Annotated in this window: 99 protein-coding genes, 1 tRNA gene and 3 pseudogenes (1 of these 103 running past the window's edge); 58 read left to right on the forward strand and 45 right to left on the reverse strand. The window is 35.3% G+C overall.

Going from position 1 to position 115,343, the window contains the following annotated elements:
- Positions 1-497 precede the first annotated feature (497 nt).
- The 6 genes from ric (AABD74_RS15260) to AABD74_RS15285 all read right to left on the reverse strand — a co-directional run bounded on the left by ric (AABD74_RS15260) (position 498) and on the right by AABD74_RS15285 (position 9,204).
- Positions 498-1,214: an iron-sulfur cluster repair di-iron protein gene (ric, locus tag AABD74_RS15260; RefSeq protein WP_406843432.1), complete on the reverse strand. Its 717-nt coding sequence runs from the start codon at positions 1,212-1,214 to the stop codon at positions 498-500.
- 34 nt (positions 1,215-1,248) lie between these two features.
- Positions 1,249-2,760 (reverse strand): L-aspartate oxidase, encoded by a 1,512-nt coding sequence (gene nadB / locus AABD74_RS15265; RefSeq protein ID WP_406843433.1) that lies wholly within the window; start codon positions 2,758-2,760, stop codon positions 1,249-1,251.
- A 618-nt stretch (positions 2,761-3,378) separates the two neighbouring features.
- Entirely contained in the window at positions 3,379-5,616 is a 2,238-nt protein-coding gene (locus AABD74_RS15270) for a nitric-oxide reductase large subunit (RefSeq protein ID WP_406843434.1), read from the reverse strand.
- A gap of 43 nt (positions 5,617-5,659) precedes the next feature.
- The gene (gene azu, locus AABD74_RS15275; protein ID WP_406843435.1) at positions 5,660-6,187 is read right to left on the reverse strand and encodes an azurin; all 528 of its coding nucleotides are present in this window, start codon (positions 6,185-6,187) and stop codon (positions 5,660-5,662) included.
- A gap of 110 nt (positions 6,188-6,297) precedes the next feature.
- Positions 6,298-8,292 carry a TonB-dependent receptor domain-containing protein gene (locus tag AABD74_RS15280; RefSeq protein ID WP_406843436.1) on the reverse strand — a complete coding sequence of 665 codons (1,995 nt, stop codon included), beginning with the start codon at positions 8,290-8,292 and terminating at the stop codon, positions 6,298-6,300.
- Positions 8,293-8,352: 60 nt separating this feature from the next.
- Positions 8,353-9,204, reverse strand: a complete 852-nt coding sequence (locus AABD74_RS15285) for a FixH family protein (protein ID WP_406843437.1) — start codon at positions 9,202-9,204, stop codon at positions 8,353-8,355.
- Positions 9,205-9,782: 578 nt separating this feature from the next.
- Between AABD74_RS15285 and AABD74_RS15290 the strand changes: the two genes are divergently transcribed.
- Genes AABD74_RS15290 through AABD74_RS15320 form a run of 7 tightly spaced genes read left to right on the forward strand, consistent with a single transcriptional unit; the run spans position 9,783 to position 16,483 of the window.
- On the forward strand, positions 9,783-10,259 hold the full coding sequence (locus AABD74_RS15290; protein ID WP_406843438.1) for a c-type cytochrome: 477 nt from the start codon (positions 9,783-9,785) through the stop codon (positions 10,257-10,259).
- Positions 10,260-10,300: 41 nt separating this feature from the next.
- Entirely contained in the window at positions 10,301-12,274 is a 1,974-nt protein-coding gene (gene nosZ, locus AABD74_RS15295) for a Sec-dependent nitrous-oxide reductase (protein WP_406843439.1), read from the forward strand.
- 58 nt (positions 12,275-12,332) lie between these two features.
- A complete protein-coding gene (locus AABD74_RS15300) occupies positions 12,333-13,337 on the forward strand; it encodes a nitrous oxide reductase accessory protein NosL (RefSeq protein ID WP_406843440.1) in 1,005 nt (334 codons plus the stop codon).
- Between the two features lie 36 nt (positions 13,338-13,373).
- Entirely contained in the window at positions 13,374-14,606 is a 1,233-nt protein-coding gene (locus AABD74_RS15305) for a nitrous oxide reductase family maturation protein NosD (protein WP_406843441.1), read from the forward strand.
- Positions 14,603-15,325, forward strand: coding sequence for an ABC transporter ATP-binding protein (locus tag AABD74_RS15310; RefSeq protein WP_406843442.1), 723 nt, complete (start codon positions 14,603-14,605; stop codon positions 15,323-15,325). The genes AABD74_RS15305 and AABD74_RS15310 overlap by 4 nt, the downstream gene beginning before the upstream one ends.
- Positions 15,309-16,076 (forward strand): ABC transporter permease subunit, encoded by a 768-nt coding sequence (locus tag AABD74_RS15315; RefSeq protein ID WP_406843443.1) that lies wholly within the window; start codon positions 15,309-15,311, stop codon positions 16,074-16,076. The genes AABD74_RS15310 and AABD74_RS15315 overlap by 17 nt, the downstream gene beginning before the upstream one ends.
- Before the next feature lie 23 nt (positions 16,077-16,099).
- Positions 16,100-16,483 carry a group III truncated hemoglobin gene (locus tag AABD74_RS15320; RefSeq protein WP_406843444.1) on the forward strand — a complete coding sequence of 128 codons (384 nt, stop codon included), beginning with the start codon at positions 16,100-16,102 and terminating at the stop codon, positions 16,481-16,483.
- 172 nt (positions 16,484-16,655) lie between these two features.
- Here AABD74_RS15320 and AABD74_RS15325 read toward each other — a convergent pair whose 3' ends face one another.
- The gene (locus AABD74_RS15325; RefSeq protein ID WP_406843445.1) at positions 16,656-17,252 is read right to left on the reverse strand and encodes a Crp/Fnr family transcriptional regulator; all 597 of its coding nucleotides are present in this window, start codon (positions 17,250-17,252) and stop codon (positions 16,656-16,658) included.
- Positions 17,253-17,654: 402 nt separating this feature from the next.
- Here AABD74_RS15325 and hemN point away from each other — a divergent pair, with 402 nt between their 5' ends.
- Together hemN and AABD74_RS15335 are read left to right on the forward strand one after the other, a co-directional pair.
- Positions 17,655-19,019, forward strand: coding sequence for an oxygen-independent coproporphyrinogen III oxidase (gene hemN / locus AABD74_RS15330; RefSeq protein ID WP_406843446.1), 1,365 nt, complete (start codon positions 17,655-17,657; stop codon positions 19,017-19,019).
- Positions 19,020-19,346: 327 nt separating this feature from the next.
- Positions 19,347-19,952, forward strand: a pseudogene (locus AABD74_RS15335) (Crp/Fnr family transcriptional regulator).
- A 5-nt stretch (positions 19,953-19,957) separates the two neighbouring features.
- On the opposite strand, the gene nadA reads toward AABD74_RS15335, so the two are convergent.
- From nadA to ric (AABD74_RS15380), 9 genes and pseudogenes are all read right to left on the reverse strand, one after another.
- Positions 19,958-20,887: a quinolinate synthase NadA gene (gene nadA, locus AABD74_RS15340; protein WP_406843447.1), complete on the reverse strand. Its 930-nt coding sequence runs from the start codon at positions 20,885-20,887 to the stop codon at positions 19,958-19,960.
- A gap of 155 nt (positions 20,888-21,042) precedes the next feature.
- Entirely contained in the window at positions 21,043-21,477 is a 435-nt protein-coding gene (locus AABD74_RS15345) for an RrF2 family transcriptional regulator (RefSeq protein WP_406843448.1), read from the reverse strand.
- A 33-nt stretch (positions 21,478-21,510) separates the two neighbouring features.
- Positions 21,511-21,960, reverse strand: coding sequence for a CopD family protein (locus AABD74_RS15350; protein ID WP_131423930.1), 450 nt, complete (start codon positions 21,958-21,960; stop codon positions 21,511-21,513).
- Complete coding sequence (locus tag AABD74_RS15355) at positions 21,957-23,168, reverse strand: hypothetical protein (RefSeq protein WP_406843449.1); 1,212 nt, start codon at positions 23,166-23,168, stop codon at positions 21,957-21,959. Before AABD74_RS15355 ends, AABD74_RS15350 begins: the two co-directional genes overlap by 4 nt.
- Before the next feature lie 48 nt (positions 23,169-23,216).
- Positions 23,217-23,684, reverse strand: coding sequence for a hypothetical protein (locus AABD74_RS15360; protein WP_406843450.1), 468 nt, complete (start codon positions 23,682-23,684; stop codon positions 23,217-23,219).
- Positions 23,675-24,139 carry a hemerythrin domain-containing protein gene (locus tag AABD74_RS15365; RefSeq protein WP_230038309.1) on the reverse strand — a complete coding sequence of 155 codons (465 nt, stop codon included), beginning with the start codon at positions 24,137-24,139 and terminating at the stop codon, positions 23,675-23,677. The genes AABD74_RS15360 and AABD74_RS15365 overlap by 10 nt, the downstream gene beginning before the upstream one ends.
- A 35-nt stretch (positions 24,140-24,174) precedes the next feature.
- A complete protein-coding gene (locus AABD74_RS15370) occupies positions 24,175-24,864 on the reverse strand; it encodes an anaerobic ribonucleoside-triphosphate reductase activating protein (RefSeq protein ID WP_406843451.1) in 690 nt (229 codons plus the stop codon).
- Positions 24,848-27,169: pseudogene (locus AABD74_RS15375) on the reverse strand (ribonucleoside triphosphate reductase). The gene AABD74_RS15370 and the pseudogene AABD74_RS15375 overlap by 17 nt, the downstream one beginning before the upstream one ends.
- 33 nt (positions 27,170-27,202) lie before the next feature.
- Positions 27,203-27,931 carry an iron-sulfur cluster repair di-iron protein gene (ric, locus tag AABD74_RS15380; protein WP_406843452.1) on the reverse strand — a complete coding sequence of 243 codons (729 nt, stop codon included), beginning with the start codon at positions 27,929-27,931 and terminating at the stop codon, positions 27,203-27,205.
- Positions 27,932-28,242: 311 nt separating this feature from the next.
- Here ric (AABD74_RS15380) and AABD74_RS15385 point away from each other — a divergent pair, with 311 nt between their 5' ends.
- On the forward strand, positions 28,243-28,908 hold the full coding sequence (locus tag AABD74_RS15385) for an IS6 family transposase (RefSeq protein ID WP_278021729.1): 666 nt from the start codon (positions 28,243-28,245) through the stop codon (positions 28,906-28,908).
- Between the two features lie 195 nt (positions 28,909-29,103).
- Here the strand turns inward: AABD74_RS15385 and chrA are convergent, their stop codons facing one another.
- The 4 genes from chrA to AABD74_RS15405 all read right to left on the reverse strand — a co-directional run bounded on the left by chrA (position 29,104) and on the right by AABD74_RS15405 (position 32,029).
- Complete coding sequence (gene chrA / locus AABD74_RS15390; RefSeq protein WP_406843453.1) at positions 29,104-30,228, reverse strand: chromate efflux transporter; 1,125 nt, start codon at positions 30,226-30,228, stop codon at positions 29,104-29,106.
- On the reverse strand, positions 30,212-30,646 hold the full coding sequence (locus AABD74_RS15395; RefSeq protein WP_406843454.1) for a DoxX family protein: 435 nt from the start codon (positions 30,644-30,646) through the stop codon (positions 30,212-30,214). The genes chrA and AABD74_RS15395 overlap by 17 nt, the downstream gene beginning before the upstream one ends.
- Positions 30,636-31,133 (reverse strand): hypothetical protein, encoded by a 498-nt coding sequence (locus AABD74_RS15400; RefSeq protein WP_406843455.1) that lies wholly within the window; start codon positions 31,131-31,133, stop codon positions 30,636-30,638. The genes AABD74_RS15395 and AABD74_RS15400 overlap by 11 nt, the downstream gene beginning before the upstream one ends.
- Positions 31,134-31,228: 95 nt before the next feature.
- Entirely contained in the window at positions 31,229-32,029 is an 801-nt protein-coding gene (locus tag AABD74_RS15405; protein WP_406843456.1) for a helix-turn-helix domain-containing protein, read from the reverse strand.
- 170 nt (positions 32,030-32,199) lie between these two features.
- On the opposite strand from AABD74_RS15405, the gene AABD74_RS15410 reads away from it, so the two are divergent.
- The 17 genes and pseudogenes from AABD74_RS15410 (at position 32,200) to AABD74_RS15490 (ending at position 47,479) form a co-directional block, all read left to right on the forward strand.
- Positions 32,200-32,628 (forward strand): rhodanese-like domain-containing protein, encoded by a 429-nt coding sequence (locus AABD74_RS15410; protein WP_406843457.1) that lies wholly within the window; start codon positions 32,200-32,202, stop codon positions 32,626-32,628.
- Positions 32,629-32,645: 17 nt separating this feature from the next.
- Positions 32,646-33,311, forward strand: coding sequence for a metalloregulator ArsR/SmtB family transcription factor (locus tag AABD74_RS15415; RefSeq protein ID WP_406843458.1), 666 nt, complete (start codon positions 32,646-32,648; stop codon positions 33,309-33,311).
- Positions 33,312-33,427: 116 nt separating this feature from the next.
- On the forward strand, positions 33,428-34,039 hold the full coding sequence (locus AABD74_RS15420) for a class I SAM-dependent methyltransferase (RefSeq protein WP_406843459.1): 612 nt from the start codon (positions 33,428-33,430) through the stop codon (positions 34,037-34,039).
- 216 nt (positions 34,040-34,255) lie between these two features.
- On the forward strand, positions 34,256-34,624 hold the full coding sequence (locus tag AABD74_RS15425; protein WP_406843460.1) for a hypothetical protein: 369 nt from the start codon (positions 34,256-34,258) through the stop codon (positions 34,622-34,624).
- Positions 34,625-34,777: 153 nt separating this feature from the next.
- Positions 34,778-35,269: a DUF3347 domain-containing protein gene (locus tag AABD74_RS15430; protein WP_406843461.1), complete on the forward strand. Its 492-nt coding sequence runs from the start codon at positions 34,778-34,780 to the stop codon at positions 35,267-35,269.
- A 7-nt stretch (positions 35,270-35,276) separates the two neighbouring features.
- The gene (locus AABD74_RS15435) at positions 35,277-35,894 is read left to right on the forward strand and encodes a heavy metal-binding domain-containing protein (protein ID WP_406843462.1); all 618 of its coding nucleotides are present in this window, start codon (positions 35,277-35,279) and stop codon (positions 35,892-35,894) included.
- A 58-nt stretch (positions 35,895-35,952) separates the two neighbouring features.
- Positions 35,953-36,657 (forward strand): DUF3347 domain-containing protein, encoded by a 705-nt coding sequence (locus AABD74_RS15440; RefSeq protein ID WP_406843463.1) that lies wholly within the window; start codon positions 35,953-35,955, stop codon positions 36,655-36,657.
- A 1-nt stretch (position 36,658) separates the two neighbouring features.
- Positions 36,659-37,129: a heme-binding domain-containing protein gene (locus AABD74_RS15445; RefSeq protein WP_406843464.1), complete on the forward strand. Its 471-nt coding sequence runs from the start codon at positions 36,659-36,661 to the stop codon at positions 37,127-37,129.
- Positions 37,130-37,134: 5 nt separating this feature from the next.
- Entirely contained in the window at positions 37,135-38,445 is a 1,311-nt protein-coding gene (locus tag AABD74_RS15450; protein ID WP_406843465.1) for an efflux RND transporter permease subunit, read from the forward strand.
- Positions 38,432-40,366 carry an efflux RND transporter permease subunit gene (locus AABD74_RS15455; protein ID WP_406843466.1) on the forward strand — a complete coding sequence of 645 codons (1,935 nt, stop codon included), beginning with the start codon at positions 38,432-38,434 and terminating at the stop codon, positions 40,364-40,366. The genes AABD74_RS15450 and AABD74_RS15455 overlap by 14 nt, the downstream gene beginning before the upstream one ends.
- A complete protein-coding gene (locus AABD74_RS15460; protein ID WP_406843467.1) occupies positions 40,350-41,600 on the forward strand; it encodes a TolC family protein in 1,251 nt (416 codons plus the stop codon). The genes AABD74_RS15455 and AABD74_RS15460 overlap by 17 nt, the downstream gene beginning before the upstream one ends.
- A complete protein-coding gene (locus tag AABD74_RS15465) occupies positions 41,578-42,918 on the forward strand; it encodes an efflux RND transporter periplasmic adaptor subunit (RefSeq protein WP_406843468.1) in 1,341 nt (446 codons plus the stop codon). Before AABD74_RS15460 ends, AABD74_RS15465 begins: the two co-directional genes overlap by 23 nt.
- 3 nt (positions 42,919-42,921) lie before the next feature.
- A complete protein-coding gene (locus tag AABD74_RS15470) occupies positions 42,922-44,136 on the forward strand; it encodes an efflux RND transporter periplasmic adaptor subunit (protein WP_406843469.1) in 1,215 nt (404 codons plus the stop codon).
- A 138-nt stretch (positions 44,137-44,274) separates the two neighbouring features.
- Positions 44,275-44,604: pseudogene (locus tag AABD74_RS15475) on the forward strand (MerC domain-containing protein); the annotation flags it as partial.
- 87 nt (positions 44,605-44,691) lie between these two features.
- The gene (locus tag AABD74_RS15480) at positions 44,692-44,874 is read left to right on the forward strand and encodes a GDCCVxC domain-containing (seleno)protein (RefSeq protein ID WP_406845643.1); all 183 of its coding nucleotides are present in this window, start codon (positions 44,692-44,694) and stop codon (positions 44,872-44,874) included.
- 39 nt (positions 44,875-44,913) lie between these two features.
- Entirely contained in the window at positions 44,914-45,237 is a 324-nt protein-coding gene (locus AABD74_RS15485; protein ID WP_406843470.1) for a DUF6660 family protein, read from the forward strand.
- Positions 45,238-45,310: 73 nt separating this feature from the next.
- Complete coding sequence (locus AABD74_RS15490; protein ID WP_406843471.1) at positions 45,311-47,479, forward strand: TonB-dependent receptor plug domain-containing protein; 2,169 nt, start codon at positions 45,311-45,313, stop codon at positions 47,477-47,479.
- Positions 47,480-47,536: 57 nt separating this feature from the next.
- Here the strand turns inward: AABD74_RS15490 and AABD74_RS15495 are convergent, their stop codons facing one another.
- From AABD74_RS15495 to AABD74_RS15525, 7 genes are all read right to left on the reverse strand, one after another.
- Positions 47,537-48,769, reverse strand: a complete 1,233-nt coding sequence (locus AABD74_RS15495) for a hypothetical protein (RefSeq protein WP_406843472.1) — start codon at positions 48,767-48,769, stop codon at positions 47,537-47,539.
- Complete coding sequence (locus AABD74_RS15500; RefSeq protein ID WP_406843473.1) at positions 48,766-49,206, reverse strand: Rieske 2Fe-2S domain-containing protein; 441 nt, start codon at positions 49,204-49,206, stop codon at positions 48,766-48,768. Before AABD74_RS15500 ends, AABD74_RS15495 begins: the two co-directional genes overlap by 4 nt.
- Positions 49,207-49,208: 2 nt before the next feature.
- Positions 49,209-50,414 (reverse strand): di-heme oxidoredictase family protein, encoded by a 1,206-nt coding sequence (locus AABD74_RS15505; RefSeq protein WP_406843474.1) that lies wholly within the window; start codon positions 50,412-50,414, stop codon positions 49,209-49,211.
- Between the two features lie 218 nt (positions 50,415-50,632).
- Positions 50,633-51,940 (reverse strand): PcfJ domain-containing protein, encoded by a 1,308-nt coding sequence (locus AABD74_RS15510; RefSeq protein WP_406843475.1) that lies wholly within the window; start codon positions 51,938-51,940, stop codon positions 50,633-50,635.
- Entirely contained in the window at positions 51,937-52,320 is a 384-nt protein-coding gene (locus AABD74_RS15515) for a PcfK-like family protein (protein ID WP_406843476.1), read from the reverse strand. The genes AABD74_RS15510 and AABD74_RS15515 overlap by 4 nt, the downstream gene beginning before the upstream one ends.
- A gap of 23 nt (positions 52,321-52,343) precedes the next feature.
- Positions 52,344-52,706 (reverse strand): hypothetical protein, encoded by a 363-nt coding sequence (locus AABD74_RS15520; RefSeq protein ID WP_406843477.1) that lies wholly within the window; start codon positions 52,704-52,706, stop codon positions 52,344-52,346.
- 42 nt (positions 52,707-52,748) lie between these two features.
- Positions 52,749-53,141, reverse strand: a complete 393-nt coding sequence (locus tag AABD74_RS15525; protein ID WP_406843478.1) for a single-stranded DNA-binding protein — start codon at positions 53,139-53,141, stop codon at positions 52,749-52,751.
- A 725-nt stretch (positions 53,142-53,866) separates the two neighbouring features.
- Between AABD74_RS15525 and AABD74_RS15530 the strand changes: the two genes are divergently transcribed.
- Together AABD74_RS15530 and AABD74_RS15535 are read left to right on the forward strand one after the other, a co-directional pair.
- The gene (locus AABD74_RS15530; protein WP_406843479.1) at positions 53,867-57,007 is read left to right on the forward strand and encodes a sacsin N-terminal ATP-binding-like domain-containing protein; all 3,141 of its coding nucleotides are present in this window, start codon (positions 53,867-53,869) and stop codon (positions 57,005-57,007) included.
- 2 nt (positions 57,008-57,009) lie between these two features.
- The gene (locus tag AABD74_RS15535; protein ID WP_406843480.1) at positions 57,010-58,080 is read left to right on the forward strand and encodes a helix-turn-helix domain-containing protein; all 1,071 of its coding nucleotides are present in this window, start codon (positions 57,010-57,012) and stop codon (positions 58,078-58,080) included.
- A gap of 56 nt (positions 58,081-58,136) precedes the next feature.
- Here AABD74_RS15535 and AABD74_RS15540 read toward each other — a convergent pair whose 3' ends face one another.
- From AABD74_RS15540 to AABD74_RS15555, 4 genes are all read right to left on the reverse strand, one after another.
- Positions 58,137-58,793 (reverse strand): hypothetical protein, encoded by a 657-nt coding sequence (locus AABD74_RS15540; protein WP_406843481.1) that lies wholly within the window; start codon positions 58,791-58,793, stop codon positions 58,137-58,139.
- Between the two features lie 488 nt (positions 58,794-59,281).
- Positions 59,282-61,273: a conjugal transfer protein MobC gene (gene mobC, locus AABD74_RS15545; RefSeq protein ID WP_406843482.1), complete on the reverse strand. Its 1,992-nt coding sequence runs from the start codon at positions 61,271-61,273 to the stop codon at positions 59,282-59,284.
- Between the two features lie 21 nt (positions 61,274-61,294).
- Entirely contained in the window at positions 61,295-62,578 is a 1,284-nt protein-coding gene (locus AABD74_RS15550) for a relaxase/mobilization nuclease domain-containing protein (protein ID WP_406843483.1), read from the reverse strand.
- The gene (locus tag AABD74_RS15555; protein ID WP_406843484.1) at positions 62,566-62,958 is read right to left on the reverse strand and encodes a plasmid mobilization protein; all 393 of its coding nucleotides are present in this window, start codon (positions 62,956-62,958) and stop codon (positions 62,566-62,568) included. Before AABD74_RS15555 ends, AABD74_RS15550 begins: the two co-directional genes overlap by 13 nt.
- Positions 62,959-63,295: 337 nt before the next feature.
- On the opposite strand from AABD74_RS15555, the gene AABD74_RS15560 reads away from it, so the two are divergent.
- The 3 genes from AABD74_RS15560 (at position 63,296) to AABD74_RS15570 (ending at position 65,700) form a co-directional block, all read left to right on the forward strand.
- Complete coding sequence (locus AABD74_RS15560) at positions 63,296-63,580, forward strand: hypothetical protein (protein ID WP_406843485.1); 285 nt, start codon at positions 63,296-63,298, stop codon at positions 63,578-63,580.
- Positions 63,581-63,802: 222 nt separating this feature from the next.
- Complete coding sequence (locus AABD74_RS15565) at positions 63,803-65,320, forward strand: MauE/DoxX family redox-associated membrane protein (protein WP_406843486.1); 1,518 nt, start codon at positions 63,803-63,805, stop codon at positions 65,318-65,320.
- Positions 65,321-65,421: 101 nt separating this feature from the next.
- Positions 65,422-65,700 carry a DUF6520 family protein gene (locus AABD74_RS15570; RefSeq protein ID WP_406843487.1) on the forward strand — a complete coding sequence of 93 codons (279 nt, stop codon included), beginning with the start codon at positions 65,422-65,424 and terminating at the stop codon, positions 65,698-65,700.
- Between the two features lie 82 nt (positions 65,701-65,782).
- On the opposite strand, the gene AABD74_RS15575 is transcribed toward AABD74_RS15570, so the two are convergent.
- Genes AABD74_RS15575 through AABD74_RS15585 form a run of 3 tightly spaced genes read right to left on the reverse strand, consistent with a single transcriptional unit; the run spans position 65,783 to position 72,881 of the window.
- Positions 65,783-68,449: a prolyl oligopeptidase family serine peptidase gene (locus AABD74_RS15575; protein WP_406843488.1), complete on the reverse strand. Its 2,667-nt coding sequence runs from the start codon at positions 68,447-68,449 to the stop codon at positions 65,783-65,785.
- 12 nt (positions 68,450-68,461) lie between these two features.
- A complete protein-coding gene (locus tag AABD74_RS15580; RefSeq protein WP_406843489.1) occupies positions 68,462-69,850 on the reverse strand; it encodes a RagB/SusD family nutrient uptake outer membrane protein in 1,389 nt (462 codons plus the stop codon).
- Between the two features lie 10 nt (positions 69,851-69,860).
- Complete coding sequence (locus AABD74_RS15585) at positions 69,861-72,881, reverse strand: SusC/RagA family TonB-linked outer membrane protein (protein ID WP_406843490.1); 3,021 nt, start codon at positions 72,879-72,881, stop codon at positions 69,861-69,863.
- Between the two features lie 391 nt (positions 72,882-73,272).
- Between AABD74_RS15585 and AABD74_RS15590 the strand changes: the two genes are divergently transcribed.
- Positions 73,273-73,638 (forward strand): helix-turn-helix domain-containing protein, encoded by a 366-nt coding sequence (locus tag AABD74_RS15590; RefSeq protein WP_406843491.1) that lies wholly within the window; start codon positions 73,273-73,275, stop codon positions 73,636-73,638.
- Between the two features lie 53 nt (positions 73,639-73,691).
- Here AABD74_RS15590 and AABD74_RS15595 read toward each other — a convergent pair whose 3' ends face one another.
- Entirely contained in the window at positions 73,692-75,080 is a 1,389-nt protein-coding gene (locus AABD74_RS15595) for a hypothetical protein (RefSeq protein WP_406843492.1), read from the reverse strand.
- Positions 75,081-75,085: 5 nt separating this feature from the next.
- A complete protein-coding gene (locus AABD74_RS15600) occupies positions 75,086-76,711 on the reverse strand; it encodes a DUF262 domain-containing protein (RefSeq protein WP_406843493.1) in 1,626 nt (541 codons plus the stop codon).
- 227 nt (positions 76,712-76,938) lie between these two features.
- Between AABD74_RS15600 and AABD74_RS15605 the strand changes: the two genes are divergently transcribed.
- The 4 genes from AABD74_RS15605 to AABD74_RS15620 are packed head-to-tail and all read left to right on the forward strand — an operon-like array spanning position 76,939 to position 84,972.
- Positions 76,939-79,836: an N-6 DNA methylase gene (locus AABD74_RS15605; protein ID WP_406843494.1), complete on the forward strand. Its 2,898-nt coding sequence runs from the start codon at positions 76,939-76,941 to the stop codon at positions 79,834-79,836.
- 1 nt (position 79,837) lies between these two features.
- Positions 79,838-81,085 (forward strand): restriction endonuclease subunit S, encoded by a 1,248-nt coding sequence (locus tag AABD74_RS15610; protein ID WP_406843495.1) that lies wholly within the window; start codon positions 79,838-79,840, stop codon positions 81,083-81,085.
- Between the two features lie 10 nt (positions 81,086-81,095).
- Positions 81,096-84,296 carry a type I restriction endonuclease subunit R gene (locus AABD74_RS15615; RefSeq protein ID WP_406843496.1) on the forward strand — a complete coding sequence of 1,067 codons (3,201 nt, stop codon included), beginning with the start codon at positions 81,096-81,098 and terminating at the stop codon, positions 84,294-84,296.
- A 1-nt stretch (position 84,297) separates the two neighbouring features.
- Complete coding sequence (locus AABD74_RS15620) at positions 84,298-84,972, forward strand: M48 family metallopeptidase (protein WP_406843497.1); 675 nt, start codon at positions 84,298-84,300, stop codon at positions 84,970-84,972.
- A gap of 108 nt (positions 84,973-85,080) precedes the next feature.
- Here AABD74_RS15620 and AABD74_RS15625 read toward each other — a convergent pair whose 3' ends face one another.
- Positions 85,081-86,772, reverse strand: coding sequence for an AraC family transcriptional regulator (locus AABD74_RS15625; RefSeq protein WP_406843498.1), 1,692 nt, complete (start codon positions 86,770-86,772; stop codon positions 85,081-85,083).
- A 338-nt stretch (positions 86,773-87,110) separates the two neighbouring features.
- Here AABD74_RS15625 and AABD74_RS15630 point away from each other — a divergent pair, with 338 nt between their 5' ends.
- From AABD74_RS15630 to AABD74_RS15720, 19 genes are all read left to right on the forward strand, one after another.
- On the forward strand, positions 87,111-87,803 hold the full coding sequence (locus AABD74_RS15630; protein WP_406843499.1) for a hypothetical protein: 693 nt from the start codon (positions 87,111-87,113) through the stop codon (positions 87,801-87,803).
- Between the two features lie 316 nt (positions 87,804-88,119).
- Positions 88,120-89,016 (forward strand): helix-turn-helix domain-containing protein, encoded by an 897-nt coding sequence (locus tag AABD74_RS15635; protein ID WP_406843500.1) that lies wholly within the window; start codon positions 88,120-88,122, stop codon positions 89,014-89,016.
- 24 nt (positions 89,017-89,040) lie between these two features.
- Positions 89,041-90,234 (forward strand): hypothetical protein, encoded by a 1,194-nt coding sequence (locus AABD74_RS15640; protein WP_406843501.1) that lies wholly within the window; start codon positions 89,041-89,043, stop codon positions 90,232-90,234.
- A gap of 124 nt (positions 90,235-90,358) precedes the next feature.
- On the forward strand, positions 90,359-90,553 hold the full coding sequence (locus tag AABD74_RS15645) for a YqaE/Pmp3 family membrane protein (protein ID WP_406843502.1): 195 nt from the start codon (positions 90,359-90,361) through the stop codon (positions 90,551-90,553).
- Between the two features lie 217 nt (positions 90,554-90,770).
- Complete coding sequence (locus AABD74_RS15650; RefSeq protein WP_406843503.1) at positions 90,771-91,244, forward strand: hypothetical protein; 474 nt, start codon at positions 90,771-90,773, stop codon at positions 91,242-91,244.
- A gap of 131 nt (positions 91,245-91,375) precedes the next feature.
- Positions 91,376-91,714, forward strand: coding sequence for a DUF4134 domain-containing protein (locus tag AABD74_RS15655; RefSeq protein WP_406843504.1), 339 nt, complete (start codon positions 91,376-91,378; stop codon positions 91,712-91,714).
- Between the two features lie 12 nt (positions 91,715-91,726).
- Positions 91,727-92,041, forward strand: coding sequence for a DUF4133 domain-containing protein (locus AABD74_RS15660; protein ID WP_406843505.1), 315 nt, complete (start codon positions 91,727-91,729; stop codon positions 92,039-92,041).
- A 33-nt stretch (positions 92,042-92,074) separates the two neighbouring features.
- Positions 92,075-94,543, forward strand: coding sequence for a TraG family conjugative transposon ATPase (locus AABD74_RS15665; RefSeq protein ID WP_406843506.1), 2,469 nt, complete (start codon positions 92,075-92,077; stop codon positions 94,541-94,543).
- 13 nt (positions 94,544-94,556) lie between these two features.
- Positions 94,557-95,240, forward strand: a complete 684-nt coding sequence (locus AABD74_RS15670; protein WP_406843507.1) for a conjugal transfer protein TraI — start codon at positions 94,557-94,559, stop codon at positions 95,238-95,240.
- 14 nt (positions 95,241-95,254) lie between these two features.
- Positions 95,255-95,884, forward strand: coding sequence for a hypothetical protein (locus tag AABD74_RS15675; protein WP_406843508.1), 630 nt, complete (start codon positions 95,255-95,257; stop codon positions 95,882-95,884).
- Entirely contained in the window at positions 95,881-96,516 is a 636-nt protein-coding gene (locus tag AABD74_RS15680; RefSeq protein ID WP_406843509.1) for a TerB family tellurite resistance protein, read from the forward strand. The genes AABD74_RS15675 and AABD74_RS15680 overlap by 4 nt, the downstream gene beginning before the upstream one ends.
- 55 nt (positions 96,517-96,571) lie before the next feature.
- On the forward strand, positions 96,572-97,723 hold the full coding sequence (gene traJ / locus AABD74_RS15685) for a conjugative transposon protein TraJ (protein WP_406845644.1): 1,152 nt from the start codon (positions 96,572-96,574) through the stop codon (positions 97,721-97,723).
- A gap of 29 nt (positions 97,724-97,752) precedes the next feature.
- Entirely contained in the window at positions 97,753-98,361 is a 609-nt protein-coding gene (traK, locus tag AABD74_RS15690; protein WP_406843510.1) for a conjugative transposon protein TraK, read from the forward strand.
- Between the two features lie 277 nt (positions 98,362-98,638).
- Complete coding sequence (gene traM / locus AABD74_RS15695) at positions 98,639-99,913, forward strand: conjugative transposon protein TraM (protein WP_406843511.1); 1,275 nt, start codon at positions 98,639-98,641, stop codon at positions 99,911-99,913.
- A gap of 15 nt (positions 99,914-99,928) precedes the next feature.
- A complete protein-coding gene (gene traN / locus AABD74_RS15700) occupies positions 99,929-100,777 on the forward strand; it encodes a conjugative transposon protein TraN (RefSeq protein ID WP_406843512.1) in 849 nt (282 codons plus the stop codon).
- 28 nt (positions 100,778-100,805) lie between these two features.
- Positions 100,806-101,609 (forward strand): hypothetical protein, encoded by an 804-nt coding sequence (locus tag AABD74_RS15705; RefSeq protein WP_406843513.1) that lies wholly within the window; start codon positions 100,806-100,808, stop codon positions 101,607-101,609.
- 4 nt (positions 101,610-101,613) lie between these two features.
- Entirely contained in the window at positions 101,614-101,898 is a 285-nt protein-coding gene (locus tag AABD74_RS15710) for a hypothetical protein (RefSeq protein ID WP_395412194.1), read from the forward strand.
- A gap of 59 nt (positions 101,899-101,957) precedes the next feature.
- Positions 101,958-102,122: a hypothetical protein gene (locus tag AABD74_RS15715; protein ID WP_395412196.1), complete on the forward strand. Its 165-nt coding sequence runs from the start codon at positions 101,958-101,960 to the stop codon at positions 102,120-102,122.
- A complete protein-coding gene (locus AABD74_RS15720; protein WP_406843514.1) occupies positions 102,119-103,669 on the forward strand; it encodes a recombinase family protein in 1,551 nt (516 codons plus the stop codon). Before AABD74_RS15715 ends, AABD74_RS15720 begins: the two co-directional genes overlap by 4 nt.
- On the opposite strand, the gene AABD74_RS15725 is transcribed toward AABD74_RS15720, so the two are convergent.
- A tRNA-Arg gene (locus tag AABD74_RS15725) sits at positions 103,635-103,708 on the reverse strand. The genes AABD74_RS15720 and AABD74_RS15725 overlap by 35 nt on opposite strands.
- A 112-nt stretch (positions 103,709-103,820) precedes the next feature.
- Between AABD74_RS15725 and AABD74_RS15730 the strand changes: the two genes are divergently transcribed.
- Positions 103,821-104,333, forward strand: coding sequence for an adenine phosphoribosyltransferase (locus AABD74_RS15730; protein WP_232678379.1), 513 nt, complete (start codon positions 103,821-103,823; stop codon positions 104,331-104,333).
- A gap of 194 nt (positions 104,334-104,527) precedes the next feature.
- Here the strand turns inward: AABD74_RS15730 and AABD74_RS15735 are convergent, their stop codons facing one another.
- Positions 104,528-105,178, reverse strand: a complete 651-nt coding sequence (locus AABD74_RS15735; RefSeq protein ID WP_232678377.1) for a response regulator transcription factor — start codon at positions 105,176-105,178, stop codon at positions 104,528-104,530.
- A complete protein-coding gene (locus AABD74_RS15740; RefSeq protein WP_232678375.1) occupies positions 105,162-105,950 on the reverse strand; it encodes a sensor histidine kinase in 789 nt (262 codons plus the stop codon). The genes AABD74_RS15735 and AABD74_RS15740 overlap by 17 nt, the downstream gene beginning before the upstream one ends.
- A gap of 147 nt (positions 105,951-106,097) precedes the next feature.
- Here AABD74_RS15740 and AABD74_RS15745 point away from each other — a divergent pair, with 147 nt between their 5' ends.
- Positions 106,098-106,247, forward strand: a complete 150-nt coding sequence (locus AABD74_RS15745) for a hypothetical protein (RefSeq protein WP_406843515.1) — start codon at positions 106,098-106,100, stop codon at positions 106,245-106,247.
- A 330-nt stretch (positions 106,248-106,577) separates the two neighbouring features.
- Here the strand turns inward: AABD74_RS15745 and AABD74_RS15750 are convergent, their stop codons facing one another.
- From AABD74_RS15750 to AABD74_RS15770, 5 genes are all read right to left on the reverse strand, one after another.
- Positions 106,578-107,012, reverse strand: a complete 435-nt coding sequence (locus AABD74_RS15750; protein WP_406843516.1) for a hypothetical protein — start codon at positions 107,010-107,012, stop codon at positions 106,578-106,580.
- A gap of 632 nt (positions 107,013-107,644) precedes the next feature.
- Positions 107,645-110,065: a phenylalanine--tRNA ligase subunit beta gene (gene pheT, locus AABD74_RS15755; RefSeq protein ID WP_406843517.1), complete on the reverse strand. Its 2,421-nt coding sequence runs from the start codon at positions 110,063-110,065 to the stop codon at positions 107,645-107,647.
- A gap of 136 nt (positions 110,066-110,201) precedes the next feature.
- Positions 110,202-111,065 (reverse strand): bestrophin family protein, encoded by an 864-nt coding sequence (locus AABD74_RS15760; RefSeq protein WP_406843518.1) that lies wholly within the window; start codon positions 111,063-111,065, stop codon positions 110,202-110,204.
- Positions 111,066-111,092: 27 nt separating this feature from the next.
- Entirely contained in the window at positions 111,093-112,403 is a 1,311-nt protein-coding gene (locus AABD74_RS15765; RefSeq protein WP_406843519.1) for a TolC family protein, read from the reverse strand.
- A 69-nt stretch (positions 112,404-112,472) separates the two neighbouring features.
- A protein-coding gene (locus AABD74_RS15770; RefSeq protein WP_406843520.1) for an efflux RND transporter permease subunit crosses the window boundary here: on the reverse strand, positions 112,473-115,343 show its 3' portion. It continues 225 nt past the right edge of the window; only the last 2,871 of its 3,096 coding nucleotides appear in the window; its start codon lies off the right edge, out of view; it ends in the stop codon at positions 112,473-112,475.

Below are 115,343 nucleotides of genomic sequence, written 5' to 3' on the forward strand. Positions count from 1 at the left end.
AATTTTTGTTTGGATCTTTTTCCATTATTTAACTTTCTACTATTTTTTGTTAAAATAAAGATAATACATTCGGTTTATTCCTTTAAACAATAGATTTGCTAATGGTTTGAATCCTGAGTAGTCACCCCGACAAGACTCCCAAACCGCTTTAAAAAATAAGTTAAAACTGATTAAATATCGTAAAAAGGTATAAAAAAAAACGCTAAAACTAATGTTTTAACGTTTCTTTAAGAGTGACCTCGACGGGACAAATTTCTATAAATTTTATGGAGGATTTAAAGAGATTGGCTTACTGGAAGTAGAGGCTGTCTTTCATTGGCTTTATGAATTTGGTTTGGATGTCCCGTTGGGGATTGATGGAATTCGTATCTAATCTTTAATAGGAGAGCTGCGAATTCTAACCTTAAGATTTAGTAATTGATTTAGAAGGAATATTATTTTTCAGAATAGTATGTGCAACGATTGTGTGATAAAACTAATAATTTAAAGAACTTTATCTAAGCTTTTTCAAGTGCTACGGATTTTGGAAATAAAATATTATTCTCCAGATGAATATGCTTGTGCAGGTCACGTTCAAATTCTTTAAGCATTGCAAAAGTTACTTTATAAGTATTGCAGGTATCTGCTGGAGCGGTATAATTTTTGGTTAATGCAGCAATTTTTTTAAAGCGTTGTCCTACTGTATCATGTTCTTCTTTAATTAAAAGTATTTGATTTTCAAGAGTTCCAAAGTGTGCTATCTCTAAAAATAATCCTTTCGCATGCGCCTCATTTATTTTTTTTATAAAAGGAAAAAGGATCTGTTCTTTTTTTCTCATATTAGCAGAGAGATCTAAGGCAGATTCAGTAAATAAAGTATTAATTTCAAAGAGGTCAGGATATGTTTCACCATGAAGAGTACATAATTCATTTAATAATTTACGCAACACGGGTGTTTTTTCAGCCACATATCGATGATGTGTTTTTTCTATATAGTCTGCCAACAGATCCGATGACCATGATTTATAATTAAAAGATTGGTTGGCCGAATTATTTTTTGCACGATCAAGCTCATCAATTAGAAGAGACTCCTCAATGCCTCGTTTTTTGCAGACTTCTTTTAAGGTACGATGACCTTTGAAACAAAAATCAATGCTATATTTTGAAAAAATTGCTGCCGTTCTAAAATCATTAGCTACGATTTCGCCTATTGTGGTTTTATTTGTTGTTTTCATAAAGAAATTTATTATCAAGGTTTAAGGTTAATTATTAGCATGAATGCGTTTTTTCACGTTGGCATTGTTTAATAATAACTAATGCCGTTGTAAGCATATTTGAAAACTCAATAAATGGAATTGTAATTTCATTTCTATCTATAAGATTTTCTGCTTCATTTTTTAGCATTTTTATTTTTAGCATTGCCAAATGGGTATCCCGGACATCGCTGGTATAAAAAGAAGTTATAAGTTTCTGTAGTTCTTTTTTCAAAATTAGGAATGCTTCATAATCATTTTTAATTTTTGCATTTGGAAATTTTGGAAGAAGGATTTTTGAAGAAAAAATAAATGCTGCAATAGTTTTATCAATGTTGTTAGATGCCTGATGAGCAAAGACCAAGGCTTCAAGAAGTGAGTTGGAAGCCAGACGATTTTTTCCATGCAACCCAGTTCTGGCGCATTCACCAATGGCATATAAATTTTTGATTGTAGTAACACCGTTACGGTCTACTTTAATGCCTCCGCATTGGTAATGAGCAGCAGGAAGAATGGGAATCAGATCTTTTTCGGGATATAAACCTATTGCATTGCAATGGGCAGAGATAGAAGGAAAATGTTTAAAAAAATCAGCTTGATCTAAATGTCTGCAATCCAGATATACATGCTTTTTTTGAGTTTCCAGCATTTCGATACTTATAGCACGGGAAACAATATCGCGGGTAGCTAGTTCGCCTCTTAAATCGTATTTAAAAAGAAATCTTTTGTGTTCGTCGTTTACAATATAGGCTCCAAAACCTCTTACAGCTTCTGAAATTAAGAATAGCGGATTTTTATTCCCGGACGCTAATGCTGTAGGGTGAAATTGCATGTATTGCATATCTTCGATTTCGACTCCTGCACGAGCCGCCATTGCAATACCGTCTCCAGTAGCAATCGCAGGATTGGTTGTGTATTCAAAAAGTTGTCCGCAACCGCCTGTGCTAAGTACAATAGCTCTGGTACGTATGTATTTTATTGTGTTATTGTTTTTATCATAAAAAAAAGCACCTGTGCAATTCGCTTCATTGCGCTTTGTTTCAGTATTTAATTCTATAACCTGATGATTTTCTAAAAGTTCAATATTTGATGTTTGAGTGATGATGGAAAGAAGCTTTTTTTCGATTTCTAATCCTGAACTGTCTTTATGATGTAGAATTCGATGTTGTGAATGGCCACCTTCTAGACCTAAATCCCATTGCCCTTCCTGATTTTTATCAAACGAGGCACCAAGTTCTATTAGTTCTTTCAATCTTTCGGGAGCTTGTTCAATAACCATTTTAACAATTTCTTCATCACAAAAGCCGGCGCCAGATCGCACCGTATCTTTTATATGCTGTTCAAAACTATCTTTCAAATGATTGGTGACTACAGCAATTCCTCCTTGTGCAAGTTGCGTATTGGTGTTGGTTGCTATTTCTTTTGTCATAATACAAATAGATAAATCGGGGCGTTTTCTTGCCGTTTTAATGGCAAAAAATAGTCCTGAAATACCAGAACCTACTATTAGAATATCAGTCTTAGGCATGTTTTTAGGTTTAAGAAAGTTTAAGCATTTTTACGGGTTTGAGCGTTTCACGCTTCACTTATTCATTTATTTAATTCGAAACATTTATTTTTAATATTTAGATAAGTTTTTTACAGTGTATTTATTTTGATAGAGATTTGTTTATTACCTATCAGTCTTGTGTGGAAGGAGTCGAAATCAAATTTTCATAAAACACTGCTTTTAAAGGCTCGTGCAAGATTCCGACTTCTGTAACCACAATGAAAACGGTAGTAGGGGTCCGTTTTAATAAATTAGATAATGACGTATGTCAACCAATATCAAGCTGCCTGTAAAATATGAATTCATATTCTTGATGTGCAACAATTCTAGCGGTTCGGTATTTTTTGAAAATTTGAAACATCCGGTCTAATAGTAAAACATGAGCTTACATGAGAACATCTAAAGCACTAATTACCCTGAGTTTCTTTTTGAGATAGCTCCTTAAATTTTCACCAAAGATGATTTTTTATTGAGCGGAATTGATGATGACTTTTTTATTTGAAGTAAAAAATAAGTTGCTCAAGGCTTTGAATTCCACCGAACAATTACATTTGAAAGAAACTCTGGGAGAATATACTCCCAGATGTTCTATTTAGTTTACTTACTTTTTTTTCTAAGGGTAAGGTCAAAGACAAACCAGCATAATGCCAATACACCAAATCCGAAGATACTATCGCCGATAGCCCTAAGCCATTTCAAGGTTACCATCGCTGGCTGTTGCATTAGTTCGGCCGAACGTGCATACCACATTCCATGTTCGATACTTTCTATAGCTTGCCAAATTCCAACAGGAAGAAGACTCAGTAAAGCCATAGCCAGCAATCCGATATTAGTAGACCAGAATATGAATTTCATTACTTTTTCATTCCATATCTCATGTCTGTACAAACTGCGCAGCACAAATAGCATCAAACCAATCCCAAGCATACCATAAACTCCAAATAAAGCAGTATGTCCATGCAAAGGGGTTGTGTTTAAACCCTGAACATAATACAAAGCAATAGGCGGATTAATGATAAAACCAAATACCCCTGCTCCTAAAAAATTCCAGAAAGCAACCGCAATCATAAAATAGATAGGCCATTTATAATCCTTGATCCATTGTGTCGATTTTGAAAGTTTGTAGTTATGATAGGCTTCATAGCCAATTAAGACCAGAGGCACAATCTCTAATGCACTAAAAGTTGCCCCGAGAGCCATGACAGCAGTGGGAGTTCCTGCGAAATAAAGATGATGAAATGTTCCTAATATTCCTCCAGACATAAAAATGATGGTAGAGAAAATAACATTCAGGGTTGCTGTTTTTGTTTTTAACAAACCTAATCGAACAAATAAGAACGCAATTACAACGGTGGCAAACACTTCAAAAAAGCCTTCTACCCATAGGTGTACAACCCACCATCTCCAATATTCTGCAATGGCTAAATTGGTTTGTCGCCCCCACATAAGGCCAGCTGCATAGAATGTTGCAATAGCTGTACATGAGATTAAAAACATAATGATAAGATTCCTTTCTCCTGTTTTTTTCTTCAGTACCGGAAGTAAAGGACGAACCATTAATGCAAGCCAAAGAAACAATCCTACAAGAAGGAATATTTGCCAGAATCGACCTAAATCTACATATTCGTAACCTTGATGACCAAACCAGAAGTTTTCTACCAGATTAAGTTTCTGCATTACTCCAAACCATTGTCCTGCCATTGATCCTAGTACAATTAAAAGTAAAGCATAAAACAAAAAGTCTACTCCAAATGTTTGAAATTTTGGATCCTTACCAGAAACAGCTGGAGCTATATATAATCCAGTTGCAAGCCAAGCCGTCGCTATCCAGAATATGGCCAGTTGAGTGTGCCAGGTTCTTGTTACTGCGTAAGGCAGAATCTGATCTAATGGAACACCAAAGAATCCGTTTCCTTCTACGCCATAGTGTGCGGTAATGACCCCCATTACAACTTGCAATACAATCAAAAGGCTTACAATCCACAGATATTTTTTTATTCGATACATCGAAGGTGTCATCCCTTGTTTCAATAAGGGATCTTGGACTGGTATTTCAAAATGTTCGTCTTCTCCAGATCGTACATGATAAAAAATAAGAATTCCGATGCAAAATAAAAGTAGTATGATACTGACTCCTGACCATACCAGAAGATCTTTCGTTGCCACATTTCCAACTAATTCATCTGATGGCCAGTTGTGTGTGTATGAAATTGTCTGATTTGGTCTTTCTGTTACTGTGGCCCAAGTTGCCCAAAAGAAAAAGGCATTCATTTTATGCATTCTTTCGGGATCTTTTATCGACATTTTAGGAATAGCATAGTTATGACGCAGTGTTTCGAACTTGGGATCATCCATAAACAATCCTTCATAATATTTACTCAAATAGGTTATGGCTTCAATCCTGTTTTGAGAAATGGTTATGATACCAGTACTGCTGTCGTAGGTGTTTTTACGAACATCATTTTGAAGCCTTATTTTCATTCCGGCCTGTTGCTCTTCTGTCAGTTCTGCAAAATTTTTTGAATATTCTTTTTGGGATAATTTATCCAAAATAAACACCGCTTCTCGATGCAGCCAGTCTGCAGTCCAATCTGGCGCTACATAAGCACCATGTCCCCAAATAGTACCAACTTCCTGTCCGCCCATACTTTGCCATACATTCTGCCCATCCTTAATTTCCTCAGCGGTAAAGATTATGGTGTTGTTTGGCCCGACAATCTCGGTTGGAATAGGAGGCGCTTCCTGATAAATCTCGTATCCGTAATATCCTAATACTGAAAAAGAGATACTCATCACAAGTGCAAATCCTATCCAAAGTTTTTTTTCCTTGTTCATTTATAATAATTTTTAGTTGTATTTTATTTGAAAGCCAACTGATTTATTCCACAATTAGTTTTCCTTTCATCATCGAAACATGTCCGGGGAATGAGCAGATAAAATCGTAAGTTCCTGGTTCGTCTATTGTAAACTCGATGATATCGCTTTCGCCGCCGCCAATTACTTTTGTATGGGCAATTACTTTTGCTTTTTCAGATGCCGGTATGTAATCTGTATCTTTAGCCTCTACAGCTTTAAGTGTAAAATCAGAAATATCAGTTCCGGGTTTTAGAATTACCAAATTATGTCCCATTGCGGTTTTTTCCATCTTGCCGACATGCTTTAACGTGAGGGTAATTTTCCCTGCAGGAGCTCGTAATTCATTTACAGAATATTGCATCTGATCGTTGCTTTCGATATGAAGATCATTTGTAGCGACTGGAGTTTCGATCGGATGTTCTTCATAAGGTTCTTCAGTGGTAGGTGTTGCAACTGGTTCTATTTCTTTTGAATCTTTTTTTCCACATGAGAATAAACTGAAAATAGCAAAAATTGCTACGGCGATGGTAATCTTGAAAGACTTTTTCATTGTTTTGGTATTTGAATGTTATTGAAATTTAATACTGTAAAAGTATAACCATCGGTTTTTTTAGTTTATGATTCTAATCATAAGAGTGGATTTATTTTTTGTTTCCAATCTTAGTGAAAACTATAAGTAAGATTTATAAAAGCATTCCGTCCCATTCGCGGTATTTTGTTCCAGTCTGAAAAAGTAGTGTAATATTTATCAAAAATATTTTCAATACCTGTCTGCGCTTTTATTTTATTTTGATGCCAATCAAAGCTATAACCTGCATGGATATTAAATATCAGGTAATCGGGTGTTTTGGTTTGTCCGTATACTTTTGCAAACTCATTTTGTGCAAGATTTCCAGAGGCAAATATTCCCGCATTGAGTTTTTCTTTTTTAAATTCTATTCCGGCATTATATCGGAGCGGACTTATAAATGGAAGGTTGTTTTCCTGATCATCTTTGCCCAGACTGTAGGCGATCTGTGTTTTTAAATTCCAGTTTTGCAAAAAGGAGTATTCCAGATTAAAATCAGTATTAAAAATCGAAGCGTAATTAAGAGCGTCGTAGATCTTTACACCAGTAGCTCCAATAGTCATGGGCAGTATTTTTGGATCAATTTTCCCGATGATATAATTCGAGATATGGAAATATGAAGCCGTAACTTTCGAAGTCAGTCGGCTGTTTTTAAATCCAAAAGACAAGTTTCCTTCAACAGCCTTTTCATTTTTTAAATTTGGATTTCCTATATAATCATAAAAATCATTGCTGTTATAAAGATAGAAACCATAACCTTCGGAGACTGACGGCGCTCTTTCGGCGTAAGCCAAACCAAATCCGAATTCAAGTTTACCAGTATTTTTGGTATAATTTCCGGAGAAACTCTTTAAGAATCGGTTTTTTGTGTTATTCATTTCCGGATAAAAAATACGAAGGCTTTGTAATCCGAAATCATTGGCTACTGTATTCGAATGAAATCCAAGATTGGTGCTGATTCTAAGTACAGCTTCTGGAGAAATTTTAATATTATCTTCTAATGATAATCCGTTATACAGCGTTCGAACATCAGGCCAGGTGTACATGAACATAAGATTCTCTATAGGATCAGCGGGATACATTGTCATTTCGGCGACAGCCTTATTATAAAAAGAATTCAAATCGGCTAGAAACTCATGATTTTTGTGTTTTCCTTTTATTTTGGAATAAAACCCATAAGTGTCAGACCAGCCTGGCATATCCATATGGATAGCAACTAGTGGCCTTTTTGTGTCGTCCATTTTGTGGGTAATGGTATTAAAATACCCTTTTGTTTCCAAACTAGAAATAAAAGCAGAATCGGGGATGTATTTATAACTCAATGACATAATTTTAGCCTCTGCCAATGAGACATCCATAGGAAGGGCAGGATATCCAACATTTGTAGCTTTATCATAAATTAGCGATGTTTCGAGTACATTTTTTTTATTGATAAAATAACCCGCATTGAACGAAATATTGTATTTGGTAAATTGAGAAAAGTTAATTTCTTTTCTGTTTCCGGTTTTGTAGTTTTCGGCATCACGATGCATAAAATCGACATGAGCAAAGAAGGTACTATCATTGTAACCCAAAGCAGCACCAATAATTTTTTGTTGGTTATTACTTTCATAACCCGAGGCTAAATTGCCATTCCAGCCGTTTTCTCTCTGGTTAAATTGATTTCGTTTTAAATCTATCGAACCTCCAATAGTAGCGCCATGACAGCTTGCCTGCTGACCAGAGGCAACTGTGGCTTCGGATAAATTTGAAACTTCGACATAAGAAGTCGCCGGATCCATTTTGTCAGTACATGCACCAAAAATGCGCATACCGTCAATGGTAATTACGGTACGCTCGGGCGACATATTATTAATTGTTGGTTCCCATGCATACGCACCTCTTTTAATCATATTTATTTTGGAAGATCCCATTAGATAATCTTCTACAGAGGTTAACGATTTGGGTTGTTTGAGATTCAAAGGTGTTTTTTTTCCTATAACTATAATTTCATTGAGAGTTACTGATGCAAGACTATCATTCTTTTTTTCCTGTGCCCAGCAAACTGTCGAAAATATAGCTAAAAGGACTGCTGTTATATTTTTCATTGTGAGATAATTATAAGAAAGAGATGATTAAACCATCTCTTTCGTGTTGCTATTGAGTTTTTAAAATTCAATTTCGAAAAAAAGACTACTTGCCGGATTTTCTGTCGTTACAGGTTCTCCTTTAAGTACATCATCTGAAGCATTTAAAAGTTGTAGATTAATTTTCCAATAGCCAGTCATAGTTAAAGAAAGCTTTCCGTTATAAAAGCCATCGATTGTAGATTGGGTTAAATCAGTATTGTTAGGCGAACCATGATTTCCCATGCTGGGCATTCTAGGATCCATTTTTATTTTGAAATCGTTCACGACAGCAAACGTCATCATATCCTGCATTTTATAAACCACTACACTAATATTATTCGTGGCTACTTTTGGGTTTTGAGGAGCGATATAGGCAACCACATAGCGACCACCATCGGTTCCGTTAAAAGTACTTACGGTTCGTTTTGCTGAAGCCGGAACTTTGATATTATCAGAAGCTGTGTACGGAATAGTATTTACAGTATATTTAATTGTAAGATTCCAGTATTCAGTATCATTTTGAGCCATTTGAAAGATAATATCACCTTCGTATAGAGTTTGTTTGTCCGAAGTTTTGGCGACAGCTGATTTTGGACATGAATGCTCCATCATAGCCATATGCATAAGTGGCAACCAGCTTATTTTGGCATCTTTAATATAAGCATTCGTTTTTTTGTCTTTAATTCTAAGTGTTATATGATTATAACCCTGAAGTAAGGTACCGCTTTTAGAATAAAGCTCTATAGTATGGTTTTCATTGGATATTTCCTGAATTTTTTGAAGACCCGTGGTTTCATCAATTGGAATTTCAGTTGATGAATTATCATCTGAAGAACAAGAGAAAAAGGTCATAGCTAGAGCTAAAATGGTTATGTATTTTAAAATTTTCATTTGAATATTAATTTAAATTATGGATAATAGGGCTTGCTCCGAATGTAAATCCGGATGAGAAGAAATTAGATAATCGAAAAATTAATACTTGAAAACGGGTGGATGAAACACAAAATGAGTGTTCAGATAAACGTAAAGATTTTTATATAGTGAGTTTATTTCTAAAATGACATTTTGGCCATTTTGAAAACTAAAAACAGGAATGTTTTCAAAATATAACAGAATAGTTTCCGTGATTTCACTTTTTTTCTCGTTCGAGGAAGGTGTCTCATTTTTTAAGGCTTTTGCCAACTCTTTCTTGAAATGGCATTTTCCGTTGCAGCCCAGTTCAGGAGTGTCTTTATTTTCGCATAATTCTGTAGAAATGTAACGGTAATTCAGTACGTAATCCAAGATTGGAAATACAGGTCTAAATAATACTGCAAAAAGGAATATGTAAATACAAAATTTCATTAACTGTATTTTGGAGGTACGAAGGTATCATGAACTTTTTTTTCATGTTATGATTATGATCATACTTTATGAAATACAAGTTTTGGAATTTTGTTCCAAAGTTTAACAAATTAAAAACCTTAGTAATGAACAGATTATTTTTATTAACGATGTTTGGTTCTTTCTTATTTGTTTCGTGTGGGAAAGAAAAATCGAATACAGATCAGGATTTTTCAACTCCTACTGCAACAGAAAAAACAGCTGAAGCAGAATCATACGATCCTAAAAGAGGACTTGGAAAATATTCTACAATTGAATTAGGTGCTTCCTTAGATGGGCCAATGGCTGAAAAAGGATTAAAAGTAGCCGAAGTAAAATGTACGTCCTGTCACAAATCTACAGATGAAAAATTGGTAGGGCCCGGATGGAAAGGCGTTACAGAACGCAGAACTCCTCAATGGATTATGAATTTTATTACCAATCCTGATCCTATGATTGACAAAGACCCTGAATTACAGGCTCAATTAGAACTCTGTATGATTCGTATGCCTAATCAAGGTCTGACAGATGATGAAGCCAGAAGTATACTCGAATACATGCGCCAGAACGATGGTGTGAAATAATCAATCAGGATAAAAAAATTAAAATTCTAAATGAGAATATTATGAAAAATAAATTATTAAAATCAATTTTCGCCATTGCTTTAGGCTGTGCCTTCTTTGTTTCCTGTAAGCCCAGGGATTCTAGCGATACTGTGGATGGTGATGCTGCACAAAAAGTCTATGTTGCTCCGGGTAAGTATGATGAGTTCTATAATTTTGTATCGGGTGGTTTCAGCGGTCAGGTGAGTGTTTATGGCCTTCCCAGCGGAAGATTGTTAAGAGTAATGCCGGTATTCTCCGAAGATCCGCAAAGTGGTTATGGTTACAGTGAAGAAACTAAAGCTATGTTGAATACTTCACATGGTTATGTGCCATGGGATGATCAGCATCACTTAGACTTATCACAAACTAATGGAGAAGTGGACGGACGCTGGCTTTTCGCCAATGCTAATAATACACCAAGGATTGCACGTATTGACCTGAAAACTTTTAGAACGGCAGAGATAATTGAGCTTCCAAATTGTGGAGGAAACCATTCATCTCCTTTTATCACACAAAACACAGAGTATATTGTGGGGGCAAGCCGTTTTAGTGTTCCTGCAGATAATGATGATGGAGATGTACCCATTAATACATACAAGAAAAACTTTAAAGGACATCTGAGTTTTGTAAAAGTGGGTAAAGAAGGAGAGTTGGATCTTGCCTTTCAAATTGTAACTCCAGGTGTTAATTTTGATCTTAGCCATCCGGGGAAAAAAGAATCTCACGGTTGGTTCTTTTTCTCCTGTTACAACACTGAACAAGCAAATACTTTACTTGAAGTAAATGCTTCTAAAAATGATAAGGATTTTATCATGGCAGTAAACTGGAAAAAAGCAGAAGAATATATCAAAGCCGGAAAAGGAAAACGTGTGCCAGCTAATTATGTTCATAATACCTGGGATGAGAAAACCCAGACTGCTAAATCTGAGACAAAAAAAGAGGTATTAATTCTTGACGCTTCGGAGTTAAAAGATATTTGTTATATGATTCCTTGTCCTAAATCTCCACACGGTTGTGATATTGATCCAACAGGTGAATATATTGTTGGAAGCGGAAAACTAGCAGCCCTTATTCCTGTATTTAGTTTTACAAAACTGAAAGATGCTATTGCCAAAAAACAATTTGATGGTGCTTATGCCGGAATTCCTGTGGTTAAATACGAAGCAGTTCTTCATGGCGAGGTTCAAAAACCAGGATTAGGGCCTCTTCATACCGAATTTGACGGAAAAGGAAATGCCTATACTACAATGTTTGTATCGTCTGAAGTCGTAAAATGGAACATTAAAGATTTAAAAGTTCTGGACAGAAAAGCCACCTATTATTCTCCAGGGCATTTAATGATTCCGGGAGGCAATACAGAGAAACCTTTTGGAAAATATATGGTGGTTTATAATAAAATTACCAAAGACCGCTTTTTGCCAACAGGCCCGGAATTGGCACAAAGTGCGCAGTTGTTTGATATTAGCGGAGATAAAATGAAACTGTTATTGGATTATCCAACCATTGGAGAACCACATTACGCGCAAGGTATTCCTGCTGATAAAATACGTAATAACGGTCAGTTAAAGTATTACAAAATGGCAGATAATCTGCATCCTTACGTTGCCAGAGGTGAAAAAGAAACCAAAGTGGTAAGAGAAGGAAATAAAGTACATGTTTATATGACTTGTATCCGTTCACATTTTGCTCCGGATAATATTGAAGGGATACGAGTAGGGGATGAAGTTTATTTTCATGTTACCAATTTGGAACAGGATTGGGATGTTCCTCACGGATTTGCTATAAAAGGAGCCAATACCGCAGAGTTGCTGATCATGCCAGGAGAAACGCTTACCCTAAAATGGGTTCCTCTGAAAAAAGGAATATTCCCATTCTATTGTACGGATTTCTGTAGTGCACTTCATCAAGAAATGCAGGGTTATGTTAGAGTTTCACCTACAGGAAGTAATGTTCCAATTACGTATAGTTTGGGTACTAATCTACCAAAGGAATAGCTAGTAACCAGTAAAGGGAGCAAAGTTTTCTTTGTTCCCTTTTTAATTTTGAATTATCATGAAAAATAAAATACTTTCAACTTTTTCAAGAGCAGTACTTTTTGTGTGTGGTTTTCTGCTAATCGGATCTATTTTTGTCCCCATGTGGAAAATTGAACTTACAGCTCCGCAATATCCTGAAGGTTTAGTTTTAAAACTCCATGCCACAAAAATTGCCGGAGATGTAGATATAATCAACGGATTAAATCACTATATAGGCATGAAAACACTGCATACCGAAGATTTTGTCGAGTTTAAAATCCTCCCATATATTTTAGGCATGTTTGGCGTCATTGCTTTAAGTTGTAGCTTTTTTGCTAAGCGAAACTCTTTATATATATTCTTTTCTTCTTTTGTGCTTTTTGGAGTTCTAGCCGCTATTGATTTTTACAGATGGAATTATGACTACGGTCATAATTTAGACCCAAATGCAGCCATACGAGTTCCTGGTATGGCGTACCAGCCTCCATTACTGGGCTATAAACAGTTATTGAATTTTGGCGCTTATTCTATACCTGATATTGGAGGATGGATGCTTATTACAGTTGGAATCTTACTGTTTTTGGCTATAATAAAGGAAAAAAAATCAGCTTCAGGATTTGATAAATTTTTTAGCATTTTGATTATTTCTTCTTTTCTTTTTTCATGTTCAGGAGACAAACCAATTCCAATTAAATTAAATACTGACAATTGTGATTTTTGCAAAATGGGAATCAGCGACGGGAAATATGGCGCAGAAATTATTACCCAAAAAGGTAGGGCTTATAAGTTTGATGATATTGCTTGTATGGTCAACTATTGTAAAGAACATCCAGAAATGCAAATTAAGGCTTATTATGTCCACGATTATACAAAAGATAATGAATTGATTCCGGTAGAGAAAGCCTTCTTTATTTCAGGAGGTACTATAAAAAGTCCTATGAATGGTAAGATGGCAGCATTTTCGAATAAAAGCCAAGCAAAAGCTTTTGAAGCAGAATTAAAAGCGATAGAAATAGAATGGATGGCGATTATAGAAAAATAGAGCCAAAATGAAATTGCTAATTAAAATCAACCAAACATGAAAATACTTCTCTGTCTTTGTTTCTCATTGTTTTTGACCTGTCTCTATTCTCAAAGGATAGAAGTAGGAAAGGATAAAACGATAAAAACAATAAAAAAAGCTATAAATCTGGCAAATCCCGGCGATACGGTGTTGGTTTACAAAGGTGTTTATAGGGAAGGAAACATAGTGATAGATAAAAAAATAATACTGCAGGGAATTGGCTTTCCTATTCTCGATGGCCAAAAAAAACATGAAGTGGTTTCGATTAAAGCGGATAGTATAACCATCGCAGGTTTTAAAGTCATAAATTCAGGGTATGCCTCCCTGAATGATCCCTGCGGTATTAAAATATATAATAAAACTGGAGTTACGATAAAAGACAATATTCTGGAGAATAATTTCTTTGGGATTTATGTTCAAAAAGGAATTGGCTGCATTATAAAAAACAATAAGATAAAAGCCTATCAGAAAGAAGAACAACGCATTGGAAACGGTATTCATTGCTGGAAAAGCGAAAACTTGCAGATTATTGGAAATCAAATATCGGGACATCGGGACGGTATTTACTTTGAGTTTGTTTCTAATTCCATTATCTGGAGAAACATCTCAAGAAGTAATATTCGATACGGACTTCATTTCATGTTTTCTAATGATGATTCGTACATCTCGAATGTATTCAAAAATAATGGAGCAGGAGTGGCAGTCATGTTTACTAAAAATGTAAAAATGTTCAATAATTATTTTGAAGAAAATTGGGGAGATGCCGCTTATGGATTATTGCTAAAAGAAATTTCGGACAGTTATATTATTGGAAATAAATTCATCCGCAATACTTCGGGAATTTATATGGAAGGAACAAGTCGGGTTACGCTTTCAAAAAATATATTTAAAGATAACGGCTGGGGCATGAAAATTCAGGCAAGCTGTATGGATAACGAGATTTCCTTTAATAATTTTCTGGCCAATACTTTTGATATCAGCACCAACGGAAGTTTAGTGCTCAATCATTTCAATAATAATTATTGGGATAAATATGAAGGTTACGACCTCAATCGGGATGGAATTGGAGATGTATCTTTTCATCCGCTGAGTCTTTTTGCTGTTCTTACGGAAAACAATCCGTCTGCGATGTTATTATTCAGGAGTTTCATGATTACACTTCTTGATAAATCAGAAAAGATTTTGCCAAGCATTACCCCGGATAATTTTGTCGATCAAACCCCCGAAATGAAATCTCTTGTACTATGATTACTTTACAAAATATAAATAAAAAATTCGGCAGGCTTCATGTATTACAAAATGTGAATCTTAAATTTAACGCAGGGGAATGCATTGCACTTATTGGTCCAAATGGCTGTGGAAAAACGACCTTGATAAAATCCATCCTGGGAATGGTTTTGCCTGACAGCGGCGATATTTTATTCAATGCAGAATCTATTCTTAAAAAGGTTGAGTACAGAAGTACTATTGGTTACATGCCACAAATTGGCAGGTATCCTGATTATATGACGATCGGGCAAATTATCGCTATGATCAAACAAATAAGGAATTCGAAAGCCGTGATGGATGAAGATTTAGTGAAAGCCTTTAAATTCGATAAAATGAAAGATAAACAAATGCGCACGCTCTCTGGCGGTACAACCCAAAAGGTAAGTGCAGCATTAGCCTTTCTTTTTAACCCTGATGTCCTTATACTTGATGAACCAACTGCAGGATTGGATCCGTTGGCATCAGAAATCCTGAAGGAGAAAATTATTAAAGAAAAAGAAAAAGGAAAATTAATTTTGATTACCTCACATTTACTAAGTGAACTTGATGATATGATTACCCAGATTATTTTTATGCAGGACGGTAAAGTGCATTTTCATCAAAAAATAAACGACCTGCTTGAATCAACAGGTGAAATGAAAATTTCAAAAGCCATATCTAAAATTTTAAAAGAAAAGAGTCATGAGCAGGATCGTTAAAATTGTATTGTTGGATATTCTTAAGAATAAAATCGTACTGAGTTACACTTTTATTTTGGCTTTACTTTCCTGGGGGTCTTTTGGACTGGAAGATAATTCAGCTAAAGGACTACTGACAATTTTGAATGTAATTTTGTTTACAGTACCATTAGTTTCGATACTTTTTTCAACGATATACATTTATAACAGTTCAGAATTTATTGAACTGTTGCTCAGTCAGCCTTTAAAACGGAAAAAAATATGGATTAGTCTGTTTGCCGGACTTTCTATTGCAATGGTTTTGGCTTTTTTACTGGGAGCTGGAGTTCCACTTCTAATTAACGCACCAGATGCTGCCGGACTTATGATGCTTTTGTCAGGATGTATAATTTCGGCTGTTTTTGTGTCCTTAGCTTTTTTGAGCTGTATTTTGACTCGGGATAAAGCAAAAGGAATCGGTTTAGCAATTATGTTCTGGCTTTATTTTGCAATACTTTTTGATGCTTTAGTTTTGTTTCTGTTGTTTCAGTTTGCGGAGTATCCTATTGAAGAGGCAATGGTGGGGGTAACGGCCTTAAGCCCGATAGATCTCGCACGTATTCAGATCCTGCTACACCTTGATCAGTCAGCTATGATGGGCTACACCGGCGCTATTTTTAAAGATTTTTTTGGAACAACTATTGGACTGATAATCTCTTTTTTGCTATTGATTTTATGGATTGCAATACCATTTTTTATTTCAGTTAGAAAATTTAATAGAAAAGATCTTTAACGATTTTATTTCAGTAACCAATTATGAAAGAGAAGATAAAAACAGATATTAAAAACAGACAGGACATCAAAATATTGGTCGATGCGTTTTATCGAAAGGTTGAGACAGACCCGACTATTGGATATTTATTTACGAAAGTTGCTAATGTTAAGTGGGAAAAGCATCTTCCAATCATGTATGATTTTTGGGATAATATTCTTTTTCATACCGGAAATTTTGAAGGAAACCCGATGATGAAGCATCGAGTTTTAAATCAGAAAAGTCCTTTAACTGAAACTCATTTTAAACATTGGAATAAGTTGTGGAAAAAGACTGTTGATGATTTATTTGAAGGAGTAAAAGCATCCGAAGTAAAGATTAGGGCTGACAGTATTTCAAAAATGATGATGAATAAAGTGATAAAGTAGAGTGATAAAGTAGAGTGATAAAGTAAAGAAACGGGAACTCGAAGAGCTCCCGTTTCTTAAAATTAAATGCTATTAGAGCTGAATTAATAATTTTCATTTAACCTTGTCAAAGAAAGAAAAATGTTTGAAGAAAATATATGATCCGAATCATATTTCAAAGTATTTAGAAATTTCAATAAAATATTTTATGATCTATAATTTCTATTTTTTTTTTCTTATTCATAATAGAAATTGTCCGAATGACCGTCTCAACACGCAAACCAGTAAAATCTGCAATTTCTTGGCGGGTATAATGAATTTTTAATTTTTCATTTAGGGGGATATTTTGCTGTTTTTTTAAATTATCCAGGAAATATTTTACCCGGTATTCAGGTTTATGATTAATTATATTTTTGGAAAATACTATTTTATTGTAAACTCTCCAAGCAAAGACTTTTAATATTTTTGATTGGATTTCTGGATTTTCTTCTAGTAATAAAAAGAAGTTGGCTTTGGAAAGTTTTAATAGCACACAATCTGTCTGCGCTACAGCTGAGGCTGGGTAGGGCTGATCGATAAAGAGGGGCGGCTCTCCAAAACTGCTTCCCTTTTCAAAGATCCCAACCGTCAGGTCTTTTCCGTCTTCATTGGTATAGGTCATTTTTACAATGCCTTCAAGAATCTGATAGAAGTACAGGGGAGGATCGTTTTCATAAAAGATGATAGCGTTTTTGGCTGTCTTTTTTGCAACAGCACCCCAAGTGAAGAGTAAATCTGTATCAATATCCATTTTTTCTAAATTTATATCCATTTATAGATGATCCAAAATGTTTTATTATCCGAATCCAATACCTGCGGTTATTATTGATTTTCATGCATTTTGAGGTGTTTGTTTTAAACAAAGAAAAGAAATCAAAGAAAAAAAAAACATGATAAATATTAGGTTTTGAAAGTTTTGTTGAATTAGCGTAGTTTTTAAATTAAAGATTTATAAAAATATATTTTTATCTTCAAACTAGTAGTTAATCTTTTGGAAATCATTGTGTAATCTTCAAGGTTATGATATTTATCATATTACTAAAGCCGAATACTTCGGATATTTGTAAAGTAGCGAGAATAGCTTACAAGATTCATTTTCAATAAAAAAAGATTGACTGTTTCATTTTCCTTCATGATTTCTAAAATTAAAATTATGTCAAAGTCTTTAATTCAAAAATATAATGTTCCCGGTCCTCGATATACCAGTTATCCAACTGTTCCGTATTGGAATGAATTACTTTTTTCAATAGAGGAATGGAAGATTTCTTTTCAAAAATCATTCTTGGAGAGCAATTCACAAAATGGAATGAGCTTATATATTCATTTGCCTTTTTGTGAAAGTTTATGCACTTTTTGCGGATGCAACAAACGAATTACCAAAAACCATTCAGTGGAAGAAAAATACATCATGGCTGTTTTAAAAGAATGGAAAATTTACTGTGGACTGTCTACTGAAAGACCGATCATAAAAGAAATTCATTTGGGAGGTGGAACTCCTACTTTTTTCTCATCAAATAATTTAGAAAATCTTATAAACGGTATTTTTACTTTAGCCAATAAAGCTGAAAGTCATGAATTTAGTATTGAAGGCCATCCCAACAATACAACTTATGAGCAGCTTAAAAAATTATATAATTTAGGATTCCGCAGGGTAAGTTTTGGTGTTCAGGACTACGCGGAAAAAGTGCAGAAAGCCATTCACAGGATTCAGCCTTTTCACAATGTGGCAAAAGTGACTTTTTGGGCAAAAGAAATTGGTTATACCTCCATTGGACACTATATTATTTTTGGATTGCCTTTTCAAACAATTGAAAACATTGTGGACACCATCGAAAAAACAAATTCTTTAAAACCAGACCGATTGGCGTTTTACAGCTACGTGCATACGCCCTGGATCAAAGGAAATGGACAACGTGGATTCAATGAATCCGACCTTCCAAAAGATATCGAAAAACGAACATTATATGAAACAGGAAAAAACCTGCTTTCTCAAAACGGCTATCATGAAATTGGGATGGATCACTTTGCTTTAGCTTCTGATAGTTTGTATAAGGCTGGTCATAATGGGGAATTGCATCGAAATTTTATGGGATATAGCTCTTCAAAAACCCAGTTAATGATTGGATTGGGAGTTTCAGCTATCAGTGACAGCTGGTACAGTTTTGCGCAAAATACAAAGAGATTGGAAGAATATTATCAACTGTTGGAGTGCGACCAACTGCCTGTTTTCAAAGGACATATACTTGACAATGAGGATTTAATTATTCGCAAACATATTCTCAATTTAACCTGTCAATTTGAAACTTCGTGGGATGATAAAGCTTTTTATTTTGACGAATTACAAGGTGTTTTGTCCGATTTAAAGGAATTGGAAAATGATAATCTGGTAATTATCGAAGAAAATAGAATCGAGATCACAGATGCAGGCAGACCTTTCGTCCGTAATATTTGTATGGCTTTCGATTTGCATTTGAAAAGAAAATCTCCCGAAACTAATCTTTTTTCAATGACAGTCTAAACGATTAATGGAATTCCTTGCACAAATTGACTCATATTCTGAAATTTTCTAGGTATGCTAATTATCAAACATGATATCCTGGCAGGGTTGAATCATTTAACTACTTTCTGGATTTAAGATCACATCGATATGACAGTAGCCACTGTATCAATCTTTAAAGAATAATTTTGCTGGAAAAGAAAATTATTCAAATTTCTCAAGTAATGTAGTGTAGTAACTCTAATTATTCTACTTTTGCAGCAAAAAATTACTATGAATAAATGCGATCAATGTATTGTAAGACAGCTTAGTGCCCTAAAAGCAGTAAACAAAGAGCAAATCATATAATTGGCAAATAGTAAAAGCACTCAGGTAATTAAAAAAGGGGAGGCTATAATAGAGGAAGGAGAAGTAATTAATGGGGTTTTCTGTATAAAAGATGGTATTGGAAAACTTTCTAAATTAAGTGCCAATGGAAGGGACCAGATTGTTAAACTTGTAAAGTCAGGTGAACTTCTGGGGTAACGTTCAATGATCAGCAATGAACCTGCAAACTTGTCGGCTACAGCAATTGATGATATGGAAGTTTGTTTTATTCCAAAATCTGAAATCATTCAATTTTTTAATAATAACAATCAGTTTTCAATGAACTTAATGCAGTCTGTTTGTGATGATTTGAAACATGCTGATGAGCATACTGTGGATATGGTCCAGAAAACAGTTAAGGAACGACTGGCTGAAAAGTTATTATATCTTAATGACACCTTTGGTGTAAATGCTGATCAATCCTTAAAAGTGCAATTATCAAGAGAGGAACTGGCCGGAATGACCGGTACAGCCACCGAGAGTTGCATCCGATTGCTGTCTGAGTTTAAAAAATCAGGGCTGATCGAATTAAAAGGAAAGCTGATTTTTTTAAAGGATATTAAGGGATTAAAAAAAGAAGCCAGCTAACATCATCATCTGGATAATTTCAGCATTCTTTCAATAGGGATAAACGCTTTTTTCATTATATCAGCAGGAACTTTAATTTCAGGCGTTTCATTAAGCAAACAGTCGTATAATTTTTGTAACGTATTTACTTTCATGTACCCACATTGGCTGCAGGCACAAGTGTTGTCTTCGTTTGAAGGTGCCGGTATCAATATCTTATCAGGAACTTCCAGTTTCATCTTATGAAGGATTCCCACTTCTGTAGCCACAATAAATTTGTTGGCCGGATTGGTTTTAACATATTCAATCATTCCTGCTGTCGAACCAATATAGCTGGCTGTTTTTAAAATATGGGTTTCAGATTCAGGATGGGCAATAATTTGCGCATCTGGGTTTTGTTTGTATAATTCAATTAATTTATCTAATGAAAATGCTTCATGAACCACACATGCACCGTCCCAAAGCAACATTTCCCTGTCTGTTTGTTCCATTACATATTTTCCCAAATTTTTATCGGGAGCAAAAATAATGGGTTTGTCTTTTGGTATAGAATTGACGATTTTAACGGCATTAGAAGAAGTTACCACAATGTCAGTTAAAGCTTTAACCTCTGCAGAACAATTCACATATGTAATAACAATGTGGTCTGGATGGGCTTGGGTAAATTGTTGAAATAAATTGGCGGGACAAGAGTCAGCCAACGAGCAGCCTGCATTCAAATCGGGAAGAATAACTTTTTTACCTGGATTTAAAATTTTTGCAGTCTCAGCCATAAAATGTACTCCTGCAAAAACAATTATATCAGCATGCACCTGCATTGCTTCTTGTGACAATCCCAGGCTGTCGCCCACATAATCTGAAACATCCTGAATATCGGATTCTTGATAGTAGTGTGCCAGAATAACTGCATTCTTCTCTTTTTTTAGTTTCAGTATTCGCTCTTTAAGGTTTTTCATTATTAAATTATTTTTAATTATTCTCATTTGTTTTAAAACAAAAGAGTTGATGCTGATACGTATGTTGGATTTTTAAAATCGGTAAGTTTTTTGAAAATTAAGTTTTGTTCGTTTTTCGCAAAATCCAATCAAACAAAGCTTTGATGACACTTAAATCAATACCTAAGGAAGGTGTCTCCCGATTTAATACCCAAAGCCAATTCTTCCAGATTGGTATTTTCAAGCGTAAAAACCAAATCATTGCGAATAGATATAAATTTATTGTGCATCGGACAAGGATGGTCTTCAGAACAATTACTTAATCCTAATGCGCAACCGGTCAAAATGCGATCGCCATCCAATGAATTGACTATTTGCGCTAATGTAATTTCTCCTATTTTTTCTTTGGGAATTTCAAAACCACCGCCCACTCCTTTTATAGATTTAATAATATTGTCTCTCGATAGGATTTGAAGAATTTTGGCTGTAAAAGCCACTGGAGAATCGATTTTTTCGGCAATTTCTTTCAAGCCGATACGATTGTCCTGATAGGATTGAAAAGCAATAAAAATAGCTGCACGAATGCCGTATTCACATGTTTTAGAGAACATAATCTTTTTTTTGTAATGTATAAATCATATAAATCAAAGCCCTCCAAAACGCACAAAAGATCCAAAAATAACCATCAAAACTCCAATTATGGTAACCGATAGAATATGAAAAGCCATTTCGGGCAACTTCTCAGCACTTTTTTCAAGTTTTGGTAGCATTCTAAATTGAGCACTCAAAGCAAAAAGGACCGTCAATAATAAGAGAGCTAATTTTGTTGAAACAACTTTTTCTATAGGTGTCTCGAACTGAAACCAATATTCGATGCTAACACCATATTTATAGGCCATTAAAATTCCGGTAGTGACCAATAAACCCAAAGCAGTCATTCCTATAGGTTCATACTTTCTTTCATAATCGAGAATTATATTCTGATTTTTTTCTTTTAATGCTTGTGGCAAAAAACCAAAGACAAGCAACAAATGACCACCAACCCAAATGGCGGCACTCAAAAGATGGATGATTAACAATAAATGGTGGCTCATATGGTTTTAGGTTTTAGTTTTAAAATTTCAACAGATAGCATTATAAGGCCTGCTGGCATAAAAATACTGTATAAGAATAGATTTTGATAATAATTCGGTAATCTTCCTTTACCCAAGAAAAACCAAATGCCCTGAAGAAACAAAAGAATTTCAGTTGTAAAAAATCCGAATAAAAAAATTGCGATTCCCCATGTTTGAATACGGTTTCTCGAATTAAAAAAATCATTTTGTAATGCAAATCCAAACAGGAAACCTGTAATAATTCCCAACATAGTCAAGTGAATGTATCCAATGACAAAATTACGAATCTGATGGGATACCTGTGCCAATTCCGGAAGCAAAACCACCAGTTGAATAACGACTTTTAAAGCCAATGAAAACAAAGCAAAACCATAAACTATTTTTGTGATCGTTGGTAAAGCAGCAAAAAAGGATTGAAACTGCGGGCGGATAAATTGTGTAAAAAGTATCGCAGCATATAGCTGAAGCATAACTCCAAGAGCATTGAACCAATAAAAAACCGGGTTAGGCAAATACCAACTTACCGGCAAAGCCAATGTTAAAAAAGTAGAAGCAACAAATAAATTATAAAATAGCCTAAATTTTTTAGCTTCAATCATAAGTTTTGCCTGTTTGAAAAACAAAGCCAAAACGGCAAACAGAAACCAGCCATTAAATTGAAAATGAAGAAAAAACTGAATCGCAATTTGATAAAAAGCGCTTGCTTTACCTAACAATGAAACTGCAGGTCCAAGGCACCAGACACCCAAAGTAGAAAAAATCATGAAAAACAAAGCCGTACGAAGCAGCTTTTTTTCAGCCAGAGTTGTAGGATTGGCATCCTTTGTAATTAAATAACAAAAATAGTAGCTGCAAAAAATATGCAAAGTCGAAAAAAGAATAGAAACAAAAGCATATCCTTGCGCCGGAAAATCAACCATCATTCCGACTACAGCCAGTTCTGTTATCCAAAATAATTGGTTGTAGATGGGTTTTTGCTGTTTTTCTTTTGGAACAAAAAAATGAAAAATCAAACAGTACAACATCATATACACCCAGCCTAACATCGCCACGTGTGAATGTCCGTGCATTAAAAACTGAAAATTGACTCCGGCGATCGGTGCAACATACATCCATCGAAGCAATAGTCCCATCAATGAAGCGATGAAAAAATTAGAAAAAGTACAGAGTAACCAACTCTTCTTCATGATTTTATAAAGGATTTAATTCTTGATGCTTAAAAGTGTGTTCATGCTTTAAATAAAAAAAAGCTTATATTGTTCTAAATGAGTCAGGATCTCTTTTTTAATTTCAGCTTTATTGGAATCCTCAAGATTATCAATTTTTAATTTTAACGGAATCAAATAGTTGTGTAACTGAATGTGGGCTTCACCTTTCATTGTACATTTTTTAAAAATCATGGCAAATTCAGATTTCAGTTTCTCTTTCAAAATCAATGCGCTTTCTTCTTCCCCTGATTCCAGAATTATTTTTTGTAAAATAGTAATCCCGTCAGTAGTTTCTGGGTTGGCTACCCATAATTGTCCTTTGTTCAGGCTCACTTCCGCGGCTGTTTCGGTATTTTTTTCCGAAACTGAATTTATTTCATTTGCTTCTTTAGATGTTTGATCTTCTTTGTTTTTTTGGCATGATCCGATAGATACAATGGCTAATAAAAATAATACTAGTTTTATTTTTTTTATTTTGTAAAATTTTAGCTCCAAAAATCAGCATCTTCATTTTCTATAAAAGCTTCCTTTGAATGTATTTCTTCTATTTTTTTTAATTGTTCCTTTGTGGCTGCTTTTTGAATTTCAGCAAATAAAACACGCTCTTCAAAACGGATATGAGAGTCTAACTCTTTTTCGATTCTTTTTAAATTTATTTCCAGATCCGAAGTACTTTCAAATAATTCGTTTAACGTTCTGTGTTCTTTCAAAGCCTGCTCAATGAGCGCGTTATCTGCTTCTAAGATCGTGAAAACGTATTTTTCCTCCAGTTCAAAATGCGTCTTTAAATAAATTTCATAAAACCAATCGACGTATTTTTTGATGCGCTGCAGGTCAATATTTTTCGCCATTCCAGTTTTAATTTTCCAGCAAAGCAGCAGACCATGATGGTGGTCGTGGCTTAAAGGCCTTAATTCCGGAGCTCTTTTGATGGGAGTAGTTGATTTCATTTGCTTAAAATTGATTGATTTAAAAAAATAAATTACTATCCTCTAAAATGAATTTTAATTTTCTCTGTACCAATATTTTGGTTTTCCAATTCTTTAAAAGAATGCCCAAGTTTTTCTATTGTCGAGGATCCATTAATAAAATGCTGAATGTAATAATTTCCTGAATATCCCAAATTTTCCAGAAAAAACACCATTTCCTGAATATCTCTTTTGTTTAATAAATCAGAGTGCACTGTTGTACGAACTTCAAAAGGTACTGTATGATGAAGCAATAAAAGTAATGATTTTGCAAAGGGAATGAAAAGTTTTGATTGGGTCATCTTTGCAAATTTCGCAGGCATTGCTTTAAAATCAAGTGCTACATAATTAATGAGTTCTTTTTGAATCAGTTCTTCCAATATATCCGGCCGTGATCCATTGGTGTCAATTTTGATCAAAAAACCCATTTTTTTGACTTCTGTAATAAACGAAACAGCCTTTTTATGTAACAGACATTCACCTCCGCTAAAAACTACGGCGTCCAATAGATTAACCCTGCTTTTGAGGAATTGAAGTGCTTTATCAAAAGTAATACGTCCTTTTCCGTATACAATTTCTGGATTATAGCAATACAAACACCGCATATTACAGCCTGCAAACCAAAAAATGCAAGCTGATTGGTGCGGATAATCTAATAAAGTAAACGGTGTAATACTGTAAATAGGGGCACTAACATTTTGCTTCATTGAAATGGGTTCGCTGTTTGTGTTCACCTTTTTTTCCGATATTAAAACTTTCTACGGGTCTGTGGTAGCCCATTACTCTTGTGTACACCAGGCATTTGGTGCGTACTTCTTGATTTTGTTCTAAAATCGCGTTGGTTGTTAGTTTCATATTTGCTGTTTTTTTAGTTATGAATTGTGTAAAATTTGCGGTGTGGTTTTTTCAAATCTCTATAAGCTTTGTTTTTTCTTCAATGATAATTTCATCGCATTTTGGGCAATATTCATGCTCTCCGTTTAGATAGCCATGAACAGGGCAAACACTAAATACAGGTGTTACTGTGATGTAAGGCAATTTAAAATTAGTAATCACTTTTTTTACAAAATTTTTGCAAGCTTCAGGTGAGCTTATTCTTTCGCTCATATACAAATGCAAAACGGTTCCTCCTGTGTATTTGCATTGCAATTGGTCCTGAAGCATCAAAGCTTCAAATGGATCCTGGGTAAAATCTACAGGGATTTGGGAACTATTTGTGTAGTAAATATTTTTTTCTGCTCCCGCCTGAATAATATCGTCAAAACGTTTTTTATCCTCTTTGGCAAATCGGTATGTGGTTCCTTCTGCCGGAGTGGCTTCTAAATTATAAAGATTTCCAGTTTCTTCCTGATACTGCTTCATTCTGTCCCGGATGTGTTCCAGAATTTCAGAAGCAAGTTCAATACCAGTTTCAGAAGTTATGTCGTCTTCATTATGGGTAAAATTCTGTATCATTTCGTTCATTCCATTTACACCAATAGTTGAAAAGTGATTTCTGAAATGTTGTAAATACCGTTTGGTGTAGGGATACAATCCACGATCGTACATTCCCTGAATAAAAGTTCTTTTTTTCTCTAAAGTTGATTTGGAAATCAATAAAAGCTTGTCCAATTGTTGAAATAAAGCTGCTTTGTTTCCTTTGAATAAATAACCTAAACGAGCCATATTAATAGTTACCACGCCAATACTTCCTGTCATTTCAGCGCTTCCAAAAAGTCCGTTTCCACGTTTTAGTAGTTCGCGCAAATCGAGTTGCAAACGGCAGCACATACTGCGAACAGCATTGGGCTTGTAGGCATTTTCATTTTCTATTTGATTGCCATTTTCGTCCAAAACATATTGGCTTCCAATGAAATTTTGAAAATAAGAAGAACCAATTTTCGCTGTGTTTTCAAAAAGCAGGTTTGTGTTCTCTCCATCCCAGTCAAATTCTTCGGTAATATTAACCGTTGGAATAGGGAAGGTAAAGGGCTGCCCGTTGGCATCACCTTCTGTCATTACGGTATAATACGCTTTATTGATTTGATTCATTTCTTTTTGAAAATGCTCGTATCGTAAATTAGTAACTTCAGAAACTCCTCTGCTTTTAGCCCTTGCCAATAGGCCTGTACTATTGTTCTTTTCAAAAATATGACAATCATTTTTAGTCGGAATTTGTGCTTTTAAATCCTCAGGAACAACCCAGTCTAAAGTGATATTGGTAAACGGAGATTGTCCCCATCGTGCGGGAACATTCAGGTTGTACACAAAACTTCGTACCGCTTTTAAAACGTCATCATAAGAGAGATCGTCTTTGAATACATAAGGAGCCAAATAGGTATCGAAGGAACTAAAGGCTTGTGCACCTGCCCATTCGCTTTGCAAAATCCCCAGAAAATTAGCCATCTGTCCTAAAGCTTCCCTAAAATGAGATGGCGGTTTGCTTTCCACCCGGCCTCTGACTCCATTGAAACCTTCATTTAGCAATACACGCAAACTCCAACCCGCACAATAGCCCGTCAGGCAATCCAAATCGTGAATGTGAATATCACCATTGCGGTGTGCATAGCCTTCTTCTTTTGAGTATACTTTATCCAGCCAATAATTTGCGATAACTTTTCCTGCGACATTACTCACCAATCCTGCGTTCGAATAAGAAGTGTTGGCGTTGGCGTTGATCCGCCAATCTGTTTGTTGAATGTATTCTTCAATCGTTTGGGTGCTGTCGACATAAGTTGTATCATCATTCAATCCTTCAAAATGTTCACGTTGCAGCTTTCTGGTTTGTCGGTATAGCATAAAGGAGCGCATGGCATCAAAATGTTTTTTTTCGAATAATTTTTTTTCGATTACATCCTGAATTTCTTCAACGGACCATACGTCTTTGTTTTCGAGTTGTATAGCTACACTTTCAAAAACACTTTCGTCAACAACTATAGAGACGCTCTGAAAAGTTTTTTCAATTGCATCTTTGATCTTATAGCTTTCGAATGGCTGATAATTTCCATTTCTTTTGATGACATAATTTTCCATAGTTGTTGGTTCTTAGTGATTGAAAGCTACTTATTATTGAGCTGTAAAGTCTTTTTCAAGTTTGGCAGCTTTTGGAAATAAAATATTATTCTCCAAATGAATGTGTTTATGCAAATCCTGCTCAAATTCTTCTAGCATTGCAAACGTAACTTTATAAGTATTACAGCCATCGGCTGGCGGTGTATAATTGTTAGTTAATTCTGCTATTTTTCTAAAACGGACACCTTCGGCGTCGTGCTCGTGCATCATCATAGCAATTGGATTTTGAATGGTTTCAAAATGAGGCAGCTCAATTAATTCATCAGATAGAGTAGCATGAACCATTTTTTTTATAAATGGGAACAAAATCAGCTCTTCTTTTTTCATATGTTGTGCCAATTCTCCTGAGCAACCTTTAAAAAGCTCATTTATTAATAATAGTTCAGGATGTTTTGCGCCATGCACTCTGCTGAGCTTATCTAAAAACTGCAGCAGTATTGGTGTTTTTTCTGAAACATATCTGTGATGCGTTTTTTCAATATAATCAGCCAATAAATCAATCGGCCAGGCATTGTAATCAATTCCTGAATCGCTTTTTGATGATAGAACTGTTTCAATTTCCTGCAATAAAACATCTGCAGTCACTGCTTTTTTCTGGCAGGCTTCTTCAATGCTTCTGTTTCCGTTACAGCAAAAATCTATTCCGTATTTTGAGAACAAGGCTGCTGTTCTAAAATCTTTTGCCACGTATTCTCCGATTGTAATTTGTTCTAAAGTTTCCATAATTTTTATTTAGATTATAATTTGTAAATGATTAAACGATGATGATCTTAATAAAAGAGTATTTTGTCTTTTAATTAAACACACTTCATCATTTATTTTGTTATCCAGTTGTCTTATTATTATTTAATGTATTATTTGATATTGTAAAATTCGTATAATTATAAAATGCAGAATATGATTTAAATCATAAGACTGCATTTTTTTAAATATTTTTTTAAAGTGACCTTAACCATTTTTATTTTTAAAGGAAAATAGGGTTCTGTCGCATCTGGGAATAACTTTTATCTTTAGAATTTTAAACCGATCAAAAGATGAATACTAAAGGTCATTGTTATCCAAAATACATAATTCTTCAGGCAGTATATTTCAAGCTAAGATTTACACTTAGTTACCGTGATGTTGAAGAACTAATGAAGATTAGAGGAGTCATTGTGGATCATGCGACGATTCAGCGTTGGGTTTACAAGTTTGCACCTTTGCTTGAGGCAGAAATGAAGAAGAGAAAAGGCAGAGTGGGGGAGAGTTGGAGATTGGATGAGACCTACATCAAAGTAAAAGGTATTTGGTGTTATTTATATAGGGCAGTAGATAAATTAGGCAATACGGTTGATTTTCTTTTGACCAGAAAAAGACAAAGAATGAGTGCGCAGTCATTTCTAATTAAAGCAATTAGTAATAACTACAGACCAAGAGTAGTAAACATTGATAAAAGCGGTTCTAATACTGCCGCTATCAAAGTATATAACAAACGTTCATTCACAAAGATTAAAATCCGGCAGTGTAAATATCTCAACAATATTGTCGAACAGGACCATCGATTTATAAAATGGAGGATACAAAATGGGTTAGGCTTTAAAAGTTTTGAATCGGCAAGACGAACATTGAGCGGAATTGAAGTTGTGCATATGCTGAGAAAGAATCAAATGGTTAGACCAGGGATAACTATGTTTAAATCATTCTGTAAATTGGCGGGCTAACTTTTAAATTACTTCAATTTTTATATTTGATTCTGACAGATGCGACAGAACCTCGTAATAATTACTATAAATTTCAAACCTCCAAAGTCATTTTATTTTGGAGTTTTTTTTGTGTTCAAAAAAACTTTATAGAACATATAAACCGCTCTCTGTTTTGATGCATGCATAAGTGTTTAGATATAGTTTACATCAATACTAAATTTTGAAAAGAAGATAGCCTAGTAGACCACCACCTAATACAATAAATGCGCTATTAATTTTCTTGAATTTGAACATAAAAATCAAACTGGCAACGGCAATAATGATAGTTCTCCAGTCAGTTATACTATCTTTTGCCATTTCGTAACACACAGTGGTAATAATGGCTATAGACGCTACGTTTACTGCGTCCAGAAATGCAGATAATGATTTAGAATTCCGCATTTTTTTCATCAACGGATGAAGCAATGCTACAAATACAAATGAAGGCAAAAAAATAGCAATAGTTGAAAGAACAGCGCCTGATAATCCATTAATTTGGTAACCAATGAAAGTAACTGAAGAAAAAACAGGCCCTGGAGTGAACTGTCCTACTGCAATAGCATCTATCAGTTGTTGTCTTGTAAGTAAGCCAGTCGCCACGAGTTCAGCATCCAAAAAAGCAAAAAGGACATACCCGCTGCCATATAGGATCGCGCCTACCTTTAGGAAGATAAGGAATAAGTTAAGGTTTTTGGCTGAAATACTATTGGAATCTGAAATTTGTAATAAAACAGCAGGAATAAATGAATGTATTGTTTGCTGTTTTTTCATTACATGTAAAAGTATAGCCACTATACCGGCTCCGAACAATAGGAAAATCTCATTAACTCCTAATAAAGAGAGTACCAGTACAAAACCGCCGATAATCCATAGCTGCAGGCTTTTCAATGACTTTTTTGCCAGCGGGTAAATAGCCGCCAGTATCACCGATATTATTGCTGGTTTTATTCCGTAAGTAAATGGCTGAACTTCCGGAAGATGCCCATATTGTTTATATAGCCATGCAAAAAACAAGGTAATAATAACAGCAGGAAATATAAAACAGAGCCCGGCCACAATTAGCCCTTTCCAGCCAGTTCTGTCCTGTCCAATATGAATTGCCATTTCTGTACTGTTTGGACCCGGTATAAGATTCGTCGCACCTATTAGGTCAAGAAAATGTTCTTCAGACATCCATTGACGTTTTATAACCACTTCCTGCTGCATCATAGCAATATGAGCGGCCGGCCCACCAAAGGCCGTAATGCCTAATTTTAAGAAAACACAGGCAATTTCTTTCAGCTTATGCTCTTTCTCCACACTTTGTTATGTATTTATCTATAGAATAATTACCACTACCATAATAAAAAAGCATGATTAAAAGTAATGTCAATGCAAAATCAGTACGATATTCATGGGCAAAAGACCAAAATCCCTTTTCGGTAAGGATAGGAATTTTAGTAGCGATAAACGCTACAGCCATAATAACCAGCAAAGGTACGGACATCAATCGGGACAGCAGTCCTATAAGCAACAGAATAGCGCAGGCTATCTCTGTTATTCCGACAGTCGAAGCCCAAAATTCAGGATGCTGAAAACCAATTTTAGCAAAACGCCCGGAACCTACAGTTTCTGGAGTAATAAATTTTTGTATTCCTTCTGAGAGAAAAATTAAGCCAACTATAACTCTGGGAATAACCAATGGCAATGGTTTTGTTTTGATGATATTATTTTTCATGATGTAGTTTAAAATCTTGATTGCTATATGGAGGGAGCGATGGTACTGTAATCATATTGAATTCGTGTTTAGTTGTTTGATGACAGGTATTACAGGTATTGGTCAGATTGATGTATCCTTCTTTAAAGGCAGTACTATTTTGCTGTTGAATGGTTTTGCGGATATTATCTAGTGCGGGGTCAATCATTGGTAAATATTGGGTTTCGGAACGGTCTCTGCAGTATTGTTTAATACCATTTAAATTTTCCTGAATTTCATTAACCTCAAAATCTGCGAGTTTCCAGTTTTGATTGATTCCTGCAAACCAGAGCTTATTGTGATGAACCTGTACACTGCTCATAAATTCGCCAAATCCCGGTTTGTAAGTTTTATCTAATTTGGATTGCAGACTGTCTATCTGGTTTTGTAAAACCTTCTCATTGTTTGCTGACTTATTACAGGCAGACAGCATCAATACAATAGTTGTAATAAAAAATAAGTATTTCATACCATTATGATTTTTATGTGAGGATGTTTGCTTTACAAAATTGATACAACGCTACGGATATTACATGGTATATTTGAAAATATTTTGATTTCCTGTTAGTCTTTGCGAAATACCTGAGGTGTGGTGCCGGTATGGCGTTTAAAATATTTTATAAAGTGAGAGGCGTCATTAAAGTTTAAATTGTAAGCAATTTCAGAGACTGTATTAATTGTATATATCAATAATCTTTTTGCCTCACTGATGATATGCTCAGCAATTATTTCTGAGGCAGACAGGTTAAGTACTTTCCTTGAAACAGCATTTAAGTTTTGTGGTGTAGTATTGAGTTTTTCAGCATAATAGGAGACGTTATTGTGTAAATCACTCGTGTTACTGAGCAATTCTCTGAATAATAAGATTACATCGCTGGTTTTTACTTTATTTGTCGCAAGAGGCAAAGCAGTGTTAATTATCTTAGCCAAGAGGGCTTTTAATATTCCTTCGGTTACTGTAAAATCATCCTCAGTAATAAGTAACTGAAAGAAAGTTTCAACTGTATTGTTCTGCTTTAAATTCAAACAGCTTAATGCACTTACTTGTGACAAAAGATTTTTCAGTTCGCTATCGAGTGATCTTTCGACAAAACCTTTTTTCAGCAATAATACGTAGCCTTCAGGTACGGAGTCCAGATCCCAGTGATGAACCTGCTCTTTGCGTACAAAGAAAATGGCCGGGACATCTATTGGATATTGAATATAATCAATTGTATGAGTCCCATTTCCTTTTAGCAAATAGATAACCTCAAAATAATTGTTATGCTTGTGAGGTTTGGTTTTGCGAATTTCCTTTCTGAAAGGAGAAACTTTTATCAGTTCAGCCGTTTCTATTTTGTTCTTTATGGTGATGGATTTTTTCAAATTATTTTTAGTACTAAAGTACTCAATATTATTCTTTAGGATAATTGTTGTTCAGAAATTATCTTCTGTCCATACCGAAAAAATTATTAAATGAAATTAATAAAAACTATTCAATATTATTATTGAATAGTTTTTATTCAATACTTTTGCAGAATAAAAATTATAACAGAATGAAAATATTTCAAATTGTAACATTAGCATTAATGACTGCGTCTATTTCTTTTGGTCAGAGTAAAACTGAACCATGGAATGCTTCACAACTAATGGAACCTGCAGAATTGGCCTGGATGATTACTAATTCATCGCAAGTACTTCCCATAATCATCAATATAGGACCAGCGGCTACCATTAAAGGGTCGGTCAACATTGGATCAGCTTCCGAAAAAGTAAATATTGATAAGCTGTGTAATTTTTTGAAAAAGCAGAAAAAAACCAGAGAAATAGTGGTGTACTGCGGCTGTTGTCCATTTGATAAATGCCCTAATATAAGACCTGCCTTTGAAGTGCTCAATAAAATGGGATTCAAAAATCAAAAGGTACTGAGTCTGCAAAAAAATATAAAAACAAACTGGATTGATATGAAGTATCCTGTCAACTGATGTTATAAAATAGCGACATGAACAAAAGAGATTTTAAAAATGCGATTTATGGGGAATTAGCTAAAATTACGAAAGCCATGGCAAATCCACATCGCATGGAGATTATTGATTTATTAGCGCAGGGTCCGTTTGCTGTTGAGCAGGTTGCTTCTCATACGGGTATGAGTATTGCCAATACTTCCCAGCATTTACAAGTGCTAAAAACAGCCGGATTGGTAATGATAGATCGAAAAGGCAATTTCATTTATTATGCTTTAGCTAATGAAAATGTATTTGATGCCTGGCGTAGTTTACGCGAATTAGGTATGAAACAAAATACAGAGGCTAGAGTAGTGGTGGATGAATTTCGTAAAAATTATCATTCTTTAAAACCTGTTGAGACAGATGAAATTTATAAAAAGGTTTGTAGTGGTGAGATTATCCTTTTAGATGTACGTTCTGAGGAAGAATTTAAACTGGGACACATACATCAGGCACTTTCTATTCCGGTTGATCAGATATTGACCAGATTAAAGGAACTTTCTAAAGAAAAGGAAATTATTGCTTATTGCAGGGGACCGTTTTGTGTTTATGCTGATCAGGCTGTTGAAATACTTATTAAAAATGGTTTCAAAGCCAATCGAATGAAAGAAGGATATCCGGACTGGAAATTTAAGAATTTTCCAATAAGTGTTTTGCAGTAAGCAGTAAATTTCAAACAACAAACATTAATTATGATTTATTTAGACTACAATACACTTTGATTCTGGAAGCCCTTAAAGAGGTTCAGATGATTAATAATAATTCAAAAGTTATAGAAATGGATAAGAAGAAACATTGGGAAAATATTTATCAAACAAAAAAACTGACAGAAGTTAGCTGGTATCAGCGAGTTCCCCAGACTTCATTAGATTTATTAAAAGAATATAATGTACCTTATAATGCAAAGATTATTGATATTGGTGGTGGTGAGAGTTTCTTTGTTGATCATCTTTTAAAATTAGGATATTCGGATATAACCGTTTTGGATATTTCGGAAGAAGCTATTATAAAAACGAAGAAACGTTTAGGGAAAGAGGCAGTGAAAGTAAATTGGATTGTATCTGATGTAGTAGATTTTAAGCCTGTTTTTAAATATGATTTTTGGCATGATCGGGCTACTTTTCATTTCCTGACAGACAAGGAACATATAAAAGCGTATTTAAAGGCCGTCAAGCAAGGATTAACTGAAAATGGTATTTTAGTTGTAGGCACATTTTCTGAGTCTGGACCTACTAAATGCAGCGGTATAGCCATTAAGCAATATTCAGAAGATTCTTTAAGAGAGGAGTTTAACTCAGGTTTTAAAATGCTTAATTCTTTTACTATAGACCATGTAACTCCTGGTGAGACTGTTCAAAATTTTACATTTGGGATTTTTAAAAGTAATTAATTATTAGTATTTAAGAGCATCAGGTGGTTTTCCAATTTGTAAGGACAATCAATAATTTGTAAATCTTAAACACTATTTCATTTTAGAGATTTTCTATCACACTTGTTTTCATTTAAACAATGCGAATGTGGATAAAATTCAGAATCATGTTTTTAACATTGTTTTTGTTAAAATTCAAAAAAATATAACTAATTTTGATTTTATTATTGCTTTGACATGAAAAGATTTTACATCATATTAATTGTTCTCTTTGGCTTATTTCTAATGCCAACGGTAACTTTTGCTTGTGAAAAAATTGTCGTAAATCATTCCTGTACAAAAGAGACTTCTAAAACTCAGAAGGATGATTGTTGTTGCAAAGCGAATCATTCAAAAGATAAAAATCATGATGGCTGTGGGGGAAAATGCGGGCACTCTATGTGTGGCTGCGGCTCAGTATGTAATGGCGGAATCTCTTTTTTAAATGAACTGCAATTCAAAAGCAATTCGTTTAATTTTTATTCTGAAAAGCAAAAATTTTATAGTTCCGAAACCTTTATTTCTTCAGGTTTCCATTCTCTTTGGCTTATACCTAAAATAGGCTAAATTCAAATTTTGACAGCCATTAGTGTGTCAAATCTAAAGCATATTCTGCTTACAATTATTTTATTTTCCCGTTAATTCAATTACAAAAACAAGGCTTTGTCATGCCGTCTTTTTTTGTCATTGTTTAACAAATCTTATCTAAAAAATCACAAAATGAAATCATTAAAAAATATAATGATGGCAATAACTCTATTGTTATCAGTTGTGGTATCCAATGCCCAAACTAAAGAGCAACTCAAACCGGTTTTCGATAATTACTTTTTATTGAAAGATGCACTGGTAAAAGCAGATGGTAAAGCTGCCGCCTCGGCCTCAAAAGAATTATCGACCGCAATATCTTCTGTAAAAATGGAAACGCTAAAAACAGAAGAACATATGGTCTGGATGAAGGTATCCAAAGATTTGAGCGAAGAAGCTAAAAATATTTCAGCTACACAGGATATTAATAAGCAGCGAGAATTTTTCAATCCGTTGTCTAAAAATATGTATACCCTGATAAAAACTTCAAAAACTTCAGAAGCCGTTTATTACCAATATTGCCCCATGCAAAAGGCAAACTGGTTAAGCAAAGAGAACACAATTAAAAATCCTTACTATGGCTCACAAATGCTGGGTTGTGGTAAAACTGTAGAAATAATTAAATAGTAAAAAGATGAAAACAATACTTATCATATTAAGTGCATTTTTTACATTTAATTTAACCGTAACAGCACAAACAGCTGCAAAAAATGAGGAGCAAAAAATAGTTTATATCTGTCCTTCACATCCTGACCAGATGAACCCAAGTTCTGGATTATGCCCAAAATGTGGAATGAAATTGACAAAAACTACCCAAAAGATAGATACCCATGCTCAAAAAGGAAGTCAGCCTATGAGCAAAACGGTGATAAAATATGTCTGTCCCATGGACGGTTCAACTTCTGATCAACCAGGGGATTGCTCTAAATGTGCCATGAAGATGGTAAAAGTTACCGAAAAAATAGATACCCATGCACAAAAAGGAAGCCAGCCTATGAGTAAAACCGTGACAAAATATGTTTGCGCAAAGGATGGGGCAACTTCAGACCAACCCGGTATATGTTCCAAATGTGGAATGGATATGGTAAAAGTCACTGAAAAAATAGACACCCATGCCCAAAAAGGAAGTCAGCCAATGAGTAAAACGGTGACAAAATATGTTTGTCCTATGGACGGTTCGGTTTCTGAAACTCAGGGAAAATGTCCAAAATGTGGAATGGAAATGATTGAAAAAGGATCTGATAAAAAATAAGAATCTAATAATGAAAAATGCTGTCAATGGCGGCAATAAACAATTTAAAATTACATAAATGAAAAATATAATTCTTTCAACCATATCAATGGCATTTGTACTGGTTTCATGCAATCAAAAAAATAAAGAAACTGTTTCAGCTGACCCAAAAACAACTCAAACGGATTCACAATTATATGCCTGTTCCATGCATCCCGAAATTACCGGTAAAAAAGGCGATACCTGTTCCAAGTGTGGAATGGAGCTAACCGAGCCGGTCCCGCAAACTGACGCAGTGGATAAAGGTAATGCTGCTGCCAGCCGAGAAGTTGAAAAATCAGCTGCCGTGACTAATTTTTCCATCAATGAAATTGTGAGCAATTATCTGCAAATGAAAAATGCACTAGTCAAAGACGATTCAAAAAGTGCTGCCAACGCAGGTAAAGAATTATTTGTAACTTTAAGTAAAGTAAATCTAAGCCCATTAGATACAAAGTTAAAGGCCCAATATCTTGAAATTGCTGATGACGCCAAAGAGCACGCTGAACACATTGGAGATAACAGCGGAAAAATAGACCATCAAAGAGAGCATTTTGTAATGCTGAGTCAAGACGTGAACGATTTGATACAAGTATTTGGAACAACTCAAAAATTATATCAGGATTACTGTCCTATGGCAAACGATGGTAAAGGAGCCGTATGGATTAGTGAAATAAAAGAGATCAAAAATCCCTATTATGGATCAAAAATGGGTAACTGTGGATCAATAAAAAAAACATTCTAAAATGAAACAATTCATCAGAAAGATTCTTTTTATTGGGTTAATTATTTTTCTACTGATGCAGTTGTATCAGCCTGTCCGAAATTCCGATTACGGACAGGTTTTACCAATCCATATTTCCAAAGTCTATCATATTCCTCGAAATATCGAAGCAATTTTACAGACTTCCTGTTATGACTGCCATAGCAATAACACACAGTATCCGTGGTATTCCTACGTACAGCCTGTACGCCTTTTCATGGAAAGCCATATTACCCAGGGGAAGAAGGATTTGAATTTTAGCCAGTGGGGAGATTATTCCAAAAGGAAACAAGGGAATAAATTAGACCGGATTGTCAAGCAAATAAAAGCTAACGAAATGCCATTAACCTCTTATACTTTAATCCACAAGAACGCAGTATTGACCCCTGCTCAAAAAGAACAAGTGATCAAGTGGGCTCAGAAAGTAAACGATAGTATTTCAAAAATAAATTAAACCTTATGGTACACAAATTAATAGAGTGGTCACTCAGGAACCGTTTCATCGTTTTGCTATTATCGGCAGGAATATTTGTATGGGGTATCCTCTCTATACAAAAGAACCCTATCGATGCGATTCCTGATTTATCAGAAAATCAGGTTATTGTTTTTACAGAGTGGATGGGGAGGGCGCCACAGCTTGTGGAAGATCAGATTACCTATCCTTTGGTAACCAACCTTCAGGGGCTGCCTAAGATTAAATATGTACGAGCTGCTTCCATGTTTGGAATGAGTTTCATCTATGTCATTTTTGAAGATGATGTTGATATCTACTGGGCAAGGTCAAGAGTACTGGAAAGACTCAGCACCATCAGCAGTACTTTACCCAAGGGAGCTGCCCCGCAGTTAGGTCCTGATGGAACAGGTGTGGGCCACATTCTCTGGTATACCCTTGATGCACCGAGTATGGATCTGGGAGAACAAAGAGCATTACAGGACTGGTATGTGAAATTTGCTTTGCAGAATGTTTCGGGAGTAAGTGAAATCGCCTCTTTTGGGGGATTTCAAAAAGAATATCAGGTTACTATTGATCCCAACAAGCTGCTGTATTACAAACTCTCAGTTCCGGAAGTTATTAATGCAGTTCGTACCAATAATAATGAAAGCGGCGGAAGAAAATTCGACATGAGTGATATTGGTTATATCATCAAGACATCCGGTTATCTAAAATCCATTAAAGAGATTGAGGATATTCCGCTGAAAAACCAAAATGGGATTCCAGTTAAGGTCAGCAATATAGGAACCGTTCAAATGAGCGGTGAAACCAGACTGGGGATCTTTGATCACAATGGCACCGGTGAAGCTGTTGGTGGTATAGTCGTTATGCGTTATGGTGAAAATGCAGATGCCGTCATTGATAAAGTCAAAGAAAAAATGAAAGAAGTAACAAAAGGACTTCCGGCAGGGGTAAAATTTAATATTGTTTACGACCGGGGACATCTGATAAAAGAATCCATTGACTCGGTCAAACGTACCTTAATTGAAGAGATGCTGGTAGTATCGCTTATCGTTATTATTTTTCTTTTTCACTGGCGCAGTGCCCTGAGTATAATTATTCAAATTCCCATAACCATTGCAGCGAGTTTTATTCTGCTCAATGCTTTTGGTATATCCTCTAATATTATGTCATTAACAGGTATTGCTTTAGCTATAGGTGTTATTGTAGATAATGGAATTATTATGAGTGAGAACGCTTATCAGCATTTATCACAGCGATACGCTCAATGGCAGTCTGAACAAAAAAATGAAACAAACCAAGATGAAAAGAATTAAAAACTTATTTCGTAAAAAACCACAGTGGATTTCTGATGAAGAAAGGCTGAAAGTGATTGAGCAGAGCAGCAAACAGGTTTCTCGTGGTGTATTCTTTGCTACCATAATCATAATTACCTCATTTCTTCCTGTATTTATGCTTTCTGGTCAGGAAGGGAAATTATTCCATCCTTTGGCTTATACCAAAACATTCATACTGATTGTGGATGCGCTGCTGGTTCTCACACTGGCTCCGGTACTGATTTCATTTTTTATGAAAGGGAAATTCAGGCCAACAGATGCGCATCCGGTGAATCGTTTCTTAGAAAGAGGTTATGAACCCATCATCAGATGGGTGCTCAAATGGAGAAAAACTACCCTGACAGTCAATATTCTGGCCTTATTGATTTCAATTCCCTTACTGATGCGGCTCGGAACAGAGTTCATGCCTCCATTAGATGAACAGAGTATTTTGTTTATGCCTGTTACCCTGCCAGATGTATCCAATGGAGAAATCAAACGTATTTTACAGGTACAGGATAAAATAATCAAATCGGTACCCGAGGTAGAAAGTGTTTTAGGCAAAGCAGGACGAGCCAGCACCGCTACAGACAACTCTCCAATAAGCATGATTGAAACCATTATTATGCTAAAGCCAAAATCGCAGTGGCGTAAAGGAATTGATAAAAAAGACATTATTAAGGAACTCGATACCAAACTGCAGATACCCGGTGTGGTAAACGGCTGGACACAGCCTATTATCAACCGTATCAACATGCTGGCAACAGGAATCCGTACCGATGTTGGTATTAAAATCTATGGGCAGAATCTCGATACTATCGCGCGCGTATCGGAAAGAGTAAAAATGGCTTTAGAAGGAACACCCGGAGTATCTGATTTATTTGTGGATCCTATTACCGGTGGTAAATATCTTGATGTTGATGTCAATCGTCCAGAATTAGCCCGATACGGATTAACCGTTGATGATGTAAACCAAACCGTAGAATTTGCTTTAGGCGGCGCGTCCATCGGCAATACCGTTGAAGGACGAAGACGTTTTTCAATTAGTTTGCGTTTGGCTCAGGATTACAGAAACAGTGTAGAGCGGATCAAACACATTCCTTTACAGTCTCCTGTTTTTGGAGAAGTTCCCTTATCTGCCGTGGCGGACATTAAATTTGTAGACGGGCCTCCGATGATCAGTTCAGAAAATGCACTCTTGCGTGGAGCAGTTATGTTTAATATACGGGATCGCGATATGGGCGGGACAGTGGCCGAAGCAATGAAAAAGCTGGAAACAGCCAAAAACATATTGCCTGAAGGGTATTTTATAGAATGGAGCGGCCAATATGAAAATTTAATAAGCGGTGAGAAAACACTCAAGATCATTGCTCCAATTGTACTGCTGATCATTTTCTTTTCGCTGTATTTTGCTTTTCATTCTCTGCGTGAAGCTTTCTTAAGTTTAATAACAGTCCCATTCGCCTTAATCGGAGGAGCTTACATTATCTATTTCTGGGATGTTAATTTATCGGTTGCCGTTGCCGTTGGGTTTATTGCCCTGTTTGGAATTGCTGTGGAAACCGGAATTGTGATGGTTATTTATCTCAATGATGCTATGGACCAATTAATCAAAGCAAAAGGCAATTCCAGAGAAACTATTACCAAAAATGACCTCAAGGAATATGTAGTGCATGGTGCTGCAAAACGACTGCGTCCAAAACTAATGACAGTCTGCGTTTCATTATTTGGACTGGTTCCTGTTTTATGGTCAAATGGCGTTGGAATGGACGTAATGAAACCAATTGTACTGCCTATGATTGGCGGCGTATTTACCTCTGCCATACATATCTTATTAGTAACCCCGCTTATTTTTTTAATGTCCAAAGAATATGAATTACGAAAATATGGAAAACTTGAAGTACATGATACGAAACATTAAAGTATTGTCATTAGTATTGCTTTTACTGCCAATACCCCTTTTCAGCCAAACCAAACAGGTACTGTCGCTGGATACCATTTTGCAGCGGATTGATAAAAAAAATCTTCTATTGCAAAGTTATGGACTCAAAGCAGAAAGTTACAAATACAGCTCCGATGCCCAAGCGGCATGGATGGCACCAATGGTAGGGGTTGGTACCTTTATGACACCATATCCATTTCAGGAAGTAATGGATGACCGTGATAAAGGTTCACTCATGCTCAGGGTAGAGCAGGATATTCCTAACTTCTCGAAACTAAACAAGAAAAAAAAGTATATCCAATCTCAGGGAGATATTGAAAACGCTACCAGAGTTGTAACGCTTAACGATTTTAAAGCGCAGGCAAAGCGGCTGTATTTCAGCTGGTTGATTGCCGAGCAGCGCATCAAGGTTTTGGATCAGAATGAAAGGATAATGGGTACCATGAAAAAGATTGAAGAAGTGAGATATCCTTACAATCAATCCCAATTGGGCAACGTGTATAAAATTGAAGCCAGAATCGAAGAAAACAAAAATATGATCCGTATGCAGGAAGGCGAAATTGCAAAAGCAAGGGCCTGGCTAAGCAGTTTGATGAATGAGCCGGGTAACGCCGAGTTTTCTATAGATACTGCTTACACTCCTGTTTTTAACCCTGCCTTGCACGACACCACAAGTCTTGCAGCTGTTCGTGGGGATATTAAAAAAATGGATGCCGGTATTGAATCGATGCAGCTCAATATTGAGGCGATCAAAGCAGAAAAAAATCCTGCTTTCAAAATTCAGTTTGACCATATGAATGCCTTTGATAAAATGATGCCCAAAGCCTATTCGGTAATGGCAATGATGTCCATTCCAATTGCTCCCTGGTCCTCGAAAATGTATAAATCGGATGTAAAAGCGATGCAGTATAATCTGCAGGCGATGGAGAAAGAAAAGTCCGCAATGCTTCAGGAGACCCAAGGAATGCTGTATGGTATGCAGTATGAAATACAGACAATGCAGAAAAGGATTCAAGGACTCGAGACAAAAATAATTCCTTCCATGCAAAAATCACTGGATGTAAATTTCCTAAACTATCAGGAAAACAAGCTGCAGGTTCCGGTGGTAATAGATTCCTGGGAGGCTTTAAATATGTTACAGAATGACCTATTGGACGAAAAATTAAAATTATATCAAATGATTGTTGATTATGAAAAAGAACTATATCGCTAAATTAGGCGCCTTTCTATTTGTCTGCGTATTTTTATTTGTTTCCTGCAATAAAACTGCCGACAATAAAAATAAAGCGGCGCACGAAGAGCATAATCCAAACCAGAAATACACCTGTCCGATGCACCCGCAAGTGGTGCTGGACAAACCCGGTGACTGCCCTATCTGCGGGATGGAATTAGTGCCTAAACACACCCCTGGCACGGAAACAGCCATAGACAGTGATCTTAAAGATCTTTTAAAACCTGTAAATGAGCAGGTAGTTTCTAATGTGTCGACTATAAAACCTGAGTCAGGTACCAAGATATTTTCTGTGCAGGTACAGGGAAGTATTACCTATGATACCCGTGATCAGACGAGTATTGCCAGTCGGGTAAGTGGAAGAGTGGAGCGTTTACTTATAAAATACAATTATCAGCGGGTTAAAAAAGGACAGTTAATTATGGAAATTTATTCGCCCGATTTAGCTGCCGCGCAAAGAGAACTGTTATTTATTTATCAATCGGATAAAAATGACAATATGATGCAAAAAGCAAAAGAAAGACTGTCGTTATTGGGTATGCAACAGAAACAAATTCAACATATTCTAAATACCGGTAAAATTTTGTACCGTATTCCTGTTTACAGTAGTGCCAGCGGATATATTTTAGATAAATCAACAGTTGGCAGTACTTCCGTCACAAGTATAGCTGCTTCAACTCCCGCAGCTGCTCAGGACGGTATGGGAGGGATGGGTTCAGGCAGCGGCACATCAGGCAGTATTAATGCATCTACAGCTGCAGCATCGCCAATACTAGTCAGGGAAGGCCAATATGTGGGTGCCGGCGAGTCACTTTTTACAATTTACACTAACAAAAACCTGATTGCTGAGTTTGCTTTAGATCCCTCGGCAGCATCCCAGATAAAAAAGGGGCAAAAATTGGTTTTCCATGAATCGTCAGACGAGCAAAAAGTATATACAGGTACCATTGGACTCATTCAGCCTGTTTTTAAAGCAGGAAGCAATTTTACCCTGGCAAGGGTTTATCTAGGCAATAATCAATTTCAGATAGGAAAATTAGTTACAGCCACTATCCCAATTGCCAATAAGGGCTGGTGGGTTCCTCAAAGTGCCGTGCTCAACTTAGGAAATAAGTCTGTTATTTTTAAAAAGGAACAGGATGTATTTATTCCCAGAGAAATTAAAACAAAAATGACCACCAGCGGTATGGTGCTCATCGAACAAGACATCAGTGATTGGAACATTGCCGCTAATGCGGCCTATCTGGTGGACAGCGAAAGTTTTATCAAAACAGCTTCAGAAAATAAATCAAAAAACTAACCCATGAAGAAGAAACGAGTTTTATTAATTACTTTTTTGACAATAATAGCTTTTCTGTTTCTATTTGCAGCATGCGCTAAAAAAGAAGAAACAAAAGTTACCCGTGAGAAAGCTCAAACGTATACCTGTCCCATGCACCCGCAGATTGTGAAAAATGGCCCGGGCACCTGTCCAATCTGCGGTATGGACCTGGTACCTTTTGAAAAAAACAATGCACAGGATTTTTTAATTTTAGGAGCTAGCCAGCAGGCATTAGCGAATTTAAGGACCATGAAAGTTGGCGAGAATGAATTTTCAAATTCTTCCCGACTAAATGGACGTTTGGTAACAGATCCTGAGCAGACTGTTTATGTATCAAGCCGGGTTGCAGGCAGAATTGAAGTATTGTATGTTAAAGAAACCGGAGTGCCCATCCGCAAAGGACAGCCCTTATATAAGATATATTCAGAACAGCTCTCCTCGCTGCAGCAGGAATATTTAGTTGCGGCTGCGCAGGTGAGCAGTTTTCCGGAAGACAAACGCTTTAATCAAATGAAGACTGCGGCAAAGCAGAAACTATTATTGTATGGACAATCAGAAGCTCAGCTCAGCGATTTGGTGAAAAAACAAAAAGTATCACCTTATGTAACGTACTTTGCTCCCAATTCAGGTATAATTGCTGAACTTTCCGTGACAGAAGGGCAATATGTAGGAGAAGGCGGCTCTATTATGAAACTGGAAGATTACGATCGTTTGTGGGTGGAGGCAGATGTATACCCCTCTGATGCCCATAAAATCAAGACAGGACAAAAGGTACAGGTGATTGTGTCGGGATATGAAGACCAGCCACAGGTAATGAGGGTTGATTTTATAAATCCTGCACTTCAAACCAGCAAGCAGATAATGCAGCTTCGCGGCACTATCCCTAATCCCAGCAATCAATGGCAGGCAGGTCTGCAGGCGGTTGTTTTACTGCCTTCTTCCGGGCAAAAAAATGTATTGGCTTTACCGGTAGATGCTGTAATCAGGGATGGCAATGGTGCACATGTGTGGATTGAGGCTGAAAAAGGAAAATACCAGCCAAGAATGGTGACCCTTGGAGTAGAGACATTTGATGAAGTAGAAATTACCGATGGTTTAAAAAATGGTGAAACTGTGGTGGTTTCCGGGGCTTATCTTTTATACAGCGAATTCATTTTAAAGAAAGGGAAAAACCCGATGGAGGGAATGAAAATGTAATAATTTAGTATCCTCTATATGAGGAAAAAATCAAAATTTTTAAAATAAGTATTAAATAGAATACGCTTTCAGAAATCAGATTCAATCTCTAAATTTGATGCGGAGTAATCAATAATAAAACAGGAAAATCAATTAAAAATGAAATTATTAAACAATATCGATAAATTAGGCACCGTTGGGATTTTCTTTACGGCATTATTCTCACCCTGCTGTTTCCCTCTTTTTGCATTTGGGGCTTCAGCTCTTGGATTAGGCAGTTTTGAATTATTGGGCGGATGGACCATGTGGATATTTCTGGCAATGATGTTAGTCTCTCTTACAGGTTTAGTTATTTCTTATAGTAAGCACCGTTTGATATATCCGTTATTGTTTGCCCTGCCCAGCGCCTTATTAATTTTATACGGATATTTTTATGGCAGCAGCCTGTATTTAATTTATACGGGCATGTTTGGATTACTAACGGGGACAATCATAAATTATTACGACAATAAGTCCCAGGTCAGCTGTGATACCTGCACGACTTATAATGGAAAAGAGGTAGAATTAAAATCAACCATTACCTGTCCGAAATGCAGCTATAAAAAAGCAGAAATAATGCCCACAGATGCCTGTGCCTTTTTCTACGAATGTGAAAACTGTAAAGCAAGACTGCGCCCGCTGGAGGGCGACTGCTGTGTGTATTGCAGTTACGGAACTGTAAAATGCCCTCCGATACAGGCAGGCGATAAATGCTGCTAGAAAAACAATAATACTAAATTTAATGTCTAAATTCGCGCTGTGAAAATATGCGTAACAATATTGTCGTTTATTGTACTGTTTCTTTCAACAGTGCCGTGTTCTTCCTATGCCAAACATTCACAATGCGGCGCAGAGAAAAGCTGTGATGCCGATTCTCATGACTGCGGCAATGACTGCAACGGAAAATGTTCGCCTTTTTATTCCTGCGGCACCTGCATTGGTTTTACAATAAGTCTTTTTACTGCTGCCATTAGTGAAAAGTTTATTTTTACCAGAGATGAAACAGGGCAGGTGCCATCGTATGATAAATTTGTTGATTCTTCTTTTATCTGTAAAATTTGGCAGCCCCCTAAAATTGCTTGATATAAAACAGTTTTGATTTGCATGATTTTTTGATCGTGCAAATGAGTTATGTATTAATATTAAGAAATTACAAATGTTTAAATATATTTTATTGATTGTGGCAATAGCGACTATTGGCACTGCTCATGGACAGAATAAAATCAAAGTACTGCTTAAAGATGCTCAAACCAATGAGCCTATAGCCAGTGTAACGGCTAAAATAGAGGATGGTAATTTAATGGCTGTGAGTGATGCTGATGGTATTGCTTTTTTTGAAAATGTTCCCCAAGGAGCGCATACTGTCTCTTTTTCCATAGCAGGTTATAAGGAACACAAAGCATCCTTCACAATACCTTATAGCGGTGAATTTCTGGAAATTGCATTGGAAAGTGAAGCTGAGGAAATGGATGAAATTGTGGTTACTTCAACAAGAGGAACAAGAACAATTAGCAACATCCCAACCCGAGTGGAATTTATTGCCGGAGAAGAGCTCGAAGAAAAAGCCAATATGAAACCGGGTGACATCCGTATGATGCTTAACGAAAGCACTGGTATACAAACCCAGCAGACCTCTGCTACTTCAGGGAATTCGTCCATAAGAATCCAGGGATTGGACGGAAGATACACTCAGATATTAAAAGATGGTTTTCCTGTTTATTCCGGGGCTTCAAGTGGATTGGGGTTACTGCAGACGCCACCACTGGATTTGAAACAGGTTGAGATAATCAAAGGTTCAGCTTCTACTTTATATGGCGGAGGGGCAATTGCCGGTTTGGTTAATCTTATTTCTAAAACTCCGTCCCAAGAGCGGGAATTGCGATTTTTGCTCAATGGGACTTCAGCTCTCGGACTTGATATTAATGGTTTTTATTCGCAGCGATTTAATAAAATCGGATTGACTGTTTTTGCCTCACATGACCGAAATGCCCCTTATGATCCTGCGGATATTGGGCTAACGGCTATTCCTAAGTTTGAGCGTTATAATTTTAATCCAAAGTTATTTGTTTATTTTAATGAAAATACAAAACTTAATTTTGGTGTCAATACAGTTTTTGAAAATCGAATCGGAGGAGATATCAATTATATTAAAGATCAAAGCAGTTATCCTGAGAGTTATTTTGAAAAAAATAAAACACAAAGAATAAGTACTCAATTTACCCTAAATCATAAATTCAATGAAAAGGAATCATTAACCCTTAAAAATAGCTTTAACAATTTTAGCCGTGTTATAACTATTCCCGATTATATTTTTGACGGTTTACAGAACAGCACCTTTTCTGAAATCACGTATTCTTATAATGGCAAAATCTCGGAGTGGGTAACAGGTGCTAATTTATATACTGATAATTTTAAAGAGAATTCAGCGACCTCATTTCCTCTGAGAAATTACAATCAGATTACTTACGGGGCTTTTGTTCAAAATACTGTAAAGGCAAAACAATGGCTGGATATCGAAACGGGATTGCGAGGGGATTATGTGGTTGATTACGGGTTTTCCTTTCTGCCAAGAGTTTCGGCTTTGTTTAAAATCAATCCAAAACTTACCTCAAGAATCGGGGGCGGTCTGGGGTACAAGACCCCAACGATTTTCACTGAGGAAAGTGAGCGTATCCAATACAGAAATGTGCTGCCAATAAACAGTGATTTTAATACACTTGAAAAAAGCTATGGTCTTAATTTTGATGTCAATTACAAAACCAATTTGACAGAAGATCTGTCTTTAACGTTGAACCAATTATTCTTTTATACCAATGTTGATAATCCTCTTATTTTAACTCCTCTGCCCAATGATATCTATCAGTTTGTAAATGTTGACGGGTATTTGGATACAAAAGGAACTGAAACAAATGTCAAATTAGGGTATAAAGATTTCAAATTATTTCTGGGTTATACCTATACAGACGCATCAATAGATAACAATGGCATAAAATCTGAAAACCCTTTAACAGCAAAACACAGATTGAACAATGTTTTGATGTATGAAGTAGAAGATAAATGGAAAGCAGGACTGGAAGCCTATTATTACAGCCCGCAAAAATTAAATGACGGAACAACCGGAAGAGAGTATTGGATTTTTGGTTTTATGGTTGAAAAATTATGGGAGAATTTTTCAGTTTATGCCAATTTTGAAAACTTTACCGATACCAGACAAACGAAGTTTGGAAGTATCTACAGCGGTACAATAACCAATCCGGTGTTTAAAGACATCTATGCACCGCTTGACGGTTTTGTAGTAAATGCAGGAATTAAAATAAAGATTTAAAAAACAATTAAAAGCCTGCAGATTTTCAATCTGCAGGCTTTTTTATTGAATTACAGCTTAAAAATAAGTTGATATTCCCATATTAAATCCATCAGTAATGGATGGCGGATTAGAAAAAATGTCCCTTTGTTTTAAATAACGATAGTTTAGGCGAATTACGGTCTGAGAGGTGGGCCTAAAACTAATGGCAGGCATTATACTCCATAGATCTTCACCAATATTACCTCCGGTTTCTTTAAATTTTCCCACATTCCAATCCACGTATTCCAATCTGCAGGCGATGTTTAAAGTAGCTTTTTCCCATCCCAGAATTGTTTTTGTTAAGATGGGCTGTACAATATCTATAAAGCCCCCCCTTTGTTTATTTCCAAATTGCTGCGAGTAGGTCTGGGGAACATCGACATAAATCCAGGCAAATTCTGTAGTGATAAAGGTTTTGATTTTTGGCAGTGTCGTGTTAAAATCCAGGGCGAAAACAGCTACACGTCTTTTTTGGTCAATAACAATTCCATCATCCTGAAATTTATTATATATTCCACCCATATATGAAATTCCCAGTTCGCCTATTTTACTATTCCTAAGAGCTATTTTTCCTGTAAATAAAGGTTCACCGCTATTTATTTCTTCAAATCTTTCGGGGTTGTTTTTTACCGCGGGCAGGAAAGTTTTATTCTGGGTGTTTTCAATTATTGAATTATCGAAACTCCCTGATAAGTAAGCTTCATAACCAAACATCCAGTTTTTTGTATATTTTTTTCCAAAAAGCCCCACTCCGGCATTACTAAAGGTGTCGGGCAGCATTTGGGTAGATGAAATTGGGCGGTCGGTAAATTCCCATTTAGGCCCGTCATGATTTTGATTGAAAGAGCCAATTGGATTCAAAATTATTCCAGCCCTTAAATTGACCAAAGGATCAAATTCAACGTCTACAGATGCAAATTCAATTGCAATTTCTTTTCCGCCATCTTCAAATTCAATTTCACTTAAAAACTTCACTCTTTTACTAATAGCTGATGAGATGAAAACAGATAATCTTCTGGCTTGAAATTGATGGCCTTCCGATACTCCGTCCGTGGTTAGTTTTTGCCAGTTCATTTCAACATATCCTCCAATAGAAATAGGGGTTTTGTTGATATTCAATGCTGGCCTGTTGTAAAGAGCATCCATGTTTAAGATGTTTTTTACAGTATCTTTTGGAATTCTTTTTAGTAAACTGGGGTCAATTTGTGCAAAAGAAGTTAAATTAAAAAGGAGTGTAAAAAGGAATATATAAGTTGGTTTTAATCTCATTTCAGGGATATTTTTAGGAAGTTGTTTTCAATTGCTATTGGAAATTTTCTCAAGTCTTTATCAGCAGGACCGGTCTCTAAAATTCCCCTGCTGCTAAATTCACTTCCGTGAGCCGAACATTGCAGTTTATCTCCAAAAACCTGTAATTCTGCGCCCTGATGCGTGCATAACATAAACATGGCGCAATAATCGTCTGCACTAAATCGATACACACAAATCGGCGCTTTTAATATTTCATTTTGAATAATGATGTATTTTTTGAATTCTGTTTTTGTTCCTTTTTGTATTATAAAATCAGAAACGGGAACTAAAAGATCAGAGTCTTTAATCTCTCTTGAGAGAATTTGTGAGGAAGCACAGCTTTGTAATAAAGCTGCTCCGGTTACTGCTGCCACACATCCAAAACCGCATGTTTTTAAAAATTGTTTTCGATCCATTATTATAAAGATTTTATAAATTTCAGTAAAGCTTCTTTGTCTTGTGCAGAAAGTTTTTCAAATGCATTTCTGCTTTGCTTCGCCTCGCCGTCATGTAATATTATGGCCTGCTCAATAGTTTTTGCACGGCCGTCGTGCATCAGAAATAAGTTTCCTCCCTGTGAATTTTCTGAAAGACCTATGCCCCAAAGAGGTGGTGTTCGCCATTCGTAGGTTCTGGCGCTTCCTTCTGTATAACCATCATCTAATGCGCTTCCCATATCATGTAAAAGCAAATCAGTGTATGGGCTAAAAGTTTTATAAGAAAGGGAGTTAACAGGAGCATAACTTGTCTTGAGTTCGCTTTTATGACATGTCGCACAATTAATCTGAGCAAATATGCTTTTACCGCGGATAACAACAGCATCATTTTGATTGCGCTGAATTGGAGCTTTTAGGGTGCTTAGGTAAAAAACGACATCATTGACTTTAGCAGTTGGGATCTCTGGGTCAATTTCCAGATTAGAATAATGGTCTATAGGATTAAATATAGATGTAATTCCCATGTCCTGATTGTAGGCGTTAACTGTCTGATGCAGTAAATCAAAGGCGGATGCTTTTTTTCCGTATCGCCCAATATATTTACCGTTTTGGATTATTGCCGTGGATGCTGGAATGGAATAATTTGGAATAGTAATCCAGTTTATAGTTCCCGAAATGCCATCACCATCACTATCGTCAGGATCTGCCATGGCTATCAGATCCGCATCTGAAACATATTGTAAAAAACCCAGACCTGTAAATGCGGGCGGGGTAAATTTAGAGAATGCTGCCCCGGCTGGAATTTGTTCAGGTAAGAAACTCGGAAGTGCCCTGTTTTGGAGCTGCGGGCCTCCTTGATTTAAAAACAGATTCCCTGTCTCATCGATTTGCCCAAAACGGGTAAGGGTAGTAAATAAATGCCCTTTTCCATCACCTGCATGGCAATTGATACAGCTGGTTCCTACAAATGTTGGTCCCAGACCTGTTTCCCGCGTGAAAACTTCATTGACTGCCGCATCGCCTCTTAAGAATTGTGCAGATTCAGAGTTAGACAAACCATCAACCGGACCATCCAGTAATTGGTCATCTGCAGGTATTTCAACATAACTTGTATCGCAGGAGAATAGAGTAAAGCTAATGGAAATCAATAATAAAGATTTCTTTAAAAAAATATTTAAATAGTTCATGTTTTAATTTTTAGATAAATCTAAATAAATTTTTAAATAAATCTACAAAGGAAATAAAAAATGTTAAACAGTCTGTGTGAGTTTTTAAAATACACTCACTAATTCAGCTGACATGAACACGGCTTTTACTCTGTATTTAATAATTTTCAAGACTGAACTATAGTGTCTGAAGCATGGTAAGCGGAAAAACCGAAAAGATTTCTTCGGTTTTTCCGCTTTTAGGATTTTTCCTTTTTCTCTTTTTTCAATCTTGAACTGATTTGATAAAGGTTTCTTTTCATCAAGCTGAGGATGATTTTATGATGTTTTGAATTGTTGTTTTTCAGACCACGGCATTGTGCTACTTCCATTTTGGAAAGGGAAACCTCTATAGTTTCTATGGGTTTGTTATCAATACGGGCAGAGAACAGCAGAGAATCTTTCTTTTTGAAATACTCGTTGGTAAATACGCAGTGTTTCAAGCTGTCTCCTTCTTCCATAAATTCAGAGACATTCTCCAATACTGAAATAGTGATTCCTGCCTCTGAAAAGCAAAGCCCGAAAAACTGTTTTTTCTCTTCTACGTAGAGATTTTGCGCTTTTTCTATTTCAGCACGCATTTGTTTGAGGTATTTTTTTCTCTGCAATTGCTGTTTTCTCTCGACCAATTTGTCGTGCTCCAAGTGCAAATCAACAGGACAGACCAACAGCGCAGATGTGATGTCTTTTTTAAACCAACGCAGAAGTTCCATATAATCCTCCCAAATTCCAAAATCGGAAACGGTGTAATTCCTTTTAAGGCAGATTTTTACTGCCTGCCAGTTGCGCATGATTTGCTGATCGGCTGACTTAAGGTAGTAGCGGAGCCAAGAAATCTGTCCCGTTTTCAGCAGAGTTTCAGCTATAGCGTCTTTAAGAAGTGATGAAAGCAATACCTGAGGTGCTAAGTCATAAAATGCTGTTTTAAAACCATTTCTTTTCAAAACAGGAAGCATTTTCAAGCGTGGATACACCCTGTAGGGATTGATTCGGTATTTAGGAGAGTTCTGAAAATCCTTTGGACGGATTTCAAGTGGCGAATAGTACTGCCATGCATCGTATGCGTGCGAAAAAACATTGGTGCTTATTGCCATGGTGCGCACTTCGCCTTTTGGGTTTATCCAATGCTGCATTACTTCGGTATGGGAATAGGCAGGCAGGCAGTTTTTCTTCATCTGTTTGGTCGAGCAGATAATACGTACTATTTGAAAATTCGAAAGACAAGTCACTACTGTGCTGTATTCTATTTCCTTGAAATGTACCTGATTGCAACCGTGCATTTTAAGTTTTCCTTTACAGGCTGTACACTTTGTAAATTTCACAGACTGCTTCTCAGATTCGGGTTTCCACGAATTTCCGCAGTCCAGACAGTGAAATTTTCCACGTGACAATACGCCCCATTTCAGAAAAATAGTCTGCTCTGCCCAAGAGTGCATTTCGGGAGTAATGGGCGCAAGGGATTCGCTTAATGCGACTATTTGTTTCTCTATGGCGGTATGTGGTTTCATAAGTCAAAAAGTGTTAGGGTTTTCTGTAAAGGTTTCGCTGTTTGTATAACTACATTTTCGGGTCTTGCGACCTGCGGAGTCATTTCAGGGGCAGTATTGAATAAATCAGCCTTTACAGGCTGATTTACGACCACTTTGCAGTTGATTGGCGCAGGCGCACCAATACTGTCATCGTTGTAATATTTGAGAGCCATGTCAAAAATTTCCTGATTGTCAAAGGCGCACAATCCTGTCTTTTTGACCTCGCCAAAAATGTAATTGAAACAGCTCTCGATGTTTTTAGTTTCTTTGGCAAGGCTTCGGGCAAAGGCTGAATCGCCCTGCGCAGTTGTATTGAGATAATTCTCTATAGCGGTTTTAAAGTCGTCAGATGGTTTCATGATGGAAAAAGTTTGATTAATAGCTATTGTTCAAAGACATTTCTGTAGATGCCGTAGCAGTACTCCTCAAAGCAGAGCCAGCATAAAAAAGTATAGTGGGGCAGTTTATAGCGGTTTGCTACAGGCTCTCCGAATGCTTCTTCTAAATCATCCTTCATGCCTTCCAAATCTTCAAGATGTTTGATGTAAAAAGCTTTGCAGTCGTTGTGATAGATAAATTCCCCTACCATACCGCTGATACAGCCCCCACGAGCCAAGTCTTCGAGGAAGGACTTCAACTGCTGTTTTTTCTTTCCGTTATAGCCGTCTAAATGACTTAAAATGATTTCGTTGAATACTTGGCTTACATCGTAATCCGAGTACTCGTTTTTTTCTAAGGCTTTCATAATGTGATTTTTTGGCGTTTATAAATACAATCCCAACCTCCCTTAAAATGGCAGGTCATCGGGATCATCTGATTGCTTTTGTTTTTTAGGAGTGCTGTCTGCTTTCTCAGAAACTCCCTCATTTTTGGCAAAAGCCAAAATCTTAAGGCTGTTGATGTGAAAGGTCAAAGACCCCATCGCCGAACCGTCGTGACCGATATAAGTACTAATCCCCACGCGCCCGAAGAGCTGAACAAGCGCCCCTTTTTTAAGCCACTGGGCAAGTTTGGCGTTCAGCCAATATGAGCAGTCAATAAAAGTTGTAATGTGTTTGTACTCGGTGCTTCCTTTTAGTTTGTAACTGTCATTAATGGCAATGGAGAAGTTAACGACCTGTTTTTCATTTCCCACTTTGCGCGCTAGAGCATCTTTTGTAATACGTCCTGTGATTTCCATGATTTTAAATTTTAGCGTTACTATTGTTTAAAATTTCTTTCTCCCTGCACTCCCAAAAATTGTTTTCAAAAGAAAAAACGGGAAAAAAGAAAGCAAGAATCAAGTGACCGGTTATGAGGATGCGGAGTGCTATAAGTCCCGAAGGGTGGCAAGCGAAAGCGGCGCCATTATGCGCATGCAGCATACGGCGGGCACTATCTTGGCTGCCCTTTTAATCCGTTTTGAATGAAAATGATCTGTACTAATTACAGCGTCCGCCGGGCATTTGGGCAGCCTGCTGAAAAGACTGATCTGTTTCGTGTTCGGATGTTTACTGCTGCTGTGGATTGAGAAAGATGCAAAATGGACAGTAAAATCAGACTAATAATTTTGAAATATAAAATGGAAATTTATTAGATATAAGTATGACGGCTTTGGTGAAGAGAAGCCTTAAGATTTTGGTTCTGCTTATAACGTTTTTGTTTTTAGTATGCAGGATGCCTTACGTACTTATACGGTTTTTCGGCATATAATTTTAAGTGCATCGAGCAGTTCTTTTTCAGTTATGGCTTATTTATTAAGGCTTGAGGAGCAACGCCTTATAGTTTTCTTACATTTCTTATATTAGAAATACAATTGCGTACTGATATTGTGTGGGTGGCTATTGATAATTTTGATATTTTTAAGCAGAATTAAATTCAATTTCATTTTCTGTTTAATACAATTTTTTAATACTACAATTTGATATGGCAAACGGTATTTTTTCAAAGTTTGAAAGAGATGAGCTTAATAAAATCACAGCAAAATCTATTCTTGAAAAATTAATGAGCATAAGGCAGTCAATAAATGTGGAGTTTACTGCAAGAAGACTGGTATGGGAGCTCATGCAGAATGCCAAAGACAATGCTGCGCTGTGCAATGAAGATGGAGAAAAAGTTGATATTAAGATTCAGCTGAGCGGTGATGAGTTTATTTTTTCCCATACTAAAGGCTATTTTACAAATGAACACATAAGAGGACTTATACGCAAGTATTCGTCAGGAGATAAAGAAAGGGATCCTGAACTTTCAGGGCAGATTTATAAAACAACAGGACGATTCGGCACAGGTTTTATGACTACCCATCTGCTTTCGGAATCTGTTGAGGTGGAAAGTTTTTATAAAAATGAAAACGACGCTAATAGTTTCAATAAGTTCAGCTTCTGGCTGGACAGAGGCGGAAAGGGTGAAAAGGATATTATCAATGGAATTAATAATGCGTTTGATCAGGCAGAGGAAAGCATAAAAAAAGCACAAAGCATCGCGATGGGCAAAGAATCTTTTCAGACTGCATTTAAATACCCTTTAAGTGTTGAAAAGATGGAACTGGCAGAAATTGCCTGTGAAGAGGCGGAAAAAGGAATTGCTTATACATTAATCAATGTTCCGGAAATCAGCTCGTTAAACATTGACTTGGACTTATCTTCCGATACTTATACAATCAACAAGGGTAAAACATTTGAATTTGAGGGCCGGCCATTTTCATCGTATAATCTTGTTATTAACGGCAAGCCTTCCACAAAGAATTTTATTGCGGTTCAGGATGAGGAGCTTCAGATCATTATACCTGTTTCTCTTAAAAATGGAGTTATATCGGTTCTTGAATTAGATTCAGGTGTTCCAAGAATACATCTTGATTTTCCGCTGATTGGCACTGAAGATTTACATCTGCCTTTTGTGATAAACAGCTGCCTGTTTGAGCCGACTGAACCCCGAGACGGCATCAGTCTGATGGGCGAAGAAAACCCTGTTTCAAAAATAAACGGCGATATAATGGTTCGTGCCGCGAATCTATATATGCTGTTTTTATCTTATGTAGAATCTAAAGGAGACTGGAAGGATTTATATAATCTTGCCAATATACGTTCACCGAAAAACCATTCATGGATCAATTCGGAATGGTATTCTGCCACTGTGTTGCATCCAATCAGAAATAAACTGCTGTATGCATCACTTGTTGATGTTGTGGATGGCGGTAGAATTTCGATTCTTGATGATTTCGGAGATAAGCAGGCATTTTTTCCAAGTGCAGTTTCGGAAATAGTTATGGATAAATTATGGGAACTGGTTTCTCAGCTTTATCCTTCTTCAGTGCCGGTTAAAAGTGATGTGCGGCATTGGAATAAAGTGCTATGGAAAGACTGCCGCAAATTTACCATTGAGGCATTATCGGAAGAAATAGCCGAGAAGAATACTCTGGAGACTCTGGGAGCAGCTATTGGCCTTACAGGAAAAGAGGCATTATTGTTTTTAAATAAGTATTATGAGCTGCTCAATCTGGAGAAAATATACATTAAGGAGATACTGAGCGACACACTGGCCGTACTGCCAAATCAGCTGGGAGAATTGAAACTTAAAAAAGAACTGTTTTTGGACAAAGGAATTGAAGAGGAGCTTAAAAATGTGTGCTCAATTCTCAGTACTGATCCAAGAGAATACCTGATTCATAAAAATGCTTATCCGGGCGACCAAATGCTGTTTTTTCCGAAGAAGCAGGATGATATAATTTCAGTAATCAACAATGCGATAATAGACGGGAAAAATGAAGAATTAGGGATGGCATGCGATTATCTGGCATCGATTTTTCCAGAAGAAAGCTATCCGGAGGCAAAAAGAAGAGCGTCAATTTTTAATTTTTCCAAAAGGGTTTATCCTGATGAATTTACCCATAAAAGGAAAATCAAGCATTATGATGAAAAAATCTGGCAGGAATCCGATAAAAAATCCTTATTCTATGTTACATCACTTGTTGCCCACTATGAAACTGTTAAAACTGCTGCTGAACAATTAAATTTTGAAAGCAGCCAGAAATTCCTAACCTGGCTTGACAGCTTTGTTTCTTTTGTCGTTCAGCAGGGATTTGAAGGGAATATAAACAGAAGCAAGCATCCTATACTTCCGAATCAAAATGGGCAGTTCTGCATTAAAGACAGTCTTTTTCTGGATGAAGGCAATATAGGAGATGATCTAAAGGATATTGCAGCGGAGCTGGGCCACGATTTTAGGGATGAGCTTTTGGAGGAGGCTATATATCTTGAACTTCCTGAAACGAGGGTATACAATATCGGACATGTGGCAGATAAGATATCCTCATTTATTAAACCTATCATCAGAGATGTAGATCATAGGAAAACGTATAAAACGACACTTAAAAAATTCTATTTATGGATGGATGACAACAGGTCTGATGCAGAAACTTATTTTAATGATCTGTATGAAAAGAGGTTTTTGTTTCTGGAGGATGACGACATTTCCTCAAATATGAAAAATGCATCGAAGCTGAACGAGCTTCTGGCGGATTATGGATTGGAAACAATTGATGATCTTAGAAGCAGGCTTGAAAATATGGGAGATTATCAGGGGGATGAAGACTTTAATTCAACCGGCGGAAAGACCGAGATCACAAAAGAAGATTTGGTGAGTCTGGGGATTTCAACCATTGAGCAGCTCGAGGAAGCACTGAAAGACCCACTTATTTCGTCCAGATTTTATCATGTCCCGAAACGAACCAAGGAAATGCTGGACTACGCTCAGGGTTTAATTGAGCGTGCTAAAGAAAATATCAAAGATTACCTTATGGATCACCCGGATTATAACTGTGATGATATGGAAGAAACTGCGCCGACTACTCTGGCAGGAATTTTAAAAAACGGCATTCCCATCCAGATTGTAACCAGACCTTCGGACAATGGGGAAGTCATCATTTATTATGCTTCAGAAAAGGATACCCTCGATACAGAAAATGCGGAATTGTGGGTAGACAACAATAAAAGCGACCCTCACATCCTGACTTTGGGAAGAATTTTGAAAAGTACAGGTATTAACAGGATTCCATTAAACATGAATTAATTATGAAACTTCAGCAGCATGTATCAGATAACATACTAAAGGATGAAAGCAGCACCTTGGAATATAAGGCAGTTCTTCCTCCTTCCAAAGCCATAGCGCAGATATTGTGTTCTTTCGCCAATACGGACGGCGGCCTATTGATTTTGGGAGTTTCGGAAATCGGCGGATTGAAAGTTTCCGGTCTGAGCGAGGATTTCCGTGCCACTTCAATTACCCATAAGGCTTTGGATCTGCTTGTGCCAAGGCCGGTGGTAGATTACGGATACGTGCAATACGAGAACAAAAAGCTTTTTGCCATTAAAGTTGAAAAGTCACCAGAGACTGTTTCTGTGGATGGGAAAATATTTAAGAGGAATGGTTTTAAAACAATATTAGATAATCCGGCAGAAAATATATTTCAGCCTGGAGGATACAAAAGAATATCGGAGATAAATGAGCAAATGGAGCTTTTAAAAGCAGCTTCAACGGATTCTAAGCTAAAACTTTTAGAACATTATCAGAGCGTTATAAAGATTATAGATAATTTAAAGCTCTTGCTTTATCCTGAGAGTCCCTCAGTATTTACGAGTGATAAAGAAGGCAAGGTGCTTGCCAGAATCATTTTTTCCTCAGTAGTCGATAATTTTGAGACCTATCTGTCTGATGTCCTTTTTGAAATTTATCTGGCCAAACCAGAAACACTGAAATCGGAACAGATGGTAAAAGCAGAAGATGTATTGAATTGTGCGGATATACAGGAATTTATTATCTTTCTCGGAAAGCAGAAAGTAGCCAAACTTCAGAAGGGAAGTGTAAAAGGGTTTATTTCAGAAAACAAACAGATTAGTGATCTGAATGCCATGGATAAGCCGACTCAGAATGAAATTGAAAAAATACTGCAGATCAGGCACCTGTATTCCCATAGAAATGGTGTTATTGATGATAAATTTATTAAGTATTTCCCGGCGAGTGCCAGCGGTACGGAATATCAGATGTCTACTGATGAAATTTTGGATAAATTAGAATATCTGTCAGGCATCATTAATTCGATAGATAGAGCGGCTGTAAAAAAATACGATTTGGCAACAATCTAAATTCAGGCTGCAGTTCTATGAAATACTGCAGCTGAAACAGCTTGAACTATTACCTCTTAAATATAGTTAAGGGAAATATTTAGCTTCTCACTAAGTTTTTCAGAATCGAATAAACAGCAGGATAGTCCCCTAGGATCGTTAAATTCTTTCCAGATATATCCATCAGCATGGGGGCAGGTTCTTTTTACCATTTCTTTGAATATGATGCCGTTTGCAAAATCGGTCAGTCTCTGGCCGAATAGTCCAGTATTATAGCAATCAGTCCTAGTATCTATAGTAAGTTTAGAAATCAAATCGACTTTACGTCGTAGGTCAGGCTCCTCTAAAATGCTGTCAAAAATGGGTCTTAGTTGCAGAAAATTATTATCGTTCTCGAATGTCTTCAGCTGATCTGTGAAAATGTCAATATTCAGTTCATGTAAAATATCCATCATCTGATAGATGGTAGCACATTTACTAAAATCAATCAGCTGAAGCTCATTGACTGTATTTAAGGAGGTCAGGTAATAGTACTCCTTTCCATTTTTCCGGCATGCTTCTATTCCAAGGCTATGGGCTATTTGGATGGAGTCTGTAAAAAAGTATAATTTTGCTTTGTTTTTGTGGCCTATTCCTTCAAATAGATATTCGTCGTTTAAAAAGTCGCTTTTCCAGCCTTTGGGCGGCACTTGTAGGTCATACCTGAATAGGTCTGTATTCTTAGTTGTGATCATTAGTGTATTATTTTCTTTTAAATGCAATAGTCATATTATTTGTTGGCTATCCTGCCAGCAGTCAACATGTATTTATTCAATCTTTCCAGTATCGTGAATGTGATTTATTTCTATACTTTGTTAATGCAGCTGCCGCTGCAGTTTGAAGTCCTCGGTCATTTTGAATAGTTTTTGGTTTGGCAATTTCAATTAGGTTTTATGAAGCCACACTGCCGCTGTCTTAGATAGATATTGCTAAAGTATGGAATTTTTAAAAATACAATTGGATTTTTGTTCAGAATTTACGTCGTAATCAATAAAAAGATTTTATTTGTGAATACACCTAATGAAATGTTTTGCCAGCATAAATTTTAAGATCAATTTATTTAGTTTAAGAGTTACATAAATATGCTGATCCTTTTTCCAAAAAAGTAAAATCAGGTGTTCTATATTTAGATTTTAATACGTATTTTTTCTTTATCTAGACGATCAGGATTGTGAAAACCTTTTTAATTTTTCTTTTTTTTCACTATCAGGTGCTTGCGGTTCACGTCACCTGCAATAATATCAATTTCAGACTCAGAAAGATCCTGAATATCTTTTTTAATCTGTGTATAATTTCTATTTACAATGCCATTTTCCAAACTGCGGACCGGGGGGAAATCTATGTAATTTTCAGTTTCTTTCTGAAGTGCTTTATGATCGTTTAAAATTTCTGAGTGAAAACTTTTAAGATCAATCCTACAGTCAGGATTATCTGCCGTCATACCAACAAATTCCCCAGAACTCAGCGATGCAATTTTAGAAGCAGGAACGGCAGATTCAAGCTGGCGAGACCTGCTGATGGAAGTGTCTGAACTGTTAATTGAAAGGCTTTCACGTTCCTGCATGATCTTTCCAAAACGCTCAGAAAGCTGTTTGGCAGTATCCCCTGTAACTTGTCCTGAGATGATATTTCCCGTTATGTTCATAATCACATCGGCCTGCTCACGGCCATAATCTTTTTTGAGCTGGCTAAAGTCCTGTATTCCCAAACAGGTACTGACTTTATTGCTTCTTGCTGTTGCAATCAAACTATCTATATTGTTTAGATATACGGTTGGAAATTCGTCAAATATCAGACTGCTTTTAAATTTATCCTTCTGGTTTACCTGTTTGACAAGGCGGTTGATATATAAAGAAAGTACGGCTCCATAAGTCTGTATTTTCTGCGGATTATTTCCCATGCATACGATTTTAGGATCCCGTGGATTATTAATATCAAGGGTAAAATCATTGCCGCAAAGCACGTAATAAAGCTGAGGAGAGGAGAGCCTTGACATGGCAATTTTAGCTGAAGCAATTTGTCCCTCAAGCTGCTCTGAGGCCTCATTTAGATATGCGCTGACAAAGGGATTGATCAGCACTTCAATTTCTTTTTCAGATCTAAGCAGCGTAAAGAGATTGTTATATTCCAGCTGCATGAGCTCAATCACATGGGGAAGGGTGCAGAATTCACCATTGTTGTATTTTTTCAAATACCATATGACAGCGGTTAAAAAATTGATTGGGGATTCAACAAAAAAATCGCCTTGTTTTTTGATCCATTCGCGGTTGAGGCCCAAAAGTATAGTACGTGCAGATTCTGCTGCGTCGGTTATATCTGTCATGGAAGAAGGCTCAAGGGGATTGCATCTGTGGGAGCGGGTGAGATCGTCAAAATTAATGACAAAAAACTTAGGCTCGACTAAATACAAATGTCTGTATTTCAAATAAGCATTGTAAGTGATTTTGGTAAGGTCATCAAACTTAAAATCATACACAAACATCGTGAAACCTTTAGCGATATGCTGGGTAATTATATGGCGGATAACAAAATAAGATTTACCTGATCCTGGCGAGCCGCACACCAGAAGACCTCGAAAAGGATTGATGATATTAATCCAGCTTTTTCTCACTTTATCCTTAAGATAATACTTTGCAGGGAGATTAATTGAAAATTCATTTTCCAGAAGTCTTTCTTCCTGCGGAAATGTTTCATTTTCCCTATTGAAGATGTCGCGTCCTTTTAAAGTCCTGCTGATCATTCTGCTGAGCAGCGTTCCTCCGGTAATCACCAGAAGAAAACCAAAAGAGGTCAAGCATATATATACACCAAAGGCAGATAAATTAACAAAGCTTAGCAACAGAATAAGCTGACTTCCAAAATATAAAAAAAGCCCCGAGGCAATAAAATATACAGCCGTCTTAAGTTTTAATTTTTCATTCTTACGGCCCTTAGCACCCATTAGGGAAATAAATACCAACAGCAGAGCCATAAACTTGGATTTAAGGAAGCCGCTGAAGAGCCCAGTCCTGTAAATATTCTCCAAAATCCGGTTACTGAATTTCGATGTCAGTCCTAAGTCCGCAAAAAAGCTGTAACCGTAATAATAAAAATGGATCCCCAAAATAATAATGCTTATCAGCCGGGTCATATCCAAAATTTTTCTCAGTGCCTGTTCATTTTCTCCTGTCTGCATAACTGTAATTTTTAGAATTTATTAATTATTTGAAAGACCCTTTCTTTTTCTTCTTTTCTTTTTTTTCCTCAGTGCCGCAGGAAGATAACTGCCGGGATATTCCTTTTCAAAGAGACTGCTGATAAATTCCTGCAATGGCTGTGGAGATAGGTTTTTTGAAACCAGAATGTCCTGTATTTCCAAAAGGATTTTGACCGCAGGATTTTTTAGAAATTCAGATGTAAAAGCAGTATTTAAAAAATCTGCTTTCGTGTTTCTACAACCCTGCAGTACAGCTGCAGCAGAGAATTCTTTTCCCAGTTCGCTTCCGTTGCAAACCTGTTTTGAAACATGGTCTATATACGTAAGACCATACAATGAACCATTTTGGGCAAGCCTTTGAACCAGTGTAATTCCGTGGGATTCCAGAGCCAGTGCTAGTTCCTGCAGAGATGGTGTTTCTGATTGAAATACAGAACGTACCTCATTTTTTATTCTAAGACCAGGTCTCGAATTCTTAATCCTGTTTTCTTCAAATTTTCCCTCAAGGAACCTAAGGGTTGGCTTGTTATAAAAATCGCTGGCTTTAATAGGAACACCGATCTGTTTGCCATCTTTATCCACAATGCGGTAAACCAGGCCTCCGCCTTTAAAAACACGTGAACTTTCAGAGCCGCGGTCTGCCATTACATTGTAAAGGTTCAGGACTGCATTAAGATGCGGAAGGCTTTTATACTGATAGGTATTCAGTACAAAATCCAGTACCTTGGCAACTGCTTTTTTGGACTGGATTTTTCCATAACTTACTATTGAGGGGTTTATAGGCTCTAAGCTGTAATCGACCTGCTTTTCCTGTCCTTGTGCTTTTATGAGATTAAAATCCTTTTCAATTTTTATACGGGCATTCTCAGACTGGTTGCGCCCAATATTCTGCATATCAATTCTTCTGCCGTCTGGTTTTACTTTTATTGAAATTATATGAATGTGCGGATGTGCTGCATCAAAGTGCTGATAGACCAGAAATGGCTGGTCGCTGAATCCGATTTCAACCATATAAGTATTGGCGATATTCATCAATCTTTCTGGGTTCAGATCTTTCTCTAAGGGATGAAAATTAAGGGATATATGAACACTTCCGCGCTTGACATTTTCATTTAATTCCAATTGATTCAGAAGCATATTTATTTTTAGCGAACTGCTCAACTTCTCATGGTCTGCGGGATAATTTTTTTCACCAATGCATAGGGCATCACCAAGAGAAACTTTGTTTTCGTTGTAATGAAATATCCTTCTAACAGAGTGTCCGGTCTTAATTACTGCAACCATTTTTCAGCGAGTTTTAATACACAGTTTTTTATTTTTTCAATGGAATCAAAAAGCATTTCACACTGGCCCTGAGATGAAGAAATCCACTCCTTGAATTCAGAATTCTGCTGGAGGGTATGAAGCTTTTTTACCATCTGGTTATAATTGTTTCCGACCGCATTCAGATCGGATCTGAGCCTGCTGATCTCTAAAATAAAATCATCAACAGACTGGTTTCTGTATTTTAAAATAACTGGTTTTCCAAGCATATTTTTTCTGGCAAAATCACTGAGTTTGGGACAGAGTGATTTTTCAAATCTCCTTTGCAGAAGGTTCTTTTCATCTGTTGTCAGGCGCAGATGAATCCATTGGGTACGGTTTGTATTTTCCTCTTTCATCATGTTTCATTTTCATGTCTACTACAATATTTTCCTTAAAATGTCTCTGCCGGCGAGTTTCGAGCCAATGGGCAGCCAGATAGCGGTTGTGATACAACCGGACATCTGGCCGACTGCAGGAACGTTGCAGTCTTTCAGCTTCTTCAAAGAATGGGTAAAAGAATTATGAGTCATAGGACACCTTAGAAATTCTGTAAAGAGATCCTCAACTTATAAATTAAAGTACGAATGTAGGCAAGGCAGAAATGCCGGGCAATCATCGCCAGATTTTGAAGTGAATAAACTCAAGTGAGCTTCTTATTTTTACATCAATAGTATTAATCTAAAAAACGTTGAAATTATGATTACAAAAAATGAAGTTACCAAGGTATATGATACTGTACTGAGTACCCCTGGAATGAGTGAGCTGGTGAAGATTGATTTGAAAATTTCACGAAAAAATGTATTGCTGCTGAGCCATGTCATCAGTAAAGGGCTGGATCCAAAAACCGAAGATTCAGGACTGCTGGCCGGAATCTCGGAGCAAGGAATCTCGGACCTCAAAAATCTTTCCGAAGAATGCCTGCAGAAAGCAGGACTTGTGGAACTGAATCAAAAGCTGATAACACTCAGCGGAAGTCTCTAAGAAAGAAAGGAGCATTCTAAAAACGATGAGCGCTTAATAGATAAAAACTATTTGTTAAGCGCTTTTCTCATGTCAGTATTTCTGTACGAAATCGGCACGTTTTTTAAAACTTTTGGCACGTTTTTGATAACCTCGGTTCAAAATAACACCTCTACATTTGCTAATGATCTTTTTTGCTTTTGCCAGCATTCTCGAAATAGGAATATTATAAACTTTTTGATTATGAAACTACGATTCGATTTTAAAAGTGTTTTTATAGAAACAGTCAGCCTATTGTTTGTTTTATTATTCGTCTATGCTGCGATCGCAAAGATTCTTGACTTTGAGAATTTTCAGATTCAAGTGGGACAGTCTCCGCTATTAAGTGTATTTGCATCCTGGATAGCGTGGCTTGTTCCCATAATTGAACTGCTGATAGCAATACTGCTGGTGATTCCAAAATTTCGAAATATTGGTTTGTGGGCTTCATTCAGCCTGATGATTATGTTTACCGTTTATATTTTTATTGTACTGCATTACAGTTCTTTTGTTCCCTGTTCCTGCGGTGGTATATTAGAAAAAATGAGCTGGAACATACACCTGCTTTTTAATATAGCCTTTGTTATTCTTGCAGTGGCGGCAATATTGTTAAATATGCGGATAAAACAAACAAATACCGCCAGAGTAAGATATTCAAAAACGTTTAAAGGACTGACAGCCATAACGGCTTTCAGCACATTGGCAGTAGTCATTTTGTTTTTGTCTTCTGAGAATATTATGCACAATGAAAACCCTTTTATAAGACGTTTTCCTCCGCATCCTGCAGAGTTCTCAAATGCGATCGACCTAAAATTCAATTCATTTTATTTTGCAGGCTTCAGCAACAAAAGATTATATCTTGGGAATTATTCTACGCCCTCCAAAATCATATCTCTGAATGAAAATTTGGGTGATTGGCAGGTTAAAAATATACAATTTGATCCAAAAGATATACCCTTTAAAATTGTTACTACTGCCGTAAGAGATTCATTTTTTTATCTTGTCGACGGAAGCGTACCTAAAATTTTCAGGGGTAGTTTAACGGACTGGAAGATTAATAAAGAACTCAAGGGCACTCCATATTTTAATAGAGCTGTACCACTTGATAGCACTAATATTGTTTTCAGATCCAATAACGGTAGAAAGTTGACTAGTGTACTTGGTGTATATACCTCGGCGCAGACGCCTTCCATAAATTATAATAAGAAACTTCTGCAGAAGCAGATTGACGGTATTTTTGATACTGACGGAACATTGCTTTACAGTGAAAAAATGCACAAAATTATTTATGTCTATTATTACCGCAATGAATATGTAGTTGCAGATAAATCCGGTCTTCTAAGTTTCAGAGGCAACACAATAGATACTACAAAGCATGCGAAGATAAAGGTTTCAACACTTAAGAATGGAACCCAATATGCGATGTCATCTCCTTCCTATGCCATTAATCCTCATGCAGCAGTGTGGCAGAATCTGCTTTATGTTCATTCCACTGCAAAAGGCAGGTATGAGAATAAAACACTGAGGGAGAAATCATTTGTAATAGACGTGTATGACCTAAATAAAAACACCTATTTATTCAGTTTTCCAATCTATCATACCAGCAGCAATAAATTGGATTCGCTACTTTTTACCGACACACATCTGTATGCAATAATAGGAAATGATTTGGTTGTCTATGAATTGAGAGACGCACTGAGAAAAGAAATAAAATCTATTTGAATTTCATTTATAATAGAAAGATAAACGGGCCCGTTTCAGGAGAAAAAGATCGAACTCCTGTAAAAAAAAGCAGATCCTATTTTAACTTAAAAAATACAATTATGAAAACGTTAAATTTAAAAAACATGCTGCCAGCTGCAGTAATTGCAATGGCGGTCGGAGGTGCATTTATGACTACATCTATGCAAAGCGCTTCCACACTTGATCCAAAAGATGGATTCACAAGAAATAGTCAAAATGAATGTTCAACAGTCCCGGTTGACTGTGATACAACTCCCAAACAACAGCTTTGCCGCGTATCAGGTGATACAGGTGCAATTGCATATGATAAACCGGAGGACAGCAACATTTGCGCTGAACCATTGTTTAAACCTAATTAGGTATGTTATCACATATTTGATTCTGTTATTTGAAAATGCAGTTCCACAAAATGGAACTGCATTTGTTTTGTTATTAAGTAAATCACATCATACTATCTGTGATCCATTGACTTGTTTTTTCATTCTTTAGGAAATAGTCAAACCATTGCAGTATACGGACTGTAATATCTTTTTGTGCGGAAGGATCGATAATGACATGACCTTCATTTAGATATAGCAGCATAACGCTTTTTTTTCCAAGTCTTCGAAGTGCCAGATAGTATTCCTTGCTTTGATGAGTATCAACCTGCTTGTCATCTTTGCCTGTCCATAAAAGCAAAGGGATTGTAACTTTTTCTGCATGCACCAAAGGGGAATTGCGAGCATAAGACTGCGGTGCTTCAAATGGTGTTTTTCCCATATTCCATTCCTCATCTTCGAAGCGCCACATATCAGGTTTGCCTGAACTCTGGCCGACAGTAAAATAAAAGCTGTTAAGATCGGTGATTGCCCCGCTGGGAACTGCCGCCGAAAACAGATTAGTCTGCGATACTATAAATGAGGTTTCATAGCCTCCCCATGAATGCCCCATAAGCCCAATCTGCCCTGGATTTATCTTCCCTGAATCAAGCATTTTCTGTGTGGCTGATATAACACATTCAGTGGCAGATATTCCGGGATTTTCCTTCTCGTATACGATATCAGGAAGCAATACAAAATAGCCCGCTGAGGTAAAGAGTGTAGCATTAAAGCCACTTTCATTCTGCCATGTCGGATTAGAATATAGATGAAGTTCCTGAGATTGAAGTTCATAAATTTTTACAATCATTGGGTACTTTTTAGCTGGGTCATAGTTGGCAGGATATAACAGTACACCCTTAAGATTTTGCTTTTTGGAATTTTGATAATCAAACAATTCAGAATAGCCCCAGAAATATTTTTGATGCTGCGGATTGCTTTTATAAAAAGGGATTATTTTTCCCTTGCCTGCCTCGAACATTAATTGGGGCGGCACATCATATTTCTGCTGTCTGAAAAATAGTTTTCCTTTTTTTTCGGCATAAGTTAATTCATCAACATAGAAGTCTCCATACACGATTGGTTCTGCACCCGAGGCAGTTTTCCATTTAAAATATCCTGTCTTGCCATCTGCACCTTCTGCACGAAGCATCAGACTGTCATTTAAATCGTAAACTTCCGCTTTTATGCCATCGTAAATTTTGTTAAGTCCAAGTCTGCCCGGAAATTCTGCTATACGAAAAATAATTTTTGATTCACGTCCGCGGGTAAGCCTGCGAAAATTGTTTCCATCAGGAGCAACCGCCCAGATATCAAATTCGTCATATATTAATATTTCTTTGTCATTGACGCTCCAGCCCGGACTTCCGCAGGTCGATTCGGGTACCAGAGTCCGGTTTTTTGACTTGAATTTAACACCAATTTTAGCAGTTAAATTCGTATGTGTCTGTAAAAGGACATCATATGCCCACCAGTTTTCTTCCTTAAAATAGGTTATATATTTTCCTGTTGGAGACGGGAGGGGAGACCGGCTGTGACGAAATTGTTTTTCCAAAAAAACTTTTTTTTCAAATGTCATGAGATTCATGATATAAAAATCACTGGGACCACTGTCACGGAACTGCGGTTCATAGTCCTTTGGATTAAAAAGGACAGCATTTTGAAGATTTCCTGTCAGCATGATCTTGGGAATTTCTGCAGTCGAAACAGGAGTGAAAAGATCGGACTGAGGTTGCCAGAGCGCAATTTTCAAAGAATTTGCAAAATTCCCCATTCTTACATTGTACGGATAAATCCACTGATCATTAGTATTCCAGATTTCAACAATTGATTTTTCTAATGTACCGGATGTAGCAGCTTGTCTTTTGATTGCAAAAAAAACGTTCTTAAGGTCATCTGAAATTCGTATTTTGTAATAGGGATCATAAACAATAGCGGTCTGATCGGGAAAATCAGAACGGGTCTCTGTATTAAATTCATATAGTTTTTTCTCCTTCAGGGCGTAATAAAAAAGTGAAGTTATTATACCTTGGTCTGGCTGGCTTAGAAATGCGAATGCCTTGCCCGTGCTCTGCCAAGTAAGACTGATATAATGATTTTTATTATTGGAAGCTATCGTTTTTGGTGGCTGAGAATTTCTGAGATCAATAAGATTGACGGTGAGTTGATCTTTTGAAGAAACTGCATAAACCAGCTGACGGCCAGAGGGGCTGAGCGAAAAATCAGTTACATTTTGAATTTCCTTGACTATGCCTGTTGCGAGTGACCAGATTTTGAGATTGTTTTTTTTATCAGCAGTTAGGATAAGTACAATCAGGTTACCTGTCTCATCACAATATTCGAATCGTTTTACACTGCGGATTGTCTTCTGCGAAGCTGTCTTAAGATTTAATACACTTATTTCTGCTGCCATCTGACAGATAAAAAAACTGTTTTTTGTGAAGACGGAATTCTCACCGCGGGGAAAAGAATAGATTTTGTTATTCGTCATATTTTGGACAAATAACGTATCGTTGCCATTTTCGTAGGTCATTGTATAACTTGCCCAATTCTCATCAGGTGAAATTCTATCCAGATGTGTTTGACCCCACAAGGGATAATCTGAAGGATTCAAATGTTTTTTTTGCCCTGCCTGTCCCCATAAGGGACAGGCTACTAATGGCAAAATAAAAAATAAAAATAAAATTCCTGTATCCAAAAACAGACAGGACCGCTGAGTAAAACTATTTCTGTATTCAAAGTTTGCTGACATAACAAGTTTTATTTAATAGCCCGGATTTTGCGGACGCAGGTTAGGATTGGTGCTTAGTTCGCTTTGTGGAATTGGAAACAAGCGGTCATCACTGTTCCATCCAAGTTTTAAACCCGTCAAGACATTGTCGAGTTCACCGTTTCTCTTAAGATCAAAAAAACGATGACCACGCTCGGTGAAGAGTTCCCACCTTCTTTCGTTTAAAATGGCGTCCAAGATCTCATCCTTACTTACTGCTGTTGTATTGTTAAGGCCTGCACGGTTTCTGATTTTGGACAAATCCTCTTTAGCGCCGATGAGTTCTCCTTGCTGGGCTCGTGCTTCTGCGCGGATAAGATACTGTTCGGCAAGCCGGAAAACTATGGAATATTCTTTTGAAGCTGATGTAGCAATATTTTCCTTGTACTTATAGGCGTGATACCAAGTTGAGGTTTTATTTGAAATGGCCTTTATCCAGCTTGATCTGCGAAGATCACCGGCACCAAATGAATTTACCAGATTATTGTTTAGAGAGACCAGAGGAGGAGGCCCTGCTGTAAAGGTGAAAAATGAGGCTTCAAGCGTATTGGCTCCTGTGTTTCCTGACTGCAGCTGCCAGATCGTTTCTTTTGAGGAAAGCAGAAATACTTTTGCAATATCCGGCTCCAGCTTATAAATGGCACCTTCGTTGATGACGGCCGAGGCTGTATTTGCGGCTTCAGGATAGGATTTATTATAAAGATAAGCTCTGGAAAGCAGAGCTTTTACTGTGAACTTATTGGGTCTTACTCTTTCGCTGCCGTTGTAATCTACAGGTAAAAGGGAAGCCGCATCTTCCAAATCATGTATAATGATTTCATATATTTTCTGAACAGGGATTCTCGTTACAATACTGTTCTGCTTAAAATCAGTCTGAGTAATGTAGGGAATATCCCCAAAGAGATTGACAAGGTAAAAATGCAGAAGTGCACGAATAAAAAGTGCCTCGCCCTGCAGCTGCTGTTTCTGTTCGGTAGTCAGGTTTTTGCTTTTTTGAGCACCTTCAATTATGGAATTTGCGGCATAGATCTGATTGTATGATACATTCCAGTACAGGGCGACATTAGAATTGGAAGGCAGAAGGGCATTGTTATAGAAAAGCAGGCTGGCATTATTGGGTTTGTCAACGCTTATTATTTCGTCTGTATAATTGCCCAGCGTGTTGGAAATGCCGGTGCTGGCTCCTGTTAAGACTCCTTTGGTTCTAATGTTGGAATAGATATCTGTAAGTGCTGCACTTGCAGTGGCATAATCTTCAAAAACAGTTTCATTGATGAGCTGTGACTTTGGCAAGTCGACTTCTACAAATGAATCGCAGGACTCTGTCAGCAGCAGGACAAAGAAACAGATCAGTTTTATAGCTATAGGATTTATTGTTTTCATTTCTCTTAAATTAAAATGTTAATTGAACTCCGGCTGTTATTACTTTGAGAGGGGGCAGAAAGCCGTAGCTCTTGAATTCCGGATCTCCATCCTCGTATTTTGTGAATGTCAGCAGGTTTTGGCCCTGCAGCATAATTTTGCATTTGGTTTCCTTAAGATTTAAAGGGAGTTCATAGGAAAGTGCAATGTTCTTTAGACGGATATAGGAAGCATCTACGATGGAAGCAGTACTCTGTGAGAAGAGATTATATCCTGTCAGCGCACTACTATTTGACCCCGTGGTATAAATTTGATACAGCCCAGGATCCTCAGCACTGATCCAGCTGTCTGTCATTCTTGCCTGCTGATTGGACATCATTCCTGCAGCTCCCATTGGATAGCTATAATTTTTTTGTTTCACGAACTGAAATAAAAAATCAAGTGCAAGGCCTTTATAACTAAGCTGGTTTTGGATTCCTCCGTAATATTTCGGATTCAGGTCTGCGATTATCTGCTGATCATCGGGAAAAGATATCTTTCCGTCTTTATTTATATCCTCAAAACTATAGACGCCATTTTGTGGATTCACACCATTGAAGCTGTACAGCAATTCAATATTGAGAGGCTGGCCAATTCTGTACTGCTGGCTGTATGAAGAGCCTTCAAGCCCAGGAAACTTTAGAAGGGTGTTGTGCTCAAAGGTTACATTTAAACTGGTACTCCAATTAAAAGAACCCTTGTTGAAATTCAGGGTACGCATGGTCAGTTCCAGTCCTGTATTTTCGACTGTTGCATCCAAATTAGACTGTATGACCGTAAATCCCGTAGAGCCGGGAAGCGGAATTCCCACTAATTGATTGGAAGAGCGGTTCTGGTACAATGCACCAGTCAAAAAAATGCGGTCATGCAGAAAACCCAGCTCCAATGCTACTTCTAATTTCTTGTTGATTTCCCATCCAAAATCGGCATTATACAGCCGAGTAGGCTGCAATCCTGTATTTCCAGCATAAATGGCACTTGATACTGTATAAGTATCAAGAAACTGATAGTCCCCGATTTGGTCACTTCCGGTTGTTCCGTAACTTGAGCGGATTTTTCCAAAACTTAGCCATGAATATTTTTTTAGGAAACTTTCATTAGAGAATACCCACGCAATTCCTGCTGCTCCGAAATTTGCAAATTGATTTCCGGGTCCAAACCTGCTGGATCCGTCTCTTCTTGCAGTAAGGTTTACAATATACTTCTGTTGCCAGTTATAGTTGAGCCTTCCAAAAAAGGCTTGATACTTATACAGACTTTCATCATTAAGAACAATTTTGACAGTTTTTGCCGCGGCGATATTGTATATTAAACTGTTTGATGTAAATCCAGTTGCCGACAGATACAATTTTTCAGTCGACTGATTTTGAAATGTGGATCCTAACAAGGCATCAAGTTTTCCGCCTCCAACTTCCTTAACCCAATTGATTTGAGGTTCTATAATCCAGGAATTGCGCTGCGTATTATTTAGATAAATGGCCGATGTTGCGCTGCTGACATTATAGATAGGATTAGAAATAGTGGAAGGCACGATTCGGGTTTCTTTTGTGTCCAAATCAGTATATCCTAAACTGCTTTTGATTGTAAAACCTTGCCACAGCTCATAAGAAATCACAGTATTGGCAAGCAGATCATTTGTTTTCGACTCAAATTTAGTGTTGAGATTTGCCAATGGGTTCTGCCATGTATCATTCTCCCAATTCAACTGGCCGTTGGAGTCATAAAGAGCCGGGGCATTCGGGGGAAGCGTGCGCGCGTCATAAGTAAAATCAAACGATGGCTGATTGTTGTCCTGAAAATTATAAGAGCCTGAGAATGTCATTTTAAACTTATTGTCCACAGAACGATGATTCAGGCTTAGCTGGCTTCCTGCTTTTTTATAAAGAAAATCTCCCGGAAAGACTGTCGATTCTCTATGTGAATTCCCGCTTATAAGAAACTGCGTATTATCAGATCCCCCTGATATAGTAGCCTGTATATCGGAAATCTGTGCTGTTCCCCCAGTAAGTTCACGCTGCCAGTCGGTATAACGATTCTGGTCCCACGTACCGTTTACGTCATAATCGGCTTCACCATATTGGGTAATTCCATCGTTTATAAATGCCTGTCTTCGCATCGCAAGATACTGCTGGGTATTCATAAGTTTAAGGTATCTGGTAACAGTTGCGGCACCGGTGGAAGCATTCACAGTGAAAGTGGTTTTGCCTCTCTTTCCCTTTTTTGTCGTAATTAAGACCACGCCGTTTGCTCCTTTGGAGCCATAAATTGAAGTGGCATCGGCATCTTTTAATACCTCGATGCTTTCAATGTTTTCAGTATTGATATTATTAAGCGGACTGGCCACAGAGGGAAAAGCCGTAGCTGTCTGATAAGATCCGATAGGATCGGAAGCATACGGAACTCCGTCGATGATATAAAGCGGTGCATTGGCATCTGTGCGTATGCTGTTCTGTCCCCTTATCCTGATATCGAAACCGCTGCCGGGAATACCGGTCTGCTGCACTACATTAACCCCTGCCATACGCCCCTGCATCGTAGCCAATACGTTGGACACTGGCTGTGTCTCAATATCTTTGGACGTAATCCGGGCAATACTTCCTGTACGCTCGCTTTCCTTCACCGAGTAATATCCTGCATTTACGCGTACTTCCTGCAGTGTTGTGGTATCGTATTCAAGTTTGATATCAATAGTGGTCCGTCCTCCAATCGGAATCAATACAGTCTTAAATCCGAGAAAAGAAACAATTAAAACCTCATCAGCACTGGCAGAAATGTTATAATGACCATTATAATCAGATATAGCGGCAACATGACTTTTGTTTTTAATGGAGACTGTAACACCTGGTAAGGGATTACTTCCATCGGTAACTGTACCCTGAATCTGCTGCTGCAGGATTGAAGTAAGATTCTGTCTGGGATCTTTGGCATGAAGTGATGAAAAAGACAATATAAAGCCAAGAAAAATTAGGCAATAAAGAGCTCTTCCATCCTTGTAAAATGAAAAATTATTCATAATATTGGATTGGTTAGTTTAAACGTTAGTTTGATTGGCTATGGTCCTCTATGTTAGTTTGGCGACGAGATAGAGGGCCATTTTTATGTATTAAGTTTACTGTTTAATTCCATAATGAAAGTTTTTAATGCATAGGCAATGAGTTTTAAATGTTGGACTTTTTGCATGCAAAACTTAAAAAAATAAAGAAGCAATTTAGCTAAGAATGATAGGAGAGTTATGCCATAAAAAAAGGCGTGGAACTCAGCTTATTGACTTGAGGTACTGGAAATACCGAGGAACAATAAGTGAGCCCACGCCAGAGGCGTGAGCATCTTACTTATCCTCTCGTTCCTTTTTAAATTTCCAGTTTTCAAGTCGAGATTCTAAGCGAATGCTTCAATATATTTTTATGAAGAATCGCAAATGTATACAATTAGTTGCAAATATAACAAATATATTATTTGTGGTGTTAAAAACCCACACTTATTTTTTTGTTTCTATTGAAATTGCTTATAGAAAAAAAAATATGAGTAAGAGTATAGAAAAGACTGATTTTCAAATAGCATTTGGAAGACAAGTTGAAAAATTTAGAATAGAACAGGAATTGAGTTATAGACAGTTAGCTCAGCGATGTGATATAGATCATAGCAATATCAGCAAGATTGAAAAAGGAGAGATTAATATCCAACTATCTACTATTTTGCAATTGTCAAATGGTTTAAAAATTCATCCAAAAGAATTGTTTGGTTTTGAATTTAATATAGAAAAAGAATAAAAAAAGTTTGACTTTTTAAATGTCAAACTTTTTTATGTTAAAGTACAAAGAACTTAAACAGTAGCTACGTTATTATCAACTAATTCCTTAAGGTAGTTTTCCATTTTTTCTAAAAGTTCAATTGATTTTTTTATTTCTTTCGTAGTAAAAGTTCCCATGCCAATTACGCCATGGGACATTGGGTGCATAGTTACTTTCTGATATAGTTTTAATTCTTTTACAATTTTTTGAAAGTTTGGATATTCATCGTATTTAAATTCATCAATTTTTGTTTGTAATCTTGGAGCTAAGTTAATAGGGTTGTTTTCACTTAAAATAATCTCTATCTTATTGACTAAATCAGAAGCGGTTTCTTTGTTATGAAAATACGCTGGTAACCCTTTCATTATTCTTTCAAGAATTTTTTTGCTGTCTTCAACTGCACCTATCATTATTAATTTTGAATATTCATATAAAAGAATTTCAAATTTTTTTCTAATTCTATTTCCAATATCATCTAGGTTAGCATTAGGTATTATAGCCAAATTATTATATTCATTTTTTATATCTTGAACCTTTTCTATTCCGTTCTTAATATAAAATTTATGATTGTTATTAATTTCGTAAAGATTTGAAAACATCCATGCTGAACTATTATTACTTTCATTAATAACATACATTATTAGATTGTAAAAACTAATATTGTGGGTAAATATTAATATCTGAAAATCCTGAAATTTTTCAAAAATATATCTAATAATAAAAGTTCGATTTGAAATGTCTAAGCTGGTTATAAAATCATCTAGTACAAGAACTTTACTTAATGTCCCATTTTTCGATTTTTCGATTGAATTAAGTAAAATTAACAGCACTATTATATTAAGTTTAGCCTCATTGAAAAATTTTTTGATATCCGATTTAGTTTCTAAACTTCTTCCGGTATCATATATTTTAATTGAGTATTCATCCTCCTTATCAATTTCGATAGAAATGCTTTCAATAAATAATGTCAGACTCTCATTAACTCCATTTTGTATATTTTCAAATTCATTATTACAAAAATCATCTACATTAGTAATATCAAGAAAACAATTATTTAAAAGTTCTTTTAGATTTAGTTTGGAGCCAATAATCAATTCTTCTATTGATATCATAAAAACTTGAAAATCATCTTTTGAGAAAGTTTTATGGCTAATATTGTTCAATTCTATTTCAAATTCGGAACTAGAATTTCTGTTATTATAAGATTCCCATAAATGATTTTTTAATTGTTCGAGATCTTCAGGAGTAGATGCGGAGAGTGTAGATTCAAGTTTTTGTTTAAAAAATAATATTTTTATAGATTCATAAAGAGAACTTTTCCCAGAGCCATTTTCGCCATATACTAAAAGGTTTTTTTTATTTAATTCAAGAATAACTTCATTCTCAAATGCTTTAAATTTTTCAATCTTAATTTTTTCCATAAATATTACTCTTTGAAAAATTTAACTAGCCTATTTTTAAGTAGAGTATCTCTACTTCTAAAATTATTATATGTGAAGTCTCCATTACTAAAAAGATTCTTAATTTCTGGAATATTTGAAGAATTGTAATATTGCGATTTTTTATTAAAGCCTATATTTTTTTTAGGAATATCTAGTATCAAAAAGTTACCTAAACTATCAATTATATCTGCTAATTCCTTTTCTTTCCAATCTTCAGACAACATTTTTTGATCTTTCAAATTGATAATTTTATCAATATTGTAATTAGTTAAAGCATGATCTTCATTTATATAAAAGGCTAATAATGCAAATCCCTTTTTTAATCGTCCTAAAAAATTAAAATATTCAGATGTAATTTCTTCTCTAAAATAGGATCCAATTGTAATTCCTGAAGATGTTTGTTTAATAATATTATAAATTTCAAATTTTACAGTTGATGTGGATCCTTGATAAAAAATAAATCTTATTAGTGATTTTAAAAAATTATCAAAGCTACCATCTATTGTCAATTGATTAACATATAAATAATTTACAATTGCATATCTAGGGTACTGATTTGTGTATGCATCAATAATCTGTAGCCACTTTGCCGTTTCAGTTGATCTTATTTTTTCCTGGTTTAATGTTTCTAAGATTTCTAAAATTTTAAATAAATCTGCTAAGACATCTTTATATTTTTTCAATTCTAAAGGAGAGAATTTTTCATTTATAAAAAATTCACGTAAGTTGGTTTCACTTAGAGTAATTCCCTCTTTTCCTCTAATTATATGGGAATAATATCTAAAAATATCATCAATATTTAAATTTAAACTATCGCAGCTAGCTTTGAAATCTGTCCATAAATCTATAAAGATCTTTTCTTCTTGTATATTTTTTGCTTTATTATATAATTTTGCTTTAAAAATATCAGCATCTTCAAGATTCATACCTCTATTATTAATAGTTTCAAATATCACTAGAGCTTTTTCGTTAGCTTCATCTTGCGTGTTTCCACTCAATTCAATTGGTAACAAATAGACCTGAGTAAGAATGTACGAAGTAAAATCTTTTAAATCTTGACGTCTGTCTTTGAAAAATTTAACCCAATTATAAAAATACAAAATGTTTGCTTCAAATCTACTTTTGCAAAGTCTCTCAATCAGTTTGTCATTTTTATCAATAACAGTACTGTAACGAGATTCAATTTTATTAAGGTCATATTTTAAAACTTCACTTAATGATATTCCATCATTAGCTTCAAATACATCAGATCTAACTCTTGAAACGGTATTTGTTCCTTCCCAGTCTTCTTTTTCTAGAAGATGTTGTAAAACTTTTATTTCAGGTTGAAATAAAAACAATACTTTAAATAAAAGCATAGATGTAATGAGTCTTTGTTGACCATCTACAACTTCTAATGTTTCCTTATTGTTATTTGCTTTAGCAATAATAATATTACCAATAAAATAATCTTGTTTAGAATCAAATGCTTTTACTAAATCATTATATAATTGGAAGCAATGATCGTATTCCCAAGAATATGGTCTTTGGTATGGAGGAATAACATATTGTTCCTCAATTTTGAAAATTTTTAATAATTCCTTTTGTTCCGCACTTAGTGATAATGCCATTTTATTACTATTATTAATTCTTTACAATTAAAGCAAAGATATTCAAATGTAAGATAGTTTTTTTTATAAATTTATTTCGCTATACTTAAAAATGTTTTTTATTTATAAATAGAACACATGTTTTAGATGTACACTTTACTAATTCATTGATCATCAAATAATGTTTCCTAAAATCCATTAAAAATCTAATTAGTATATTAGCAGATTGGAAAAACCTCAAATTTATAATGAAAAACGATAAAATAACACTCTCACAACTTGAAGGCTTTTTAATGAAAGCAGCCGATATATTGAGAGGTAAGATGGACGCATCAGAATACAAAGAATTTATATTTGGAATGCTTTTCCTAAAGAGAATGTCCGATATATTTGAACAAAAAAGAGGACAGTATAAAAAAACAGATTACGCACATTTAGACGAAGAAACTCTTGCAATTATTTTAGAAGATAAATTAACTTATGGAGACACCTTTTTTGTTCCTAAAAGAGCAAGATGGAATGAAGGGTTTGTTGACGAAAATGGTGGTTCACAACCTCCGATCAAGTATTTGAAAAACAATATTGGACAAATGCTTAATAAAGCATTAGATGCAATTGAAGAGGCAAACCCAGATACATTATCGGGTATTTTCAAAGGAAGAATTAATTTTAACAAAGAGGTGGATGGTAAGGCAATTGTAAAAAACAGTGACCTTATCAAGATGTTGGAGCACTTCAATTCGTTTCCTGCATTAATCAATGAAAACTTTGAGTTTCCTGATTTACTAGGAGCCGCTTATGAATACTTGTTGAAACATTTTGCTGATGAAGGTGGCAAAAAAGGAGGCCAATTTTACACACCTAACCAAGTAGTTAGATTATTAGTACAATTGATGAAGCCGGAAGAAGGAATGTCAATTTATGACCCAACAGCAGGCTCGGGTGGTATGTTAATTCAAGCGCATCAGTACATTGAAGAGCAAGGACAAGATGCAAATAATTTAGAATTGTTTGGCCAGGAAATGGATCCGACAGTAGTTGCTATTTGTAAAATGAATATTATATTACACAACATATCCAAATATACTATTGAATATGGTGATACGTTGGAAGATCCATTAAATGTAAAAGACGGTAAATTAATTCAGTTTGACAGAGTAATTGCAAATCCTCCGTTTTCTCAAAATTACAAAAAATCCGAGATGAAATACCAATCTCGTTTTCCTTATGGATTTGCTCCTGAAGATGGAAAAAAAGCCGACTTTATGTTTGTACAACATATGTTGGCAAGTTGCAAAAAGAACGGTAAAGTGGTTGTTGTAATGCCTCACGGAGTTTTGTTTAGAGGTGGAAAAGAGAAGGAAATTAGAGAAGGTATGTTACATCCGAAAGCTGATGTAATTGAAGGTATCATAAGTTTACCGCCTCAATTATTTTATGGAACGGGTATTCCGGCTTGTATCATTGTACTAAACAAGAATAAACCGGATAATCTTAAAAATAAAGTGTTTTTCATTAATGCTGATAAAGACTTTGCAGAAGGAAAAAAACAGAATACATTACGTCCGGAAGATATTGAAAAAATTGATTATGTATTTACCAATAAAGTCGAAGAACCTAAATATTCCAAGTTAGTTGATTTAAAAACTATCGAGGAGAATGAATTTACTTTAAATATTAGACGATATGTTGATAATACACCTGAACCTGAACCAGAAGATGTAAAAGCACATTTAGTGGGTGGTATTCCAATTACTGAAATAGTAGCTGTTCAAAACTCTATTTGTCAAAAGTTCGATTATGACGGCAGTGTTTTGTTTAAAGACAAAAATGAACTGTACAAAGACTTTGCAATAACAGATAAGGCACAAATTAAAACTCAAATTGAAGAAGATAAAAAGGTTGTCAAAACATTAGTAAATTTAGGTTTGCATTTGGCAGATTGGTGGCAATTAGCCAAAGAAGATTTCTCTTCATTAGCGCCAGTTCAAGAAATAGTGCAACCTAATTCAATGTCAGAAGGAATGACTGCATATATTTTTATTGGTGGCGATAAAATTCCAAAAGTTAGAAAGGAATTATTAGATACCATCAAAGAAAAATTTGTTCCTGTTGGTGTACTGGATAAATTTCAAGTGGCAGGAGTATTTGTGAATTGGTGGGATAATATCAAGTATGACCTAAAAACGATTATGCAAAATGGTTGGGACGCCGGACTTATTCCCGATGAATACCTTTTTGTCGAATTTTTCACTAAGGAACAAACCGAAATTGAGAACCTTGAAATAAGCCAATCCGAAAAAGAATCCAATTTAGAGGAAGCTATTGAAGAAGCAATAAGTCTGTTAGAGTATGAAGCAGAGGAAGATGAAAAAGTGACCAATGCCAAAGTAAAAGAGCAAATTAAGAAGAATATTGATTATTTGGTTAAAGAAAAAAAGAAACCCAATGAGGCAAAACCATTTCAAGAAATCAATAAAGACATATTAAAACTTGAAACCGAAATCAAGGAAATTAAAGCAACTTTAAAACTGAAAAAGGCAGAATTAGAATTGAAATTAATTCTAAAACGTTACGGTTCTGAAGAAGAAAAAGAAGAAAGCTTGAATCTGTTAAAAACAGTAAATACCGAATTGGATAAACTGAATAATGCTAAATCAGAATTAATTGTTGATTTCAAAGCCGATTTAAAAAATACAACTGATTTTGGACAAATAAAAAAATCGGTAACAGAATTAGAAAAAGAATTAAAAGCTAATAAAACAAACGTAGCAGAAACTCTATTGCAATTATCTAAAGTGATCGAAGCCAAAAAACAAATTGCTGAAATAGCAAAACAAACTACAGCACTAACCAAAGACAAAGGCATTATTACCAATAAATTAAGCAAGCTCGATAACATGTTAACTGAAATTGGTGGTAAGATAACTATTGATGAAGCTCAAAAACTAATAGTCAAAAAACATTTTGATATCATTAATAACCAATTGCAACGATATTTGAATGCCGAAAAACGAGCATTAATTGGTGCGTATGAAAACCTTTTTGATAAATATTTTGTTTCTGCAGATAACATAGAGAAAGACCGAAACGACACAATGAAAGAGTTAAATGATTTTCTAACAGCTTTAAATTATTTGAATTAAGATGGAAGAAAATAACAGTATTCCTGATGGTTGGCATTTAAAGCAAGTTGTTGAATTTGCTTCTAAAATTCAATCTGGTGGAACTCCAAAAAGTGACAATCTTGAATATTATAATGGCGAAATACCATTTGTAGCTATTGATGATTTATCAAAATCTAATAAATACATTTCTAAAACTCAAAAGAAAATAACAAATAAAGGTCTTCTTAATTCTTCTGCTTGGTTAGTTCCTAAATATTCATTGTTGTATTCAATTTATGCTACATTGGGAGTTCCAAGGATTAATTTAATTGAAGTTGCTACTAATCAAGCAATTTTGAATATAATACCTAAGAAAAAAATAATTTCACTTGAGTTTTTATACTATTTGTTATTAGAAAAGAGAAATACAATTTTATCACATTCTGCTCACACGACACAAAGTAATTTAAATGCTAAAGTTGTTAAAGAGTTAGAATTTGTATTTCCAAAGTCAACAATTGAGCAAAATAAAATTGCTGAAATACTATCAAAAATTGATGAAGCGATTTCAGAAACGAAAATAATTATTACTAAATATAATCGTATTAAAACAGGATTAATACAAGATTTATTGACAAAAGGGATCGATGATAAAGGTAATATTCGCAGTGAAGAAACACACGAGTTTAAAGATAGCCCATTAGGCAGAATACCAAAAGAATGGGATTGTTTAGAATTAAGAAAATGTATTGAATTGCATAATAATAAAAGAAAACCAATTTCGGCATTAGTAAGAGCCAAAATGATTGGGGAGTTTCCATATTATGGTGCAACAGGTATTATTGATAATATCAACATTTATAATGTTGAGGGTGAATTTGTTCTTTTTGGGGAAGATGGAGATCATTTTTTAAAATGGAAAAATCAAGAACAAACAATTTTAGTTAATGGAAAATTCAATGTTAGTAATCACGCTCATATAGTAAAAGGTAATCATATATGTTCAACTAAATGGCTTCATTATTTCTATTTTCATAGAGATATTACATTTCATCTGACGAGACAAGGCGCAGGAAGATTTAAATTAAATAAGGAAAGTTTATCAAGTCTTCCTATTTTAGTACCTAGAGATATTAATGAGCAAATTAAAATAATTGATAAAATTGAATACTTAAATAATTTTATAAATCTTTATAAAATTCAAAATGAAAAACTCCAAGCTAATAAAACAGGATTAATGAAAGACCTATTATCAGGTAAAAAAAGAGTAACGCATTTAATAAATTAAAAAGCATTCAATGATTGTAACTAACGATAACAAGTACAGGGGTAATTTGGGGTCAAGTCTAAAATTAGACGAGTATTCACACGTAGAAAAGCCTTTTTTGGAACAATTAATACATTTAGGTTGGGCGTCAGGCAACAACGAAGTGTTAGAATTAGCATTGCAACAAACGCCACAACAAAGTTATCGTACTTCCTTTTCAGAGGTGGTTTTAAAACCAAAATTGCGTCAATCTTTAAAAACGATTAATCCTTTCTTAACCGAGCCACAATTAGACGATGTGGTTCGCAAAATGATTACGTTTGAAAAAAACAGCTTAATAGAAAGCAATCAAAAAGTCCTGGACTTATTATTAGAAAACACGACCGTTTCTATAAATGAAGAAACTGGGGAAGTAAGCCCGACAGTTCGCTATATTGATTTTGAAAATGTAGAAAACAATATTTTTACTGCAATATCTCAATTCAAAGTAAGTATTCCAGGCACAGACCATAATATTATTCCGGATATTGTTTTATTCGTAAATGGGCTACCTATTGTCGTTGTCGAAGCAAAATCATCAAAAGTAAAAGAACCAATTCCGGAAGCCATAGACCAATTATTGCGTTATTCTGAACAACGTGGCGATAGTGGAGAAGGAAACAAAGAATTGTTTTTCTACAATCAATTCATAATCACAACCTGCAGTTTAGAAGCAAAATTTGGAACAATTACAACCAACATCGAAAAACATTTCTACCGTTGGACTGATCCCTATCCAAAATCATTGAATGATTTAGTTCACGGAAAATCATCGCCTAACGACCAACAACGATTAGTTGCCGGAATGTTAGATTTGAGAAATCTTTTAGACATCATTCAAGTTTTTACGGTTTTTCAAATAGATGACAAAGGCAAGAAAATAAAAGTGGTTGGACGCTACCAACAATTCCGATCAGTAAAATTAGCAACAAAACGTTTAATTGAAGGGAAAAATCCTTTAGAACGTGGCGGAATTATTTGGCATACACAAGGTTCGGGAAAATCATTGACTATGATGTTTATGGTTCGTGAAATGCGCTTAAAACCCGAATTATTATCTTGGAAAATTGTTTTTGTTACCGATAGAACCCAATTAGAAGAACAATTGTCCGAAACAGGCGGAAGCATTGGTTTTAACATAAAAACGGCCAATTTTATAAATCCAAAACCCACTCCAAACGGTGAAAGTTTAAAAGAATTATTAGCTACTGATAATTCAGATTTAGTTATGGCAATGATCCATAAATTTCAGGAAAATGGAGATTTAAGTGGTTTGCAAATATTCCCAGAACTGAATCCAAGTGCTAATATTTTAGTAATGACCGATGAGGCTCACCGTTCTCAATATTCATTATTAGCTGCCAATTTAGACAAAGCATTACCCAATGCAACTTCAATAGGTTTCACAGGAACTCCAACTGGAAAAACAGAAAAGAAATACAAAGATTATATTGACAAATACACGATGCGTCAAGCGATTGATGACGGTGTTACATTAGAGATTGTCTATGAAGGATTAACTCACAATGCTGAAATTCCGGATAAAAAAGGAATGGATGATAAATTTGCAGATGTTTTCAGCGAGTATGAGCTTACGGAACGGTTACAGATTTTAGGGTATGGTTCTCGTGATGCTTATCTTGACGCAAAAGAAACGATCAAAGATAAAGCCGAAAATATGGTAAATCACTATGTTGAACATATCTTTTCAGGCGGATTTAAAGCGCAAATTGTAGCCAATTCTCGAGAAGCTTGTGTTAGGTATAAAGTGGCTATAGACGATGCTCTAAAAACAAAAATAGTTGAGTTAAAGGTTTTAAATCCAATGTTGGTAAATATTGAGGTACTAAAACAATTGGAAACTGCTGTAGTAATTTCAGGGAATCATAACGATGCTTTGCATATAAAAGCTTTTACAAATAGAGAATACCATAAAAAAAGCATAAAACGTTTCAAATTACCATATAGAAAAACAGATGAAGAGGATAAAACTGTAAATGGAAATGTGGGTATTATTATCGTAAATAATATGTTGCTTACAGGTTTTGACGCACCAATAGAACAAGTAATGTATTTGGATAGAGTAATTGTAGCACATAATTTACTGCAAACTATTGCAAGGGTTAACAGAATTGGACCAGAAGGAAAAGACAGAGGTTTTATAGTCGATTATGTCGGAGTTGGCCATCATCTAAAAGGAGCATTGGATACGTATGCTGAAAAAGAATTAAAAGAAATCATCGATTGTATTACGGATGATGAAACCGAATTAAACAATTTAATAAAAGTGCACAATGAAATTTGGGAATATCTAAAAGAGCAAGATTTAGATGATTTAACGGATATAGATGCTTTCTTTGACGTGTTTTATGATGAAGATATTCGTTTTGAATACATCAAGCTATACAATACACTAACTACTTGTTTTAATAATGTTTTACCAAGAAAAGAAGCATTAGACTTTTTTACCGATTGGAAATCATTTACAGAAATTAATGCTTTGGCAAACAAACATTTTAGAGACAATCGTTTCAGTATGAAAGGTATTCCGCCAAAGTTAAGAGGAATTGCCGATGAGTTTCTAAAATCAAGAGGGATTGAACAAACTATTGCACCAATATCAATTATTGCTGATGACTTTCTCAAAAATATAAAAAATAAAGAGCGCACCAAAACTAAAGCAGCTGAAGTTGAACATGCTATTCGTCATTATATTGATATTAATTTGGATGAAGATCCAGAATTGTTTGCATCATTCTCAGAAGCATTGGAAAAGATATTGGAAAACTTCAAAGGAAATTGGAAGGCAATCTATGAAGAATTGGAAAAACTTCGTGAGAATATAAAAAATAGGGAAAAGGAGGAAACTTATGGACTGGACCGTAAAAAGCAAATGCCTTTATTCCGTATTTTCAAAACAGAATTGTTTGAAAATCGAGTTTTAAACGAAGATGAAATAGCACAAAATGTAAATCTTACACAGCACATTTTTAATTTAGTCGTAACCGAAATAAAACTAACTGGATTTTGGGATAGTATACCAGCACAATCAAAACTGAAAGCTGAATTACAAAAAATGCTTTTATCACCGGAATTCAACAAGTTGCCAAATATCATTCAAAAAAGGAGTGAATTGATTTCAAGAATTATGGAGCTCTCAAAAACGAATCATTTCAAAATGATCGCGGATTAATATGCAGCTAGAGTACGAAATAAAATTCAGTAATAGAAAAACACTCAACATCACTGTTGAACGTGACAGGAAAATCATTGTCCGTGCGCCACATAATTTGTCATTAGAAAAGATAGAAGAAATAGTACAATCCAAAAGGCAATGGTTAAAAGAAAAAATTAACCACACCCAAAAATATCCTGTTGATACAAAGCCAAAAGAATTTATTTCAGGTGAAACACTATTGTATTTGGGCAGAAATTATCAATTATTGGTTGTTGACGAACAGATAGATGGAATAGAATTCGATCAACGTTTCAGAATTTCAAGGGACAATCAGGTAAAGGCAAACAAATTATTTAAAGAATGGTACATGAAACAAGCATTGTGTAAAATTGAACCATTAGCTAAAATGTACGCCAAAAATTTAGGAGTAAAATTCAATGAATTTAAAACTTCACAAATGAAATATCGTTGGGGATCTTGTACACCAAACAACAATATTATTTTCAATTGGAGAATAATTAAAGCACCAATGTATGTTTTAGAATATTTAGTAGCCCATGAATTAGTCCATCTTATAGAAAATAATCATACTCCTCGCTTTTGGAATATTCTTTCCATCCAAGTTCCAAATTATCAAAAGGCCAAAGATTGGTTGAAAGCAAATGGGCATTTGTTAGAAGTGGATTTTTAACAATAAACTTTCTTTAAAATAATCAAAGTTTAGTAGAATAAATAAAAATGAATGAATAATTTATGGTTTTAAAGCAATTGTAAAAAATACAACCTGTAAGCTAAGCGATTATCTTTTTAAGTCTGATTTCTTTTTAATCTGTTCAATAAAATAAGCGGTGGGCATTTCTGTTTTAGCTTTAAATGCCGTGGCAAATCTTTGTGTACTGCTAAAACCAGCTTCCTCTGCTAAAGCTTTGTTAGTGTAATTTCGCACGAGTTTATCGTTATATAATAAACTTATGATGAAATCAATTTTAAGATCGTTAATATATTCACTGAAGCCCTTTTCTTTATAGTGACGTATAATTGATGAAAGATATGTTGGATTGGATCTAAAGGAAGAAGAAAGCTTAGAAAGGCTCCAGTCCTTTTCTAAAAATTTCTTATCTATTTCAAATTTTTCTAGCTGATTAAGTATAGTTGAGACAGTTTCAGGGTTTATATCTGATAATAATGGCTTTTCAATTTTTTGTCTGGGTTTAGTTTTATTCTCTGAAGCAGAAATCTGTAACATCTGCTCATCAAATTTTTGACGATATATTTTTCTGTTCTTATAATATCTATATGTCAAGACAACAAAAGACAAGAAAAGGAGGGAAGTGAAACCGGTTAAAAGTGAATACTTAAAATTTTTATTTACCAGTTCATTTTTCAAACTTTGCTTCTCAAACATTAATTCCTGGGTATTGTATTCCTTGTTGATTTTTCCAACCAAATATTTAAAAGTCTCATTAAGTACCTTATCGGCCTTAAGCAATTGATCAATGTAATATAATTGCAAATCCCGATTTTCTTGATTTTTGTAATGTTTAATAAGAACCTCGTACATTTCCCTTTGGTCAGTACGGAGATAACCTCTTGCATTAAAAAGTTGATCCACTTTTTCAAAGTAAGGAAGAGCTTTTTCGTATTGTCTGACCTCCCAATAACTTTTTCCAATATAAAAGTAGCCTACTGATTCATTTCCAAAATCTTTTTTGTCTTTTAATTCCTCAATTGATGACTCGATATTTCTAATCGCTGATGCATAATTTTTCTGAAAAAAGTCGTTGATACCCTGCGAATGGATAAAGTAAACTTCCATTTCTTTAATATCCAATCTTTTGCACTCAAGAATCCCCAAGGTATTAGTTTGCGAACATAATCCATAATTTCCTATTCTGTTATAGCACAATCCCAACGAATGCAGTGAGTTTAAGTAAGCCCTGGAATTTTCACTTTTAAAATAGTCGGTACATTCTCTCAACAATGAAATTGCTTCATCATAATAACCAAGATAGTATTTAACCAATGCAATATGATACTTGAGTTTGTAAATAAGGTATTTATCAGTTGTCTGTGATATATAACTGTCTGCAGTAATAAAGTTGTCAAGTGCATTATTTTGCTTTTTAAGTAAATAATACACTATTCCTTTTGACAAGTAAGCTGATCCTATTAATGCTTTATCATTTGTTTTTTTTGCAGTATATATCATACTGTCAGCATAAATTAACCGCATACTGTGAGGAGATTCATGAAGAAGATTCTGATATCCATTAATAATTTCTTTGTAATTTTTTTCAACTTTGGCCTTACGAAGATATTCAAACATATATACTGAGGATCTGGCGCTATCATTTCGAAGTTCATATATTTTCTCATCAAGATATTCATAACTCTTTCTTTTTAAAGAGTCAGGATGTTTTTGAAAATTTTTCTGTGCTTCACACCACGAAAAAACACAGATTAATACTAACATGAAATGTTTTTTGCTCATAATATAAGGTAGTTTGGGGACTGAATTTCTCAATAAAGTTACCGCCAACTGCCCATCGGAGCTTTACTAATAAATTTACATAAGATTAACTCAAAAATAATATAAACATTTGAATTTTAGTGAGTTATTTATAAAAAAACGAGTATGGATTTATTGAAAATCCATACCATATTTACGGTAAATCCATACCCAAACGGTTGTGAGAGACTTTTCAACGAGATAGATTTGCTTCGAATTCAATAGCGAAAATGTTTGGCATGGTGCCGAATTAAAGTTCCGCTTATCCGGATGAAATGAACGGGGAAGTAATTCTCATTCACATTCATACACCCATTACGATGAAAAATCTATTATTATGCACAGTTTTAGTATGGTTCTTTAATTCATGTTCTACAGATTCAGAATTTAATCAATCTGAAGCCTTTTCAAATGCAGAATCCAAATCTAATGTCGGTTTAGCGCTTCCAATGAATACCGCTAATCCTTTCGATTATAAAGGTAAGAGGTATTACGATGAGCTCGGTAATTATTATCAACATAATTCAACACCAAATTCGGCTTCAGAGCTCAGTGATCAAATTAGATTTATGTCAAATAAAATGGGAAAGGCGCATAATTCCTATAAAAATATAATTTTATTTAATAATGCAATTGTCGACTCTATAATGTCTGATCCTGACAATATGCTAATTTTAATTGTAGAGAATAGTCTATTAGGATCAGCTGCAAAATCTAGTCTTACGACTTTTTTACAAGGCCTTTTGTCAAAACGAGAATTAGAATTTACAATTATTTATGATTACGTAGTAGCATATGAGGATTCTATTCTCGAGGATACTAGTCTTAGCGAAGATGATAAAGATACAGTTCTAACAGTCGCATCTATATCTAGATACTCGCTTTACTCTGCATCTGAAAGAAAAGACAGAGACTGGGAGTCATCAGCCGGGAATAGAAATGTCAAGCCGCTTTTTTCCGCTGATGAAATCGCCGTTATTTCGATAATTGCACTTCTAAAAAGCATTATATAAAATTTTATTCTGATTAATCTTGATCTTTTTTGATATGAAACCACGTACTATTCTTTATCTACTATTGGTCATTTTTAATCTTGTAAGCCTTTATTTCATCATATCCCTATTCAGCTATGATGAAATAGTGGGCTACATTATTACTGGAGGGAGAAAAAGCAGTGACCCTAGAAAATTGGCGTATCTGCTATTTATAACTTGTCTCCTGAACCTATATTTTTTGTCATTCATAATGATCGAAAATTCCTTTAAGGATAAGATCTAATCCACTTACAAGATCATTATACTTTTCCATAATTAGCTTAACTATGATATTATGATGAAGGATTTGATAAATATTGAAATGAAGAATTTGCCTATTTCTGGACTTGATGTACACATTATTAAAAAGTACATAGTCAAAACCGCAGCAGATGATTCCTTTCTAGCAAATAATTATTCAATAATACTGATAAAGTCTGGACAATTTAAAATACGTCTCAGTGATTTTACACAGGAATTGCTGCCACATGATTTGTTGGTAATCCCTAAAAATTCATTCTGTACTATTATGGAAGTTAAAGGGAGACTGCAGTTACTGCTTCTCTCTTTTACCTCAGCCTTTGCTTTTGAAAACTGCTTAAAGAAAGAACTGGTTGATTCATTTAATTTTCTCCTTGGTAAACCTTCATCCAAAATAGCCCTTGGTAATAAAGATTTTTTGGTCTTGTCATTAATTTACAAACTAATCTGCTTTGTAAATAAAGATGCATTAGGAAATGAGCAGGATGTTGAACTGCAACGCATAAGTTTTAATCTTTTCTTATATGAGCTTAAATTTATTTTTAATAGATCAGATTTACAAACTCAGAACAGTTTTACCCGGCAGGAGGGGCTTACTATTAAGTTTCTGACTATTTTGACTATTCACTGCAAAAAGCAGCACAGTGCCAAGTTCTATGCAGGTGTGTTATTCGTTACAAGAGGTTATTTAAATCGTACTGTCAAACAGATAACAGGAAAGACCGTTAAAAGCCTCATAGATGTGGCAATCATAAATGAAATAAAGAATCTTCTTGAAAATTCGCAATCCTCCATTGCTATCATTGGACAAGATTTTGAATTTAGTAATCTGGCGAACTTTAGTGCCTTTTTTAGAAAACACACTTCGCTTTCTCCTTCTGAATATCGTCAAAAGACTGTTGGGAGATTTAAAACGTCAGATTTTCGTTGACTAATTTAAATTAAAACTACTGTCATGATTATTATATATCCTTTAGAATGGATAGATTCATTGATATTGCTTACCCTAAATCCTAATAAATCAAATATCGGTAATCTGTCACAGAGCGATTTGGCTTTTATCACTGAGAATCTTTCCAAAGAATCTCACAAAATTCAAATCCAGTTGAAAAATGAAATTTTTGCTCTACAGAAAAAGAGGCAGATCCGTCTTCTGGTAAGAAAATATCATTCAACTTTAGTTTATCTCCTCGATAATATTATTGAAAATCAAAATAATGAAGCCCTTAAAGGCGGATTTTTTTTGCGTATTAGTGAATCTATAATAAATACATTGGATGACTTATTATATTTTATTGAAAATCGCTATCCTAATTATTTGAATCTTGATGAGCGTGTTCCTGTTCCATACTTATTAGTTTCAAGAAAGGAAATACTTTTAAAACTAGAAAGACTTTCAAAGAAAAAGACAAATACCAGCGATGTTAATCAAGTTCTTCAGATTGTTGTCGATGCTTTAACTGAATCAAATCAAATAAATGCAGGACACAAAATTACATACAGAAAAGTACTGTATCAAAAAGAGCTATTAAAGAAATTTGAGATGCAATTGACAATCGAAAGTAAATCAAACTTCTATTCAGCATTAGATGAGTTATTGATAGAAGTAAATTTTAATAACAGTTTTTATATTAGTCATTTTACCGAGAAGATAGCGAATCACCTTAAATCACAGGAAACATTGGTTGATAAAATTGGTGAATTGTTATTCTGTTATAAAGAGTTCAGTCAATTATCCTCTAGCGAAAGAATAGCATTTGATCCTTCAAAGCAGAATATAAGTTTTATGTTGGAAAATTGGTTTAAGCACGAAATAAAATATCTTGAGAGAAAAAAGGAACTTTCTGTAGATTTCGATGAAATCATTGCACCGGATGAATCTATGCAAATGGGAGAAGATAAAGTTGAATGTGCACTTTCAACCGATCAAATGGCACTGATTCTCAGAGCTGGTGATGAATCAAGAATTTTGAAAGCTAAATCAATGAGTTTGGTTTTTAAAACTATTGTGCCATTTCTTTCTACTCCTTTTAAAAAGAATCTTTCTTATCATTCGGTAAGAAGTAAATCATATAATGCTGAAGACAGGGATAAAGAAATTGCTATTCAAACCCTAAAAAAAATTATAGAAAAGATCAAGTCGTATTAATAGTCATAACGCTTATAATATTGAACTTGAAAAGAAAATAGTTGCGTTTTCGTAACGAAAACACTGAAATGGTGTCTATTAATAAACAATCACTTAATCAAAATCATCATCAAATAATATAATTATGATACTAATTGCAATATTACTTCCGTGGCTCTCTTTTATATTAAGAGGAAAAATATTTACCGCTGTTATTTGCCTCATTTTGCAGATAACGCTAATTGGCTGGCTGCCCGCAGCAATTTGGGCCGTCGTATCCCTTCAAAATGATAGAGCTGATAGGCGAACTAATAAACTTATAAAAGCTATGAGGAGATAAATATCCCCGTTACACCACATTTTTAAAAGAATCCATGTTAGAAGAATTTTAGGCTTCTAACATGGATTTTTATTTTAATTCATTTGTAAAATCAAGGGGTACAAGGGGGTACAAGAAAGTTGTACTTGTAGAGGAAGTATTGTAGTTGTTCCTTTGACCTATAAAATAAATCATTTCAAATAATTTGAGATGATGTTGAATATTAAATGATGATGCTATGTTTACAAATATTTCATGGAGCAGTTACTTAACTGCTTTAGGCGTGGTGGTGCTGATCTGGTATTTTATAATACTGCTAAAGTTTTATTACAAGGATTTTTTGAAGATTTTTTCAGGCGAAAAGAAACTCAAATTTACTTCGTTTAGAAACGCAACTAAAAACAAAATTGAAAGAACCGGAGCTCAAAAATCTTTGTCTTCGTCTTTTTCAGAATCATTCGACACTTTGGAAGATGCTGAAGAACTTTCTGCTCGAATACTTCAGGCTGTAATGGAAAGTAATGAAAAGAATTTTTCAAAAGAACACTTTCAAAATTATCTAAGAATGGTTCTTGATGAATATCCTTATGTAAAGATTTCTTCACTTCGAGAAAATATCAATAAACTAATGGTAACTGAATCTTCAAAATATCCAAACCTGCTTTTGACTTTAAGTGAGGCAGATAGTTTGTGGGAAGGAAGTGTTTTCTAAAATTTTGCGGAGGAATAATCCCTGTTCTCTCTGGTGCGATATGGCTTTATGTGACAAGGAAAAAGAGCTGCAACAGTGATATTCCTCTGCTTTTTTAAATAGGTGTATTCAAAACTTTAAAAATGATGGTCATGAAAAAATGTGGATGGAAATTAAAGGAATTAGAAAAGGTAAAAATATTCTCTTGCTGCATACTTGTGTTGTTGTTGGCATATGAAACAAAAATTTATGCGCAGGATGGTGTAGCCGGGATTAATGAGGCAAATCAAAAAGTGAGAAGCTATTTTGATGCAGGTACAGAGTTAATGTATGCTGTAGGCGCAATACTGGGCTTGATAGGAGCAGTGAAGGTTTATCAGAAATGGAATGCGGGTGATCCCGATACCGGCAAAGTTGCAGCGGCATGGTTTGGAAGTTGTGTCTTTCTAGTTGTAGTGGCTACAGTAATTAAATCCTTCTTTGGGGTTTAAACGCAAGGTCTTATGAGTAATAGTGTTTACCAGATCAACAAAGGAATTAATCAAAGTATAGAATTTAAAGGCTTAAAAGCTCAGTATATCTGGTATTTGGGAGGTGGTGTTGTATCTCTTATGATCATTTTTGCGATCCTTTATATCATTGGACTTCCATCACTGTTATGTGTTGGACTCGTTGGGACTGCTGGTGCTTTTTTAGTTTTTAAAATATACAAAATGAGTAATCAATACGGAGAATACGGCATGATGAAGGCGCTAGCCAAGAAGCAAATTCCAAAATGCATTAAAGTTTACAGTAGAGCTATTTTCTTGAGGATATAGCTATAGAGCGTTAACAACGAAAATGAAGAGGAGATGGAGAAGAGGATGGAAGATTTACTGCCAATTATGGCAGTGGAGCATGACTGTATTTTGTCAAAGCATGGAGATGTTACGGTAGTATTCAGAGTAGAACTGCCTGAGATTTTCACCTTATCAGATCAAGAATATGAGGCTTTTCATCAGTCATGGATTAAGGCACTAAAGGTGCTGCCAAAGTTTTGTGTTTTTCATAAGCAGGACTGGTTTTTAGAAAAGAAATATAAAGCTGATTTTAAAAGTGATGACATTAGTTTTTTGACAAGGAGCAGTGAACGATTTTTTAATGAACGGCCTTTTCTTGAGCATTCCTGTTGCATTATGCTGACCAAAAAGCCGCAGGGAAAAAAGAATTCAAGTTCTTTATTTTCAAATCTTATAAGAAATAAATTGGTGCCTGAAGAGACACTAGATACACAGCTGTTGCAGGACTTTATTGACTGCACCGGGCAGTTTAAGAGAATACTGGAAGACAGTGGCTTTGTTAAACTTACTCGTTTGAAAGACAATTCACTGAAAAGTGAAAGAAGAAAAATAGGACTTATTGAACAATACTGTTTCTTATCAGAGGAAGAAGATTCATTTGTCTTTAAGGATATTAAATTTGATGAAGGTCTTGCAGTAGGAGATAAACACTGCCAGCTTTTTACCCTTGGTGATGCTGCTGACCTTCCAGGCTTTTGTGGATCGAGAATCAATTTTGACCGATATTCAACTGATAAAACTAAATTCAGTGTCGGATTTGCGTCGACTTTAGGGCAGCTTTTGTCGTGCAATCATATTTACAATCAGTACATTTTTATTGAAGATTCGCAGAAAACAATCCAAAAGCTGGAGAGTAAAAGATTAAGACTTCAGTCGCTGTCTGCTTATAGCAGGGAGAATATGATTGCCAGAGATGCAACCAATGATTTCCTGAATGAAGCGGTTTCACAACAAAGACTTCCAGTAAAGGCACATTTTAATGTGCTGGCTTGGAGTACTGACAAAGAAGAATTGAAGGATATCAAAAACAAAGTATCATCAGCACTTGCTCAGATGGATTCAGCAGCTAAGCAGGAAACGGTAGGAGCTCCACAGATTTATTGGGCTGGAATACCGGGAAATGAAGCAGATTTCCCTATGAATGATACTTTTGACACTTTCACAGAACAGGCAGTATGTTTTTTAAATATGGAAACTGGATATCGATCATCACTGAGTCCAATTGGTATTCGTCTTGGGGACAGGCTAACTGGGAAACCTGTTCACGTAGATATAAGCGACGAACCTGTAAAAATGGGAATATGTACCAATAGGAACAAGTTTATACTAGGGCCTTCAGGAAGCGGTAAATCATTCTTTACCAATCATATGGTCAGGAGTTACTACGAGCAGGGAACTCATATTGTACTTGTTGACGTAGGACATAGTTATAAGGGACTATGTGATATGGTTGGTGGCTATTATTTTACCTATGATGAAAAGAACCCAATCCGTTTTAATCCATTTTACATTTCAGAAGGCGATATTCTTGATACAGAGAAAAAAGAAAGTATTAAAACACTGCTTCTGGCTCTCTGGAAAAAGGATGATGAAACTTTTAACCGCAGCGAGTATGTGGCGCTTTCCAATGCGCTACAGCTGTATTATGAGAAGCTGGATATAAACTCCAGTATATTCCCTTGTTTTAATAGCTTTTATGAATTTTTAAAAGATGAGTTTGTCACGATTTTGGAAGGTGAAAAGGTGAAAGAAAAAGATTTTGATGTTAACAATTTTCTGTACGTGCTTCGTCCGTACTATAAGGGAGGCGAGTTCGATTATCTGCTGAACGCAACAGAGAATCTGGAGCTTTTAAAAGAGCGTTTTATTGTATTCGAATTGGACAATATCAAAGATCATCCAATTTTATTTCCTGTAGTGACGATTATTATAATGGAAGTTTTCATAAGTAAAATGCGAAAACTGAAAGGTGTGCGCAAGATGATTTTGATCGAGGAAGCATGGAAAGCCATTGCCAAGGAAGGAATGTCCGAATATATTAAATATTTGTTTAAAACTGTTAGGAAGTTCTTTGGCGAAGCTATTGTAGTTACACAAGAAGTGGAAGATATTATTTCTTCACCTGTAGTAAAACAGGCTATTATAAATAACAGCGACTGCAAAATCTTGTTGGATCAGAGCAAATATCAAAACAAGTTTGATCAGATACAGGAACTGCTGGGGCTTACCGATAAAGAAAAAGCCCTAGTACTATCGGTTAATAAAGCTAATGATCCTGACAAAAAGTATAAAGAAGTATTTATTTCACTCGGGGGCAGACTGTCAAAGGTTTATAGGACAGAAGTTTCTTTAGAGGAGTATCTAGCTTACACGACTGAAGAAAGTGAAAAAGTAAAAATGAATGCCTATGCTAAAAAGTTTGATGGGGACATTAAAAAAGGCATAGCTGCAATGGCTCAGGATATAAGAGATGGAATTTAAATGAAATAGAAAAATGAAAGCAAAATTAATTAGCTGTATTATTTGCCTGCTACTTATCGGTATTCCGGCAAAACCTGCAGATAGATCAACAGCATTACCGATATTGGAAATTGTAAAAGCAGTTACCAAAAAAGTTATTAAGGCAATTGACCTTAGAATTCAGAAACTTCAAAATAAGACAATCTGGCTTCAGAATGCACAGAAGAAGGTAGAAAATGTACTCTCCAAATTGAAGCTGGATGAAATTTCGGATTGGACAAAAAAACAGAAAGACCTATATCAGGGTTATTATGAAGAACTAGCAAAAGTAAAATCTATTATCACCTACTATCAAAGGATAAAAGATATTACACGGAAGCAGACCAGACTGGTTGAGGAATACGAGAGAGCGTGGAATCTATTTAAGCAGGATTCTCATTTTAAGGAAAGCGAAATTCAGTATATGGAACTTGTATATTCTGGAATTCTAGAAGAGAGTGTGAAGAATATTGACCAGATTTTTTTAATTCTGGATTCTTTCTCGACACAGATGAGCGATTTAAAAAGGCTGGAGATTATAAATAATGCTGCTGATCAAATCGATTCGAATTACGATGACTTGACACTTTTCAATCAGCAGAATGTAATCCTTAGTCTTCAGAGAGCTAAAACGGAGGCTGAAGTAAAGCAGGTCAAACAATTTTACGGAATTCCGTAATAAAAGAAAATATTATGAAAAAAGTAATTGTACTGCTTCTTGCTGGATTTCTTTTAAATCAAGGAATTCATGCGCAGGCCAAGCAAAGAAAGGAGCTGCTGCTTCAGATTGCAGCACTTCAAGTTTACATTGAATATGCTAAAAAAGGATATTCAGCGGTATCAAAAGGCCTGAATTTCATTGGAGATGCAAAGAAAGGTGAAGTTAATCTTCATGGTGATTATTTTACTTCACTTTTGAAGATTAATCCAAAAGTAAAGAACTATTATAAGACAGCAGAAATTATTTCGCTGCAATTAAAAATAATCAAAATTTATAAAAGGACTTATACTGATCTTAAGACAAGTGATTTATTTCAGGGAAATGAGCTCGATTATATTGAGCGATCTTTTCAAAGACTACTCGATAATTGCAGTGATACATTAGATCAGCTTCTGGTTATAACCACTGATTTAAAACTGGAACTTAAAGATGATCAAAGGATAGAACGTATTGATGTTCTGTATAAAACGATGGTAGAGAACTACAATTTCTGTTTGACGTTTAGTACTGAAGCCAAAATGTTGACTCTGTCAAAATCTCACGAAATAAAAGATGTTGAGAATGCTAAAAGTATTTACGAATTAAAAAAATTAACACCATGAAAAAGATATTGATTTTAGTGTTTGTGCTCTCTTTTGGATTTAATCCAGGCAAAATATATGCACAGTCGGCAGAAATCCAGCAGTTAATCCTAAACATAGAAAAGCTATCGCAGTTTAAGAAGATTCTCAGCGATATGAAAAAAGGATATGAGTTGCTTTCTGGAGGTTATAAAACAGTTAAAGATATGTCTGAAGGCAACTTTAGTCTTCATAAAACATTCTTGGATGCCTTAATGCAGATAAGTCCGACGATAAAGAACTATAAAAGAGTAGGGGACATTGTAAACTATCAAATAGTGATTGTAAAAGAAAGCAAAAAGGGATTCAATAGGTTTTTAAAAAGTGAAAGTTTCAGCCAGCAGGAGATTGGCTACTTTGAAAAAGTTTATGGTAACCTTTTGAACCAGAGTTTAAGAAATCTTGATGAACTAACAATGGTAATTACAGCTGATAAGCTAAGAATGTCTGACGATGAAAGACTTGAAGCAATTGATAATATTTACATGGAGATGCAGGATAAACTTTTGTTTTTGAGAGACTTTAATAAATCATCGAGTGTATTGGTACTGCAGAGGGCCAAAGAGAAGAACGATGTACTGGCTTCCAAGGAACTTTTGGATTTAAAAAATTAGAACTATGAATATTAGTAAATCTTTTAAAACAGTGGTTTTCTTTACTATTACAGTGATGATGCCGAATTTTATAAATGCACAGGGATTAGGAGATAATATGCAGAGTATGCATTCGGTTTTAGATCAGCTTTACGATGAGATGATGCCGTTGTGCAGCAATCTTTTGGCTGTAGGGCAGGGTATAGCCGGTTTTGGGACGATTTGGTATATAGCTTCCCGAGTCTGGCGTCATATTGCAAATGCAGAACCAATTGACTTTTATCCGCTTTTCAGGCCTTTTGTTATTGGATTCTGTATTATGATTTTTCCATCGGTGCTGGCCCTTATTAATGGGGTAATGAAACCTACCGTTACAGCCACAGCGGCGATGGTGACAGGATCCAATAATGCTGTTGCAGTTCTTTTAAAGGAAAAAGAAAAGGCTATAAAAGAAACCGATCCATGGAAAATGTACGTTGGTTCCACAGGAACAGGAGATCGGGACAAATGGTACAAATATACTCATGATGAAGATCCTTCTGATGAGAGCATGCTTGCAGGTATAGGAAACGACGTAAAGTTTGCCATGGAAAAGGCATCTTATAATTTCAGAAATTCTGTAAAAGAATGGATGAGTGAAGTACTGAGAGTATTGTTCGAGGCTGCCGCCCTGTGTATTGACACGCTCAGGACGTTTCAACTGGTCGTACTTTCTATATTGGGACCTCTTGTATTTGGCATAGCGGTCTTTGATGGATTTCAGCACACACTTACCGTCTGGCTGGCAAGATATATCAATATTTATTTATGGCTTCCAGTTGCAAATATCTTTGGAAGCATCATAGGTAAAATTCAGGAGCTTATGCTGAAGCTGGATTTATCGCAGGTGGAATCAACGGGAGATACTTTCTTCAGCAGGACTGATATGTCATATCTCATTTTTATGATTATTGGGATCATCGGATATTTTACTGTCCCATCAGTAGCTAATTACATCGTTCATGCAGGTGGAGGCGGAGCCTTAGGGCAGAAAGTTACCAGTATGTTTAGCAATAGTGCTAATTCAGTAATTAGCAAGACCTCACAAGGTGCCAGTATGGTAATGGACTCAATGGGAAATGCTGCAGGACAAATGTCACAAAGCATGTCCTCATCAGCTGGTAATACTCCGTACTTCAAAGAGAAAGGAAATTATATGAACGATAAGCTTAAAGGAAATTCCGATTAACCTCAAAAAAAAAGAAGATGTTTACTAAAATGAAAAATATAGATACTGCATTCCGATATGTGAGAGGATTTACAATGCTGGTGATTACAGGATGTATTATTATCTGTTGTTACACGCTTTATAAAAGCTTTGAGTCTGTAGCGCTTATGCAGGACAAGGTTTATATTCTTGCAAATGGCAAAGCACTGGAAGCATATGCGTCAGACCGCAAGGATAATGTCGCTGTAGAAGCAAGAGATCATGTAAAAACATTCCATAAATTTTTCTTTACCCTTGATCCTGATGATAAAGTAATTAAAACAAACGTTACAAAAGCCCTTTATTTGGCTGATGACAGTGCAAAACGAATTTATGATGATCTAAAAGAGAATGGTTTCTATTCAGGAATCATTTCAGGAAATATAAGCCAGACAATTCAGATTGACAGTATAACTATAGACATCAAAGAATATCCGTACCGATTCCAATGCTATGCTAATCAAAACATCATAAGAACTACCAGTATTTTAAAAAGAAGCCTTATAACTCAAGGAAGCCTTCGTAATGTATCTAGAAGCGACAATAATCCACATGGTTTTTTAATTGAACGATGGGAAACCATCGAAAACCGAGATTTGGGTGTTGAAAATAGAAAATAGACGGCTATGAAACCTCTATTTAAAAAACGAGAAGAGCCCTTTATTTACAACAAGTATTACTTGTTTTTACAAGAAAAGTGGGCCCAAAAAATGGACTCTTTGACAATGAGACTTTCTAAAAGAACCCTTGTTTATATGCTGGTTATGTTTACCGTTTTAGAGGGAGGGTATTTTCTCTATAACATTTATGCAGCCTTCTCAAAGAAAAACTCTGAAATGAATAAAAACGCAGCAGCTGTATCAAAAATTAAAACGATCAATTTTAAAAAATAATGTCATGGAGCAAAAAATAATCTCACTAAAAGAATCCAAAAGGAGAAAAATGCTTTTAGTCCTGCCTCTAATTACACTTCCTTTTATAAGTATATTATTTTACACTTTAGGAGGCGGCAGAATGGAAGGAGATACAACCAATAATGAAGCTCAAAAAGGGTTCAACTTTAATCTGCCTATTCCCAAATTCAAAGAAGATTCATCATTTGATAAAATGAGTTACTATGACCAGGCGGCAGTAGATTCCATCAAACTACTGGAACAGATTAAAAAAGACCCTAATTATTTAAATCAAAATATAGTAGAAGACCCAGTGGAGGATTTTACTAATACAGATTTTGTAAATGGAAGGAATTCATTTAACACATCATCGTTGCAGGATACAAAGGAGAAGAAAGTTTATGAAAAACTTAAAGCGCTTCAACAAGTAATCAGTCGGCCTTCGGTACCTGAAAATTATGGACAAAATATGAAGGAGTTTGAAAACTACGGATCTTCTAAAGGTGAGTCCGATGAAATAAAAAACTTAGAAAAAATGATGTCTGAAATGAGTACTTCGCAAGAACCTGATCCTGAACTAAAACAACTTGGTGGTATGCTGGAAAATATTTTGGACATTCAGCATCCGTCACGTGTACAGGAAAGGTTAAAGCAAACTTCAGCGATAAAGAAAGGGAAAGTATTCGCTGTAAACCGTAAAAATGAAGTTGATAATACGTCATTTCTACAACAAAACTCCTTAACTCCAAATCTCTTAAGATTAAACTCATTCTATTCGGTTGATGAGAATTTAGATGCCGAACAACAACAGAATTCAATCGAAGCAGTAATTCATGAGACTCAGTCTATTGTAAACGGATCAGTCGTTAAATTAAGATTAAAAACCGACGTATTTCTTCAGGGCATTCTAATTCCGAAGAACACTTTTTTGTACGGCATGGCATCTTTAAAAGGGGAGCGGCTAGAGATTAAGATCAGTAATATTCAGTATCGGAATTCTATTTTTCCTGTAGAACTGTCCGTTTACGATTTGGATGGAATTGATGGAATCTATATTCCCGGAGCAATCAGCAGGGATGTGGCCAAGACTTCTGCAGACCGCTCACTACAGTCTTTAGGACTAAATGGCGTTTCTGACTCGTGGGGTGTACAGGCTGCAGAAATGGGAATTGAAGCGGCAAAAAGCCTAATGAGCAAAAAAATTAAGCTGATAAAAGTTGTGGTAAAGGCTGGGTACCAGGTATTGCTCTACGACGAGAAACAAAAGAATTTGAAATAACTAAATCTTGTAAAAATGAAAAATAATAATTGGATGATTATGGTCTGCCTTCTTTTAAGTGTTTTGTCAGGCTACGCACAGTTTATAAATAGCGCTGATGATAGCAATCTGGATAAGTTTAAAAACCTGCAGATTGCGTACTCTAAAACAACAAGCATAGTATTTCCTTATGCGATAAAAAGTGTTGATAAGGGCAGTCAGGATATTTTAATGCAAAAAGCAAAAGGAGTAGAAAACATTTTACTTCTGAAAGCTGCAAAGCAAAATTTTACGCAGACCAATATAACTGTAGTTACATCAGACAGCCGACTATATGTTTTTGTTCTGAACTATGACGAAATTTGCCCGGATTTAAATATTAAGGCTGATAACAGTGCTATTGTAAATAACGATATTTTGTTTTCACTGGATAATGAAAATCAAAAGAAAATTGAACAATATTCAAAGCTTGCACTATTTAAGAAGAAAAAAATAAGCGGTTTAAAGAGTTCAAGATTTGATATTAATCTTAGTGTGAACGGAATATTTATTCATCAGGATGTTCTTTACTTCAGACTTGTTTTAGGCAACACTTCTAAGATAAACTATGACATTGACCAGCTTCGTTTTTTTATTCGAGATCAAAGAAAATCCAAACGTACTGCTTCACAGGAAATCGAAATACTACCGCTTTTTTCAACTTCAAACTCCATGCTGATTCCGGATAAATCTGAAGTGGATTTAGTCTATGCTTTGTCAAAGTTTACTATCCCTGAGAAAAAATATCTCACGATTCAACTTATTGAAAAGAATGGCGGAAGACAGTTAGAAATAGATATCAAAAATAATGATCTAATTGATCTTGATGTTCTTAATAGTTTTTAAAAGAATAATAACTTTAAAATAATTTATCATGAATCAGAAAAATTTAGAATTCCTAAAAGATCAGTTAAAATATACTGGATTTGGAGAAACGTTCGATCAGGATCTGAAAGAAAAGATGCTAAAAGGAGAGACAGAGTTTAAGATTATAAAAGAAGGTGTTTATGGAAAAGATTCAATGACTGCCGAATTGAATTTTAAAAAATCTGACCAAAGTGATTTGTACTTTTTTAACTCTTATCATGTAAATCTTAAAAAGGAAGAATCAAAAGAAGGATTAGAACAGACTTTCTATATTAATAGCAACAGCAGCAATATCACCCTTAAAGAAGCCTATAATTTAATGGAGGGACGTTCTGTAAATAAGGACCTTAAAACTAAAGAGGGCGAAGTGTATAATTCTTGGATCAAAATTGACTTTAAAGAATCTGAGAGTAATTCCAACTTTAAAATAAATCATTACCATCAAAATTACGGATACGATCTGGAAGCATGTTTAGCAAAGCATTCTATAAAGGAACTTGAAACACCCAAGTATAAAGAAGATCTTTTAAATTCACTAAAAAAAGGAAATCTTCAGTCTGTAACGTTTGTTGTTAATGGAGTTGAAAGCAAACAGTATATAGAGGCAAACCCGCAATTTAAAACTGTAAATGTATATGACGGCAATTTACAAAGGATTAATCATCGCGAGAGCAAAGATGAGAAACAAAAAGAAACTCAAGGTAAATCTACTAGTAAGGACTTTAGCCAGAGAAAGGAATCTGTTTCAGATGAGGTGGCTGAAGTAGAAAAAAAAAGATCTCAAAGAAAAGGCAAAGCTAAATCTTTATAGTTACATGGAAAATTTAAAACCTTTATCCGATTTCTTTTTAGCTATTGAAAAAGATTTCCGCATAAGCACAACACACATTGCGCTTTATGCCGCTTTGCTTCAATATAGAGTTGCGAAAGGTTTTGTAAATCCTATACAGGTCTATAGATATGAAATAACTCCTTTGGCTAAAATTTTATCAGCTTACACCTATCATAAATGTATTCAGGAGTTGAGTAATTATGGTTATATAAAATACGAACGATCGTTTAAGAAAACACAAGGGAGTAAGATTTATTTTTTTGAGTAATGGATTAAAAAAAATTAAAGGCCCGTAATAGGGCTTTTTTTATATAAAATATTTTAGAGATGGAAGATGAAGAGGAAAACACAAGAGGGAGAATAACCCCAGAGAAAGCTATGAATATGTTAAACTCTGAGGGTATGAATGTTACAATTGAAGAAGCAACTGAAATTTTGCTATTTTTACGAAAAATGGCTCATGTAGCCGTATCTAAATTTTTGGAGTCATGAGTATTATAGCAGATTTATACATACGTGTAAGCACGGACGAACAAGCAGAGAAAGGTTATTCGCAGAGAAATCAGGAAGAAGTTTTAAGGAAATATTGCGCAATAAATTACATTGAAGTACGTAACGCTATTTATGAGGATCACTCCGCTAAAACGTTTAACAGACCGCAATGGAATAAACTTTTACTTAGTTTAAAAAAGCAAAAAAATACAACTGATCTAGTCTTGTTTACCAAATGGGATCGTTTTAGCAGAAACGCAGGAGATGCCTATCAGATGATAAGCTTATTGAGAAAGTTAGGTGTAGAACCTCAGGCGATTGAGCAACCTCTTGATTTGGCAATTCCAGAAAATAAAATGATGCTGGCTTTTTACCTAGCAGCTCCTGAAGTTGAAAACGATCGTAGAGCTTTAAATACTTTTCATGGAATGAGAAGAGCAAAAAAAGAAGGAAGATATATGGGGATTGCGCCGTTTGGATATGCAAATAAATCCAAAGAAGATGGAAGTAAATATATTGCACTTGTAGAACCTGCCGCCTCGGTTATGCGCTGGATTTTTGAAGAACTGGCTAAAGGAATATTCAATACAGAGCAAATATATCATATGGCGTGCAGGAGAGGATTTAAAAGAACTAAAAATAACATGTGGGGCTTGATAAGAAATCCTGTCTATTGCGGTAAAATATTTATACCGAAATATAAAGATGAAGAAAGTAGATTTGTTACAGGACAGCATGAGGCACTTATTTCCGAAGGGCTTTTTTATAATGTACAGGATATCCTAGATGGAAAATCACGTCTTTACAGACCTAAAATTAAAACCGTTGTTGATTTCCCATTAAGAGGCTTTTTTATCTGTCCAAAGTGTCAGAAGAAGCTACAAGGAAGTAAATGTAAAGGCAGACACAAATACTATCATTATTACCACTGTGAATCGCAGTGTAAGTTTAGAATTAACTCAAAAATCGCTAATGAGCTGTTTATTGAAGATCTTAATAAGTATCAACCTATAGCTGAAGTTAAAAAATTGTACAGCTCGATTTTGTATGAGACGCATCGTGATCTTGCAAATAACGCCGGCGAACAGAAAAGAAGACTTGTAGAACAGATAAAAGATTTTGAACTAAGATTAAGTAATGCAAGAGATCTTCTATTAACATCAAAAATTGAAGCTGATGATTATAAGCTGATGAAAGATGACTATGGTGCACGAATTGCAAACCTTGAACGCGAGCTATCAACAGTCACTAAAGATAAACATAGTATTGAAGAGCTACTGATAAAGGGAATTGACAATCTTATCAAGCTTAATGATTCTTATTTGAAAAGGGATTTATCTGATGCAAGAAGCCTAATTGGTTTAGTTTACCCCGAAAATTTCACAATTCACGAAAATAAAGTACAAACCGCTAGAGTGAACAAAATAATAGAGTCTATTTATCTCATTAATAAACAGTTAAAAGCAAAAAAAAACGGGACAAAAGATGGTTTTTATCTTTTGTCCCGAGAAGTGACCTCGACTGGATTCAAACCAGTAACCTTCTGAGCCGTAATCAGATGCGCTATTCAGTTGCGCCACGAGGCCTTTTTGTTTCATTGAGCTAATTTTCGTAGCTTTGTTGAACGCTGTTTGCGGGTGCAAATATAGAGATAAATGCGAGATAAACAAGCAAAAAATTACAGAAAAATAAAAAAAAATGAAGATTGAAAATTATATACGTGATATTCAGGGTTTTCCTAAAGAAGGAATTTTATTTAAAGATATCACTCCGTTGTTAAATGACGTAAAAGCAAGGCAGGAATGCTTATCTCTTTTGGTAAATTCTCTTAACGGACAGAAAATTGATAAGGTAGTAGGGGCAGAAAGTCGTGGTTTTTTCTTCGGGATGTTATTGGCACAAGAACTAAACGCAGGATTTGTTCCGGTAAGGAAACCTAAAAAACTGCCTTTTGAAACTATTTCAGCTTCATACGAATTAGAATATGGTACAGACAGCCTTGAAATGCATACGGATGCAATCAAAAAAGGTGACCGTATTTTAATTCACGACGATGTTCTGGCAACCGGCGGAACCGCAAAAGCAGTCTGCGAGCTGGTTGAAAAATTAGGCGGCGAAATCGTTCAATGCAATTTTTTAATGGAGCTGACTTTCCTTAACGGAAGAGAAAAAATAAAAGAGTTTCCCATTTTTGCAGTGCTGTCTTATTAATAAAAAGCGCTGGATTAATTAATTAAAGAAATTTTTAACACATAGAAACATAGGTTTTAAATATATAAAAGAATATAAAAAGAAACCAGTTTCTAACACATAGCTGTCTCTGTGTGTTTAAAATAAGTGAAACGCCTTTTTTCAAGGTATTAAATCTATGTTTCTATGTGTTTAAAATTATTTGCCCCAACAGGTTAAACAAACACAATTTTGTGTTTAACGGCATACAAAACCAAACCTATTCTCGTTTTTATCTCTAATTTATCAAATAAACATTCCCTGTAACCGTCAATGGTTTTAGGGCTTAAACACATTTCTGAGGCTATTTCTTTATACGTCATCTCAGTGCAGGCATGTTTAATAAACACCAGTTCTTTTTCTTTTAAACTGATTTTTTTATTATCGCTGTTGACTTTATTAACGAGCATTGCCGAAACTGATTCGGTAAAATAAAATCCTTTTTCGATAACACATTCAATGGCTTCCTTAAAAATTTCCGGTGATGTATCTTTTAGTAAATAACCTTTTGCTCCGTTAGTAATCATTTTAATAATAATTTCTTCATCATCATTTACAGAAAGCGCAATTACTTTTAAATCAGATCTGTTTTCTTTAACCCATTTCATCGTGCTTAGGCCGTCTAAAACAGGCATATTAACATCTAATAATACCAGGTCAATATTGGTATGGGGGTTTTCCTGAAGGTAAGAAATAAATACTTTTCCGTTTTCAAATCGCTCAATAACATCGTAGCCTCCAAAACTTTTTATCAAAAGTTCTAATGATTGGGAAAAAAGCTGATGATCGTCGACAATAATAATTTTACTTTTAATATTCGGTTTCATTGGTTGTGGTTAAAGGGTATTCTAAAGTTACAGTTGTTCCTGATGAATCTGATTCCATGATTAATTGGGCTCCAATAAGTTTAGCCCGCAATTTCATGTTGGTTAATCCTAATCCGGAATTTGCTTTAAGAGGATCATAGCCAATTCCGAAATCCTTTAATTTTAATTGAAAAAGAGTTTCAGTTGTTACAATATTTACTTCGTATAAATCGCTGTGAGAATGTTTTAGGCTATTATGTAAAGCTTCCTGAAAAATTCGGTAAATAAATAAATCATGCTCTTCACTTATCTTTGGGATTTCTCCAACTAAATTATAACGATACTGAATTTTTTTAAGTTTTTTTATACGTATTAAATCTTGTTTTATAGCTTCGATAAAATTGCTCTGCAGCAAATTATCTTTGTTAATGATACGTGATAAAATTCTGAGTTCATCTAATGCTTTTGCCAAAACATCCTTAAGATCTTTTAATTCCTTTACCTGAATGTTTTTACTGCTTATAGACATGTTGAGCTGCATAATTCCAACAGAAATAATCTGGCCGATATTATCATGAAGTTCTTTACTAATTTCAGAAAGCGTCTGATCTTTAATTTCGATTCGGGTTTTTACTAATTCAGATTGAAAATACATTTCAGATTCCATTTTTTCGACCAGGTAGCTGTTCTTCTTCTTTAAAAAATAAAAGAAAAGTACAAGTACAACGACCAGTAAAGTAAAAAAAACAATACCTAATGAAATAACTAATAATTGTATTTCTTTTCGCTCCATAAAAATCCTATAATATAACAGCTATGTGCTAAAAAATTTAAGATGAACAATACTAAGCTAAATACTGATTCGTCTTGTTTGATAAGAAACCAATTGATAGCCAGCATAAAAGGCGTAAAAGGAACATGAAAAACCAATATTCCTAAAATGTACCAGAAAAAAACAGATCGTTTGAAATTTAAAATTTTGTCTGAATTAAAAATCTCTACCAAATATAAGCAGGATAATATTAATACTAACATTACACCTATGGCAAAACTGTATGTAAACGAACGATTTGTATCTTCTTTAAAATAAATAATATTTAAAAAGAAAGAAACAATAAACAGGATCAAAAAGTAAACTGCCGTCATCCTGTAATTTATCTTCGACAAAAGGCTCCGCAGCAGCAGTATATAGGCAGAAAAGCTGACAAACATATAGAAATTATAGACATAATAATTTAGTAAGCCTGTCAAATAGGTAAAATAATATCCGACTAATTCTATTAGTGCAGAAAAAAAGATTAAAATTACTAAAAATTTAGCTTTATTACCAGGTAATTTATGCATAGAAATTAATCCGATGCTTCCTGATAATAAAGCTAAATAAATGATATACGATCTTAAAAATTCAAACATAATTTTATTAATAGATTAAGCTTGGCGGTCTACCGATATTACCGTAATTCATAGGCTCAAGAGTTTGAATATCAGCAGGGGCTGATTCCTGAACCATTGCAAAACTTTGAACTTTTGCGGTATTATTTTCAACTTTTTTTCCTGTCGGAACCAAGAATAGGGTTGTTAATCCGGCTTTATCGCCATGTTGTTCATCATCTGGATATACACCAAAATAAAAACGTATTCCATCTACGTTATATCCGTCTTTTGCGCCATTGGTTTTAATATAATGTATATAACTTTCTAAAGCTTCTAATGAATACCAGATAGCGTTTGCATCTTCTTTTTTAGCAGCTTTGCCAGTTAAGGACGCCGCTTTTTTATTGTTGTAGTTAACATTCAATTGCTTTGCAAATTCTTTAGTTATTAACTGACTAGGTTTTGCTGGTGGATTTTTCATTGTTATTTATGAATTAATTGGTTACTTGTTTAGTTTACAGTTTTTTTTAATTGTAGACGACAAAATTATTTGATGTCTAAAAACAACGCAAGGGGAAAAATACCCTTTTTTCTTCAGGTAAAATTATCTAAAAAAACGGGCTAAAATACTGCTTAATACTATTTTGCAATTAAATAATTTTACAACGTCAATTTTTAAGAGCAAAAACTGATGCTAAAAGCGCGTAAACAGCGGTAAAGAAAATTCTTTCAGCCAGAAGAAGACAGAGCGAAATTTATAACTAAGAATCAATAATTAACAATTAAGATTTGGAGATCAAATTTAGAATAGATATTTGATTAGTTAGTGTTTTTGTTTTTTGGTGTTTAAGGTTTCAGGTCTGGCAGCTTGTTAATTAACCGCAAAGTCCGCAAAGGATTACGTAAAGAAAGAAATGTTTTGAAGATGTGGGTCAACAAAAACTTTTCAAAAGCTTTGTGAAATTCTTTGCGAGTTTTATGGTAAAACAATACTCAGGCAACCACCTGAAACCTGAAACTTAAAAAAAACTTGAAACATGAGACTTGAAGCAAAAAAATAAACCCGACAAGTATAATACACCTGTCGGGTTTGTTATTTAATAACGTTAAGATTTATCTTAAACTTGCGCCAAGTTCAGTTTCAAAAGTCTGTTGTAATTTCGACATGATTTTGTCAATCTGAGCATCAGTAAGCGTTTTTGTATTATCCTGGATTGTAAAGCTCAACGCATACGATTTTTTGCCTGCCGGAAGTTTGTCTCCCTGATAAACATCAAATAAATTAATGTCTTTTAAAAGAGCTTTTTCCGTTTGTCTGGCCAGGTTAAAAATACTTTCGTAAGTAGTTTTCTCGTCGATTAATAAAGCTAAATCTCTGCGAACTTCCGGATATTTAGGAATCTCTGTATATTTAATTTTTCCTGTAATGATTTTTAAAATCAAATCCCAGTTGAAATCAGCATAATAAACATCTTGCTTAATCCCAAAATGCTTTAAAATCGATTTTTTCACAACTCCCATTTCAACTAATGTATCATTGTTGTAGCAAATTGAAGTTCCTTCTGAGAAAACATCAGATTGTACCGGGGCATTTGAAATTTTTTCAATTCCCAAACGAACCAGAATACCTTTTACATAACCTTTCAATAAGAAGAAATCAGTTCCTTTTTGCGGCATTGTCCAGCTTTCTTTATTTCTGTTTCCAGAAATAGACAAAGTTAAATGTTTGTGTTCTTCGTAACCGTTTAGGTATTTGTGATATGATTTTCCAAATTCAAATAATTTTAAATCAGAATTTTTTCTATTGATATTATATGAAATCGCTTCAAGAGCAGAAAATAATAATGATTGACGCATTGTTGATAAATCACTGCTCAAAGGATTTAACATTGTTACATTGTGTTCTTCTTTTAAAACAGTCGATAATTTTGCATACGCGGCTGTTGTTAAAGAGTTTGCCATCATTTCATGAAAACCTTGAGAGTTTAATTGAGAAGCGATAACATTTTGTACTTTATAATCTTCTGTTCTTGGAGAATTGGCTACCGTTGCATTGAATTTTTTAGAAAACTCAATATTGTTGTAACCATAAACTCTTAAAATTTCTTCGATAACATCAATTTCTCTTTGAACATCAACACGGTACGCCGGGATTGTTAAGCCTAAACCGGTATCAGAAACGCTGTTTACTTTAATATCTAAAGAAACCAGAATTTTTTTGATGGTATCTTTTGGAATTTCCTGTCCGATGATTTTAGAAACGTGGCTGAAATTCAATAAAACCGAAAAATCTTCTACTTTTTTAGGATAAACTTCTACAACATCGCAAGTGATTTTACCACCTGCAACTTCCTGAATTAAGATAGCTGCACGTTTTAAAGCATACTCTGTAATAGTTGGGTCAATTCCTCTTTCAAATCTAAAAGAAGCATCGGTATTCAATTGATGTCTTTTTGCTGTTTTACGAACGCTTACAGCATCAAAATAAGCACTTTCTAAGAAAATAGAAGTTGTACTATCAGTAACGCCAGATTTTTTTCCTCCAAAAACACCTGCAATACAAAGCGGTCCTTTTTCGTCGCAAATCATTAAATCCTCAGCATGCAATGTTCTTTCAACATCATCAAGCGTAGTGAATTTTGTTCCTTCTGGCAATGTTTTTACAATTACTTTTCCGGTAATTTTTGCAGCATCAAAAGCATGAAGCGGCTGTCCTAATTCGTGTAAAACATAATTAGTAACATCGACAATATTATTTTTTGGCGTTAAACCAATCGATTTTAAACGATCCTGAAGCCATTTTGGAGATTCGTGAACCGTAATTCCTGAGATAGTTACACCGCAGTATCTTGGTGCTAAAGCAGGTTCTTCAACATTAACATCAATTTTAAGCGTACGCATATCTACTCTAAAATTGCTTACAGATGGCGTAATCAATTCAACATTTACACCTCTTTGAAGCATTCCGGCTCTTAAATCACGTGCAGTTCCAAAGTGGCTCATTGCATCGGCACGGTTTGGTGTTAAACCAATTTCAAAAACTTCATCATCGGCAATTTGAAAAACTTCAGAAGCCTTAGTTCCCGGAACCAAGTTTTCTTCCAAAACCATAATTCCGTCGTGACCAGTACCAAGACCTAATTCATCTTCGGCACAAATCATTCCGTGGCTTTCCTGTCCGCGAATTTTACCTTTTTTAATAGTAAATTCAACACCATCTTTATCATATAAAACGGTTCCAATAGTTGCAACAGGAACTTTTTGTCCGGCAGCCACATTTGCTGCACCGCATACAATTTGTACAGGGGCCTCTAAACCAATATTTACTGTAGTTACTTTTAATCTGTCGGCATCAGGATGTTTTTCGCAGGTAAGTACATGTCCTACAACAACCCCTTCTAATCCGCCTTTAATTGACTGGTATTTTTCTACAACTTCAACTTCAAGACCCAAATCTGTCAATAATTCAGAAGTTTGTTCAGATGTCCAATCAGTTTTAATGAATTGTTTTAACCAGTTGTAAGATATTTTCATGTTAGTTTTATTCTTTTATCAGGATACAAATATAAGGATTGAGAATTGTAGTAAGAAAGAATTTATTTTGTTTTTTCTGACTTAAAACGTTTGATAAGCTCAAAATAATGTGTTACTCTTTTGAGTTTTAGTTCGTTTAAATCAATTCTTCGATATGTTTTTTGATGTTTTCAGAAATCTTTTTTGTTGGAAGATCGTTTTCGTCATCTCCAAACGGATCTTCGATTTCTTCTGCAATAAGCTCCAAACTTGCCAAAACATAAAATATAAAAACGACAACCGGCGCTACAAAATATCCCAGGCTAATAGAATACCCAAACGGAAGCGTCATGGTATAAAAGAAGATAAATTTCTTGATAAATGCGCTGTAAGAGTAGGGAATAGGTGTGTTTTTAATACGCTCGCACGCACCGCAGATATCTGTAAATGACTGCAGTTCATTATTTAAAATAATTAATTGATCGCCGGTAATTTTTTTTGCATCATACAAATCATTGATTTTATGATACATGATTTTTTTTAACTGATTTGGTTTGTGTTTATGATGATCTATTTCTAAATCAACATCTTCAAAAAGCTGTTTACTGGTATCGGCATCTTTTAAATGTTTGTGCAGAATATCAGCATACAGCGGAATAAATTTTTTAAAGAAACTCCTGTCGTTTTCGTCTTTTAAAATAGCCGAAAGTTTTATAGCCAGATTACGGCTGCTGTTTACGAGACCTCCCCAAAGTTTGCGGCCTTCCCACCAGCGGTCATAAGCGGTATTTGTTCTAAAAACGAGCAATAACGAAATTACAAAACCAAGCATTCCGTGCATGATAGGAATGTTATGTATATAATCGTTTTTGCCAACTTTAAAGTATTCAACTTCCAGATAACCAACGGCTGCGGCATAAATACCAATCGCAAGCATGATTGGTAAAAGTTTTCTAACGGTATCAGATTTATGAAAATGGAATATAAATGTAAACCATTCTTTGGTATTATAAGAGATCATCTAAGTTTGTTTTGAAACAAATTTAGTTTAAAAATTAATATTTCCTGCTAATTCTTTTAAGGCAATTTCAGATAATTTTGCTTCGTATTGTGCGTTGCTGTAACGAACTTTTGCGTTTACATAATTTAGCTGAGCTGTTCTAAAATCAATGGTTGTAATAGTTCCAATTCTAAATTTATCTAAAGTAATTTCTAAATTTTGTCTGGCAATTGCTTCGTTATTTTCTTCTAAATCAATTAATTCTAAATTGGTTAAATACGTTTGAAAAGCTGTGCTTAACTGCGTGTTCAAAATCATATTTTGCTGATCGATAGCAATTTGAGAATTTTCGATTTGAAGCTTGGCTACTTTTTCATTTCGATGCTGGTTAAATCCGTCAAAAATATTCATCGAAGCATTAAAACCGTAGGTAAATCCTCTTGAAGAGTTTTCGCTTGTAAATCCTAAACTTGACTGACTTTCGGCAAAATTATAACCCGAAGTTAAATTTACAGTTGGGTATCTACTTGCTTTTACTTGTTTAAGCTGTAATTCGGCAATACGTTTATTGATTATCTGCGATTCTAAAGCCGGATTTTGTTTTTGTGCCAAATCCATTAAATCGGCCAAAACCAGTTTTTCATCAACAGTAACGATATCAGTCACTGTGAAGTTGATTTTAGGGTCACGGGCAAGATATTGATTCAATAATATTTTAGCATTAGCATACGATTCTTTTTGTCTCAATAAAGTAACCTGATCTGTATTTAAATCAACCTGTGCATTTAAAACTTCTAATTTTGAAGCTTTACCAATAGTGAAACGGTTTTGTGCTAATTCTACTCTTTGTTTAGAAATTACAATTGTAGTATCTAAAGCGGCTAATTGATGCTGTTGCTGCACCAAATCGTAATAAGCAGAATTTACCTGACCAATTTTTACGAGAATTGTTCTTTTTAATTCGGCATCGCCTAATTTTTGAAGTTCTTTTAACTGATCGTATCGGGCAAACATTCTCATTCCGTCAAAAACCGTCCAGCCTAAGCTGACTCCATACGTTAAACTGTTGTTTTTTGCATTGTTTAATGTAGTCGATGTTCCGTCCTGACGCACCTGAGTTGAGTTGGTAACACTATTATTGTCTACAATATTTGCTGTAGCGGTTGGCAGTATGCCCGCATTTCCAACAGTAACATTTGTTTCGCTTATTGTCGAATTATTTTTGGCAATTTTAATCTCAAAATTATTTTCTAAAGCGATTTTCATTGCTTCTTCAATAGTCAAAACTTCTTGTGCATTTGTTTTAACAATGCAAAAGAACAGAACTATTAAAGTGCAGTATATATTCTTAATATTCATGTTATTTTTCTTTTGCCCCGAATTCACGAATTAATTTAATAAAATTCTGAATTCGAGGCTAATAAATATTTATTTACTTTCTTTTTCGTATTCGTCGATACGATCAAATTCAGGATAATGTTTTCTGGCTTTAGACCACATAAAATAAATAGCCGGAATAACAAAAAGGGTCAAAGCAAGAGAGAAAATTGTTCCTCCCACAATTACAACTCCCATACCAATTCTACTGGTAGAAGCGGCTCCAAGTGACATTGCAATTGGCAGAGCACCTAATGCAATCGCTAAACTGGTCATTAAAATAGGTCGTAAACGTGCTTCTGATGCTTCGAGAATGGCTTCCATTTTTGGTTTGCCCTGTTCTCGTAACTGATTGGCAAATTCGACAATCAAAATACCGTTTTTTGTTACCAGACCAATAAGCATTACAGTTCCAATCTGGCTGAAAATATTCCAGGTCTGGTTGAATAACCAAAGTGAAAATAAAGCTCCCGCAACCGCCATTGGCACCGTTAATATGATAATAAACGGATCGATAAAACTTTCAAATTGTGCCGCAAGAATCAGGAAAATCAATAATAAAGCTAATCCAAATGCAAAAGAAGTATTTGAGCTGCTTTCGACAAAATCTCGCGATTCTCCACTTAAATCTGTTGTAAAACTGTCGTTTAAAACTTTAGCTTTAATTCTGTCCATTTCCTGAATACCATCATTGATGCTTTTTCCCGGTGCTAAACCTGCAGAAACAGTTGCAGACATATAACGGTTATTATGGTACAATTGCGGCGGATTACTCTGCTCTGCAACATTTACAACGTTATCCATTTGAATTAACTGCCCGCTTTTGTTCTTTACAAACATCGACGTTAAATCCAGAGGTTTTGATCTGTCTTTTTGATCAAACTGACCAATAACCTGATATTGTTTTCCGTTTTTAATGAAATACCCAAAACGCTGCCCGCTTAATGAAAGCTGTAAAGTCTGTGCAATATCTAAAATCGAAATACCTAAACTTTCTGCTTTTGCACGGTCAATACTTACGTTAATTTCAGGTTTGTTGAATTTTAAATTAACATCGGTAGTGGAGAAAACGTCGCTTTTACCAACTTCATCCATAAAAACAGGAATTTTTTCTTTTAATCTTTCAAAATTCGGAGCCTGGATAATATATTGAATCGGCAGACCGCCGCGTCTGTTTACGGCAATTGTAGGCTGCTGTGTTACAGAAGTTTTAGCATTAGGATATTGTTTTGTCCATTTTGTTAATTCGTCTGCAATATCTTTTTGCGATTTTTTTCTTTCGTCGACATCCTTTAATGCAAGCCTCACTAATCCGCTGTTAACCGAATTTGAACTAAATCCGGGAGAAGTAATTACTAAACTCACTTTTTTCTCTGGAATAGAATCATCAATTAATTTTGAGATTTCCTGCATAAAGCGGTCTGTATATTCGTATGAAGATCCCTCGGGAGTTGTCATACGCATGGTTACAGCGCTTCTGTCATCATAAGGAGCTGTTTCTTTTGGCAGAATGGTAAAGAACAAATAAATCAATCCAAAACAAACAATTAAAATTGGGAAACTAATCCATTTTTTGTCCATGAATTTAGTTAGAGCCTCAGCATAACCGCTGTTTAATTTTTCAAAGAAAGGCTCCGTTTTAGTATAAAATTTTGATTTTTTCTGTTCGCCGCCTTTCATTAAATAAGCATTTAACATTGGCGTTAAAGTCAATGATACAAAGGCAGAAATTAAAACGGCTGCACCAATTACAACACCAAATTCCCTAAAGAGCCGGCCTACGAAACCTTCTAAGAAAATTACCGGTAAAAATACCGCCGCAAGTGTTACCGAAATCGAAATTACGGCATAGAAAATCTCATTAGAACCTTTAATTGCCGCTTCGATTGGCGACATTCCTTCTTCGACCTTTTTGAAGATATTTTCGGTAACCACAATTCCATCATCCACAACCAAACCTGTTGCCAATACAATTGCTAATAATGTTAGGACATTAATTGAGAACCCAAAAAGCCACATGATAAAGAAAGTAGCAATCAATGAAACCGGAATATCAATTAAAGGCCTGAACGCAATTGCCCAGTCTCTAAAGAAAAGATAAATAATGATGATTACCAGAATAATCGAAATCCCTAAAGTTTCGGCAACTTCAAGTACTGATTTTTTTACGAAAATAGTATTGTCCAGCGCAATATTCAGTTTAATATCTTTTGGAAGATCCTTTTTAAGAGCTTCGTATTTTTTGTAAAATTCTTTCGAAATATCTAAGTAATTAGCTCCCGGCATTGGCACAATTGCCAAACCAATTAATGGAAGTCCTGACTGGCTTAGTTTTGTTTCTAAATTTTCAGGTCCTAATTCTGCCCCGCCCACATCGCTTAAACGAACGATTTTATCCCCGTCGGTACGAATAATAATATTGTTAAATTCTTCGGCTTTTGATAAGTTACCAATTGTTTTTACGGTTAATTCGGTATTATTTCCAGTCAGTTTTCCCGAAGGTAATTCGACATTTTGTGCATTTAATGCATCGCGAACTTCGGCAACCGTACAGCCGTAGGCCGTTAATTTTACAGGATCGATCCATAAACGCATTGCGTAACGTTTTTGACCCCAAATCTGCACGCTGCTCACACCCGGAATTGTCTCTAATCGCTGAGAAATAACATTTTCGGCATAATCACTTAATTCTAAAGAACTTCTGGTGTCACTTTGAACAGTCATCGAAATAATAGCGTCACTATCGGCATCTGCTTTTGATACAACAGGAGCGGCATCAATATCCTGCGGTAAACTTCTAATGGCTTGTGAAACCTTATCACGAACGTCGTTTGCAGCTTCTTCTAAATCTTTATCAAGATTAAACTCAATGGTAATATTACTGCTTCCCTGATTACTTGAAGAAGTAATATTTCGTATTCC

The sequence above is a fragment of the Flavobacterium soyae genome (assembly GCF_045348165.1).
GTDB lineage: Bacteria > Bacteroidota > Bacteroidia > Flavobacteriales > Flavobacteriaceae > Flavobacterium > Flavobacterium soyae.

Coding starts and splice junctions, on each gene's coding strand:
- AABD74_RS15300 (WP_406843440.1), top strand. CDS start 12,333: ATGAAAAATAAAATACTTTCAACTTTTTCAAGAGCAGTACTTTTTGTG.
- AABD74_RS15495 (WP_406843472.1), bottom strand. CDS start 48,769: ATGAGATTAAAACCAACTTATATATTCCTTTTTACACTCCTTTTTAAT.
- AABD74_RS15440 (WP_406843463.1), top strand. CDS start 35,953: ATGAAAAATATAATTCTTTCAACCATATCAATGGCATTTGTACTGGTT.
- AABD74_RS15385 (WP_278021729.1), top strand. CDS start 28,243: ATGAATACTAAAGGTCATTGTTATCCAAAATACATAATTCTTCAGGCA.
- AABD74_RS15435 (WP_406843462.1), top strand. CDS start 35,277: ATGAAAACAATACTTATCATATTAAGTGCATTTTTTACATTTAATTTA.
- AABD74_RS15310 (WP_406843442.1), top strand. CDS start 14,603: ATGATTACTTTACAAAATATAAATAAAAAATTCGGCAGGCTTCATGTA.
- nosZ (WP_406843439.1), top strand. CDS start 10,301: ATGAAAAATAAATTATTAAAATCAATTTTCGCCATTGCTTTAGGCTGT.
- AABD74_RS15305 (WP_406843441.1), top strand. CDS start 13,374: ATGAAAATACTTCTCTGTCTTTGTTTCTCATTGTTTTTGACCTGTCTC.
- AABD74_RS15510 (WP_406843475.1), bottom strand. CDS start 51,940: ATGAAACCACATACCGCCATAGAGAAACAAATAGTCGCATTAAGCGAA.
- AABD74_RS15750 (WP_406843516.1), bottom strand. CDS start 107,012: ATGAAAAATCCACCAGCAAAACCTAGTCAGTTAATAACTAAAGAATTT.
- AABD74_RS15675 (WP_406843508.1), top strand. CDS start 95,255: ATGAAAAAAGTAATTGTACTGCTTCTTGCTGGATTTCTTTTAAATCAA.
- AABD74_RS15465 (WP_406843468.1), top strand. CDS start 41,578: ATGAAAAAGAACTATATCGCTAAATTAGGCGCCTTTCTATTTGTCTGC.
- AABD74_RS15650 (WP_406843503.1), top strand. CDS start 90,771: ATGTTTACAAATATTTCATGGAGCAGTTACTTAACTGCTTTAGGCGTG.
- nadA (WP_406843447.1), bottom strand. CDS start 20,887: ATGAAAAACCTTAAAGAGCGAATACTGAAACTAAAAAAAGAGAAGAAT.
- AABD74_RS15730 (WP_232678379.1), top strand. CDS start 103,821: ATGAAGATTGAAAATTATATACGTGATATTCAGGGTTTTCCTAAAGAA.
- AABD74_RS15670 (WP_406843507.1), top strand. CDS start 94,557: ATGAAAGCAAAATTAATTAGCTGTATTATTTGCCTGCTACTTATCGGT.
- AABD74_RS15315 (WP_406843443.1), top strand. CDS start 15,309: ATGAGCAGGATCGTTAAAATTGTATTGTTGGATATTCTTAAGAATAAA.
- AABD74_RS15620 (WP_406843497.1), top strand. CDS start 84,298: ATGCAGCTAGAGTACGAAATAAAATTCAGTAATAGAAAAACACTCAAC.
- AABD74_RS15270 (WP_406843434.1), bottom strand. CDS start 5,616: ATGAACAAGGAAAAAAAACTTTGGATAGGATTTGCACTTGTGATGAGT.
- AABD74_RS15500 (WP_406843473.1), bottom strand. CDS start 49,206: ATGGATCGAAAACAATTTTTAAAAACATGCGGTTTTGGATGTGTGGCA.
- AABD74_RS15765 (WP_406843519.1), bottom strand. CDS start 112,403: ATGAATATTAAGAATATATACTGCACTTTAATAGTTCTGTTCTTTTGC.
- AABD74_RS15705 (WP_406843513.1), top strand. CDS start 100,806: ATGAATCAGAAAAATTTAGAATTCCTAAAAGATCAGTTAAAATATACT.
- AABD74_RS15490 (WP_406843471.1), top strand. CDS start 45,311: ATGTTTAAATATATTTTATTGATTGTGGCAATAGCGACTATTGGCACT.
- AABD74_RS15680 (WP_406843509.1), top strand. CDS start 95,881: ATGAAAAAGATATTGATTTTAGTGTTTGTGCTCTCTTTTGGATTTAAT.
- AABD74_RS15575 (WP_406843488.1), bottom strand. CDS start 68,449: ATGTCAGCAAACTTTGAATACAGAAATAGTTTTACTCAGCGGTCCTGT.
- AABD74_RS15415 (WP_406843458.1), top strand. CDS start 32,646: ATGAACAAAAGAGATTTTAAAAATGCGATTTATGGGGAATTAGCTAAA.
- AABD74_RS15570 (WP_406843487.1), top strand. CDS start 65,422: ATGAAAACGTTAAATTTAAAAAACATGCTGCCAGCTGCAGTAATTGCA.
- AABD74_RS15325 (WP_406843445.1), bottom strand. CDS start 17,252: ATGGATATTGATACAGATTTACTCTTCACTTGGGGTGCTGTTGCAAAA.
- AABD74_RS15460 (WP_406843467.1), top strand. CDS start 40,350: ATGATACGAAACATTAAAGTATTGTCATTAGTATTGCTTTTACTGCCA.
- AABD74_RS15610 (WP_406843495.1), top strand. CDS start 79,838: ATGGAAGAAAATAACAGTATTCCTGATGGTTGGCATTTAAAGCAAGTT.
- azu (WP_406843435.1), bottom strand. CDS start 6,187: ATGAAAAAGTCTTTCAAGATTACCATCGCCGTAGCAATTTTTGCTATT.
- AABD74_RS15505 (WP_406843474.1), bottom strand. CDS start 50,414: ATGAACTATTTAAATATTTTTTTAAAGAAATCTTTATTATTGATTTCC.
- AABD74_RS15520 (WP_406843477.1), bottom strand. CDS start 52,706: ATGAAAGCCTTAGAAAAAAACGAGTACTCGGATTACGATGTAAGCCAA.
- AABD74_RS15585 (WP_406843490.1), bottom strand. CDS start 72,881: ATGAATAATTTTTCATTTTACAAGGATGGAAGAGCTCTTTATTGCCTA.
- AABD74_RS15550 (WP_406843483.1), bottom strand. CDS start 62,578: ATGGTTGCAGTAATTAAGACCGGACACTCTGTTAGAAGGATATTTCAT.
- AABD74_RS15635 (WP_406843500.1), top strand. CDS start 88,120: ATGATGAAGGATTTGATAAATATTGAAATGAAGAATTTGCCTATTTCT.
- AABD74_RS15720 (WP_406843514.1), top strand. CDS start 102,119: ATGAGTATTATAGCAGATTTATACATACGTGTAAGCACGGACGAACAA.
- AABD74_RS15665 (WP_406843506.1), top strand. CDS start 92,075: ATGGAGAAGAGGATGGAAGATTTACTGCCAATTATGGCAGTGGAGCAT.
- AABD74_RS15645 (WP_406843502.1), top strand. CDS start 90,359: ATGATACTAATTGCAATATTACTTCCGTGGCTCTCTTTTATATTAAGA.
- traN (WP_406843512.1), top strand. CDS start 99,929: ATGAAAAATAATAATTGGATGATTATGGTCTGCCTTCTTTTAAGTGTT.
- AABD74_RS15395 (WP_406843454.1), bottom strand. CDS start 30,646: ATGAAAAATAATATCATCAAAACAAAACCATTGCCATTGGTTATTCCC.
- AABD74_RS15605 (WP_406843494.1), top strand. CDS start 76,939: ATGAAAAACGATAAAATAACACTCTCACAACTTGAAGGCTTTTTAATG.
- AABD74_RS15400 (WP_406843455.1), bottom strand. CDS start 31,133: ATGAAATACTTATTTTTTATTACAACTATTGTATTGATGCTGTCTGCC.
- AABD74_RS15350 (WP_131423930.1), bottom strand. CDS start 21,960: ATGAGCCACCATTTATTGTTAATCATCCATCTTTTGAGTGCCGCCATT.
- AABD74_RS15320 (WP_406843444.1), top strand. CDS start 16,100: ATGAAAGAGAAGATAAAAACAGATATTAAAAACAGACAGGACATCAAA.
- AABD74_RS15535 (WP_406843480.1), top strand. CDS start 57,010: ATGAAACTTCAGCAGCATGTATCAGATAACATACTAAAGGATGAAAGC.
- AABD74_RS15630 (WP_406843499.1), top strand. CDS start 87,111: ATGAAAAATCTATTATTATGCACAGTTTTAGTATGGTTCTTTAATTCA.
- mobC (WP_406843482.1), bottom strand. CDS start 61,273: ATGCAGACAGGAGAAAATGAACAGGCACTGAGAAAAATTTTGGATATG.
- AABD74_RS15370 (WP_406843451.1), bottom strand. CDS start 24,864: ATGAAGCAAAATGTTAGTGCCCCTATTTACAGTATTACACCGTTTACT.
- ric (WP_406843452.1), bottom strand. CDS start 27,931: ATGGAAACTTTAGAACAAATTACAATCGGAGAATACGTGGCAAAAGAT.
- AABD74_RS15760 (WP_406843518.1), bottom strand. CDS start 111,065: ATGATCTCTTATAATACCAAAGAATGGTTTACATTTATATTCCATTTT.
- AABD74_RS15710 (WP_395412194.1), top strand. CDS start 101,614: ATGGAAAATTTAAAACCTTTATCCGATTTCTTTTTAGCTATTGAAAAA.
- AABD74_RS15365 (WP_230038309.1), bottom strand. CDS start 24,139: ATGAAATCAACTACTCCCATCAAAAGAGCTCCGGAATTAAGGCCTTTA.
- AABD74_RS15660 (WP_406843505.1), top strand. CDS start 91,727: ATGAGTAATAGTGTTTACCAGATCAACAAAGGAATTAATCAAAGTATA.
- traM (WP_406843511.1), top strand. CDS start 98,639: ATGGAGCAAAAAATAATCTCACTAAAAGAATCCAAAAGGAGAAAAATG.
- AABD74_RS15515 (WP_406843476.1), bottom strand. CDS start 52,320: ATGAAACCATCTGACGACTTTAAAACCGCTATAGAGAATTATCTCAAT.
- ric (WP_406843432.1), bottom strand. CDS start 1,214: ATGAAAACAACAAATAAAACCACAATAGGCGAAATCGTAGCTAATGAT.
- traJ (WP_406845644.1), top strand. CDS start 96,572: ATGATGCCGAATTTTATAAATGCACAGGGATTAGGAGATAATATGCAG.
- AABD74_RS15735 (WP_232678377.1), bottom strand. CDS start 105,178: ATGAAACCGAATATTAAAAGTAAAATTATTATTGTCGACGATCATCAG.
- AABD74_RS15445 (WP_406843464.1), top strand. CDS start 36,659: ATGAAACAATTCATCAGAAAGATTCTTTTTATTGGGTTAATTATTTTT.
- AABD74_RS15430 (WP_406843461.1), top strand. CDS start 34,778: ATGAAATCATTAAAAAATATAATGATGGCAATAACTCTATTGTTATCA.
- AABD74_RS15450 (WP_406843465.1), top strand. CDS start 37,135: ATGGTACACAAATTAATAGAGTGGTCACTCAGGAACCGTTTCATCGTT.
- AABD74_RS15455 (WP_406843466.1), top strand. CDS start 38,432: ATGAAAAGAATTAAAAACTTATTTCGTAAAAAACCACAGTGGATTTCT.
- AABD74_RS15425 (WP_406843460.1), top strand. CDS start 34,256: ATGAAAAGATTTTACATCATATTAATTGTTCTCTTTGGCTTATTTCTA.
- AABD74_RS15410 (WP_406843457.1), top strand. CDS start 32,200: ATGAAAATATTTCAAATTGTAACATTAGCATTAATGACTGCGTCTATT.
- AABD74_RS15655 (WP_406843504.1), top strand. CDS start 91,376: ATGAAAAAATGTGGATGGAAATTAAAGGAATTAGAAAAGGTAAAAATA.
- AABD74_RS15715 (WP_395412196.1), top strand. CDS start 101,958: ATGGAAGATGAAGAGGAAAACACAAGAGGGAGAATAACCCCAGAGAAA.
- AABD74_RS15420 (WP_406843459.1), top strand. CDS start 33,428: ATGGATAAGAAGAAACATTGGGAAAATATTTATCAAACAAAAAAACTG.
- AABD74_RS15595 (WP_406843492.1), bottom strand. CDS start 75,080: ATGGAAAAAATTAAGATTGAAAAATTTAAAGCATTTGAGAATGAAGTT.
- AABD74_RS15615 (WP_406843496.1), top strand. CDS start 81,096: ATGATTGTAACTAACGATAACAAGTACAGGGGTAATTTGGGGTCAAGT.
- AABD74_RS15580 (WP_406843489.1), bottom strand. CDS start 69,850: ATGAAAACAATAAATCCTATAGCTATAAAACTGATCTGTTTCTTTGTC.
- traK (WP_406843510.1), top strand. CDS start 97,753: ATGAAAAATATAGATACTGCATTCCGATATGTGAGAGGATTTACAATG.
- AABD74_RS15470 (WP_406843469.1), top strand. CDS start 42,922: ATGAAGAAGAAACGAGTTTTATTAATTACTTTTTTGACAATAATAGCT.
- AABD74_RS15555 (WP_406843484.1), bottom strand. CDS start 62,958: ATGATGAAAGAGGAAAATACAAACCGTACCCAATGGATTCATCTGCGC.
- AABD74_RS15355 (WP_406843449.1), bottom strand. CDS start 23,168: ATGAAGAAGAGTTGGTTACTCTGTACTTTTTCTAATTTTTTCATCGCT.
- AABD74_RS15560 (WP_406843485.1), top strand. CDS start 63,296: ATGATTACAAAAAATGAAGTTACCAAGGTATATGATACTGTACTGAGT.
- AABD74_RS15600 (WP_406843493.1), bottom strand. CDS start 76,711: ATGGCATTATCACTAAGTGCGGAACAAAAGGAATTATTAAAAATTTTC.
- AABD74_RS15640 (WP_406843501.1), top strand. CDS start 89,041: ATGATTATTATATATCCTTTAGAATGGATAGATTCATTGATATTGCTT.
- AABD74_RS15525 (WP_406843478.1), bottom strand. CDS start 53,141: ATGGAAATCACAGGACGTATTACAAAAGATGCTCTAGCGCGCAAAGTG.
- AABD74_RS15530 (WP_406843479.1), top strand. CDS start 53,867: ATGGCAAACGGTATTTTTTCAAAGTTTGAAAGAGATGAGCTTAATAAA.
- AABD74_RS15280 (WP_406843436.1), bottom strand. CDS start 8,292: ATGAAAAATATAACAGCAGTCCTTTTAGCTATATTTTCGACAGTTTGC.
- AABD74_RS15285 (WP_406843437.1), bottom strand. CDS start 9,204: ATGAAAATTTTAAAATACATAACCATTTTAGCTCTAGCTATGACCTTT.
- AABD74_RS15625 (WP_406843498.1), bottom strand. CDS start 86,772: ATGAGCAAAAAACATTTCATGTTAGTATTAATCTGTGTTTTTTCGTGG.
- nadB (WP_406843433.1), bottom strand. CDS start 2,760: ATGCCTAAGACTGATATTCTAATAGTAGGTTCTGGTATTTCAGGACTA.
- AABD74_RS15740 (WP_232678375.1), bottom strand. CDS start 105,950: ATGGAGCGAAAAGAAATACAATTATTAGTTATTTCATTAGGTATTGTT.
- AABD74_RS15745 (WP_406843515.1), top strand. CDS start 106,098: ATGTACCAGAAAAAAACAGATCGTTTGAAATTTAAAATTTTGTCTGAA.
- AABD74_RS15345 (WP_406843448.1), bottom strand. CDS start 21,477: ATGTTCTCTAAAACATGTGAATACGGCATTCGTGCAGCTATTTTTATT.
- AABD74_RS15540 (WP_406843481.1), bottom strand. CDS start 58,793: ATGATCACAACTAAGAATACAGACCTATTCAGGTATGACCTACAAGTG.
- pheT (WP_406843517.1), bottom strand. CDS start 110,065: ATGAAAATATCTTACAACTGGTTAAAACAATTCATTAAAACTGATTGG.
- AABD74_RS15565 (WP_406843486.1), top strand. CDS start 63,803: ATGAAACTACGATTCGATTTTAAAAGTGTTTTTATAGAAACAGTCAGC.
- AABD74_RS15290 (WP_406843438.1), top strand. CDS start 9,783: ATGAACAGATTATTTTTATTAACGATGTTTGGTTCTTTCTTATTTGTT.
- AABD74_RS15590 (WP_406843491.1), top strand. CDS start 73,273: ATGAAGAATCGCAAATGTATACAATTAGTTGCAAATATAACAAATATA.
- hemN (WP_406843446.1), top strand. CDS start 17,655: ATGTCAAAGTCTTTAATTCAAAAATATAATGTTCCCGGTCCTCGATAT.